The following is a 115,343-nucleotide window of genomic DNA, read 5'->3' on the forward strand; positions in this document are numbered from 1 at the left end:
CCGACCATTCCAACTATTAACAAACCCATACCGAATGCGATAAAGCTCATTATGTGTTCCAAATAACAATTTATGCCTACCTTTTGTCCAATTTAGATTGGCCGTAATCTCCCAGGTACCTTGTCGCATGTTAAATATACTAGCTTCACGATCAGTTCCAAGATAAATTGTTGTGCCCGGTGTACGTCCTTGTATCTGTACCTGAGGTAAGGAAGGATCACTTAAGGGGTCACGTCGATCATTTACCTGTGTATATCCCAACACAATATTGGAAGAAAGATTATTACTAAATCTACTTTTCAATTCTGCAACGGTACTTGTTTGGTTGTTCTCTTGTTCAAAGGCCATACTACTGAACCGAAAATCCTGTTGATCCCGATCCATGTGAGTTGCCTTACTAAAGATTGTATTGTTACGGATTGCCAACTGATGTTTGGCATTTATATTCCAGTCTAAACGATTGAAAAACTTGGTTGACCGGGACCAATTTGTATAATTACCTGCGGTTCCAATATTAAAAATATCACCATAACGAGAACGAGCAGCTTCGGCTATTGCTTCTACATCACGCTGTTCTAGGATATGAGCTGTTTCGATAGTTCCAACACGCAACTGCGTAGGATCTTGACGCCTGGTAAACTCTTCATTACTGAAAAAGAATAATTTATCTTTTATTAAAGGAAATCCTATTCGGAAACCTGTTTGATAATCATAAAAATCTTTATTCATTTTCCCCAAAGTTCCCACACGGTCCTTACCCGTTAATGCGGCATTCCGTCCATAGGCGTAAACCGAACCTTCAACTTGGTTTGTACCACTTCGAGTGACAGCATTGACCGAACCGCCTGTAAAATTTCCGATCTTGACATCGTAGGGAGCCAAAAATACTTGCATATCCTGGATAGCATCTATTGATATGGGGTTTGTTCTTGTACTGCTCCCCGCCATTCCTGAGGTCCCCGTTTGTCCGCCAAGAGAGGGGCTAAAACCTATTGCATCATTATTGATGGCACCGTCTATCGTGACATTATTATACCTGAAATTTGTACCACCGAAGCTGTTGTCGCGACTTCCTTGAGGGGTAAGCCGAGTTACATCCGTAATAGAACGGTTGACTGTAGGCATATTCCTGACTTGCTCGCCACTGAAATGATTTCCGGTCCCTACTGTCCCTGCCCTTGTATCAGCTTTCCGGCCAGTCACAATGACCTCGCTAAGTGTTTCATTACGCTGTTGCATAATAAAATCAGTCTGCAAGGATTCTCCCAAACGCACAAATATATTTTCTTTACGTTCTGTTTGTAATCCAATGCTGCTTACATCAACTGTATATGGACCTCCAATACGAATATTATTTAAAGTAAAACGTCCATCTTTATCGGTCGATTGCACATAACGGGTCCCCGTTGGTGTGTGTATCACAGTAACGGTCGCCTTCTCCACAAGAGTTCCACTGCTACTTTGCACCTTTCCGTTAATTGTACCCGAAGTTTCCTGCGCAAAAGAATTGAGCGCTTGCAAAAGAAACAAAAAGAGTAAAATTAGCTTTAGTATTGACATTATAGGATAGAAAGTCATGGTTGATCTTCCTATGCATATACTGTCATATTGATATCTATTCATTGCTATGTTTCATTAATTCGTTAGATAAATCTTCTTATTACTGTGTTAGCCGTAGACCCTGATCAACAATATGTAGTACCCCATCTCCGGTAAGGATATCCTGTTTCTGTAATAAGACATCATTTGTATTTCCCAAACCCCGAAGTGTTATACCGCTAAAAGAGCCCGGAGAGCTGGTATTTGGAACCAACTTAATGTCTACACTGTTACCATCTAGCATGGTTTGCTTAGACATATTTGTATTACCCGTACTCAAGATATAGTCGTACACAAAACGACGGTCATGGAGAATATGATAGCGGACTAATTTTTTCAGATCGTCTAAATTGGCCAGCTCCACATCCTGCACGGATTGAAATCCCAGCAGAGTCATTGCAGCATTATTTGGTGCAAAAACTGTATAGGCTCCCTGATTTGTTTTTTCGGATAAAATGCCGGTCCTTTTTATCGCACGAGCAAATATGCTGATACTCGCATCTGCGTTGATAGCATCCACAATCTTGTCATGTACATAAGGAGTCATAACGCGGTCGAGCACTTGAATCAGTCCATTAGATGCAGGCAAATTTTGTGTCAATACACGTGCTCCATTCAGTGTCAGTACTGTATCAGCTCCTTTTACCCAATGTGTGGCATAAACCTTACCGCGACGTGTTTTCAATTCCTGATTGAACAGAAAAGGAAGCTTATTGAGCTCATATTTTCCATCCAGTATGTGATAATTAGCGATATTAGAAACTATCGCTGCGCGTTCAGACAACATACTCACGACAGTTGGATAACCCGCCTTTCCAAAGGCATTGTCGGATGGAGCCAGCAAAGTATAGGGACCTTCGCCCTTTTGCAACTCCTTATCCATATTACTGACACGCAATGCAGCATTAAATACCGATAAATTAAAATTATCAGCAACAACTAAATTGACCTTATTATTATCAAAACTCGTCGCGTTTTCTTCCTTTTTACAAGCAAATAATAGATTAATCGCCAGCAAAAATAGGCTACACTTGCTATAACTAAAATTATGTCGTCTCATCTTTTATTTAAGTTTAAATCCTTTTGGAAGCAGTAGGTTATCAACAACATGGATAGGTCCATTGACCGTATTGATATCTGTATCAATAATATTGATCGGCGCTTGCTCGGCTTCTTTGACCTTCATTTGGATCTGATTCGCATTTTTGGAAAAGGAAAGCGGCATTTTATAGGCATATTGAACTTGTCCTGACCCTCCCACATTCACATAGTAATCATTTAACAAGGTCGGATCCAGATCATTACTATAAAAGACGGTATTATTAGATAGCGCAATGCCATATGCAGGGTCCTTAGTTGCAAACACTCTGCCCCAATTGCGATGAAAACTGAATAAAGTATCTGTCGGATATGCTCCACGTGGTTCAAAATAAATGTCGTCGTATCTTACATCTCCTCGTTTAGCATTAAAAGCTAAAATATCTGCCACGCTATTAAACCCTGCTTTTCGAAAGGCATCATCTGTTGGTGCAAAGGTGGCTGTCAAGGTAAGATTAGGTGACTCATTGTAAGATGGCCCACTATCTACATCCCAGCCTCGTTGATAAGGAGCTCTGGCCTCTGGATAATAGCTCAAAAACTCCTCTTTACTCATACGATATCCCCATAGAGGTTCAATGTCATCCAACATTTTTTCATAAAACATTTCCTCGGACAAACGTTGGGATTCCACAAAAAAAGTAAACCTTCCGTCGGCTATTAGCGCCTCCAATATGGTCATAGTCGGTTTTTCGATCACTTTTTCCAACATATAAACACCGCCATTTGTCGCAGGCTCATAGGCTAATTTTCCTTTAGACTTACCATTGACTAGCAAATCGCCATCTTTCACAGCGAGATAATGACGATAAGCATAGATATCGTAACGTCTTCCTACAGGCTCGGTATTATCATAAAAAGGTACGCGGTAATTTTTATTTTTTAACATCGAGCGAACCATGAGACTATATTTACCAAGTTTAATTTGATTAAGATCTCCTAAAAAACTGTAAAATTGAATGAAATCGGCAGCTTCCTCAGTAGTCATTTTTTGAATAGTCTCTAATGTTATTCCTGCTTGCTTCAACGCATTATCGGTTGGGACCAATACGGTCACTTTTGTATTGACTCCAGCAGCCTTGATCAGTGCTACAATGTTACTTTTCTGCCAAGCCGCTAAAAAAACTTTTGCTTCACTATGCGTTGTCAATAGTTGCGTAACATCTTGTGAAGCTTCATTTTTATAAGGGACTTCCTCCCCCACAAGCTCCGGCATGAACTCAGTTTTTTGGCAAGATAGCAGTACAAACACAGCAGTAGTACATAACAACAGTATATGCCAAACGGCATTTATTGATTTATTTTTCATCTTTTCCTTTTTTTATCGCTTGATCTGGGCTTACCAGCCCTTGATCTAAATCATGTACCAGACCATTACTACATAAATAGTCCATTTTAGCGCCGACAGCATACGTTACATCAGCGAGTATAATCGAATAGAAAGTATCATTGTCCCTGAGCCTCATATTATAACTTAGTTTCCAGGTCGGATAGGCTTCATTGGCAAAATATTCCATATAATGTATTTTGTCTTTCAAGTGATATTTGTAATTACCATTCGAATTAATGACATTAAAAACTTGCGAATCCGATATAAAAAAATGTTTATCGTACATGATGTAAGCACCAAATAATACCTCAGCGATATAATTTTGAGGAACGGCACCATTCAAAAATTCCATCGTAATCCCTCTCTTTTCTAAGGCCTCATTTGTTGGTGCAAATACCGTAAAAGGGCCTTTTTCAGCTAACTGATCCCATAGCCCAAATTTCTTCAGTCCAGCTACAAAAACAGTATAGTCTTTCTTGTCACTGAGCCAATCCTGAATATTTTTCTCAAATTGTGGTTTCATGAGCTTGTCCAGCACATGCAATACCCCGTTGGATAAAACCACGTCTTTGCGGACCGCTTTCGCTCCGCTAAAAAACAGCATATTTGTTGGAGTAATAGCCCCAGGTGATACAGAACCGATTGAGGCGTACAATTCGGAACCTTCCAGTGTTGCATACCTAAAATCCACCGAATTGCTCGGAATATCGCTCACATAAAGACGCCTTGGGAGAATATGATAAGAAATCAGTCTCCGCAAGCTATCCTTATTCATTCGATCAAGGTCAGCTGGACGAAACACACCGATCTCATTAAAAGCGAGATCGGTTGGCACAAGAACTGTAAATGGCCCATTACCATTTAGTTCGACATTCAGACCCGTTTTCTCCAACGCCGCATCAAAGAGTCGCATTTCGTAATTGTTGTGAATAAAGTCGGCGGCCGGTCGTATATTTTCATTAGGTTGGGGCACCGTGAGATTATCATGTTTGCAGCCTTGTAGCAACAAAATAAATAAGCACGCAGAAAACCAGCCCATAGCATGAAGCAGTGAAACCTTCTGTTCTATTTTGCTATTATATTGAATCATTTCTGCTAATTTTAGTAAATAGGTGGAGCATATTTTCGTTGTATGGTAGTTAGGTAGACGCGACCATTGACAATTTCGATCGTATTGACCGTTGCGAAAGTGCGTGGATTATCCTTTCCCGAATGTACATTGACCAACAAATTTGGAAGCAGTGTTCCGTTTTCATTACTGGTCAATCCTACTTTTCCGTTCAAAAGACAATTAAGTACAGCCCAGTTGCTACCTGTATTTGTCTCACTATCATAAAATGGATTCGTGACGGGATCCATTCCAAGTGTAAAAAAGTCAAATCGTTGCCAAATAGCTGTGCGGATACCGTTGGACTTACTACTCGCCCATAATGGAAAACTTGCATATGCGTTCACTTCATTTGAACTTGTATTACGTTTAACGGTTGTCAAAAAACGCCCTTGGTAACCATTTACTTTCGCAGCATAATGGCTGAGCTCTTCCTGACTTTCATAAAGTGACAAAAACACATTCATTTCATCTTTGACACCATTTTTGAAGCTTTTCAGCTTATAATCATCATCTTTTAAGCTTGCATCGGCTTCCCAGAACCCTTTCGCACTCATATTGTAAAAGTTTACGTACACCAATGAATCTGATAAAGGAAGCTTATAGAAATTTTCATGTCTTAATAAAATTCCATGATCCTTCTTGATAAAATCCCTTTGCAAAAGATTTAGTGTATAAACTTCTTTGCTTTGAAGATTGATCACCGTGTCAATCAGAATATCATTTTTCAAACGATCTTCTAATTCAAAGAAGCGTACCGTATTTTTTGGACGGTATGCAAATACGACCCTTACCTCGCCTGAGGGCACCTGAGCCCAGCTACTTAAGTCAAATCCATTTAAAATAGGACCGACTAGGACATTTTCTTTTCCTGGATATTCGGGATTGCTTGGATCTGTACTGTTCCCGATGTGAGAAGGATATGGGGGAGCATAAGGATCTCTTTTATCCAAGAAATCACCTATAATTTCCGCTCCTGTAAATTTTCCATCAGATCCTATTTTTGGATTGATAAGCATACAAAAATAGGGTACTTTATCATCCTTGCTACCCATAGTCTGTACGTAATTGATATTATTAAAAACACGTAGGTAAGCCGGCTCTGCGATCTGTGTATATTCAATCTTCGTACAGGATGCAAACAATAATATAAAAATGGCCAATAGCCAAATACGATTTGATATGTTTTGCTTTTTCATTATTTATTATGTTTGATAATGATCATTCGCGCTTTCTCTTTATCGGACAGCCCCATTCCACTTTTTCCAATCAACGCCACAGTATAAATTCCTGGCTCAAATGCTGGTAGAGACCTTCCAATGTTTGTGTAGAGTGATTTATTTGCTATAAACTCCGTCGATTTCAATACGTCAATATCATCAGCCCAGATACCTGGTATTACATCTGGTTTAGAACGATAAGCCATTATTGCGTAGGGATCCGTCATAACATTTACATTGGTATAAGGCATATTAATCGAAGGAATCCCAGGTTGCAGATTTACATTGCCATTGTTCCCGAAAGGCTGTCCATTGGGCAGTGTAAAGGTGATATAAGGATTGTTTGCTGATAGATTTAAAAAGCGATTAAAGAAGAAGAATTTAAAAGCTAGTCGGCTGTATGTTCCATCGTCTTCAGCTGGTAAAGGGAGCGTACCACTCAGATCATTGGAAATGAGAAGCAACTGAGCTTTTCCATTTAGATCAGGATAGAGCCATAACGTATAATTTTGATTGCTCCGCAATTCCTGCTTTATTGTAGCGAGTACGTTTCCAGTTGCATCTATAGCCTCTATATCATATTGCTTCTGGGTAAACACACTATAATTACTTCCCTTTCCGAATTCGATACCGCTGGCAATAACCTTTCCATCGATCCGAAATCCTATCGATTGATCCTTATATGCATTTACACCTTGTATCCTCAAATAACTTTGATTAACCTGCCCTGAAATATCTGTGATAATCTGAAACGAATTTTGATAGGCCTCAGCTGTTTCGTTCATCTCATTTGAGAAATAACTAAATCGCTGCGGGGTGACTACGATCGTATAAACACCACCAGGTTGGAAATCCTGAATCGGAGCATAAGCAAAATTAGTGGACTTCGCATAATCTTTTGGAATGGTGGAAGTCGGTAGATCAATAATCCCATACTCAAACCGCCCCGAGCCCAAAGAAGGAAGGGGTCTGCCATCTGCTAGCAATATTTTAAACTGATAGGTTCCATAGGGCAGTTCAATATAGTCAGAATTGCGGCGTGCGACAGAAATATCATTCGTTTTTTGATCAACCAAAGTACCATCGGCATAAGCTAACGATATTGCACCAACGAGATTCTCCTGTGCACCGCCCATCCCATTGGAAGGGTTTTTGATCGCTCCAGCTAGGTTAACAATCCGAATCTTAAAATGGTCTGGCTTACTGGGACTGGTAATAGTCCGCGTTAATGCAACAACTTCAGGTTGACCATTCATGATTAAGGAAGGAAGCAAAAAATAATCCTTGGGTTGCTCATAACTATTGTCAACCTTGACTTTAAAATCATGGTTCAAACCAAAACCCTGATAAAAGCGAGCTGCAAACGTAAGATCTGTCTCTTCTTTCTGATCAAAAAGATCTTGTGGAACTGTCCATGTCTTTCCCAAACGTCCGTCTGTTGGGAAATATGACGTTCCAGGATATTTATGATTCCCCGGATTTAACGGATGCAACACAACAAAACTTGTCAAGCTGTCGCCATTAGCAATAACCTGATTAAAGTCAGATAGATTAACAATTCTGGTATTCGAATTTGGTCGGTTTTCAGTTACAGGACGATTGTCATTAATCACATCCAGCTTTTCTTTTTTACAAGAAACAAAGGATAAAAAACATAAAGCTGCAACACCAAAAAACCGACAACTCACACGCTTAAACATACTGATTTTCATTAGATTAAAATAAGTTATAGGTAAAACCGATCATAATTTCCGCACCGCGCTTATAACTTCTGTTGATATACTCATTTCCATACCACTTTCCTCCGGTTTGCGGATTTGCATAAACAGTTTTAATAGCGGGATTCATTATATTTTTGGCATAGCCTTTAAACAAGATCCGTTTATTTAGCTTTTGGGAAAAAACAAAATCAAGGTAAGGCACGGGCTGTGTATACAGATCCGGTTCCCCTGTCAGATTAATTTGGACTAAGCGTTCCCCAACCATATTAAAGGTCACTGTGAGATCGGTTCCTGATTTGTCGTTATCATAGTTTAACCAAGCATTAATCGAATAAGGAGCCTGCTCGAATAAAGGACTATTTTTGGGGGTATATCTATCCAGTGAACGATTTGCTTCATAACGCTCCTCAGATTTTTTAATTTCACTTTGTGCCAATAAAAGATTGGTACCCAAAAACAAGTTTTTTAAAGGATCATATAACGTTCCTAAGTTCTTAACAACCTCAAATTCCAATCCCCATACCCTACCAGTATTACCGTCATTCTGAAATTGGATGGTTGGAAATTCCGGATAAGTAGCAGCTAACCCTTGGGTTTTTAGATTAAATACCTTAACCAATTGATTTTCTATACGCTTTCCAAAAGCCGACACGGCAATAACCTCTCCTTTAGCAGGAAACCATTCCCAACGAAAATCCGCATTTTGGGTATATTGATTTTTCAAATTGGGATTACCAACAACTAAGCCCATTTGAAAGGCATCAAATTCAAATACATTGGTAATCTCACGCAATTCAGGTCTTGCCAGGGTCGTGTTGAAGGCCCCACGAAAATTCATGTTGTCATTCAGCGTGTAGGTTGCATTGACAGAATAGAATGGTTTATATTTCGTTTTATAGACAGAATTGGGATTAATCGGGTCTAGTGGAATACGTGTACCATCTGGAGATGTTGCGGTCAGTGCAGGGTCTAAAAATACATTAGCAGTATCCACTGCCGAACCAATATTTGTCATCTCAAACCGAACTCCTCCAGCCATGCGGAATCGTTCAGCAATCTTGAGATCCAACATACCATATAGTGCATTGGTTTCAAAATAACCTTTGTAGTTATTTGGCGATTTTTGGCTATTGTATAGAAATCCACCTACTGGCATCATACCTTCACCCTGCCCCGCTTTTGGTAATACAACACCTACAATTTCATTGCTTACCAAACGGTCTAAATTGCCTTGGACGTCATACAAAGGAATGGCCTTATTACCCGTAAAATTTGAACCTGGCAGAAACAGCTGGTTTTCTGTAAATTTACGATCCCTAAATAAATAATTGAACCCCGTTTTAAACAACTGTTTTTCACCAAATAGCCTAAAAGGAAAACTCAGATCAGCTTTTGCATTAAAATTATCTTCGTTCAAATTTCTCCATCTCCGACCATTAGGTTCAGCTTGAATAATGCCATAATTTCCAAATCCGTTTACATAGCCCGATGTAAGTGCATAGAGATGTTCAGAATATACATAGTCATCAAAATGAGCCTGCTCACCTATAATGGGACGTCGATACCATCCCCCACCCCGAGGTTTGTAGTCTACAAGACTTGCAAATCTAAAATCCGGATCATTCTGTGTGGACTTTGACGTTGCAACATTATAACTCAAACGAGGCGACAACTCATTTTTCAAAAACTTATGTTCGCCCTGCAGGTTAAAGGTATTCAGATTACGGAAAGTCTGCTTAAGCGAGTGTATAGTACTTCTGACTTCGCCAGGCAAGCCCGAATACTCATAGCGCCCGTTTAAATTTGTTGCGATAGACTCTCCTCCCCAGCTTCCCAAATATTGCATACTGACCTCATGCTGCGGATTAAAGCGGTAGGTGACCCCTACAAGTGTACCATAGTTTAGTGTTTCGGTTCCTGTATTTTCACTATAAGTTTGATACTTCCCCATAAAAAGACTATTCGGTGTAATATAATTAGGGATATTCCTAAAACTAAAAATATCAGGGTTACCGGTTACTACCCCTTGATAGATGCTATACTGGGTCAGTTCGCCCTGATAAATATCAGCGGTTCTTCTATAATAATTTCCTCCGACGACAAGTCCCAGTTTGTGTTTTCCAAAAACATCATAACTATTACCGAATGTTGCCGAGTAAAGTTGATTCATGGGCGCACGGCGGTATCGAGTCGTCATAACGGGATCGAACCCTTTCATAATCGTATTAACCCGGTTTACTTCTTGGTATCCTGAAGGACTATAGTTGCTATTGGCGATCATATCTTGGATAGAACTTAATCCATTGGGATATTGCGTTGCAAGATTTAGAAAATCCGAGGAAAGGTCTTTTTTATTGATTCGTGTTCCCAATAATCCCATCTCACTGTTCCAAAAGCTGTTGTAATTTCCTCCCAAACCAATGTTCGAATTGAGCCCGGTTTGAGCGATAAGCTCAAATGTCATTTTCTCAGGTACAGATTTCGTTTTGAGCTCAACGATACCCGAAGCAGCATCGGCAGGTTTATCTGGTGTTACTGTTTTATAAACGGTAATATTATCCAATAAGGAAGCCGGAACAAGATCCAATGGGATGGCGCTACGGTCAGGATCAGAAGAAGCCAATCTTACGCCGTTCAACTGACCGATCACAGATCGATCACCTAGCCCTCTTATCGCAACATATTTGTCGTCAGTCACCGTAACACCAGTAACGCGCTGTAATGCCTGTGTAGTCGTGATACTGGCCGTACGCTCAATCAATTCAGCTGAAATAGCATCCTGTACAATAGAAGCGCGTTTACGTTCTTCCAGCACGGCCGTTTCAGTGTTCATTTTACGCCTTGCCTGGACGGTGACCTCTTCCAATGCTGTAGCAAGAGGGCTCAACCCAATGACAAGGTTTTCCTTCACATCATTAATTTCAATTTCCTTGGTCTGATAGCCTAGATAGGAAAGAACGAGAACAGTAGGGATTTTAGAAATCGATAACGAAAAATTTCCATTTGCATCAGAATTCGTTCCTCCAGATGTCCCTTTAACACGGATTGAAACACTGGCCAATGTCCTTTTTGTCTGTTGATCAATGACTCGACCAGCCAAGCGCTGCTGCAATACATCAGCGGGCTTTTCCAGCGCAGTCCGAAGCGCAGTAACAACAACCAGTTTATTTTTCACAACATAACCGAACGGTTGTCCTGCAAAACATATATTCAATGCTTCTTCAACAGTTGCATTGTTTAGATTGACATTAACGGGTTTTGCTCGATTAAAGAGCCCATTATCGTAAAAAAAATCATAACCGCTCTGCTGCCTTATTTCTTTTAATATAGCTGGGATATGACTATTTTGTTTGTTAAGTGTAATACGTTGACCGTAAGTAAACGCACTGACTTTCACCAACAAACAAGTTAAAAATACCATGGTGATTTTCATAACACGCATGCATTGATAAAAACTCATATATTTGTTGTTGTTAATATTATTTGATGATCATTGAATCGCAACATGATCGATAAGCTTAACACATTGACCAAAGGTGTTACCAGCACCTTTGGTTGTTTTTATCCGGCTTATCGTAAAAATTAGATAGGTCAATCTATCACAATAAGCCTCCTTCCATTTAGCGTTAATTTTACTTTTCCTGTTGTTTGCAACATATCAATAATGGTAGATAGCGGTTGAGAACGCGATACCATACCATCAAATTTCAACTTTTCAAGTCGTTCAGGACATGTTACATCCACGTTGTACCACCTTGAAACTTTACGCAGCAGACTTACTAACTCCTCTCCTTTAAAAACAAAGTCACCATTTATCCAAGCTACTTCCTGAGAAATATCCACATTTTCAACACGCAGGGCTTCATTTAACAAGGCCCGCTGCCCTGGTTTTAAGAGCACCGATTCATTTCTTTTTTTCGAACTAACGCGTACACTTCCCTCCAATAAAGTTGTTGTTGTATAAGGTTCGTCATCATATGCGTTGACATTGAAATGCGTACCAAGAACTTCTATTTTTTGATTTGCGGTCTCCACGTAAAAAGGAATTCGTTTTCCCCTTCCCATTCCCCTCTCAATTTTTGCAATTTCAAAGTAAACCTCTCCGGTCATATGGACATGCCGTTCGTTTTCATTAAATTTCAAAGGATATGTCAGGGTTGAATTTGCATTGAGAAAAGCTTTCGATCCGTCTGGCAGTATAATTTGATATTGATTTCCCCTATTCGTCGCAATTTTATTCATTGCTGTGCTGGCGATCCGCTCCTTTTCAACAGCCTTATACACCAATTCACCATCGTTGTTCTTTTGTATTTCTACCCCGCCCTGAAGTGCAACAACACTTCCATTCTTTATATCAGCTAAGGAAACAACGGAGCCATCTTTTAGTGTCAATAAGGCATCATCCTTTCCTGGAACGCCAATATGCTGTGCACGTTCTGTTTTCTCGCTCTCCACAAACTGTTGTTTAAATAGAAACAGTGAGATAGCGCCAACAGCGACCAGGAGCGCCGCAATTTTTAACCAGGCAGCCATACCATTTTCTGTAAAGCTGCGCTGGTTAGCGCGCTTTTTTATTTGAGACTGCAAACGATCATAGTTTGTTTGAACGGATAGTTCGCCCGCATAATGTCCCATTGCCACAATGGTTTCCTGCAACTCCGCTATGGACGCTTTATGTTCAGGATATTTTTGTAACCATTTTTCCCATTTTTCGATATCCTCTTTATTTGTTCCCTTACAATAGTTCACAAAAGATTCGTCCAATAATAACGCTTGCAAATTAAGTTCGTTCATACTACTCTAATCGTAATTTATACAATAGAGTGGACAGGGTCATTTTTTCACTACTCGTTTTTAAGAAAAATCAACAAAAATGAAGAAAGTAGCCCTACGGCAACTTTAAGGAAGATTTCTTGTTCACTAGAAAGATTGTTTTTTATTTTTTCTAGGGATTTATAAATGGTATTATAGATTGTATGGATCGAAACCTGATTGGCATCAGCGATTTCCTGATAAGAAAGATCCAAAAAAAATCGTTGGTAAATCACCAGTCGTTGTTTTGTCCCTAATTGCTCCATATGCTCCTCAACCAACTGTGTGACGGTATTTGTTGTTACCGCACTGATATGTTGTTCTTCAACAGATTGATGGATTGACGGATCATGGATTTCTTCTACAAAATCCAAATCTGTCAGCTGTAGTGATTCCTTGCGGAAAAGTTTTTGAAAGAAAACCGTAATAATATAATTATGATGATTACGTATCTGACAATTGCTGGACTTTTTCTCCCATAGATGTAGAAACACATCATTCACGCTATCCTGAACACGCTGTACCGACATTTTCTTTTTTAGCCCCAAATAAGAAAGATAGTGGTAATAATATTTATACAACGTATAAAATGATTCTTCACACTCCTCTTTCACAAATTGGTCCCAAACATTTCTTAGATCTTTTCCGGTTAGTGCAAACATGATATCTTGGTAACAATGACTTTATACAAAAAAAGGAAAGTCTTATTAACAAGAGATTAACCAAAGATGAAGAATAGGAAAATTGTATGTAAATTGGACTTAGAAAATCAATACCAATTCTTCCTATAGCTGTAACGTGTAAATAATGGCAAAGGGCAGGAAAAAACTAATCATTGGAAAATTTTAACACAAAATGGAAAGACGTATATTTCTTGCAGACAGACTTCGCGAAGTTTTTTTGAATGGACGTTGGATTGCCAATACCAACTATCAGGAACAACTATTGGATACGACCTGGGAACAGGCCATATTCAAAATAAGTAATCTGAATTCTATCGCTGCCCTAACCTATCATATCAATTATTACCTAGAGGGATTACTGATGGCATTTGAGCATGGAAAATTGGAAATCAGCGATAAATACAGCTTTGATATCCCGCCTATCCGATCCAAAGCCGATTGGAATGCGCTAGTAGATCGATTCCTAAAAAACGCAGCAACATTTGCCGACAGTATTGCCCAATTTGAAGAAAACCTATTCGATCAGCCATTTATTGATAAGAAGTATGGATCTTACCTTAGAAATATCGAAGGTGTAATCGAACATAGCTATTATCACCTTGGTCAGATTTCACTGATCAAAAAGTTAATTCTTCAATCGGAGTAAATTGTTATTTCGCTAATGCAGTGAGTTCCTGTTTCACTTTCTCTCGGTATTCCAAACCCCAACTGACCAGAGATTCGGTGACGGGGAACACACTTTTACCATAGTCCGTAATTTTATAAAACACTTTTATGGGGTCTTCACTTGGCGGGCGGGCGACTAACAAGTTTAATTCAAGGTCTCGAAGTTCTTTCGTCAACACTTTTGCAGAAATTCCCTGAATCTCCCGTTCCATTTTTTTGAAATAGATTTCCTGCGACTCCCGATTAGCCAAATAACGCAATATCATCAATTTCCATTTTCCGCCCAATATATCTAGCGCGTCACGCATAGCGCGCAATTCTTCTGTACAACTCGCCTCCCGCATTTGATTTCCGTCCAAAACTTGTCCCATATTGATTTCTAACAACTAGTTACCACTTGTTAACTACCAACAAATATATAGCAAACGAAAGGTAGATTTGTCATAACAACTATATAAGATGTAAAATCTATGGATGCAGTGTAAATTATTTCCAATTTGATTTTTCATCCCTTAAAATAGATAGAACTATGAATGCCGTTATATTAGATCAAGACAATCAATTGATAAATGCCAACGTTGACCTTCCTCAAGTGAAGCCCAACGAGGTGAAAATTAAAATAATAGCTTCCGCAATCAATCCCATAGACTACCAGATGCGTGAAAATGAATTTGAACGACGTTATTTATATTCACCGATACTTGGTAGAGAAGGGGCAGGAATTATTACAGATAAAGGTTCAGATGTAAGTGAATATGCAATTGGAGATGAAGTGTTTTTTGCCTGTGGTAGCATGGGCAGCAACGGGACCTATGCAGCATACATTCAGTTACCAGCTGGCCTCGTTGCCCCTAAACCAAAAAATATTTCTTTTGAGCAAGCGGCAGCACTTCCTACCGCTGGTATCACCGCATTACAAGTGTTCGACAGAGCAACAATTAATCCGCAAGACCATATTTTCCTAACCGGCGCGTCCGGGGGCGTGGGTCTTTTTGTATTAAAATTACTCCTGGCTAACGGCATTAAAAATATCGTGGCAACTGCAGGAAGTATGAGCAGTATTGAAAAATTACACCAACTAGGACTGCAAAAAGACAGTATCATCAATTATCGAGAAGAGAATTTAACGGAAATAATCAAGCGTAGAAGTAATCAGCAGGGTATTGATGTCGCTATCGATGCGGTGGGTCAGCATCTCTCGGAAGTTGCCGCCGCAGTATTAAAGTCCTATGGAACTTATATCGACATCACACATTTTACGACCGCGGCAGCAAGAAACCAACTATTTAGTTCGGCCGCACAGATCATCAATATATCCAACTTTATCCATGCGCAAAAACTAAATTATCCCTATTTCAAAAATGGACTGGATCGGATCAGACACAATATTGAGCAAGAAATTATTCAACCCGCCCCTATTTATCTTATTGGTAAACTGAGCCCCGAAACAATAGAAAAAGGGCATCTAATGTTGAAAAACAACCAGACTCAAGGCAATAAATTAATTATACAAAATCAATGAGAACTATACCTAGACGAATCGTGACAGGCATACGTGCCGGCAAATCCTTTATCGAAGCGGATGCATTGGTCGATAATGTATCGGAGCACTATCCCAATCTCGTTATTTCCGATATCTGGCAAACCAGTCAAATGCCGGCCAAGTTTGAGAAAGAGCATCCCATAGAAAACACTGCTATACCTCAAGTCATCAAAAATGGCACGTACTTCCGCTATGTACAGATCCCACCCGATCGGGAACTTGGTATAGAAACAGCGATTGGCACCCCTCATCCCCTCATGCATCAGACAGCAAGTTTAGATTACATCGTTATTCTTGCAGGGGAGATTTACTTGATTACAGACACAGAAGAAACGCTTTTACAGGCCGGCGATATTGTGATCCAACGTGGCACCAATCATGCTTGGAGCAATCGCTCCAATCAAATGTGCCTGCAATTGGCAATTCTAATCGATGCGAATTAAAAATCCACCTATTGCTCATTCGGAAAACTAAACATAGCGTCGATTGAATCACATCGAATTTATCTTGCATGAACACCACAATTTTTCTAAGTTTGGACTTCATGATAGCAGCATATTTTCGGTCTTTGCGTCTGTTTGAGGAAGAAGAGATCAATCAGATTGTTCAGCTTTTTGAATATAGAAAGCTGAACAAAAACGACTTTTTTGTTAAAGAGAATCAACCTTGTCATGAGGTTGCATTTATACAATCAGGGATCTTTCGTTCTTATTATAGCAGTACAAACAGGGAAGATATTACCTATTGTTTTCGCTTTCCCAATACCTGGATAGCGGCCTACTCCTCCTTTATTACAGGCGGGCCGAGTACGGAGACCATGCAGGCCATCACCCCTGCCGAACTATGGACGATCAAAAAAAACACCATTGATACACTCGCCACAAATAGCCTAAAATGGACAAAGTACCTTAAAATGATTGCCGAGGAACAATATCTTGAGCTTGAAAAACGCGTCTTTCAATTGCAAAAAGAAACCGCATCACAACGTTATGCCAATTTACTCAAAGATCATCCTGAGTTTATCCAACAGCTTCCTTTACAATATCTTGCTTCTTATTTAGGCATCACACAACGTCATTTAAGTCGTATTCGCAGCGAAATTTCTTTTTAGACATTTGTCCTATAAAGACGGTGGCTCTATCGGTATTTTTGTAATGTAATACGACATCATGCAGAAAAAAATACTTATTATCAATGGTCACCCGAATCGGGAATCCTTCAATTTTGGCATTGCAAATGCTTATCAAGAAGCTGCGGTAGCGTCCGGAGCTACAGTACGAACAATCCATATTATTGACCTTGACTTCAATCCAAACCTTGAATTTGGTTATCGTAAACGGACAGAACTTGAGCAGGACCTACTTCTTGCCTGGGAAGACATCTTATGGGCCGATCATTTGGTCTGGATACATCCCGTTTGGTGGGGCGGTCTTCCTGCCTTGATGAAGGGCTTTATCGATAGACTATTTTTACCTGGACGGGCCTTTCAATACCGCGAAAATTCTCTTTTTTGGGACAAATTGCTAAAAGGAAAATCTGCCCGGATTATTACAACACTCGATCAACCAAGTTGGTATTATGCATTAGTTTACGGCAGACCAAGTGTTAATCAACTCAAAAGATCAACCCTTCAATTTTGTGGAATATCGCCGGTTAAAGTCACCTATATCGGAATTATCAAAACTTCCGATCCTATTAAACGAAATAAATGGTTACAAAAAGTACAACGGTTGGGACACAAACAAGCTTAAGCGCAATCCAAACGCATTAAGACTGCTGGCCAAATGATAATGAGGAGCACTTTTTGCCAAATGGCAATTGCCCTCCGCTTTGCAAGCCCTAGCTTTGACCATAAATTCAAGACAAACGCAATATGGACATTCTAATTGGGCTCCAGTGGGGAGACGAGGGTAAAGGAAAATTCATTGATCTGATCGGAAGCGACTATGATATTATCGCCCGATTTAATGGCGGCGCGAATGCCGGACATAGTATCTATTATCAAGGTAACAAGGTTACACTAAAACTACTTCCATCAGGCATCTTTTCGTCGCATGTCAAAAACATTATTGGCACCGGTGTGGTGGTTGACCCATTAGCATTCAAAGCAGAAATAGAAGAACTAGCGCACATTATGCCAGATCAAGATCTCTTCAATAAGATTTTGATATCCCAAAAAGCGCATCTCGTTTTACCGACCCATCGCTATTGGGATATCTATATGGAACAGTCCCCATTGTATCGCACGATAGGAACGACCAAAAATGGAATTGCGCCAAGCTATTCCAATAAAATACTAAGACAGAACCTTCGTGTTGGTGATATTCACTCGGATAGTTTTAATACTGATGTATATCAAATTTTAAACCGTCAATACAACGAACTACAGCTTCTGGGACAAGAAATGCCCACATTCGAAGAGCTTTACCACGATTTTATTCAAGGATGCACTTCGTTAAAACAAGTGCCAATTATAGATACTGAAATCTTTCTGAATAAAGCAATCCGAGATGGCAAGAAGGTATTGGCGGAAGGCGCGCAGGCAACTCTGCTTGACATCGACCATGGAAGTTATCCCTATGTGACCTCATCAAATACGATAGCCTCCGCAGCCTGTGTAAGCTTGGGTGTGTCGCCTAAACTGGTGGACAAAATTTATGGTGTTACAAAGGCCTATTGCACCCGTGTGGGTAATGGCATTTTCCCAACCGAGATCACAGGACAAGCTGCCAATGATTTGCGGGAAAAAGGAGCTGAATTCGGTTCCAATACCAAGCGTCCCCGTCGTGTCGGCTGGCTGGATCTTCCAGCATTAAAATATGCCATCATGTTAAATGGAGTCACTCAGCTTGTTCTTACGAAAGCCGACATCCTAAACGAAATGGCTGACATCCCCGTCTGTACACATTATGAAATAGATGAACAAAAAATTTCTTTAGCATTTCCTCAATCCGCTGAACAAGAAATTAAACCGATCTGGAAATCTTTAAAAGGTTGGAATACCGATTTCTCTAATATCAAGCAGGCAAACTTACTTCCAGAAACCTTGGGTGCATTTATCTCCTTTTTAGAAGAAGAGTTACAAGTTCCCATAAATTATCTTTCAACAGGACCTCAACGTGAAGAATTGATTAACTTAGCGAAGTAATATAAAGGTAACATGGAGCAATTACTGGAATACATCCGAAAATTTGGACAGCTCGATTTGCGAGAAGAGAACCTAATTCGACAGGCATTCGAAAAAAAAAGTATTCCAAAGTCAAGCTATTTTGTCGCTTGCGGTAAAGTAAACAATAGCATTGCTTTTGTGGAATCGGGGGTATTCCGTTCGCTCTATTACAACAGTAAAGGTGACGATTTTACGCGTTATTTCATCTATGAAGGTCGTTTTATTGGAGATCTTCAGAGCTTCTTGGATCGAACACCTTCCAATGACTATATAGAATCCCTCACAGATACCGAGATCTGGAGCCTCGATTTTGACAATTTTACGCTCCTTGAAAAGGAAATTAAAGTTTGGCCATTGTTGATGGCCAAACTTTATGGTTTTGTAGTGGAAAGCAAGCTAAAAACGGCAAATACCATGATGAATCTCGATGCCAAAGAACGCTACCTGCTGTTCTTAAAGCTTTATCCTGGTTTGGCCAATCGTGTGCCACTAGCCATGTTAGCATCCTATTTAGGGATTACCGCATCATCACTGAGCCGGATTCGGAAAAATATCTAGTACCCTCGCAGCATCTAAATCAAATTGCGCCCCCTAATGCATTAGTCACACGAATACGAATCCTTTCGATCAACTCCGATCATTGCGATAAAATTGTAGCCTGAGCCGTTTTACCAACGATAAAGCAGCCTTGTAGTGAAGACATTATCTTTCAGATCAGTCGAAAAGTTTGGTAAACTTGTGGTTTCGTTCGTTACATGCTCATTATATACGGTCAATTTTATCCTATTGTTAATCTGATAGGCAAGACCATAGCCCAGCGTACTAAACTTAACATCTCCGTCGGCCGTAAAATTATCAGGCATGCCGATTGTCATGCCACTTGCTTTAGTATTTGGATCATAGACATCATACGCTAACAGCGCGGTTATACCGGTCTTAGCAATCTCTTGCGTAAACCAAAGATAATATCCGTTAAATTTACGCTGATAAAGGTCTGTTGTCGGTTGGGTCGTAAAACTTCTGCTTGCGTAAGGTCCTTTGATATCGGCACCACCCGCTACCCCTGGCTGATCACCGGCGACATATTCTGTTTTAAAGCTGGACTTTCCCAAACTACTATCAAATTCCAACTGTAAATTGGCGCCATAATAATTCCGACCGATCGCCCTGCCTTCATTCTCGTCGCTGGTATGTGCTGTATAACCATTGCTATTTGGCGTATAATAAGTTTTCGTATCATTACGAACCGAACCTTTATAGAATGAGCCACCAAATCCCAAATGGAGTTTTTTATCTGCTAGGCTATCAAATTTAAAAGCAAGATTACCGATCAGATCCTTTTTTGAATCGTAATCTTTAGCCGAATGACCACTGCCATTTACCAAGGCTAAATCTAAGTTTAAGAATTTAGCTTTACCGCCAGGGTGATAGCTTACCATCCCTCCAAGATCACGTTCGCGTGGCATCAACGTCTGGAATACACGTGCCCGTTCCGGAAAATCACGATAGCCCGATGAGTATACAATGGAATATCCAAAAGGTCTATTGAACAGACCCGCCGTTAAACTTAAGCCTTTTTGGCTTGGGTGACGCAATTGAATAAAGGCATCCATCAGTTGTACACCGTCTTGAGTAGCATCCAATTGAAAGACAATACTGGAGTACGTATCCACCCGGTCAATTTTAAGACGTCCCCTGCGGATCATAAATCTGTTATCCGAATTCTTTGAAAAATCCCCACCTGAAAAGGACGTAATTCCAGGAGATTGCGCTTTCTGAAACTGTGTCTGAAGGTACCCCGTAATCTTGATATCATGTGGATCATAGCTGGAGGGCGCATTATTATTTTGCGCAAGCGCTACGACAGGACCTATCAGGGCTAAGAGTAAAAGTGCTTTTTTCATGAGAATTTTAAATAAATTATCTTTTTCGCTTGTGATGAAATGATACGAGCAGAATCATTTTTCCTTCTTCTATTCCATCATCTTTCAACGGCGTAAAAATAGATTCTCAATATTAAGTTAATATTAATAAATTGTTAGTCTATTAATTTATATACATAAAATTAACGATTTAGTAATATATCTCGAAAGAGATCGGTCAAGACAATGCGAACTCGCAATCTAGAAGTATCCTTAAAATAAAAAGGCCGATACAAATTGTATCGGCCTTTCAATCCTATTGATTTATACGTTGAATTATTCCAAACCCTTATTATAATCGCTTTCACGAAGAGGGATAGACCAAGTCCATTTATTTTTATCTTGAGGATTAATTGTAACAGCTAAAGATGTAAGGAAATTACCCCCGTTTGCGTTATTTCTTCTCACAATAGCATCTCCCCAACGTTTCATATCAAACCAATCGAATCCTTCGCCCCATAGTTCAACCGCGCGATAAAGTTTGATTTCATTAAGTAGATCTGTACCTGTTTTTGTACAAACATATTTCACATCTCTTCCTGAAGTTGCGTTTAATGCGTTAAGAACACCTTGAACTTCACTTGCTGCTTTATTTTGGAAAAATTTAGCTTCAGCTTCAATAAGATACATCTCGGAAGCCCTAAAGTGATTTAAATTTCCAACACCCGGTAGATCATTCGCTTTGAACTTAAAGTTCATGTAAGCGTAAGGCACTGCATTAGATTGTAAATCTGGAAATGTAGCAAAAGCCCTAGCCTTCATAGTCGCTCCGGCCAATCCTGTAGCTGTTGTGTACGCTTCGCCTTTTGGATCTAAGAAAAGATCTCTTCTAATATCTGTTGAAGGAATTTTATCGAATAGTTCTCTACTGATACATTTAGGCGCTGTTCTAACAGCACTTGCCGACGAATTATAAGCAATATACGATTGAAATGAATAGAAGTATAACGTTTCATCAGACGCACCGTAGCTACTCCAAATCCACTCTCTATTTGGATTTGCAAAGCCACTTTTATACTCTGCATTATTCATCAGTTCATAATTAGCCCGTGCCAAAATAGCATATTTTTCGGCATTGACATAATCCTGTTTATTCAGAGCTGCTCGCGCATAAACCGCATAAGCAACATCTTTGTTTACTTCGTAATTTTTATTTGCATTACGAACTAATTTTGAAGATTCATACAATGAAATGGCATCATTCAAATCCGTATAGATCAAATCATAAGTCTGGCCCAAGGTAGATAAAGGCATATCTCCAGTTGACACATCTTTTCTTAACACCAATCCATTTGTCTGCCCATTATTTGAATCACTCCATCTATTGCCATAGATCTGAGCTAGCATCATGTAACTGTAAGCACGGTAAGTCAATGCTTGCGCTTTTATAAATTGTTTGTCGGCTAAGTTTCCATCCGCAGCATCAATATTTTCGACAATTTGATTTGCGTTACCAATGATTTTGTAGTAATAAAACCAAGGATAATACAGGTAAATGCTTGTTAAGTTTTGATTATAATTTGCATTGATAATGTCTGCCCAGCCACTTAAGTTGACAAAAAAATTGTTTCCAGGATAGTTCCCATAGTACATTTTGATTGTCCCCTCTCCATTAAAACCTTGGCTACCTAAATACTGTTGGGTCATCATTTTTGCCAAACCGTTAACGGCTACTTCAGCATTTTTTGTCGTCTCAAATACTTTAGAAAGCTCAACGGAATCTGTAGGACTTGTATTTAGATAGTCTTTTTTGCAAGAAGAAACAAGAATCATTCCTGCTAACAATACTTTTATATATTTATTATTTTTCATTGTTTGATTTCTTATAATCCAATTTTTACACCAAAAGAAATTGTACGTGGAGTAACCCAAGCATTTGTGCTGGTACCATTCCATTGCTGTTGTGGGTTCATTCCTTTACGTTTTGTCATTGTAGACAAGTTTTCAATTCCAGCAACAACTCTCACGGAAGACAAATCTATTTTACTAACCAATTTTTTTGGCAAACTATAACCCACCGCAATATTCTTGATAACCAAATATGATCCATCAGTTAAGAAACGGTCACTAGTAGCATAATTATTCATACTACTTTGAGAAAAGTTGATAGAAGGAATACCGTTTACATCCAACCTATCCGCCGAGGAGGCTGTCATTCCATCTGGAATACCGTTCCACGATTTCATGATATCGGTGTGTAGCGCACTTGGCGTACCGGACATGGCCATTAAACTAGCATAGGAAGAATCGTATACTTTACCACCGATAGCGTAAGTGAATAACGCTGAGAAGCTGAAGTTTTTATACTCAAAGCTGGTATTGAAACTTCCATTCATTTTAGGAATAACCGATCCGGACCAGCCCCTTAGACCATAGCTAGAAGCATTAGTAACGTAGTATTTTCCATTAATTTCAACAAGTTCCGCTGTAGGGATCTCTGCTTTTCCTGGGGCAGAACCATTCACATTAAAACGCTCTGTGTCCGCCAGGTAAAGTGAACGACCAGTCATCTGATCTACACCCGCATACTTAAACAACCAGAAGTCATAACGGCTTCCGCCTTCAACCCATTTGAAATTACCAGTTACAATTCCGTTCTCCCTATTTTCCTCAGGTAGTGATAATATTTTATTTGTCAACCAAGTCGCATTCGCACCAACATTCCATCTCCATCCATCACCCTTTAACACGTCTACATCAAAAGTTAACTCGAAGCCCCTATTTGACATTGAACCAATATTCCTTGTTACTGTTGAAACTGCACTCGAAGATGATGTTGCTCCAGCAGACAATGGAAGATTAAAATCAAAAATCAAGTTTTGAGACTGCTTGTTAAAGTATTCAAAGCTTAAATTTGCTCGTTTAAATAATCGAGCTTCTACTGCCGCAGAGAACGAACTCGAGGTTTCCCAAATTAAGTCAGGTGAAGGATTTTGGTTTTTAAAGACCGCCCCTGCATTCGCATTTTGGCTTAACTCATATAAGGATAAATAAGAATACTTACTTGCACTTTCATCATTACCTACTTCACCGTAAGATGCTCGAACCTTCAAATCATTAACAGTATTCAGCATATCTTTAAAGAAATCCTCTTTAGATACACTCCAGCTACCACCTAATGACCAAAAATTCCCCCAACGATTGTCTGGGCTGAATCGAGATGAACCATCTCTTCTAAAAGATGCTTCCGCAAAATATTTACCTGCGTAATTATAACGAGCGCGAGACAAGAAACTTTCTACACGATAATCTTCCTGATAGTCATACAGCGACGTAATTTTGGTGAAATTTACCATATCAGTTTGGCCTTCAAAAATTTCATCTGTTTTATAGCCATATAGATAACTCCAGTTGTCAGAATAATTCTCATGTCCTGCCAATAAGTCCAGATGGTGTAAGCCAAAATCTTTGTTCCAAGTCAATAATTGTTGAACTGTATAGTTTTTGTAGCGATAAATATTCCTAGCCGCTCTACCCTGACCGGCACCATCACCTATTATTGCGTTATTATACGTACGACGTTCCGAATTGCGAAGATTAAGATCACCGTTTAGCGTTAAAGTAAAATCCTTAAGAAACTTAAACTCAAGAAAGCCCCTACCATTTACTGTATTACGAACTGTTTGGTCTCTGTTTAATTCATTTTCCCAAATGGTATGTCTTCCGACATATTGCAATCTTGTAGATTCACCGTTATCATACTGTATTTTTCCGGCCTCGTCCAATGCATATGATCCGTCTGCGTTATGCAAATGAATTGGATAAATTGGTGCTATCGATCTTGCATAGTTATACGGATTAACAAATGAACTTGCATCGTCAGAGGAACCACTAATTTGATTTGAGATCTGATGTGAACCTGCTAAGTTAAAGCCATATTTGAACCAATCTTTAGCTTGAAGTTCAGCATTTAATCGTCCAGTAAATCTTTTTAAACCCGAATTTTTAATGTATCCTTTCTCGTCGAGGTATCCTGTCGAATAAAAAACCTTTGCTTTATCTGTAGCGGTAGTTCCATCAATGTTATAATTTTGACGATGTCCAACGCGATCTACTTCTTTAAACCAATCCAAATCGTCTGCATATCCACTTTTTATTTGGGCATCAGAGACAAGCTTTCCATTGGAATCAAATAGTTTATCATCAGCTTTATCATAGATGTTCAATTTCAAATAATTGCTCACCAAAGATTTGGTTGCTTCATCATTTGCAGATTGAACTGTTGGATAGGATGCCGAATTGTTAGTTAGTAAACTATTTCTATATCCCTGCCACATGGCTTCCATAAATTGTCTATCATTCACGCGATCGTATTCGGCAATACCTCTCGAGTAGAAACCTTGGTCTGTTGAGATATTAACCTGAGAACGGCCAGCCTTACCCTTCTTGGTGGTAATAATAATTACCCCATTACTAGCCCGACTTCCATAAAGTGCAGATGATGAAGCATCTTTTAAAACTGAAATACTTTCCACATCATTGGGGTTGATATCGGAGATATTACCACCAAAAGGTACACCGTCCACGACATAAAGCGGGTTGTTAGATCCATTCAAAGATGAAAATCCACGTATCCGTATACTAGGTTCTGCGCCTGGCATACCAGAAGTATTGTTCAGTTGAATACCTGCAGCAGACCCCTCCAAAGCTGCAAATGCATTTGTAACAGGTCTCTTTTCGATATCTTTTGCAGAAACAGAGGTTACGGATCCAGTCACAGATTCTTTTTTGGCAGTACCATAAGCGACTACGACAACCTCATCTAATGCTGTATTCTGATCCTCTAGTGACACGTTGAATAATGACTGTCCATCTTTAACGATTATAGTTTTATCAGAATGACCGACATACCTGAAAACCATTACTTTACCAACAGGAACTGATAAAGAATATTTTCCATTTGCATCTGTTTGAGTAGCAATGTTTGATCCTTGAACGGCAATTGTAACCCCTACCAACGGTTTCCCATCAGCGCCAGTTACACGACCGCTAATCTTCTTCTCTTGCGCAAAAGCAACAGACGACAGGATCATACTCCCCACGAAAAAACTGAGTAGTTTGTGTTTCATATGTTTATGTTTGTTTAAATAAGTAGTTTATCTAACTAAATACGATAAAAGCACCGAAGAAACTTTTAATATATGTTTTTCAAAAGTGATGAGCCCAACAGGCTAATACAGTTAGTGTACAAAAACCATCAACGAAATGTTAAGGTTTTGTTAAAAACAAAGATAAAACAAACTTTTAAAGTTGCAAGAAGAAGTTGGAAATAGAATTAAAAAACTGGAAAACAAACGATATAAATCATAGTATTTCACACAAAAAACGACACAAAAAACACTAAATACCAAACAATTACACAAACAACATACCTCAATCTAAAAAAGTAAATATTTTTTTCATGAAGTAACAACAAATACTGCAATATTTTGTATTTTTCACCATAAAACTACCATTACAATCGATAACAATAAAAAAAAAACACATAACTACTATCAAAAAGACAAAACAATAGTCCAAAACAATCAAAGGCAAAAAAAGATGAACTACAAAAGCTTAAATCCAATATTATATACAAAAAACTTAGACCACACTATTCAGTTCTATACTGAAAAACTCGAATTTACATGTATTGAAAAAAATGAAGCATTGAACTGGGCTTTACTGCGAAGTGGAACCATCGAAATCATGTTTTCGCATCCTGTTGAAAGCATTACTTTTGAAACAGCACAATTTACAGGGTCCTTTTATTTTAACATAGCTGATGTTGATAATTTATGGGAAGAATTGAAGGATAATGCCAGAATATGTTACGAAATAGAAACTTTCGAATGGGGGATGCGCGAGTTTGCTATTTATGATAATAATGGATATGTGCTTCAGTTTGGTAAAAAAATATAGAGGTAGCAAAATACTTGCTACCTCTATATTACATAAAAATTCCTTTTTTGATCTAATTAAATATGTGTTCTGAATTCTTTCAAATTCAATTTGAATGGAACAACAACAGAAGACTTTACAGCCTCCCCGTTTTGGGTTGCTGGTTTCCATTTACCTGCCCTGTTAAGGGCACGTTGCGCACTCGTTAACACGCCATAACCAGGATCATCTTTTAATTTAACACCAGTAATTTTCCCATCTTCTTTCACAATAAAATTTAACTCATAATCACCAGACAAGCCTGCTTTCAGTGCTTCAGGTGGATATTGGAAATTTTTATAGAATTTTTCAATGAAAGTAGACATGCCTTCAATTGGCTCTGCTTTTACTATTGCAGCTGAATTTGCAGACTCTTTAAAGCTCAACACTTTGTAAGGAAAACGTACCCAAGAAGCAATCGGTTTTCCATTTTTCGTAGCAGGTTCCCAATCCCCAGACATTTTAACAGCCTTTAACAAACGTATCCCCATCCCCTTTTCAATATCCTTCGCGATATCAGCTGAATCAATTTTTCCAAATTCATTTACACGGATGTCCAATATGATTTCCCCTGAAATATCTTTAGATATCTCACTATCAGTTAATTTGAAAGAACGATTGACCTGTTTGACAAAACTGTCATATCCTATTTTTGGTAGGGCTGCATTTTCCTGTCCAAAGGAGAATACGCAGCTAAGCATTCCGATTAAGCTAAAAATTATTGGTTTCATAGAATTGGTTTTTTAATAAAGTAACTTTCTTTAAATTACCAAAAATTCTCAATAAAAACAAAAGAGACCTGTATTATGTCAGGTCTCTCTTATTTTATTTAAAAAATTAACGTGCTTTGCTGTATGTATAAACTTCCTTAAAGCTTAATCTTACGGCTCCCATTTGAGTCATAAAATAGCTAACTTCAATCTTTTGAACTTTTCCATCAGACCCGAAAGTAACCTTATTTACTCCAGTTGGATCTAACTGACCATCACGCCCTTGAGAGTTTTGCGATGCAGTTCCATATGCATTTTTCACGCTCGTAATCTTACCGCTACTATCAAAAACGAAAATCGGACACCAGTTTCCATAATTCGTTGCACTTCCTGCTGCAGTTCTAAATATTGTACCATTTACACCGTAGGTATTATCAAAATACAATACACTATTAGCACCATTCGTTTGCAATGAAATATTTTTAGGATATAATCCAACATTGGTTGTTACGACATTGTCAGATGCTGTACCAGCAACTGTATAGATTCCATCGATCGCGTTTTTCGCACCGATATTCACGACCATATTACCGAAATTACCTGAAATAACCCCTGAAGAAACAGTTTTTATTGTCAAACCTAAAGCGTAATCTTCGTCGAATTGAAATTGATCAGGTTTCAAATTAAGAGGTAATATTGCCTCCCGCTCGCCTTTTTTAATGGTCACTTCGGTTGAGCTGAAACTATATACTGACGAAGATAACTCCGCATACTCAGTTTCATTCTCTTCGTTGTATTTTGCAATTAAAGAATTATCTACCGCTATAGTAACCTTAATATCACTCTCGGCTTTCTTCGCGCCAACACATTTTAATTTTAAGTTTAGGACACCTGTAGGAGCTACATCAAAAGCCATAGTGTATAAAGGGATTGAACTCGTTTCACTTGAAGCGGGAACTCCCAAGTCGCCAAACTCAATAACGTTTGCGACAGCACCATCAGCATCAGGCCCGATTAGTTCCTTATCTTTTAAACAAGAGGTCAAGACTAATGGAAGTACTAAAGCTATGGATATAAATTTTATAATTTTTTTCATGTTAATCTAAATTTTATTTAGCCCAAAATATTTTTGTTGCATATTTGTCAACGGTTGGCACATTTGCCGCATTATAACTAAATTCTGTATTTGGATACAATATCCTAGTTGGCAATTTATCAGCTGACGTTGCACGTGAAGCTATTGAAACAAATGTGGTTCTAGCATTCGCGGTGTTGTTTAACCCAACGATCTTAGGATATCCTGTACGACGGTACTCATTCCAAGACTCATGCCCAAATAAGAAATTCAGTGCAATATATTTTTGAGTGATGATTGCCTCTGTCCGCTCAGCTTTAGTCGTACTTCTTTCTATAGGTGTATTTCCTGTGTTGTCAACAAATTTTAAAAAATTCACCAAATAGGAATTTATATTACTTGCTTTATAAGCAACTAAATACGCTTCAGCATCAGCTGCCGATTTTGTAGGTGTATCTGCCTCATTCATATATAAATAATTATACGAAGATTTGATTCCTTTTTCAAAATAACCTTTCGCGGCCTCTTCTCCTCCAGTTATTATTCCCTCTAATGCACCTTCAGCAGCTAAAAATTGACTTTCTGATGCCAGCATTAAAGGTTGTCCAGCTGCAGGACCTTTTATTACGCCCAATCCTCTATAGTTGGTGGCACTAATGGTACCTGAGACAGGACGCATAACCCAAGCCGATGGAGCGATACCTGCTGGAGGATTATCCACATTTCCAAGTTGATTTTTATTGGTTGAAATTCCATTTGCAAATACCAATGATGCTCTTTCCCCATCTGTAATCTTAAAACCGTCATAAAAAGCCATTACATAATTTGTTGGAATAAATTGTGTACCCCAAGTACCTACCGCAGCATTATCAGCCCCATAAGCCCAAGTATTCCACATCGGATTCTGTTTACCAGCAATTTTAGTAAACACGGGCTGTACGATAACATCACTTTCTATTACACCAATATTATCAATTGTTTTATTAGCAAATGCAGCTTTACTTCCAGCTCTTAACACCAATCGCAATTTCAATGTATTTGCAAATTTCGCCCAAGAGGTTGTATTTCCTTTGAAAATGATATCTGCGCTCTTAAATGCGTCGGTAGATGTAGCTGTCTTAAAGAATGCAGTTGCAGCATCCAATTTTTTTGCTAAATCCACATAAATGTCGGCAGCTTTATCATATTTTGGTGTTAGTATTGCAGCTCCCTTTAAAGCTTCAGAGTAAGGAACATCGTTGTACGTATCGACAAGATTCGCGTAATTATAAACTTTCAATATCTCAGCGACCTGTGCAAATAATGCTTTCTCTTCGCCTGATTTGTCTACTACATATTGAAGATCTGTCAATGTATTATATGGAGTACTCCACAAGCCAGTCATAAATCCGGTCGAAAAATCGTAAGTAATCATATCACCCCAACCAGAAACACCACCGGATGTTGCGTAATAACCAACTAACCGTCCGCCATAGGTATTAAATGTAGGTACCGAAAGCGCTGTCGCAACCATCGCCTGAGGTAAAACAAGCTCTGGGGTTGACTGAGTCGGTGAATTTGGATTATCATTAATATCCAATGCCTTTTTACAGGAAGAAGCTACCAATAAAGTAGACATTGCTATGGATAAATATTTTATTTTATTGTTCATGAGATTCGATATTAAAAAGTTAAACTAACAGAAAAACCAACGTAACGAGATGGCGGTGTTTGACTTAAACCTGTCAAACCAAGCGCATTTCCATTGGATGATCCGTTTCCATCAGAATATTCCGGATCGGTATAAACATTTGTCGCAGGTGTCCATAAAAATAAGTTACGGCCTTGCACACTAACTCTAGCTCTCTTTATTACATTTTGACCAGCTAGAAAAGATTTCGGTAAATTATAAGACAAGGACATTTCACGGATTTTCCAGAATGCTGCTGAAGTCACATATGTTTCATCAATATTCCGTCTTCCTGTTGCCATTGTCCAATAATCGGCGCCACCATCATAAACCGTAATATTCGTATTTTTAACATAGGACTTAGTTGCTTCATCCCAATAAGAAGAGTTTGGAATAACAAAACGCTCGCGATCGTAAGCGACTGTATTTATTCCTGATCCAGAGAAATCAAACAAATCCGCTCCATTATTAAAGATATAGTTACCTGTACGATACTCAGCACTTGTATAAAAAGTTAAACCTTTGTAGGATAATGATAGATTTAATCCTAGGGTATGTGTTGGTAATGCTGCGCCCAAAACTTTTAAGGTACCGTCTGTAGTTGGATATCCTGTAATACGATCCACAATAATACGTCCTTCTGGATCTCTGTTATAAGTCGACCCCATAATAACAGGGAAAGACTCTCCTTTTACGGCATAAGAACCAGTTCCACCAGTATATGTACCTAAAGCCATTTGGTCTAGACCTTCTGCAATTTCAACAACTTTATTTTGAATGTAAGTGAAATTTCCGCCTAATGTTAAGTCCCAATCTGCATTTCGTATTGGTGACACACTCAATCTTGATTCAATACCTTTACCTGTAGTTGTCCCTGCATTTAGCAAATAAGAGCTATATCCAGAAGCCCAAGAAATACCTGTTGGTACTGTATTATCTGTTGTTTTATTGTTAAAATAAGTTACATCAGCAGAAATTCTATTATTCCACCAAGCAGACTCAAACCCGAACTCAATAGCTCGCGTCATCTCAGGTTTTAAGCCTGGCTGTACAATTTGATTTCCAACAGTATGACCACCGATTCCGTTGTACGGATAACCAGACCCTTGACCGAAGGTAGGAACTGTGGCATAAGCACCAAAGTTGGAAGAGCTACCCACATTCACTTGCCCAACTTTAGATAAACTTCCTCTAAATTTCAAAAAATTCAACGGTTGAAAATCTTTCAATCCCTCAATTGCATCAGTTGCAACAAATGAAACGGTTGCCCCTGGATAGAAGAATGAACGATTGTCCGGATCTAAAATTGAAACCCAGTCATTACGTCCAGTTAATGTTAGAAACAAATAGTTTTTATAAGCTACATCAATTTTACCAGCCAATCCAAAAGTTCTCGCTAAATAGTCGGCCTGACCAGTAGAAGGAGGATTCAAACTATTTCCCTGATTGTAAATTCCATCTACGACCAAACCATTAACTGTAGCTGACAAATTCGAAGATTGGTTCTGAACGTATTGGAATAAAGCCGTATAGTCGAATTTGAAATCTCCGTTTGTATGTGTCGCATGTGCATTAAAATCAGACACAATACTTGTTGCATAACTTGCAGCATCGGAAACGCTACCAGTAATATTGGTTCCTTTATATGCACCATGCAAACCTGCAGCATATGGTGTAAATGTGAATTTACCTGTCGTATATTTATAGGATTGATTAGAAGTGGTCATCCCCACACGTCCCATAAAGTCTAACCATGTTAAAGGTTTGAAATTCAATTCCACATTACCCATGAAATAATCATTTCTAATTTTTTGACGATTATTTGCTGCAATGAAATAAGGGTTGTTATAATATGCATTATAATAACCATTTGGATTTGCAAAAGGATTATTTTGCCAATCTTTATAACTCGTTAGCGGGACCTGACCTGGAGATTGCAAAACCGCATCATATATATTCGCGTTCGCAGAAGTTTGATCGTATCTATTTTGAGCGTAATATGAAGTATAGCTAATGTTTAAAATATCATTCAACTTCCTGGTTCCATTCACACGGGCAGAAGCTCTATTATATTTATCGAAAGGAACGGTACCTGTTGATTTTAAGTATTGTCCCGAAAAACGGAAGGAACTGTTCTCATGTTTAGATGCGACAGCCAAATTCGTCATGTTTGTCACTCCTGTTTCCCAAAATTTATCCTTTCCACCATTCCAAGAATAAGGGCCTGTTTGCGTGGAACCATCTTGTAGAGGATCACCAATTTGAACAGTAGACCCATCGAAAGCGGGACCATATTGTTGGTTTTCGTAAGGCACATAAAAGATATTGTGTGCAGAATAACCAGAACCAAATCGTTTCTGAACTTCTGGCAAAAAGTTCACGTTTTCGAAAGTCGTTGTATTATCAACTGTGACCTCCATACCATTGGTAGCTGCGCCTTTTTTTGTTTTAATAATTAACGCACCATTGGATGCTTGAGAGCCATAGAGTGCTGCCGCAGAAGATCCATTTAATACGGTAATATCCTCAACATCATCCGGATTTAGATTTCCCAACATCGACGACGGAGAAATTACATTATCAATAACGATTAGAGCTTGATTATTACCTGTCAATGAACGCATCCCCCTTAACATGACACGGTAATTGGGATTAACACCTGAACCCACACCCTGTACGGTAAGACCGGCAACTTTACCAGTCAAACCTGTAACGATATTGGTCGGTTTAGCCTGTTGTAAATCCTCTGCTTTAATTGTAGTTTGTGCAGCTCCAATTGAACGCCGACTAGCAGTCAATCCCGCGCCAGTCACAACGACTTCATCAAGAACCGATTCATTTCCACTAAGTTGTATGTTATACAAACTTGAACCTTGTGCAACAGTGATTGTTTTGTCTGAATAGCCTACAGAACGAAAGACTAAAATTTTTCCCGTAGGAACATTAATGGAATAGTTACCGTTTGCGTCGGTTTGTGTGGCTTGGTTAGTGCCTTGAATAACAATAGTAACGCCTGGCAACCCCTCGCCATTTGTACCTGTCACTCGTCCACTAACCTTCTTTTCTTGAGCGAATGCTACCGAAGTTAGGATAGCACCACCCAATAAAAAACTGAGTAGTTTGTGTTTCATATGTTTATGTTTAATTAAGTATGTTTATTTAAATTCTTGGCGATAAAGCACCTTGGCTAGCAAATTTTTTACTTCTCAATAATTATTATAAGCTATGTTAGTTAGTCATACATCTTTTAAGTCAGCTGTATCAGCTGTTAAAAAATGTTAAATACAAATTTATAACTTTTTTTAACTTTTGCAATGCAAGCATAACTTTGTGATAACATTTATTTCACAATAAATCACAAACAACTGATAAACAGTTTATTATTTTCACTTTTAAACGTAACAAAAGGTAATTTTGAGTGATTATTCACTTAAAACTATCTTAATAATCTAAAAAATCAGCCAATGATAGAAATCCGAAGTTTAGGTAATATAGAAACAAGCACAAACACACGACTCACAATAAAAAAAAAATTTACTGAGAGTAAATTTAACGCATGATTAATTCAAAATTAAATCTCACTGGAACTGTATAACGTACTCGTACTGCCATTCCTTTTAGGTAAGCAGGAGTTCATTTACCTAATCTTCGCATTGCCTCAATCATCATCCTCTTGATACTTAGCTCAGAATCTCCCTCAATTTCATAATCTTCAGTAGCACCAGACTTTTTAATGAAGAAACTGACGAGTACGGTTTTCTTTTTATATTTTTCAAAAAATTATAAAGGGAACTGAACTCTACACATAACCAATTCAACATCGGCCGTTAAATCACCATGATATTTGGGCTGTTGCTCCATAGTCTTGGCAGAGTATGTATTAATTTTACCATCGGGCAAATAGCGCTTCCCATTTATCAATATATCTTCTTTGTAAAACTCCTCATATTTTGACTGATCCCAACCAGTCCAAATCCCTTCTCGCTTATCATTAACTAATTCACCTTCGATATACTGACCATTTTTATAATCAAATCTAAAAAAACCATTTCCTTTTCGAAGTAGCATATTTCCTAACGAATCCAAATACAACAAATAATGAGGAAAATTTGACTTCGCCTCTGTTTGATTAGGTTCATAATAGTAGTATCATATAATGGATAATCAACCTTGTTAGCCAAGATGTACAACGAGTGTTTCTGATTCAAAGTATCATCAAAACTCAAGAAAAAACCTAGCTGATACTCTTAATAGGAATCATTGTTTTAGTCTGCAAGATCCATTATTAATAAACGAAACCTTGCAAACTAAATCAATAAAAAAAACAAAATAAATAACTGAAAATAAATACATTAAAGTCTTTTTAAGAATCGACTAAATCAACAGACTACATTTATAAAATATAGCGAAGTGAATGCCTAGAAAAACTAAAATTTATTTATTAAAGTCATAACAACCCTAAATAAATATTTAGGACACAACTGTATTCTATTATTATTTTTAAAGGTTCAATATATCATCTAAAACGTATACTGTTCCATCAAAAAGTGTCATATTTCCTGTTAACTTTATTTGGGTCGGATTTATCAATGTATAGATCGCATTATAAGCCACAACTGATTTTGGTGCACCAGGAGGCAAGCCGGCTGCAGTTATTTGATATAATTTATCAGTATTTTGAAATATAGCTATATCATAATATACACCACCTTTTTCCAACATGTCAGATACTAAAGTTGGAAGTTTTACAGGAGTAGGCAGGTATGCTGTTAAATCTACAATTTTTACTCCCAGAGGAGCTGAGTGATCAATTATGAATTGACCAGTATGCACTATTAAGCCATCTGCATCTCCAGTTGTAGCACGAACTAGATAATCATTTACATTTGGCATATATCCTGCTTTAATTGTATCAAGATATGCTTTTGTTCTCATTTTATAAACTAAGCCACCTAAAGCGGTTCCTAAAACTACAGTAAATCTATTACCATCCATATTAAACGAGAGTAAATTGTTCTCACTAGTCGGCCCTGAAAAACTTGGCTCATATTTTGAATAGTTATCAAACTCTTGTGGATTTGTAGGATAAGTAAATCTATCAAATTTCAGACCTCCAGCGAAAGGTGTCCAATAATAGCCATCTTTATAATAGATGTTCGCCCCACTTAGTGTACCTGCATTCATACCAGGCACCTTTGACTTTTTACTAACTGTTGTTACCTCCTCTTGAAGGACAGGAGAGTTTGATTTCTTACAAGAAATAACTGCCAGAAGCACAATTGCAATAAAAAATAGATTTTTAACCATAACTTTAATGTTTATTGTACAATAATAGTTAAATTTCGCATTTATAAATCATTAGGTTTAACACACAAATGTGTGGTAATTAAGTTAAAATCACCGATTGTTTAAATTAATTTACTTTTAAATAATCATAGATAGATTGAAATGCAGTGAAAGATAGCTCTTTCATGAATAATAATTAACTTCTTATTTTTTTTGGGGAATTGAAGTAGTTTACAATGTATAAAAAAGCGGCAATTTCTTTCGAAATTGCCGCTTCCATAAGCAAATAATCTAAGAGACTACTTAACGTCCCACCAAACAGGTGTATAGATTACAACGTTACCTGGATAATTGCTATTTGTTGTGGCTTCACTAAGTGCATAAGGCATGCGCAAAGGCATTCTGTCTTCACCTAAAGTTGATGCTGCAGATTTAACAAAGAAGGATGGATACCCTGTTCTTCTCCACTCAGTCCAAGCTTCAAAGCCTTGGAAACCACACATCGCATAATACTTTTGTGTGATAATGGCTTTTACTTTAGCCTCCACATCGCCTGTAAATTTAGCATCTGGCGCATCAGCAATATACTTGGCAGCATCTGCTGCGTTACCTGTTGCTTTAAAGCTCTCTGTAATACCAGCACTATATAAGCTCTGTGCATCTCCTGTTCCCCAACCTCTTACAACTGCCTCAGCCTGTAAGAACAAACTTTCGCTTGCAGAAAACAGTTTTACCGGTGCAACGGCAGATGTTTGACTCATGGCATTACCTCCAACCATTGGAGAAGGAGTAGATACTAATTTTTTTGAATTACTTGAATACGTCCCTTGAGCAATGTAAGCAATTGTATCTTGTATCTTTGGTTCGTTCGTTTCTGGATCTGTGTATTCAACTTTGTCATAGAAAGCGAATCTGCGAGGATCATTATTTTTGACAAATGCTTGCACAACGGTTCCACTCGCTACAACATTTTGAGTTTTTCCTAAACCAACCATTTCATTGTAGAAAGGATTTTCATTACCCCCTGTTGTTGTATAAGTGATTGTCGCATCTTGATTCAAGAAAATAGCATTGCTCGCATAAAGTGCTTTAATACCTGCAGCAGCTTTGGTTGCGTTCACATTAGAAAGGCGTAAATAAGCTCTTAATTTTAAGGTATTGGCAAAAGCCTTCCATTTTTCAAGATCGCCATTGAAAATCATATCCTGACTTGCTACTGGAATTGCTTGTTTCACAGCTAGTAAAGATAGTCCTTTATCAATATAATTGAAAATTGAATCGTATACAACTTCCTGAGCTTCATATTTTGGACTCAAATTTCCATCAGCCTTTGATGCTTCAGAAAGCGGAATATCCCCGAAAGCATCGGTTGCAACCTGATATGCATAAGCTTTCAAAATATGAGCGATACCTTTATAATTTTCGTTATCCGCCACTTTTGAATTGATAATCAATTCAGCGTTGTTTAAAGTTCCCCTGTAGATATTACCCCAAACTCTATCCATAGAAGTATTGGTGATTCTATACTGATCGATAACTCTATATTGAGAAGATGTTGGGTTTTGTGTCCAATACTGTCCCCAAATATTACCAAATACCTGAAAGGAATTCCCCACAACCTGGCTTATTGACGCTTCTACTGTCGGCAATAACAAACTAGGTGTTGCTGACTCCGGGTTATTTGGATTCTCATTGATATCCAAGAATTTATTACATCCAGTCAAGCCCATTGTCGCAACTAAAGCCACAACTAGGAATTTCTTGGTATTATTAAATTTTATAGTTTTCATACTTTATTCGCTTTTAAAATGAAACTTTAACATTAATGCCATAGTTACGCAGTGAAGGTTGTGCGGTAAAATCAAAACCTTGTGCATTACCAGCACCTGATGAATTCACCTCCGGATCAGCATATTTATTTTCGCTTGGCGTCCAGATAAACAGGTTATTTCCGAACAAACCAATAGAAGCAGCTCCAAAAGGCGTGTTTTTCAATTGATTTTTCGTGAATTTATAGCTCAGTGTCAAGTTACGAAGCTTGATGTAAGTTGCGTCCACTACATTCATTCCAGACTCCAGTGAACCATAGTAATTTTGCTTATCGTAGGTTACCGATGTATTTTCAATAGAGTTTCCGTTATCGTCCAAGTAGACAGAATTTGGGAAAATCTGTGCAATTCGCTCACCACCGGTTTCAGCAGATGTTCCAACGAAAGCCATGATATCTTTTGTTCTTGAATAGAATACACCGCCTTGTTTTGTATCAAATAAAGCACTCATTGACCAATTTTTGTAGGTCAGGTTAGTACCCAAGGATGCTTGAAAATCTGGATTATAGGTACCTAAATATTGTGGTTTTTCAGTAGCTAATGGCATACCTGATGCCTGATCTACAATCGTACGACCTTGAGCGTCCGTAGCATTTGTAACTCCATAAAACTCACCATATGGACGACCTACCGCTGCCACGATATTCATACCAGAGAAACCACCGACAGAAACCTGTTCCACACCTGGCATCAATTCGATAACTTTACTGTTATTTTTAGTGAATGTACCGAACAATTCCCATGTTAGATTTTCTGTTTTAACAGGAGTTCCTCTTAATGTCAATTCAACACCGTTATTTTGGACTTTACCCGCATTTACCAATGCAAAACCATAACCCGTTGACACAGGAATTGGAATACTTAGAATCTGATTTTTTGAGTTGTTGTTGTAATAAGTAAAGTCTGCGTAAAGACGATTATTTAAAAATCCTAATTCAGCCCCCACTTCAAACGATGTCGTGATTTCAGGCTTCAATCCACTGTTACCTATTGTATTGCTCGACATCAAAGCCGAAACATTACCGAATGGGAAACTTGTTTTTCCGAAACCGCTATTGATCTCACTACGAGAAAATGTCGTAATCAACTGATACGGATCTGTATCCGAACCTACTTGCGCCCAGTTTGCACGTAATTTTGCATAGTTGAATTTACTTTTCAATTCTGGCTTGAATAATTCAGACAGAACAAATGATCCGCTTAAACTTGGATAAAAGAAAGAGTTATTTTTCTTAGGCAAAGTGGATGACCAATCGTTACGTGCTGTAGCTTGTAAATAAGCTATATTTTTATACGAAACATTCAAATCTCCATAAACACCTACTAAACGACGATTGCTCCAAGTATCTTCGATTAGATCCAATGGACCATTCGAGTTAGCTAAATTATACCAACCTGGTACTACAAGTCCTCCACTTGAATTGGTAGCAGTGCTATTATTCGAAGTTTTGCGTTGACGAATATTATTACCAATCATAAATGATGCATCCCAGTCCTCATTAAATTTATGAGTAGCGGTTGCCATGAAATCATGTACAATTTCATTCACATTAAATTGATCGATTCTATAACTCCCAGGATCCGTCTGAACGTTTCCTTTTACATAATTACCTGTAGAGTTATCAGCAGGCAGGTAGCTATATTTTGGAGACTGCGCTCTTCTACGATCGGTATAATTGTCTAAACCTACACGCTCTTGGAATGTTAACCATTCAGTTGGTTTATAATTTACATTGAAGTTCCCCATGATACGGTTTACATCATTGTAATTATTATAATTGTCTAATATCCAATATGGATTCATGGTATAAGCACCATAATAACCGTATACGTCGTCATGTAGCACACCGTTTGCATCCGTATATCCATACGCATTATACGGATTTGAAAGATCTTTCAACCCTTTAACATCAATATCGCGCGGAGTTTGCAACAAGTTATTATAGACAGAACCACCACCTTGACCGCCACCGACATTATTACTGTTGATACGACTGTAGTTTACGGAAACACCTGCACTGAATTTATCAGATAATTCTGTTGTTCCATTAAATCTGACACCATATTTATTGTAGTTATCTTTCTTACCTGGATAAACACCATTTGAATTCAAAGAATTTAAACCTAAGTAAAATGTTGACTTTTCTGAACCGCCTGAAAAACTAAGGTTATTGTCAGACGCAATACCAAGATCAAAGAAATCACGTACATTATCTTTCACTGCAGAATAAGCTTTCTTCTGGCGAACGCCATCTATCGCCTGTCCCCATTCTTGAACATTGCCTGTAAAAGGAGCACCCCACGAACCATTTTCCCTCGGATCATTCACATAATCAACAAAGGCTCCTGTCTTTTCATCAAATGCAGCATAGCCTTGTCCGTATTCATTTTGAAATTCAGGTAACTTCAAAATAGAAGACAATGTATTGGTGGAACTGAAGGTAATTGCACTTTTAGCACCTTTTTTACCACTTTTCGTTGTAATAATCAAAGCACCATTCGAAGCTCTAGAACCGTATAATGCCGCTGCTGCTGGGCCTTTTAATACAGTTACTGACTCAATATCATCTGGATTGATATCGTTACCACGGTTACCAAAATCTACACTCGCAAGATCGCTGGATCCACCAACTTTACTTGTATTATCAATCGGTGTACCATCAACAACGATCAATGCTTGGTTATTTCCAGCAATAGAAGAACCACCACGCAATACAACACGGGATGAACTACCTGGAGAATTTGATGTAGAGGTAATGTTTACCCCTGCAACTTTACCAGCTAAAGAATTGATCGCACTCGAATTACGGCCTTCTGTCAATTCATCGCTCTTAATTGTTGGCGCAGAATATCCCAAAGAACGTTTTTCTCTCTTAATTGCATTTGCTGTAACAACAACTTCTTCCAAAGCATTGTCATGATTTACTAAAGAGACATTGAATACAGTACTGTTGTTATTAACAATAATAGTTTTATCATCAAAACCAACGGAACGGAATACGACAACCTTACCTGCCGGTACATTCAATGAATAATTACCATCAGTATCAGTCTGCGTTGCCTGATTAGTACCTTGTACAACTACTGTCACCCCTGGTATTGCTTTACCCTCAGCAGATGTAACACGACCACTAATCTTTTTTTCTTGAGCGAATGCAACCGAAGTCAAGATCATACCGCCAACAAGAAAACTTAGTAATGTTTGTTTCATGTTTTAGTTAGTTAATTTTATTATTTTTTCTAATCCTATATATTGATATAAATTATATCCGTTATCATAACCGTCTAAACATAAATTGCCTAGACAATAAACAGCAAAAAACATAACATGCTATTGCAGTTCATTTAGTAACAGTTGAAAATATTTTTGGAAAAGCGGGCCCCAGGTAGATGTAGGGTCAGTCCTTAGATAAATATCCAGCTGTAAAATTTGCTCTTTTCAGCATTTACAGTAAATAATAGTTAGTGCGATTTTTATTAGCGGTGTCAAATATATAAAGCCAAAGTTGCTTTTACAAGTTTTTTAACATAATCTCCAGAAAACAAGAAATACCGCAATAATAAGTTCACAATTTTACAAATTGTTACAAAAGAATCATTTTAGAATAAAAACTCCTCAAACAATTTTCAAACAGAATTTTATACGGAATGAACCATAATTAACAAAACATTAACAATGTTATAAGAAAACGTTAACATGTTATTCTATTATTTTTCTGTATTAAAATCGCATGTAATTTATAATGATTCTAAACATTTTAAAATCGAGTTATAACAAAAAAAGACGCTCTACCTTCTCAGGCTGAGCGTCTTTCATATTGAGATTAAATAAGTCTAAAGACGACTTATTTATTGATATTTAATCGATATACTCAAATTTAGTGTACTGCACCAAAACTGCAGGAATCTTAATTCCTTTTTCCGTTTGATTATTCTCCAATATCGCTGCGACAATACGTGGTAAAGCTAATGCCGAACCGTTCAAGGTATGTGCCAGCTGCATCTTGCCATCAGCATTTTTAAAACGGACTTTCAAACGATTCGCTTGATAAGTTTCAAAATTGGAAACGGAAGATACCTCCAACCAACGTTTCTGAGCAGAACTATACACTTCCATGTCATAGGTCAATGCAGAAGTAAAACTCATATCTCCACCGCAAAGGCGCAATACACGGTAAGGAAGCTCTAATTTCTGCAACAGACGCTGTACGTATAAACTCATTTCTTCCAGCACTTCATAAGATTTTTCAGGATGTACAAGCTGTACCGTCTCCACTTTGTCAAATTGGTGTAACCGGTTTAATCCACGTACATGTGCCCCATATGAACCTGCTTCACGACGGAAACATGGTGTATAAGCACAATGTTTGATTGGAAACTGTGCTTCTTTCACAATCTCGTCTCTATAAATGTTGGTGACCGGAACTTCAGCTGTAGGGATCAAATACAGATTGTCGTTACCCACATAGTACATCTGTCCTTCTTTATCCGGTAATTGTCCCGTAGCAAATGCAGAATCTTCATTGACCAAGATAGGCACCTGTACTTCCTCATATCCTTCTTCTGCTGCCTGATCCAAAAAGAAATTGATCAATGCGCGTTGCAATTTAGCACCTTTACCTTTATAGATAGGAAAGCCTGCTCCGGCAACTTTTACGCCAAGCTCTAAATCAACAATATCATATTTGTTCAACAATTCCCAATGCGGCAATGCATCTTCCGACAATGCAGGGATTTCGCCATGGCTCAAAACAACTTCATTGTCCTCAGCACTTACACCTGCTGGAACGGATTGATGCGGTAAATTAGGTAATTGCACGATCTTCTCATTCAATTCTGCTTCAATTGTACCCAATTGATCCAAAAGTTGCTTCACTTGCTCCTTATATCCCGAGGATTTGGATTTAACGGTTTCAGCTTCTTCTTTTTTACCTTGGCGCATCAGATCTCCAATCTGTTTTGCTGCCGCATTAGCCTCTGCCGAAAGTGCGTCTGATTCCGATTGGATCTTACGGCGATCTTCATCTAAACTGATGATTTCGTCGACCAATCCAATTTCCTTGAAATGCTTGACAGCCAATCTTTCGATTACCGTATCCCTGTTCTCACGGATATAATTTAATTGCAACATAATATAAATGTGTTATTTAAAATAGTGAACAAACTTAGATAAATTTGCCTTTATTTACAAGCAATTTTATTCCTAAACCACCATCCAAAAGGCTTTTTAACTGCTTTACGGTCCTCTATTTTCATCGCACCGCACCAGTTAGCATCCACCAACTCATTGAATACTGATCTTCAAAGGGATCGGTATTTACACCCCATAATCCATAGAAAGAGCGTATCCATTAGACGCCTAATCGATACGCTCTATAATTCGATGTATAATACAACCCTTGTCGTGAGATTCAACCTAATGAGCTCATGTGATGCGCATTTGCTAAGCAATGCTTACAGCATCGCATAAATAAACATCCTGAATGGCATGTAGTAATGCGACACCTTCATTCATTGGCTTTTGGAAAGCCTTACGGCCAGATATCAACCCTGTGCCACCTGCACGCTTGTTGATAACCGCAGTTTTTACAGCTTCCTGTATATCATTCTGTCCCGAAGCCCCACCAGAATTAATCAAGCCCGCCCGACCGGCAAAACAATTGAGCACCTGATAACGGCACAGATCAATAGGATGATCGGAAGAAAGCTCGGTATACATGCGTTCATCCAGCTTTCCATAACTACTTTTACCCATATTCAGCGCTTTAAAGCCACCGTTCAATTCGGGTAGTTTTTGCTTAATAATATCCGCTTTGATCGTTACACCCAAATGATTGGCCTGTCCGGTAAGATCCGCTGCTAAATGATAATCTTTATCACCGACTTTAAACGCCGAGTTGCGCAGATAACACCATAATACCGTCGCCATCCCCAAAGAATGTGCTTCTTCAAATGCTTTTGCTACTTCTATAATCTGACGGTCGGATTCCTCAGACCCGAAGTATATTGTTGCCCCTACCGCAACAGCCCCCATATTCCAGGCCTCACGAATCGTTCCGTACAAGATTTGATCGGCTCGATTAGGATAGGTCAATAATTCATTATGATTTATTTTAACCAAAAACGGAATTTTATGTGCATACTTTCTGGCAACAGCGCCCAAAACACCAAAGGTAGAAGCCACAGCATTACAATTTCCCTCCAAGGCTAGTTTGACAATATTTTCCGGATCAAAATACTGAGGATTTGGAGCAAAAGAGGCTCCTGCACTGTGTTCGATTCCCTGATCTACAGGTAATATCGAAAGATATCCGGTATTGGCTAACCGTCCCGTTCCAAAAAGTTGCCCCAAACTCCGCAAGACCTGCGGGCTACGGTCACTCGAACTATATACTTGGTCAATAAATGCTGTTTGTGGAAGATGAAGCATTGTTTTGGAAACTGCGGGTTGATCAAATTCTAACAAATAACTCGCTTCAGCACCCAGATGTGCTTGTATTTTTTCAATGTATTGCATAATTTATTTAAAATAAAGTGATGGAGTTTACCATAATCTTTAAAATAAAACTCTAAAAAGCACAGAATGTTTTAGCGCATATTATATAGTAAAAAAAACTTAACTTTGACCATGTTATATTTAGTTCCAACACCTATTGGCAATCTGGAGGACATGACGTTCCGTGCGATCAATGTCCTGAAAGAAGTGGACCTCATCTTAGCAGAGGATACAAGGACCAGCGCTCCGCTTTTGAAGCATTTTGGAATCGACAAAAAAGTATTTGCGCATCATCAGCACAATGAACATAAAGCGGTATCTGAAATCATTAAATTCTTGAAAGAAGGGCAAAACATTGCATTGATTTCAGACGCAGGGACACCGGCGATCTCAGATCCTGGATTTTTGCTGGTGCGTGAAGCCATCAAAGAAGGGCTCGAAGTGCAATGCTTACCAGGTGCAACAGCTTTCGTGCCAGCGCTTGTTAATTCTGGGCTTCCCAACGACCGTTTTTGTTTTGAAGGTTTTCTCCCCGTCAAAAAAGGAAGGCAAACGCGCTTAAAAGCTTTGGCAGAGGAAAAAAGAACGATGATCTTCTACGAGTCGCCACATCGTATTCTCAAAACCATCGAAGAATTTATTACCGTTTTTGGAGCTGAAAGACAAGCTTCGATATCGCGCGAACTGAGCAAACTCTATGAAGAAAATGTTCGCGGAACATTAACTGATTTAAAATTACACTTTGAAAACAATCCGATTAAAGGAGAATTTGTATTTTGTGTAGCAGGATTGGAATAAATTTTGACAATCTTTAGGTATTAAAAAGTATTTGACATGAACATGGAACAATTTGCACAGGACGGGCAGGACATAAAAATCATTGAAAAATTGGTTACTAAAGTCCAAGATATGCTTACTCCAGGGGAAAAAATAGATTATATTGCAGTTCAAAAGAAACCTGCAGTTACTATTTTACCAGATAGTATCACCATCAGTAATAAGCGCATATTTATGTGCGAATTTACTAAACTGGGTCTGGCTACTGATTTTGAAATCTTCGGTTGGCAAGATATCAAGGATATTGCCTTCAAGGAAGAAATCTTCGGTTCAAAAGTGACTGTTATCCCTTTTACAGGAGAAAATCTAAGTATAGATTATATCCCAAAAGTTCAGGCTAGAAAGCTGTATCAATATATTAAAGCTGCACTTGAAAACTATAAAAAAGCCGAATTGGCCGCCGAAAAAGAAAAAATAGTCTTTGCTCCAACAGTTGCGAAGGAAGTGATTATTGAACGACCTGAAAGTAATACACCGGTTCAACCAGCAGTTACTGCTCCAGCGGCACCTCAACCTGTTGTGTCGGCTCCAGTAACTCCACCGGCGCCAATGCAGACACAGCAACCGGTCGGTTCTACCCCTTTTATTCCTCCTGTTTCGACAGCTCCTATCGTTCCTCCTACACCCGCCCAAGAAGAGGAAGACGATGAGATAACGTTGAAGCTCAAAAAATTAAAAACTCTCTTCGACAAACAATTGATTACCCAAGAGGAATACGAGAGTAAAAAGAGAGAAGTTTTATCCAGTTTATAATCATAAATGGGAGAAAATATATAGTGAAAAACAACTATCTACTGGCACTTTTAAGTGCCTTTTTATTGTGGTTGGGTTGGCCTCCAATCCCCTATTCCAGTCCATTGTTATTTATTGGGTTTGTGCCTTTGTTGATTGCATTAGAAAATATTATCCGCAGTGAAACATTCAAAAGAAAAGGCCGTAAAGTATTTCTTACAGCGGGACTCACGGCTGTTGTTTGGAACACGGCTTCCATTTACTGGGTATACAACTCCATTTCGGCAGTTATGCCGCCTTTTGCAGCTGTTGTCATCAGTCTGATACCTTTTTGTCTTGGCGCCACTTTAATGGCACTGGCTTTCAGGCTATATGGGCAATTACGACGCAAAACGAACATCCTATTATCCCTTTTCGGATTAATGGGATTCTGGATAAGCTATGAATTTCTACATGAATCCTGGGATTTAGCCTTCCCTTGGATGACTTTAGGCAATGGTTTCGCAAGTTTCCACCAATTGATCCAATGGTATGACATCACGGGGGTCTATGGCGGAACAATATGGATCTGGCTGGTTAATATCTTGGTGTTTACACTTTACCTCAATGGAAAAGGACTTTATCCCATCAAACGTAAGATTGTCCCGATTGCCTCTTTGGCGACCATATTGTTGGTTCCCAGCGCTTACTCACTGATACGTTACTTCAACTACGAAGAACATCAGAATCCTGCACAGATTGTTGTTGTTCAACCGAATATTGACCCTTATATTAAATTCAATTTAAGTCCTGAGGAGCAATTAAACACCTTATTCTCCTTATCAAATTCAGTTGCCAAACCCAATACGGAGTTTTTCATCTGGCCTGAAACTGCACTTTCACAGAACGGCGATTTTGACGAAGAAAACTTTAGGGAAACCTATTCTTACCAGCGCATTTTAAAATTTTTAGATCAATATAAAAATGGTAATGTACTTTCAGGTATCGAAAGCTATCAGTTGTACAACTATGCAAAAACACCTACTGCGCGTGAAATAGCTCCCAATGTTTACCAGGATAATTTCAATGCTGCAACATTGATCGATTATTCCTCCAAGCTTCAGTTTTACCATAAGTCTAAACTTGTGCCGGGCGTAGAGCAAATGCCTTTTGGCGCAGCGATGAATTTCCTGAAACCACTATTCAAGGCATTCGGTGGTACGACAGGTGGCTACGGAAAACAGGCTGAACCTTCGGTATTCTATGCCCAAAGCGGTATTGGTGCCGCACCCGTAATCTGTTATGAATCCATCTGGGGCAATTATGTTTCCCAATATGTCAAAAAAGGCGCTCAGTTTATTGCGATCATCACCAACGATGGCTGGTGGGGCAATACTTCGGGTAAAGACCAGCATTTACAGTATGCAAAACTGCGTGCGATTGAAAACAGGCGCTGGGTTGCCCGATCAGCAAATACAGGGATTTCAGGCTTTATCAATCAACGTGGCGATATTGTACAACAGACTAAATGGTGGCAGCCTGCGGCCCTAAATCAGGAAATTAATTTAAATGAAGAAATTACTTTCTACACGCAAGCAGGTGATATTGCTGCCTATTTGGGTTTGGTGCTCGCAATGGGCGGACTTGTGATACTCATCGTTGTCAGACGAAAAAAAGAACTTATCTAAATTGAAAAGTAGCGCCAAACTGAAATAATAATTTGGCGCTATTTTTTCTGTATCAGAATGGGAAAGCACTAATCCTATACCTTCCTCGGCAAAAAGAACCTAATTCTGATGAGCCCCCGGCACGCCAACGCATATCAGCTATAATTAGGAAAATAAAATGATAAAAATAAGTCATTTAATACCTTTAATTTACTTTGGAGATTTGTAATTTTGCAGCATGCAAGTATATTTTGATAATGCAGCGACTACAGCCTTAGATCCTGAAGTAATAAAAGTAATGGTTGATGTGATGAACAATAACTTTGGAAATCCATCTTCTATCCATAGTCACGGACGACAAGTAAAAACAATTGTAGAAAAAGCACGTAAAACGATTGCTAAGCTACTTCATGTATCTCCAGCAGAGATATTCTTCACATCGGGCGGAACCGAGGCCGACAATATGGCCATCGTTAGGTCAATCGCCGACTTTGGGATAACCCATGCCATCACCTCACCTATTGAGCACCATGCCGTATTACATACCTTAGAGGAGCTTGAAAAAGCCGGCAAAGTGCACCTCGATTTATTGGAAGTTGACGAAAAAGGTAATTTAAATCTCAACCAGCTGGAAGAACTTTTAAGTACCAACCCGCGTACGTTTGTTTCCATTATGCATGCCAATAATGAGATCGGAAATCTCAACGATATTCAACGTATCTCCGAGTTATGCCAAAAGTATAATGCGGTATTCCATTCGGACACTGTACAGACCATGGGGCATTATCCACATGACCTTGGTAACCTTAAAATAGATTTTATAACAGGGGCTGCCCATAAATTCCATGGCCCAAAAGGGGTGGGTTTTCTTTACATCAATGCGAATAACAAGATTAAACCTTTAATCTATGGTGGAGCACAAGAGCGCAACATGCGTGGTGGAACAGAAAATGTCTATGGAATAGCGGGTCTTGCCAAAGCTTTAGAACTTGCCTACGAGCACATGGAAGAACACCACGCTTATATTCAAGGACTCAAATCTTATATGATCGACGAGTTGCAAAAAGCAATTCCCGAGATTGATTTTAATGGTGTTATTGAACCCGAAAAATCACTGTATACCGTACTGAATGTTTCTTTCCCTTGCAGTGACCTTGCAGACATGCTTTTATTCAACCTGGATATTTCGGGTATATCTTGCTCTGGTGGGAGTGCCTGCAGTTCAGGAACAGATATAGGCTCACATGTATTGGGTGCAATCAAATCCAGCTCAGAACGACCTTCAGTTCGTTTTTCATTCTGCAAGCATAACACCAAAGAAGAAGTTGACTTCGTCGTAGCAACGTTAAAAGAACTTTGTACTAAAAATAACTAATATTTTAATAGTTGACAGCAGACAACGAATAAGATCGCTCAATGTAGAGCTGATTAAAAATTCAAGCAAGAATTCTTAATCAGCGCTACATTGAGTTAGATAAGTTTAATCTTGCTCCAGCGCGCTATCAGAGCGACAAGCTGGAGTAAGAGGACTTCCCCATCCAACAGCACGTTACACTGCATATTTGTATTCGCTAGACCGTTCTAGATACGTCCTCCCATTTTCGACAACTACCATAATTACTCGAACTTATACAGCATCATACCAACTCACGCCTAAGAACAGTTTTCAATCAGTTTTTAGACAGTGATCAGTCACTCCTTATTCAGTTCATACTGAGCAAGCACTGAACAAGCACTGTTAAAATAGCCTATTTGATCCGAACTTGCTACGATTAAAAATTAAAGAGAAGAAGGGAAGAAAACTTTCAGTATAATCCCAATTAAAGATTGTAATACTGGGAAAAGTGAATAATTTCAAAAAAATAAAAAAGCCGAAAATAGATTCGGCTTTTTCATTCTTCATACATCTTTTATGCTAGATTCAATTTTTTGTCAAGACATAATATTTGGAAATATCTCCCGTAATGTCATTTCCGGAAAGATCCAACTGACTGAGTATCCGATTCCCTAATTTGAACTTATAGTCGACCCCATCCAGTGTAATGATGTTGCCATCCAATTTCCATTTTCCTTCACGCATAAACACATCATCACTTTTATTAAGGTATTTAGATGAATATTGGTAGGTGTTGTCAGCATGCAATGAAATAAGTGTTTCTATACCATCACAATCCGCACAAGGCATTACGCCTTTGTATTCACCTATCACTACTTCCGCCTTATCCCTACCTTTTAGGTCCTGTAAATTATCTTTATAGACCGCAACACTTTGTTTGGGATTATCACATCCCACTATTCCAATTGTCAACAACAAACCCACAATCCAAATAAACCTTTTCATCTCATTCCAAATTCAAAAAAATCAGCATCTAACAGTTACACCAATAAATTCATAACAAATTAAATACCAAAAATTTAGAAAAGATTAAAAATCATCTTCATCGTCATCTGTCAAGAATGACAATGCACCTTGTAACTCGCCCAAAGCATGGAAATTACGTGTCTTACGAGCGATCTCTATTCCGGATCTATAGGTATCAATCGCGGACTCCTGTTTATTTAATTTTTCGTACAATTTACCCAAATGATAATAAGTTCCTACATAATCTGGATTTGTATGTACTAAATTCTCGAATCTTAGCATGGCCTCTTGTTCATCTTCCTGCTTGAGATATTCAGCTGCAATCGCATATTTTAAAAAAGGATCTTCGGGGCTCTCCTTCAAAAATTCATTCAGTTGATCCAATCGTGTCGACATATCTTTTTTATTTCAAACTTAGACAAATTGCATTTTATATGCAATTTAATTGTGCGTCCCCCTAAAACAATTCCCCGTCTCTCCATATCACACGAAAGCTTTTTATAGAAAGGAACCTCGAATGAGCGACGATGCTTTCTAAAATTACTATGCTAGCATATAAAATGACAATTTGCTGACGCAATAAATCTATTGTCAAAAACCGGCTATTTAAAATGAAAAATTACAAAAAGTACAACAAAACACCTTAATATCATATCACATCAAAAAAAATACATGAAAATAACTGGTAAAATTAAAAATTCATCAAAATCACAAGACGACCCTTTAACAGAATTTAAAACGCCTTAGCGCTTTTTAATTGAAAGAAAATATGGTAAGTTTGAGTAAAACCAATCGTATATGAAAATATTAGTTTGTATAAGTAATGTCCCTGACACTACATCTAAAATCACTTTTACAAATGACAACACTGCATTTAATACAGCTGGTGTACAATTCATTATAAACCCTTATGATGAAATTGCTTTATCCAAGGCAGTTGAGTTGGCTGAAGGTGGAAAAGGAACCGTAACTGTCATCAATGTGGGCGATGCATCTACAGATGCAACCATTCGAAAAGCATTGGCAATTGGCGCAGACAATGCTGTACGGATTAACGCCGCTCCACGCGATGCTTGGTTTGTTGCTAATCAAATAGCAAAGTATGCCAAAGACAATGCATTTGACTTAATTTTAACTGGCCGCGAATCAATCGACTATAACGGTGCTCAAGTGGGAGCAATCGTAGGAGAGCTGCTGCATATTCCTTCTGTTTCCATTGCCAAAAAAGTTGACATTGCGGGCGACGCAGTCACAGTTGAGCGCGAGATTGAAGGTGGAAAAGAAATATTGACAGCAAAGCTACCAATCGTCATTGGTACAGCAGAAGGTGTTGCCGAGCCAAAAATACCTAATATGCGTGGTATTATGAGTGCGCGGACGAAACCATTGGATGTGCTCGAACCTTCCGCTATAGACGTTCTTGAACACATTGTCAGCTATGAGACACCAGCTCCGCGCGGTACGGTCAAACTTGTTGACGCTGCCGAGGTAGAAAAATTAGTTTCTCTTCTTCACGACGAAGCTAAAGTTATTTAATCTTTAAACGCTAAAACACCATGTCTATACTCGTATATGTAGAAAATACCGATGGAAAATTCAAAAAATCTGCTTTTGAAGTTGTTTCTTATGCAAAATCCATCGCCGATAACATACAGACTGATCTTGTTGCGATTTCAATTGGAAATGTCGCTGGAGACGAACTTGCTGGCTTGGGCAAGTACGGCGCTTCCAAAGTATTAAATGTCGACAATGAGCGACTCGCTTCTTTTGTAAACCAAGCGTATGCAAGCATCATTGCTGAGGCCGCAAAAAGTACCGGTTCAAAAATACTTGTCTTATCCAACTCATTCTCTGGTAAAGGACTCGCTCCACGCATCGCAGCCAAATTGGAGGCTGGTCTTGCCGATGGTGCACTCGAATTACCGAAAATCAATGGCGACAAACTGACTGTCAAAAAAACAGCGTTCTCCAATAAAGCATTCGCTACGCTCGAACTATCCTCGGATATAAAGGTCATCGCATTAAGCCCAAATGCATATGAAACAAAAGAGACCGGTGGTAGCGCAACTGTCGAAACTTTTGCTCCGAATATTGACCAAACAGATTTCACAACGATGGTCAAAGAGATTGTCCGAGCAACAGACAAAGTTTCCTTACCGGAAGCTGAAATCGTCGTCTCCGCAGGCCGTGGTTTAAAAGGCCCCGAAAACTGGGGTATGGTGGAAGAACTTGCAGACGTCCTTGGTGCAGCTACAGCATGTTCAAAACCCGTATCCGATGCAGGCTGGCGCCCGCATTCGGAGCACGTAGGCCAGACAGGTATTGTTGTGAGCCCCAATCTCTACATTGCTATCGGTATCTCCGGAGCGATACAGCATTTGGCGGGAGTAAGCTCTTCTAAAACAATCGTTGTCATCAATAAAGATCCAGAAGCGCCCTTTTTCAAAGTGGCCGATTATGGAATTGTAGGCGATGCTTTCGACGTCGTTCCGAAATTAACGCAGGCATTGAAGGCTTACAAAGGTATTTAAAGCTTTAATCCGATATATTCTCCCCATTTATCCAAAATGAATGGGGAGTTTTTATTTGTTATAATTGCATATAAAAGCAAATTTATCTAAGTTTGTAGACCGCTTTGGAATTAAAATGAAGAAAATCAGATTAGATATCGTTGGTTTATCCTATAGTCAAACACAATCTGGGGCTTATGCTCTTGTATTGGGAGAAGTGGAGGGCAACAGAAGATTGCCCATCATTATCGGCAGCCACGAGGCTCAAGCTATTGCTATTCGGATAGAGAAAATGATTCCTAGTCGTCCGCTGACACACGACCTATTTCAATCTTTTGCAGATTCTTTTGGTATTAAACTCATTGAAGTACTGATCTATAATTTGATTGAAGGGATATTTTATGCTAAAATTATCTGTTCCGACGGCAACAAGATTGTCGAGATTGATGCCCGCACATCCGATGCCGTTGCACTGGCTGTACGGTTTGAAGCTCCGATCTATGCCTACGAATTTATTATGTCCTCTGCTGGAATTATCATTGAGGGACATGAGTTTGCATTTTTGGAAAACCTAGACAAATCCAACAAAGTTCAGGATCCAAGTGTTGTTGAGGTCGAAGAAAAAACGCCTTCAAAATCCCTACAAAATCCTTTCTCCTCATTGACAGATGAGCAACTGGAGCAAGCTCTTAATCAGGCATTGACCGAAGAAAACTACGAGCAGGCTGCGTTGATTAGGGATGAGATTTCCAAAAGAAAATAACTCCTTTCATTAAAGCGAAACAAAAATTTTAAATAACATCGATTTATGTCTATTAAATTAAGATTGACCATTATGAGCTTCTTTCAGTTTTTTGTCTGGGGAGCATGGTTGATTACAATAGCAAACTATTGGTTTGGCACAAAACAATGGGATGGTACACAATTTGGAGCTATTTTTGCAACCATGGGGATCGCTTCTTTATTTATGCCTACCCTGATGGGAATTATCGCCGATCGTTGGATAAATGCCGAAAGATTATATTTTATTCTTCACTTATGTTATGCGGGTGTTTTATTCTATTTACCTCAGGTAAATGATCCAAACACCTTTTTTTATGCGATGCTTGCGGCAATGTGTTTTTATATGCCGACTTTGGCCCTATCCAATTCCATTGCGTACACGGCATTGAATGAAAATAACTACGATTTGGTCAAGGCATTCCCGCCTATCCGGGTTTTCGGAACGATAGGCTTTATCGTTGCCATGTGGATCACCAATTTAACAGGCAACAAGGCTACAGCTTATCAATTTTATATCGCCGGAACCGCAGCTTTGGCTTTAAGTCTCTATGCTTTTACATTACCTAAATGTCCACCGAAGAAGCTACAACAGGAAGATGCTTCCTGGACACAACTATTAGGCTTGGAAGCATTTAAGCTTTTTGGAAATTATAAAATGGCTTTATTCTTTATTTTTTCCATGTTCTTAGGTGCCGCACTCCAATTGACCAATGCCTACGGCGATGTGTTTTTGGATGAATTTAAATTCTACCCTAAATTTGCAGAATCTTTCGTTGTAAAATATTCGACAATCATTATGTCGATTTCGCAGATATCCGAGACACTTTTTATTCTTGCTATTCCATTTTTCCTCAAAAGATTCGGTATAAAAAAGGTAATGCTGATTTCGATGTTTGCCTGGGTATTACGTTTCGGATTATTCTCATTTGGTGACCCTGCAGGCGGACTTTGGATGATTGTATTATCCTGCATCGTCTATGGTATGGCATTTGATTTCTTTAATATTTCAGGCTCTTTATTTGTCGAAACCTCGACAACATCACGTATACGCAGCTCGGCACAAGGCTTATTTATGATGATGACAAATGGTTTTGGTGCCGTTGTAGGCAGTTTTGCATCGGGTTGGATCATTGACCACTACTTTACCAAAAGTTTTCAAAACAGCAAGGATCTCGCACAATATCTGGATACAACAATCGATAATACCCATTTTCTACATTTTCTGAAGGAAAAGAGTATTTCAATCTTACCTGACGGTATGTTAAGCGGTAACCTCATGCTAAAAGACTGGCATGATATCTGGCTTGCATTTGCCATTTACACCTTGGTTATAGCAATCTTCTTTGCTGCATTCTTTAGACATAAACACGAGCGTGAACCGCTAAACTCAAAATAACAAAAAGCCGCTAATTGCGGCTTTTGTATATTTGTAACATGCAAAGCACAGCAACGGAATTATTCAAAGATTCCCAATCCTACATCTATAATTGGACATTTCAATGGATTAAACAACTTGGTCTTGATAATCAGGGTAGCCACTTTGTTAACTCGATCCTTTTACTCTTACTGGTTGTCTTGTTTTTGATCGTCATTGACTATTTCACCAAAAGAACGTTACTCCTGTTAACAATCAAAGCCATCAGGCGAAGCACAAATCGCTTTGATGATCTATTGATCCGCAATAAAACGCTGAAACTTATTGCTCATTTTGTCCCGATCCTAGTGGCACAATATATCATGCCCATTATCTTCATGGGTTTTCCAACCTGGAAAGAAAACAGCAATAAAGTACTTGACATAGCGACAACCGTCGTCAGTTTACTGATTATTCATTCGCTTCTGAAAAGTTTACGGGATATGTTGCGCATGAAAAAATCTTTTGCCGACAAGCCCCTGGAAAGTTATTTACAGGTCTGTCAGATTATCCTATTATTTATCGGTGGGACGATCTGCTTCTCGATATTGACAGGGAAATCTCCCTGGTCCTTCTTATTATCCTTGGGTGCCGCGTCAGCAATCTTGATGTTGGTATTCAAAGACACTATACTGGGATTTGTTGCTAGTATACAAGTTTCGGCCAATGACTCCATCCGCGTAGGAGATTGGATAGAAATGCCTAAATATGGCGCCGATGGAACTGTCAAAGAGATTAACCTCAACAATGTGAAAGTGCAGAACTTTGATAAGACCATTACGACGATACCGACGCATACACTATTGTCGGATTCTTTCAAAAATTACAGGGGCATGCAGCAATCGGGCGGGAGGCGCTTAAAACGAGCCATAAACATCAAAATTTCCACGATCCGTTTTTTGGAAAATGAAGAAATTGAAAGGCTCAAAAATATACAGATTCTGCGGCCTTATATCGAGGAGCGTGCCAAGACAATTGACCAATTCAATACGGAACAGCAGATAGATCAATCAAGTCCCATAAACGGTCGCAAAATGACCAATTTAGGAATGTTCAGAGCTTATACACTCACCTATCTACGTCAAAATCCCAATATTCACAAGACCATGCCCTTGATGGTACGTCAGCTTGCTTCAACCGAACACGGTGTTCCGGTCGAACTTTATTTCTTTGTAAATGATATCCGCTGGGAATATTACGAAGGAATTGTTTCAGATGTATTCGACCACTTATTTGCTGCAACAAAATACTTCGACCTGGAGATCTTTGAAAATCCGGCATCAGATGATTTCCGGCAGGTTATCCAACAACAAAACCTTCATGACTTCGCAGACCAACGGCAGTAGAAGCGAACTGAAAGTTCTTTCCGGCCAATAACATCAGTCGCTTTCAGAAAAAAAAGCCGCTACCGCACTAACATTCATATACCAGGTTAACGGCTTAACAAAGTTTGTAGCTGCAAACCGGATAAAGTGTAGATATAGATCATAGTAGAAGGACTTAAATTTTGGCAGCATAATTTAAAGTGAAAGGTCTAAAAACAGTGAAAGGTAATCTGGGGAGATTACCTTCACTTTAAAAACAAACTAAATTTTCAGACGTGTTTCACAACAGATCTACACATTAACCCTAACTCTTTATGAATCAAAAATTACTCTACACAAATATAGGATGGTAATGTTAAGTGCATCTTAAGCTATCTTTAAACTTAAAACAACTCTACAATCGGTTATTTATCTCACCTCAATAGTCTTCGTTGCTAGGTGTACTCTATTGAAAAGATCAACAGCCTGAACCTCAATCTGATATTTACCAGCTTTTAATTTAGGCAAATTAGCCGTCCACAGATGACTGGATTTTTCGGGGTTTGAAGGTCTACGCGTATTCTTTAATTCAGTTGCTGTATCGTACTTAGCCAAAGAATTTAGAAATGCTGGATCGTTTTCATTGACAAAATCCATTTCCTTCCATTCGCCCTGATTGATTCTATACGTTACCTTGTCCCCTTCCTTTCCAATAAAAAAATTAGCGTATATCGGATATCTCTTTGTGTATTTTTCTGGAACGACCGAAGCTCCATATAAATCGATCTGATACGTTGCCGGCTTACCTACAACCTTATAATCAAAACTGTATTGGTTGCCCTCGATTTTTAAAATGGCATACCCTTTTGGTGTACCGTCCCGCATTGTAGAAACAGGAATTCCCTTTTCATTCAACTCGCCCGAATACCAGTCACCAGAAGTTGTACCTACATTATATTCGTGATGTGGCTTTTCTTGTTTCCATCCGTCCTTTTGTCCATAAAAATATTGGCGCTGAAAGTGTGTATGCGCGGACAAAGACAAGGTATGCTTAAATGGAGCCAAAATATCGAACAGACGTTGTCGATCTTCGTTACGAAAGACATCCGAGTTTTGATGATATAAAGGTATATGAAATGCCAATACAATCAATTTATCTTTAGCTACGTTTTTTAAGTCATTTTCCACAAAATCAAGCTGATCTTTACGAAATCCACCTAAATAACCTTTACCTGTCCGCGGATTCGGATAAATGATATTATCAAGAATGATAAAATGCGTGTTTCCATAATTGAACGCAAAGTTATTGGGGCCAAAAGTCTGCTCGAACGATTCATCGGAGAGGCTATCCTCTTTGGCATCATAGTTCATATCGTGGTTTCCCATGACATTATACCACGGTAATCCCATCGTGGAAATCACCGATTTATACTTTGGCTGTAGTGAAAGATCATCTCCCACTAAGTCGCCTAAGCTTATTCCAAATTTCGCAATTGTCTTATCTGAAATTTCATTGATCACACCATTTTTGAAATAGGCTAATTCTTCCTCCGTGTAGGCTTGTGGATCACCAAAAACAAAAGCTGAAAAGTTAGGATCTTCATCTTGTTGGTACAATGCAAAATTTACAGCAGCCGGGATTTTTCCTGTAGCAGCAACTGCAGGATATTTTGAAGCTGGACTACCGTTTAACTTATGGATATAATAGAATTTTGGATGGTTATTTTCATCCAAAGGCAAAGCGTAGCCTGTCGGTTTAACCACGAAAATGATGTTGTCATTTCCAACAGGCAACTGATAATTGCCATCTTTATCGGTTGTCGTCACCTCGCGGCCGTTACTAACAGCAACGGAGGCAACGCCTCTTTCGTTTTTATCCAATTTTCCGTTTTTGTTTATGTCTAGATAAACTTTTCCTTTCGCAAAATCTTGGGCCTGCACCGCGTTTACGAATGCCCAGGAAATTGCTAATGCCAAAAATGCTTTCATATGAAATTTTGTTTTGGCGCTAAAGTATTCGATTCAGGTTAAAGGAGTATAAAGAGAATATAAAGAATTTATCAAAAAACAAAGGTAACAATTTAAGACTTCCGTATTAATTAACACATATTTAATAGTATCGTTATAGGGACTTTATCCGTGTTTTATTCGTATTCATCCGAATGAGGTCCCTATCAGGTCCCTATTAGCTCCCTATAAAATCCCTATTAGAAATAATATTGTTAGCTACTTAAATCCTTCTCCCTTTGTTTTCAGACAGGTATTTGGCAAAAAAAAAGAGAAACCAATTGCTTGATTTCTCTCTTACCCTTAGGGTTTATTTCTTAACTATCGGGCTTGCGCGGTTGCCAACATACGGTTGACTTCATCGATCATTGATTTTGCCGCGTCATGCATACGCGGGTTGCCTGCAAAATCTGCATCTAAAGTAATATGCTTGGACTTATCTTTATAGTTGTACTCTAAATAAAAACGTGGAACTTTAGAATGTGTTGAATCCTGCTGCCATTCAGGACCAGTCATATCGGTATCCAAGTTCCAAAAGCCGAGCTCCATTGCTTTGCGGTGCAGGTACAATAAATCGTCTTTTGTAAATTTTACAGTATCAGTAATTAAAGAATCTTTTTTGTCTAAATATTTATAGATACGTGTTTTTGAATTGTATTCGTTGACCATGTGGTTCGGCTCGCCATATTTGAATTCAATGGATTCAAAATCAGCAAAACGAAAAGGGGCATTTTTGATCATATTACTATAGTAATAAACACAATACATCAAAAACGGCACAATAATACAAAGGCCCAAAAAAATCTTCTTACTCTTGATTGTCATTTCTATAAAATTTTGACAAAAATAAGGATTTATATAGGGTATAAAAGTTTATATCAAGATATGACATAAAACCTACATGAAATTCACGCATTTAGATATTCGGAGAGCCTGCGTCGACAAAGGTCTTAGCATACCAACTGTCAGAAAGATCAGAGATAATAACACCTTTCCGTGTCGAAACATGAACAAACTTATTATTATGCAGGTATACACCTACATGATCTATCCCATTTCGTCCGAAAGAAAAAAACACGAGATCTCCTTCTTCAAGTTTATCGACCTTTTTTCTTTTTACTATTCCTTCCATGTCACGCGAAGTCCGGGGCAAATTCCCTTTGTATACTTCAATATAGAGCAAATTAACAAATCCCGAGCAATCTACCCCCGATTTGGTCTGTCCACCCATACGATGCGGTATGCCCATCCAATCGTCAATAAATGAATAAAGGTGCGGATTTAGTTTTTTTGTACTCACATTGAGTAAGTCTGCATAATTGTCAAGTCGGGATCCGGAAAAGGTTTTTCCGCGCGCTGAGCTCGCATCTGTCAAAACCGCGCCATTGGAAGAATGTGTGTTGGAGCTAAGTACCTTTTTCTTCGTTGAACAACTGCTCAAAAATAGAACTGCACCTAAAAAGAAGATAAAATAAGATCTGACACTCATGCTGTTCGATTTACGTTCTTGCTTAACAAACTTACTTGCCTAACAAACTTAATTAAATTGCTGTTTATATCCAATAAATTTGCCCACTGCTAAAAAACAATTTACTCCTATGACCGCTGCTATAAAGCCGTCCCCTGCAACATGCTACGACGAACAGGAATGTTTCCAGTCAATAAATTTCACCTATTGGATGCATTTACTCCTTACTGTTAAGCTTGTCTCCGAAGATTGCTTTTCTTGATAAGAACGTCAGATAAGAAAAAGAATTGTTCAGAAATCGTAACTTTGACGCCTAATTTATTTGAGAATGGAAAAATTAAAAGGTGCATTAGCTGTCTTTTTAGGTGCGAGTAGTTTTGGGATACTATCAACGTTTGTTAAGAAAGCTTATGGTAAAGGGTTGACTTTAGGAGAGGTAACGGGAATTCAGGTTTTATTTGGCATGCTTATACTGTGGCTTATCTATATTGTCATCAAACTCTTTTCTGCAAAGTCATTTCACTCTTCAAGCAAGAAATCTTCATGGATCAAGATATTAATCAGTGGTACCTCTACCGGTTTGGTAAGTATCCTCTATTACAAATGTGTGCAGCTTGTTCCGGCTTCGTTGGCCATTGTGCTGTTGATGCAGTATATCTGGATCGGTGTGCTGATTGAATTTATCTTTTTCAAGGCAAAACCTTCAAAAAACAACTTGATTGGCATCGGCATTGTACTCATTGCAACATTATTAGCGACTGGACTTATTGAAAAAGGCTTACAACACCTCAACTTAACAGGTGTTTTATTTGGTCTTTTAGCGGCGACCGCCTATTCGGTCTTCATGATCGTGAATGGCCGTGTCGGCAATGACTATCACCCCATTCAAAAAAGCGCTATTATGGTAACGGGGGCCTGTATCATGGTCTTTACCTTATTTCCACCTGCTTATTTATTGAATGGTCAATTTGATGGTAACTTCCTCTATTTCGGCTTGATCCTTTCTCTATTTGGCACAGTCATCCCGCCTTTATTGTTTGCCTACGGCTTACCTAAAACAGGCTTCTCCTTAGGCGGAATATTAAGTTCGGCGGAGCTACCTGTAGCCACCTGTATGTCATTTTTTATCCTTCATGAAAGTGTATCCACGATACAATGGCTCGGAGTGCTTTTGATCTTGGGTACCGTCGTCTGGTTGAACGCAGCAAAGAGCAGTGCACATTAGGGGTGCAATCAATAGGGAAATTTTGGAATTCCTTTTAACGAAAAAAGGCAATCTTACTAGAGAAGATTGCCTTTTTTATATGTTATAAATCTTAATATGGTATCCCCCTTAAAAAGATTAATGTGTCAGTGTCTCCGGAATTTCTTCTACCTCCACTTCACAAGAATCCGTTACGTCCATAAATTTAACCGGCACAACCTCATTCACCAATAATGGATCGTATAAGGTCCGTACTTTGACATAGTTTTTAGAAAAACCATGCATATATCCATCTTTCTCATCAGCCTCAAACAAGACATCACCAGTCTCGCCAAGCTGTGACTCATAAAAAGCACGGCGCTTCTTCTCCGAAAGGATATGCAACATTTTGCTACGGTCACTGCGTTGAGCTCCCGGTACAGCACCGTCCATTTGAGCTGCAATCGTATTCTCTCTTTCTGAATAGGTAAAGACATGCAGATAAGAAATATCCAAATCGTTCAAGAAATTGTACGTGTCGATAAAGTCTTCACGTGTTTCTCCCGGAAATCCGACAATAACGTCAACACCAATACAGCAATTAGGCATCAATGACTTGATAAATGCGACGCGCTCTGTGTAAAGTTCTCTTTTGTACCTTCTGCGCATTAAACTCAGAATTTTATTGCTTCCAGACTGCAGTGGCATATGGAAATGTGGAACAAAACGTTTTGATTGTGCCACAAACTCAATAATATCGTTGGAAAGAAGATTAGGTTCTATCGAAGAAATCCGAATCCTGTCGATACCTTCGACTTCATCCAAAGCCTTTACCAAATCCAAGAATCGGTCTTCACGCTTACCATCCCGAATACCAAAATCACCAATATTAACTCCCGTTAACACAATTTCTTTTACGCCTGAAGCTGCAATTTCTTCCGCTTGACGCACAATATCTTCGATCTTACCCGAGCGGCTTCCGCCACGTGCCAGAGGAATCGTACAAAATGTACATGAATAATCGCACCCGTCCTGTACTTTTAGGAAGGTACGCGTACGATCGCCAATCGAATAAGCCGAGACAAATTGATTGGTCTCATCGATTGGACCATTATAAACGATCGTTTTTTCCTGTTTCGTCAAATCATTGATATGCTCAATAATATTAAACTTTTCAGCTGCACCTAAGACCATATCCACTCCGGGAATCTCTGCAATCTCTTTTGGTTTTAGCTGCGCATAACAGCCAACAATCGTAATATAGGCGTTGGGAGAGTGCTTTAATGCTTCCTTCACTACTTTTCTACACTTCTTGTCAGCATTATCCGTTACCGAACATGTATTGATTACATAAACGTCTGCACGGCTATTGAACGCTGTGGTATCATAGCCCGCATCTTTAAATAAACGACCAATGGATGATGTCTCCGAATAATTCAGTTTACATCCAAGTGTATAAAAAGCTACTTTTTTATTCTCCATAATATTTTGCAAAATTACATTTTTTTTCAGTAACCGCTCTTATCATTTTAAGTTTTGACTTTCTCGTTATAAGGATTTTCCTTAGTTTTGACTATCTTGAAAGGCTGAATGCACCGGCGGCTTATTACTGGCAAACGAAATTAGTCCGGACATGATGTATTCAAATATTCCCCGATTGAGAATCAGACACATAAAACAGCGCTATTCGTCCCTATCCAGTTCGATTATAGCATTGATATTTAGTATTTAATAATTACTTTTTTACAGATGAAACAATATTTAGATTTACTCAGACATGTATATACGAATGGTGTTGTAAAGACAGATCGTACTGGCACGGGTACCAAAAGTGTCTTTGGATATCAGATGCGTTTCAACCTTCAGGAAGGTTTCCCTTTGGTAACGACGAAGAAATTACACTTGCGATCCATTATTCATGAGCTGATCTGGTTCCTTAAAGGTGAAACCAATATTCAGTATCTCAAAGAAAATGGCGTAAGCATTTGGGACGAGTGGGCTGACGAACAAGGGAATTTAGGTCCTGTATACGGATCACAATGGCGCTCCTGGCCAACACCTGATGGCCGCCATATCGACCAGATCACACAGGTGATCAACCAGCTAAAAAATTCACCGGATTCACGCCGCATTATTGTATCGGCATGGAATGTTGCCGAAATAGAGCATATGGCACTCCCTCCTTGCCATGCTTTTTTCCAATTTTATGTGGCGCCAGCACAGCCCGAAAAAGGCATCATGAAACCACAATTGTCCTGTCAACTGTATCAACGCAGTGCGGATATATTCCTTGGCGTACCTTTCAACATTGCCTCTTATGCTTTGTTGACGATGATGGTCGCACAGGTTTGCGACATGGAAGCCGCAGAGTTTATCCATACTCTGGGCGATGCACACATCTACAGTAATCACTTCGAGCAAACGGAGCTCCAATTGAGCCGCGAGCCAAAAGCGCTACCACAGATGAAAATAAACCCTGAAGTAAAAGATATCTTTGAGTTCAAGTTTGAAGATTTTGAATTGTTAAACTACGAATCACATCCACATATCAAAGCTCCGGTTGCCGTTTAACAATGAAGGCACCTAATTTTGTAACAACATTATTTTAGCGGACGAATAATCACATTATATCAAAAATGAGCAACCCAACGATCACATTAATCGTAGCTGCGTCGGAAAACAATGCCATCGGAATCGACAACCAGATGCCTTGGCATTTACCCAACGACTTTAAATATTTTAAGAGAAATACCATTGCGCATTCTGTCCTAATGGGCAGAAAGACTTTTGAGGCCATAGGCAAAGCTTTACCGGACAGAAGGAATATTGTCATCACGCGTAATGCAAATTTCCAGGGAGAAGATATTGATGTAGCCAATAGTATTCAAGAGGCACTTTTATATTGCCGGGATGAACGCGAAGTGTTTATCATTGGTGGCGCAAACATTTATCAGCAAGCGCTACCCTTGGCAAACAAAGTGCTTTTGACACGGGTACATACAACCCTAAAAGGAGATGCTTTTTTCCCTGAATTACCTTCCGAAGAATGGGAATTAATTTCCTCAGATTCGCATCAGGCAGATGAGAAACATGCATTTGCTTATACCTTTGAAGTTTATTCGAGAAAATAAATCCATGGGTATTAAAACCAACAGGCAAACATACACTGGAACGCCCAAGTATGTGCTGCCTATTTTATGCTTCGGACTTGTTATGCTGGGTAATTTGTCGCAAGTTTTTGCGCAATTCCGTGCACCTTATACGATGCGTACGCCAGGTGGGAATATTACAATACCAGGATCGTATGCGCCGATCCTCTATTCTTTCGACCGCGAACCGATCAGCAGTAGGTATAAATTTTATATTGTTTTAAAAAATGACAGTACTGTCGTTTCAAAAACCAAAATAAAATTGAGAACGGCAACCAAACCCAGTGAGATATCTTGGCGGGAAAAAGGCAAAAAATACACTGTAACACCAGATCAAACAAAAGAAATTTATCGGATAGATTATTGGAATAAGAAAATTAAAGGCATTCCACAAGATAGCTGCTGGTTATTTTTGGTCGACACTGTCAGTTATGAAAAGCGAATCCGCCGCTATAGCATGACCGCTGATATCAATCAGCCTGCCATATCGCATTTCAAGATGGAAAAGGCGAAGGAAATTTTACCACTGAAAAAAGAAACCTTGGAGCCTTATGTAGAGGGAAATGAAAAAGCAAAAAAACTGTTATCAAAAAACCAGCTGTTAAAAGCCATAGAGGAGTTTAACCGACAGTAAATAAACACGATACTTGGATATGCGCAAATACCTCACCCTATTTCTCGCCCTATTCATGTCAGACGCATACGCTCAGCAGATAGATACTGTTTACCTGGAAAAATTACTCCAAAGTCATCCTGATCTATTTCAAAACATATTAAGTCATCCGACGAAAAATGAGGTGCAGATTCTGTATACGCAAATTGATCGTGACAAATCCAATAGGCCACATTTTAGGTCCTATAGCTATCGACTGAATCCGAACTGGTATTTTTATCCCGCAAGTACCGTAAAGTTGCCGACAGCAATTCTGGCCTTAGAAAAAATCAACGACCTCCATCTTCCCGGTTTAACCAAAGATACTCCCCTCCGCATTGATTCTGCATTTGAAAAGCAGACTAAGGTTCTTGTGGACGAGTCCGCAGCCAATGGTCTTCCCTCTGTTGCACAATACGTAAAAAAAATATTGTTGACCAGCGACAATGATGCACAAAATAGACTGTTTGAATTTATTGGCCGTGCCGGACTGAATGCGAAACTAAAAAAACACGGCACCAAATACAGCCGTATTGTCAACCGTCTTGCCATTGGCGACAAAGGAATATGGGCCAAACATACCAATCCCATTACCTTTTATAATGGAAAAGATGTCATCTACCAACAAACGGCCCAATTCGACCCAAAAGACTACACGATGAAGCTGGCCAATACTCTTCAGGGGAAAGGTTACATGAACGATAAAGATGAATTTATTCATGAGCCCTGGAGTTTTGAGGGTCTTAATGTCTACGCACTCGAAGATCAACAGTTCATATTGAAGAAATTACTATTTCCGGAAGCATTTCAGCCTAAAGAACGATTTAATCTAAAAAAGGAGGATTATGACCTACTCTATGACTATATGTCGCGCTATCCCTTTGAATCGGATTTCCCGAAATATGATCCAACAGAATTTTGGCCAACGTATAGCAAGCTCCTTTTTTATGGCCGTGAAAAAAATGCGACCTTAAATCCCAACATCCGGATCTTCAACAAGTATGGAGATTCTTATGGCTATAATATTGATAATGCCTATATCGTCGACTTTGAACATGGGGTAGAATTTATGCTCGCCGTTGTTGTGCAGTCCAATGAAAATGGCATCTACAACGATGGACGCTATGAATACGACACAGTAACCTACCCCTTTTTAAAGAATATCGGGCAGGTAATTTATCAGGAGGAACTGAAAAGGGTTAAAAAGTTCAAACCCGATCTATCCAAATTTGATTTCAGAAAATAAAACACACAAAAACGGCTTTCAATGTATGAAACCGTTTTTGTGTGTGTCGCTATTGTGACATATTTTTTATCCGCTTTGGCCAGAAGGTTGCTTGCTTCAAAGTATTTCTGAATAGAACTATTTCGATTGTAAGGCTGTTTCGATCAACTCACCGTAAAAATCCCCCTCCTTCATTCCAAAAGCCCGTACCTGCTGCGGAATAAAACTTTGTGGAGTCTGCCCGGGAATGGTATTAATTTCGATAAAATAAAATTTATCGGTATCGTTTTCCAAAAAGAAGTCCACGCGAACCATACCTTTACAGTTCAATCTAACATAGATTTCTCTTAAAATACGCGCAGCACGCTCCTGCTGTTCGACCGTCAGGTCTGCCGGCGTAATCTCCTCGGTCAATCCAGGTACATACTTGGCTTCATAATCAAAAAATTCGCGTGTAGTCCGAACTTCTGTGGCAGGCAAAACAACAAGCTCGCCTTTTGAATTCCGAAAAATTCCCTCGGAAAATTCGCGTCCAGTCACAAATTCTTCAACAATAACCTGTTTTCCTGTATTTTCCGCATCAAAAGCTTTGTCAATCGCTTCCTGCAGTTGTGCAGATTCCTTTACTTTGGTCATTCCGATACTACTTCCACCGGCATTAGGTTTCACAAAATAAGGGAGTGAAAGATTGCTTTCGACGATTTTGAGTGCCTCCGGGCGTTGCGATTCAAATAGTAGGACCGATTTTGCCAAATGCAACTCGGGAATATCCGATAAGATCGCTTTTGTATACCCTTTATTCATAGTTAATGCGGACGTCAAAGCATCACATGAGGTATATGGAATATCTAATAAATCAAAATAGCTCTGAAGTCTTCCATCTTCTCCAGGCACACCATGCACCATAATAAAAGCTAAGTCAAAAGTCAAGATATCCCCATGCAATGGAAGGGTAAAATCAGCTTTTGAAATCGGATGACGCTTTCCGTCTAAATCTTCATAGTACCATGCTTCTTTGGTCACTGTAATCAAATATATATCGTATTTGTCGTGATCAAGTTGAGAATTGACGAAGGCAGAACTTTTAAAAGAAACTTCAGCTTCTCCTGTATAACCTCCAGTTATTAATGCTATTTTTGCTTTCATAAATTTTAGCGATTCGAATAGCAAATATAATTTGCTATACACGGAAAAACGAATAATTTTGTGAGGAATAATTTTATTTAATCATTCTGCAAACTTGGCTTTAATATTGCGGTTCTATGCAGAATTAATTTTTATCAAACAGAGAAATGTCCAAAGTCGTACAATATCTTCAGACCCCCACTTTTAGGAAAAATCTTATTGCCGCTCTTATTGCGATAGTATGTCTATTCCTTTTCGTTTATATTGGACTGAAAATATATACCAAACATGATGAATCTATCGCCGTTCCTAAAGTGAAAGGCCTTCATATCAGTGCTGCCATCCAAGCTTTGGAGGACGCCGGGCTGGAATATCAAATTGACTCCGTCTATCAGATGGATGCCAAACCTGGCATGGTCATAGAGCAGGATCCCGAACAAGGATTTCATGTAAAATCGGGTCGGACTATTTATTTGACCATTATCACACAGGTTGCACCTGAAGTTGCTTTTCCGAATATAAAAGATAAAACATTGATCGAAGCAACAGCCATCTTGAAAAACCATAACCTTCGAATCGGTGACACTTCTTATGTCGCAGACATCGCCAGGGATATCGTATTGGATGCTCAATTTGCGGGACAATCTATCCGCAACGGGCGCATGATTCCTAAAGGTTCACGTATAGATCTAGTTTTGGGAAATGGACTGGGAGCAAATGAAGTGGAGATACCTAATTTAGTTGGGCTTCCATTAAACGAAGCAAAGTTCGCCTTATCTGGAGCTGGCTTAGGTCTAGGTACTGTAACCTATGATCCAAGCGTAACGGATACAGCCACTGCAGTAATCAGTGTGCAATCACCAGGAATAGAAAAGGGCCTGACCAGTTTAGGCGCTAAAATTGACGTAACACTTTCACTCACAGCACCAACAACAACTACAGGAGCTCCAATTGGTGGTACGACAACACCTAAACCACAGGCAAACCAAACACAGGTTACTCCGCCAGCGGCAAAACCTCCGGTTCAGTCAAAGCCTGTTGCTCCAGCAAAAAGTAACACAACAAATAGCCCTGCAGCTAAGCCGACAACGACAAATCCTGCAGCAGGGCAAAAAAAGGAAAAGGAAAATAAAGGGAATAGTTTAGGCTTTTAAGTTTATTGACTCAAAAATGAAGCTGCGTCGAATGACCGCCATCATAATGGATTAAAGTTCTTGGCAGATTCATCAACCATTGACCGCTAAAGGCTATATAACGGCTATAAATAGCGAACAACAGATGAATAAAAAATTTTAGAATGGAAAATAAAAAAGGAATACCAAGTTGGTTAAAAATCATTGCGTTAATCGTTATCGTTGTTGGAGGTTATTTTGCCTGGACATTTTATAGAGCATTTTATGCTTCGAATGTATCGGGAGAGAAAAAGTACCTGTATATACACGAGGGTGAAAAATATGAGGATGTATTGAAATCAATCAAGGATTCAAATCTCGTGGATGATATCGCTTCCTTTGAGCGTGCAGCACAATATAAAAAATATGAAGAAAGCGTAAAACCCGGACGTTATCTGTTAACCCCAGGAATGAACAATAGACGCTTAGTCGGCAATTTGATTGGTGGCTACCAAGAACCGGTAAAATTCAGGTTTTCCAATGTGCGACTGAAAGAGCATATGGCCGCACTCCTTGGAAAAAGTTTCGAGGCAGATTCTGCACAATTTATCGCTGTATTGAATGATGAGGCTACCGCACAGAAGTATGGATTTACAAAAGAAAATCTGATTTCTATGTTCATCCCTAATACCTACGAAATCTACTGGAATACGGATCCTGAAAAGGTAATCGCTCGTTTTGATGACGAGTGGAAAAAGTTTTGGAATGCGGATCGTACGGCAAAAGCAAAAGCGCTTAATCTGACACCACAACAGGTTAGCACATTGGCATCGATTGTGAAAGGTGAAGCGTTACACCAGGATGAAATGCCCATGATAGCCGGCTTATATTTAAATCGTCTCAAAAAAGGTATGTTATTGCAAGCAGATCCTACGGTGATCTTTGCTAATAATGACTTTACAATTAGAAGGGTATTGAATAAGCACCTCAGAACAGACAATCCTTACAATACTTACATCTATAGAGGATTGCCTCCAGGCCCTATATCAATTCCAAGTATCGCTGCAATTGATGCGGTCTTAAACTTTAAGCAACATGATTATATCTACATGTGTGCCAAAGATGATTTTTCGGGTTACCATAATTTTGCAAAAACAGAAGCTGAGCATTTAATCAATGCACGTAAATTTCAACAGGCTCTGGACGCTAGAAATATTAAAAAATAATGTTTGTATTTGACCATCAGATTCGCGTCCGCTATGCAGAAACAGACCAAATGGGCTATGTCTATTATGGAAACTATGCTGCGTTTTATGAAATAGCGAGAACTGAAATGTTGCGGAGCACAGGGATATCCTACCGGGAACTGGAAGAAATGGGGGTCATGCTCCCCGTTGCGGAGATGAAAACGAAATATCTGAAACCAGGCAAATATGATGACTTGATCACAATACGTGTAACAATTCGTCAGAAACCCGCCGTTCGCATCATTTTCGAATATGAGCTTTTCAATGAGAGTGGGGAACTACTCAACCAGGGAGAAACAACATTGGTCTTTGTCAATATGGAGAAAAATAGGCCTTGTATGCCGCCACAGGTTTTCCTGGATAAGATGAGTAAATATTTTAATTGATATGGGGAAAATCCACCAATGGCTATTAAATTTTGAACCTTATTTTAGATTAATCGAATGGAGTAAACGCGTCGTACTACCTGGCTTTGGCTCACTACCACTTTACACTGTGGCCGTATTTTTTTTCCAGGAGCTTTCCAGAGATTCCATAGCCAGCAAGGCTTCTTCCCTCTCCTATAGCTTTCTATTGGCCATTTTTCCGGGAATCATTTTTCTATTTACGTTAATCCCTTATATTCCGATTAATAATTTTCAGGAACAGTTGTTGGATTTCCTTGCCGTAGTTATTCCTAAAAATGCATTTCTCGTTGTTGAAACGACTTTGGAGGATATTATCAAGAATCAAAATGGCGGGTTGCTATCCTTCGGTTTTGTGTTTGCGGCCTATTTCGCGACTAATGGTATGGCCTCCCTCATGAATGCGTTCAATAAGGCTTCATTGATGACGGAAAGAAGACCGTGGATCAGAAAGCGATTGCTTGCTTTAGCTTTGGCTATCCTGATTATTTTTGCGTTAACCGTGGGGATGACGATATTTACCATCGCCGGTATTACGATAGACTACCTCAAGGAAACGACAGGTATTAAATCCAGCTTCTGGGCTATTCTACTTAAAATCGCCCGATGGTTGATTATATTCGCTATTTACTTTTTCACGGTAAGCTGTATTTATAAATTTGGCCCTTCTACCTCCAATAAATGGAAACTCTTTAGTCCCGGAGCATCTATGGCTACCATTCTAGCGATATTGACGTTTTCAATATTTACATTTTATATCAATCATTTCGGTGCATATAACAAATTGTACGGATCCATCGGGACATTAATCGTTATCATGCTCTGGATTTACTTGAATACGCTTATTTTATTATTGGGTTATGAACTGAATGCGGCAATAGCGCTGTCTAAACAAACCATTGTTATTGCCAAGCCACGCATTTTCAACTCTTTTAAGAGAGAAGACTAGTCGTTTTAAGACTCTTAAAATCTATTTTATGGGAAAAGAATTTCCACAAATAAAGTCGAGAATTAGCAATAGTACAATTCAAATACCATCCGTTGTAAAATTGGCATGTAAAAAGTCCCCTATAACTGAAAGTCTTTCAATAAAATAAGAAAAATAAAATTTTGCATTTAAAGTTTTTTTGTACCTTTGCAACTCCTACAAAGTAGGAAAAAGGAGAAAATTAATTAATGGCAAAAAAACAAGAAGCAGAAAAAGAATTAGCAGCGAAAAACGCAGAGCTACAAGGTGCTGACACTAAAGTAGTGAAAGACACTGAAAAAATTGAATCAGAAGCTGATTCAAACTTAATCGATGAAATCAAATCAAACACTTGGATCACACCAGAAGGTGAATTTGACTGGGATGCAAATGATAAAGGTTTCGGAAATTATAGCGAAGCTGAACGCGCTAAACTTGAAGCACAATACGCAGATACTTTCAACCAAGTTAACCAAGGTGAAATTATTGAAGGTACTGTAGTTTCTATCAACAACAAAGACGTAGTCTTAAATGTTGGTTTCAAATCTGACGGTTTAGTTTCTTTATCAGAATTCCGTGACTTACCAGAATTAAAAGTTGGTGACAAAGTTGACGTATTCGTTGAATCTCAAGAAGATGCTAACGGTCAATTAGTACTTTCTCGCAAACGTGCTAAAACTCAAAAATCTTGGGAAGCTATCAATGAGGCATTGGAAAATGATGCAATCATTACTGGTTTCGTTAAGAGCCGTACTAAAGGTGGCCTTATCGTTGATATCAAAGGTGTTGAAGCATTCTTACCTGGATCTCAAATCGATATCAAACCTATCCGTGACTACGATATATACGTAGGTAAAACAATGGAATTCAAAGTTGTGAAAATCAACCACGAATTCAAAAACGTTGTCGTATCACACAAAGTATTAATTGAAAACGACTTAGAAAACCAAAAATCTGAAATCGTTGCTAAATTAGAAAAAGGTCAAGTATTAGAAGGAACAGTTAAAAATATCACTGACTTCGGTGTGTTCATCGACTTAGGTGGTGTTGACGGTTTATTGCATATCACAGACATCTCTTGGGGTCGTATCGAGCATCCAAAAGAAGTTTTATCGCTAGATCAAACAATCAACGTTGTTGTATTAGACTTTGATGATGAGAAAAAACGTATCGCTTTAGGCTTGAAACAATTATCTGAGCATCCTTGGGAATCTTTAGATACTGCATTAGAAATTGGTTCTAAAGTTAAAGGTAAAATCGTAACAGTTGCTGATTACGGTGCTTTCTTAGAAATCATCCCTGGTGTTGAAGGTTTGATCCACGTTTCTGAAATGTCTTGGTCACAAAACTTACGTTCTCCACAAGAGTTCTTGAAAGTTGGTGATGAGATCGAAGCACAAATCTTAACGCTAGACCGCGATGAGCGTAAAATGAGCTTAGGTATCAAACAATTGACTCCAGATCCTTGGAAAAATATCACTGAGCGTTACCCTGTAGGTTCTAAACAAACAGCTGTTGTTAAAAACATGACTAACTTCGGTGTATTTGTTGAGTTAGAAGAAGGTATCGATGGTTTGATCCACATCTCTGATTTATCTTGGTCTAAAAAAATCAACCACCCTAACGAATTCACTAAAGTTGGTGAAACATTAGATGTAGTTGTTTTAGAATTAGATGAAGAAAACCGTAAATTATCTTTAGGTCACAAACAATTGGAAGAAAACCCTTGGGACACTTTCGAAACGATCTTTACTGAAGGTTCTATCCACGAAGGTACTGTGATCAAAGTTGGTGACAAAGGTGATATCGTAGCTTTACAATACGGTGTTGAAGGTTTCTGTCCTTCTAAACACTCTGTTAAAGAAGACGGTTCTTCATTGAAAGTTGATGAAGTTACTTCATTCAAAATCATCGAGTTCAACAAAGAGAACAAACGTTTGGTAATTTCTCACTCTCGTATCTGGGAAGAAGAGAAAGAAGAAGCTCGCAAAGAAGAGTCTAACAACCGTAAAAAAGACGCTAAAGCTGAATCTTCAGCTGTGAAAAAAGTAAAAGATTCTGTTGAAAAATCTACTTTAGGCGACTTAGACGTGTTAGCTCAATTGAAAGAGCAAATGGAAAATGATAAAAACGCTAAGTAATTAGCAATTTCAATCCATAAAAAGCGGCTGTTCCAAAAGGACAGCCGCTTTGTTTTTATAGGGATGCTTTTGTAATTTTGTATCAATAAACGTTATTGTTATGTCATTCAAATCAGCCTTAATTAACCCCACCGAACTTCAGGAATTATTGGGACAGCATACAGACATTGTCCTTCTCGATTGTACGATCGACAAAGTAGGCCAATCCATCAAGGATACCAAGCTCGAAATACTTCCCCATTCTCAATTTTTTGACATCGAAGGAAAGCTATCGGATCCAACTTCTAAATTACCGCATACCCTCGTGTCGGCAGAAGTATTTGAACACGAAATGCAAAGCCTGGGAATTAATCAGGATAGTACGGTCGTCTTATATGACAGATGGGGCGTTTATTCAAGCCCAAGGGCCTGGTGGATGTTTAAGGTCATGGGATGCGAACAGGTCTTTATTCTAAATGGCGGTGTTCCCGCTTGGAAAAATAACAAACTGCCACTCGTAGACCAGTATACAACCACTGCAAGACCCGGTAACTTTAAAGCCCAATTTCAAGCAAACCTGTATGCCGATAAAGAGTATATCTTAACACATTATCGGGATGCTCAAGTGAATATTTTTGACGCCAGAAGTAAAGGTCGATTTAGTGGTTTAGTAGCTGAACCCCGGAAAGGCCTTCATGGTGGGCATATCCCCCACTCCAAAAATTTCCCTTTCGAAGAAGTATTTGACGGAATCGTTTATAAACCCGTTGATGAATTGAAACAGCAATTTGATCATTTTAATGCGACCGGAAATGAATATGTATTCTCCTGTGGATCGGGTATCACGGCCTCAATCTTAGCATTTGCTTGTCATCTTGCTGGTCACGAGCAAATCCGTGTATACGATGGTTCTTGGTCAGAATGGGGCCGTGAGGAGCTCAATCTACCCATCGAAAAATAGTTTAAAACAAGGTATTCCAAGAATAGAGATTATCCTCCAAGCGAATTTTTTCGGCATCTAGGAGATCACGGATAATCTCTATTCTTTTCTTTTCTGTACCTATCGTCAAACTTGCCACCAAATCATGAATATTTTTTGCTCCAGCAAGCAAACTGTTTTTGATTTCTGCTTTTATATTTGCCCGCTGCTTTTCCTGATGATTGCGGATCAGACATAAATCGCATACTTCACAGAACCCCGCATTTTTCTCTCCAAAATATAACAATAGCGACTGACTACGGCAATTGCTATGTTCAATATAACCGATCATGCCATTGACTTCCTCTTCCTTCACCTGATGTCGATCACGAATAAAAATATGATCGATATGCAGGTGTTTGTAATCGACGCGGTTCTGCAAAAAGGTCAGTTGTGGCGCATCTGTAGAAGGCAGATAGCTCGCTATTTCCAATGTCTCCAACGATTTCAACAGCTCGACAACACGATCATAAGGCAGACCTAACTTACGTGCAAATTCATATTCATTGATGAGGATATAGTTTTCAAATACACCTCCATAGCTGCGCAAAATAGCTTTAATGAGCTTATCATATTTTACATACTGCACCTGAACTTTATACAATTCGGCGCTATCAATTTCAAACTTAAAGCGTGAGGGTATTGTGACAGCTTCTGACAAAACCAACCAAGTGTCGCGCTCCAGAAACTTCAGCGCATTCATAACAGGAACCAATGGCAGTTGATATTTTTTGGCAAATGCAACAACATCAAAATCTACAGTCACTCCTTCGCCAGAACCATAGGGAATCTGAAAATGATTACAAAGGTAATGATAGGTCTGTTGAATAAATGGAATATCAGGAAAGCTAGCTTGCAAATTATCGACAAGCTTCTGCTCATCTGCCTTTTGATAAAGAATAACAGGATAGGCCTTCTTGCCATCTCTTCCTGCCCTACCAGCTTCTTGATAATAGGCCTCCAGCGAATCGGGCAAATCGAGATGAATCACAAACCGTACATCGGGTTTATCAATTCCCATCCCAAACGCATTTGTAGCTACAATAACGCGAACAACATTTGTCATCCATCCCTGCTGTTTCTGATCCCGTTCCTGCCCCGAAAGCCCAGCATGATAATAATCTGCTGAAATGCCGTTATTGACCAAAATACGGGCTATCTCCTGCGTTTCTCGCCGATTTCTGACATAGACAATACCGGATCCACCCAACTTATGTATAATCCGTACCATGCGTCCCATCTTATCCTCTTCTTCAATGGCCATATAAGCCAAATTGTCGCGGAGAAAGCTTTTGACAAATACATTTTCTTTCGGAAAATTCAGTTTCTGTTGTATATCGCTGATGACACGCTCAGTTGCGGTCGCTGTAAGAGCCAGAAAAGGAACCTTGGGATGCAGTTCCCGTAACTTAGCGAGTTCTAAATAGGGCGGTCTAAAATCATATCCCCATTGAGAAATACAATGCGCTTCGTCTATGGCAAACAGATTTACATTCATAAATCGTATGCGCTCCCTTACTATATCATTGTACAATCTTTCAGGAGAAAGATAGAGAAATTTTATTTGCCCATAGACGCAATTATCCAATGTAATATCCACCTCCCTCTTCCGCATTCCAGCATAAATTGCGACCGCTTGAATTCCATTTTTTTTCAAATGCTCAACCTGATCTTTCATCAATGCTATAAGCGGTGTAACGACAATACAAATCCCTTCTCGCATCAAGGCAGGTACTTGAAAACAAATCGACTTTCCACCGCCAGTCGGCAATAAAGCCAGTGTATCTTTACCTGAAATGACCGATTGAATAATTTCTTCCTGCAGGGGTCTAAATGAATCGAATCCCCAGTATTGCCTTAAGATTGATATACTATCTTGCGTCATAAGTTCTCCTTATCCCAAACATACGCAAAATTATCCTTCATGAGATAATTCTGTATCCCCAAACTATCTAACATACGTTGTATATGCCTGGATTTCTCCATCGAATTGGATCCATCCAGTATAACAAGTTTTGGTCTAATTTGCTTCAATAAATGGGGTAAACCATTTAGTAAATTTTTCCTGACAATAACGAGGTCAGCTTGTGGCATAGTTTCAACGGCATGGCACAGAATCGCGATATTACCCAAGGGGAGCGTAACAAGATAGTTTTTCCGCTCCCGACCATTCAAAGCTACAAACTGAACTTTTTCACTCGTCAATAATTGGATTTCTCTTCCACATGAATATTGCAAACCCGAGGCTTGCAAAGAATCAAATGTGCTGTAAACGATACCGCGCCCACCTTTGAAATACCCGATCGTCAACTCATGCTTCGTATTATAGACCCGAAACCGTTCTACATCTTTATTTTCTAAGCATTTTTGCGCAGTGATCAATAGTATTCCAATTGTACAGCATCCCCCTAACCAAACGTATTTTTTATCTTTCCATTGAAAAGCATATAAAAAAGAAAATAGTGCAAAATAGGTCAAAAATAGAAGCTCCAGCCCCATAGGTTCAACTTTTATTGTTGAAAAAGCCAAATGGTCAATAAATTTCAAACAGTATAAGATGAAAGCAATGAGATGCTCCAAAAGGAAACCCAATAAATCGTTAAGCCCCTGCATTGGATTGATTGTCATGATAAAACCAAGGTACATCACTAAGGTTGAAGGCAAATCGACTAATACATTGGCTATCAGAAAATAAGTTGGGAATTGACCAAAATAGTAAAGGCTGAGTGGCGTTGTCAGTATCTGCGCAGCAATAGAAACAGCCAATGCATCTCTCAAAAGTCGTAATATTGGTCTTTTGACCGGAAGGAATCCCTCGACAAGCGGCGAACATATCGTCATACCCAAAACGGCGAGAAAGGACAACTGAAAACCCACATCAACAACAGCCCGGGGAACGACCAGCAAAATCAATAATGCGGCAATAATAAGCGAATTCAGTGTTGAAAAGCTTCGTTTAAAATGCTGTGCACACAGCACAAAACTAATCATAATAGCTGCCCGCGTAATGGGCGGATCAAGTCCTGCAATAAAAGCATATATCCAGATCATACTCCATAACAAAATTAGTGGCAGCCATCTGAGATAGGAAGGCCAGGCAATTCGCTTGAAAATAAGGGATAAAAAACCGAATAAAACAGCAACATGCATTCCCGATACACTTAACACATGTATCGTTCCTGTATTGGTGAACACCTGGATGCTTTCGGCACTGATATCGCTCCGAGAACCATATAATAAAGCTGACGCAATAGCAAAGTGCTCATCCCTTTTGATATGGGGACGAAGCTTAACCAAAAAATATCTCCTCGTTTGTAAAGCGAGCCCAGTTAATGAAAAAGCCGTTGTTTCTTTCCTGTTGATCAGCTTATACCGACCAAAGACTGCGAAAATTTCATGATAGATATGCTGTCTTTTCAAATACTGTCTGTAGTCAAATTCCATTGGATTGAATGGCGGAGCTATTTCCTTTACTTGACCTTTTAACCACAATAGATCACCAAACTGCAGTGAATTCTTCTGGCTAGATTTTAGCGATAACATTAGTCTACCTGTAGTTTCAACAAATTCACCTTTTTGGTAAGCTCCTACTACTTCTGCCGAAAAACGAATGATATCCCGCTTCATTTTTGGCTCTTCAATAATTTTGACTACATAACTATCCGTCATTATATGGGAAAAATGACTGATTGTAACCAAAGGGTCCTCGCGCCAAAATTGGAAAATTCCAAATAATACAACAGACACATAATACCCGTAGATGTAGCCATATCGGCGAATTCTTCCCTTTAATAAATAACAACAAAACGTTATCAAAACCAGCACAACCAATAACTGTTGAACGCATTGGAAAATATGGAGCGACATCGGCAATCCAGGTGCCAGAAGAAGCGTCACAAGATATGGAACAGCAAGCTTCAGCGTAGGAAGTCGCTCCAATCTTTGCAGAAAACTCAACTTTTTCATAACTGCCACCTCAACTGCACCTTAACCTCCGATTTTTTATTGCCCTCAATTTGATCCAGTCCAGTCCCAATACTCCCCCTTTCGGGATAGTAATAGATCGCATATTTGGCCCATACCTGAACATGGCGGCTTAACCGATACTGCAGATTTAAATACATTCTCCATCCCCTTGTATTGTACATTCCAAAACCAGATGCATATAATACATCCTGCTCATAAGCATAGATCCGATTATCATAACTTGCCGCATCGAAATACGCAACGCGTATATTCGACTGGAATTTTCCAGCGCTAGACTTCCAAAGTATATCCTGATAACACATATATCCGAAACTATTTCCCTGATACTCTTTTTGGAATAAATTGGCTTCCACACGGGAGCGAATAGTCCATATTGAACTTAGGCGGTACTGAAATTCTACCCTGAACTGCTGTTTGCTGGTATTCACAAGCCCATTCTCGGTTTGTCCCTCTCCTTGGTAGTTAACTTGTTTCAATCGGTTGCGATAGCGCAACGAAAGTTGGCCTTTTTTGTACCACATGTAACTCAGCTGGCTAAAGAAATCAGCACCTGTAGATAGCGTATCAGCCTGATACTTTGCTCCCGGAAAACGAAATATATCGGCATAATTGGACCAGAGTAATTTTCTACCCAATTGATACGTTAGTCCCAAATAAGCCCCCTGCTCGTTGGAGGTGTTATCCGATTCACCAAATCCCTGTCCATAAAAAGTATGAAAATTCTTCTTATAGTCCCGAAGCAATATAACCGACGATAAACGTGGATGCAAACTTATGATAGATCCTGCTAACAGTGCTGAACCACCATCCATGCTATTTGCATATTCGCCAAATAAATAAGCATTTCGAATCGTATAGTTTGCATATAGACTTATATTTCGTAAAAAATCACCTTCAAAGTCCGCTTCTTGCCGTATTGCCTTCCCTTTTATTTTGAAGACATTCAATTGCGTCTGATTGAAATGAACACCCATTTTGAACCGCTTATAGCGCCACAATAGATTCAATCCATAGGCCAGCTGAGATGCGGCATGACGGTATTGCTGTTCGGTTGCAGTTCGATGCAAGCCCGAGCTTGCAATCGTTGAAATCGTAGGCGGAGAAGTTGTATGGTCAACTTTTCCATCAATGGATTGGTAGGAGAAATAAGGTGTAATTTCAACCTGCCTAATCTGTAATGTTCCTGCAATGCCGCGCATAAAATTAGCCTCATTTAATGACGTATATGACTTTACACCGATCCCTTGTCTTGCAGTATGCTGTACCAATCCCCCTTTTCCAAAATTCAAACCGTTCCACATACTGAGTCCCTGGCCAAATTGCAAAGCATAATCGCCGATCACGATATTCTTGAAACGGCCTAAAGACTTTATCGATATACTTAGGCTATAGAAATCAAATCCCATTTTTTGTCTGTCTCTAAAAAATGGTTCTCCGGCATCTTTCTCCATGTTAAGCGCAAGATGAATCGCATCATTCAATTGGGCTCGATATCTTATCGCATAGCGATTCGCATCGCCGAGATAATGGGATCTCGCCGTATCCATTATACGATAGCCTTTTGCTTTTTCGAGTGCCCGGGCGTATCGTATTATAAATTCCTGTTTAAAATTTCTCGATTTCAGAGTTTCAAGGGGCGACCCGGCGCCTACACTTACGAAAGGTAACAGCAAACTGATTATCGGTTCATTAAATCCTTCAATGGACTGTAATTCGAGTGCGTTGATAAAATCTCCTGAAATGGCCCTATGGTCCAGTAGGCGTCCGATCAATAAAGGATTTAAAAACTGTAATTCAGAGAGCTCTCTGCCATCAGTCTTATTGAGATCGATGGGGTGTTTGAGATAATAATACCACTTTTCAGTCAATTCGCTCAAATCAGCATCCTCAGGAAGTTCTTCCGATAAGCTTTCAAATAAATCTTGGAGATCGATTTTTTCATTTGTTTGCGCCATACAGGTTAGTCCAATAAAACAACCTATAAAGAGCAAAATTTTGCTACAATATTTCATAATAGGTTTTAATTAATATTGGCTAAATGCTAGGCGATGAACCTTTTTCCCGGCAGAAAACGGTTCACTGGTATGAAATTAGGAAATATAAAAGAATAAAAAAAGCCTGATGAAAAATTTCATCAGGCTTTTTTTATTCTTTTATGATCAGATCAATTAAATATCAATTTTAGCATAGCGTGCATTTTTCTCGATAAATTCACGACGCGGAGCAACTTCATCCCCCATCAACATCGAGAAGATACGGTCACATTCCGCAGCATTTTCAATCGTCACCTGTCTTAAAGTACGCGTTTCAGGGTTCATGGTTGTATCCCATAACTGTTCAGCATTCATCTCTCCAAGACCTTTATACCGTTGTACGTGTACGCTATCCTCTTTACCTGATCCTTTCAAACGTTGAATCGCATTGATACGTTGGTCTTCATTCCAAGCGTACTCATGCTCTTTTCCTTTTTTCACCAAGTATAGCGGCGGTGTAGCGATATATACATATCCTCTCTCGATCAGTTCCTTCATGTATCTGAAATAGAACGTCAAGATCAATGTTGTAATGTGGGACCCATCCACATCGGCATCGGTCATGATGATGATGCGGTGATAACGTAATTTTTCAATATTCAGTGCCTTAGCATCTTCGGCAGTACCTACACTCACCCCCAAAGCTGTAAACATATTTTTGATCTCCTCATTTTCGTAGATCTTATGTTCCATCGCTTTTTCTACGTTCAGAATCTTACCTCGTAAAGGCATGATTGCTTGATACTTTCTATCACGACCAGACTTGGCAGTACCACCCGCAGAATCCCCCTCGACAAAATAGATCTCACATTTCGTAGGATCGTTGTCTTGACAATCGGCTAATTTACCTGGAAGTCCAGAGCCACCCATAACGGTTTTACGTTGGACCAAATCACGGGCTTTACGTGCAGCAGCACGTGCTTGAGCTGCAATGACAACCTTTTGAACAATAGATTTTGCTTCGCGTGGATTCTCTTCCAGATAAACACCTAAGATCTCACCAACAGCAACATCTACAGCCCCCATCACCTCAGAGTTACCTAATTTAGTTTTGGTTTGTCCCTCAAATTGAGGTTCTGCAACCTTCACCGAAATTACGGCTGTCAATCCTTCACGGAAGTCATCGCCAGTAATTTCCACTTTCAAGTTTTTAAGCAAACCAGACTTGTCCGCATAAGCTTTCAAGGTACGTGTCAAACCACGACGGAATCCTGCAACGTGAGCGCCACCTTCAATCGTATTGATGTTATTCACATATGAATGGACATTCTCCGAATACGTATCGTTATATTGTAAAGCCAGTTCAACAGGGATACCTTGTTTTACGCCTTCAACATAGATAGGTTCAGGAATCAACGACTGACGGTTACCATCTAAAAATTTCACAAACTCTTTCAGACCACCTTCCGAATAGAATGTTTCTTTCTTTTCAGAACCGTCCTCATTTGTATCACGCTCATCATTCAAGGTCAAGTTTACACCTTTATTTAAAAATGCAAGCTCACGAAGACGATTTGCCAATGTATCGTAATTATAAACCGTAGTCTGCGTGAAAATCGTCGCATCTGGATGGAACGTTACAATAGTACCCGTCTTATCCGAAACACCAACTTCTTTCACATCATACAAGGGCTTACCAATTTGGTACTCCTGCTGGTAGATCTTTCCATCACGATGAACCTCGGCCTTCAAAAGGGTAGATAGCGCATTCACACAGGAAACCCCAACACCATGCAGACCACCAGAAACCTTGTATGTATCTTTATCAAATTTACCTCCGGCGTGCAATACTGTCATTACAAGCTCTAAGGCTGATTTATTCTCTTTTTTGTTGATCCCTGTAGGAATACCCCGACCGTTATCGCGGACAGAAATCGAGTTATCTTTATGGATAGTAACAAAGATATCTGTACAATATCCCGCTACAGCTTCATCGATTGAATTATCAACAACCTCGTATACCAAATGGTGCAATCCTTTTACACCGGTGTCACCGATATACATGGATGGACGCTTACGAACCGCCTCTAAACCCTCTAATACCTGAATATTATCGGCCGAATAGGTGGATGCATTCTTATTTTCTTCGCTCATTGAAAACCTCTTAAATGTAATATTCAAAAATACGAAATTTTGGCCGATTTATCAAGTCCGTGAACAAGTATTGCACCTATATTCCGAATTATAATACACAGGATAATTTTACTTTTTTATTACTAAAAACTAGAATTTCGATTTTTTTATGTTAGGTTTGTTTTCAGTAATAATTTGCAAATAACAAAAAAATGAACACTATATTTTCAATTGTATCGAAAGTTTCCTTTGGCCTTTTATTGGTTGGAACTATTGCATCATGTAACCAAGGTGCAAAAACAACAAACGAACCTGCAAAAAATGATTCCAATACCGTAAGCAAGGAGAGCCAGGGAAGTAACAAAGATAAAATCGTCTATTTAAACTCGGATTCACTTTCTGAAAAATATCAATATTTTAAGGACATTAAATCGAAGCTTGAAAACAAAGTAAAGAAAGCACAAACGGATCTGCAATCGAAAAGTACTGCATTCCAACGTGAAGTTGCCGAATATCAAAAAAATGCAGCTACAATGTCTGCTCCTGATCGACAAGCTACTGAACAAAAACTAGCACGTAAACAAGATGAGCTTGCACGTTTAGACCAAACAGCTTCTTCCTCTATTGCAAAAGACGAGTCTGAAGAGTTCAACAATGTTTATAATAAAATTACCGAATTCCTGAAAAAACATGCTGCAGAAAATGGCTACAAACTGGTGCTTACCTATTCAAAAAGCAACCCAACTGTATTGTATGCTGACCCATCTTTGGAAATCACGAATGAAGTAATCAAACAGTTAAACGAAGAATATAAATCTTCAAACAAATAGAAGATCATAATAATTTAGGAAAGCCATCGACTCCGTTGATGGCTTTTTTTATTTTCTTTCTTATCTTGTCCTTACTAAAATTAGATTTATGGTCAGAACGATTGTTGAAAAGGAAATCGCAAACTACGAATGGATAGATATAGCTGAGCCAACCTCAGAAGACTTCACCTTCATTAAAGAGCGCTTCAATTTGAATGAAGCTTCGATCAAGGATTCCAAAGAACCAGAACATCTACCGAAAATTGAAGAATTTGAGAATTATACCTTTGTTATTCTTCGTGTCATGTCGGACAATTTCAAGGAAAATTCAGACAGCATCGGAGAAATCACCGACCGCCTGACCATCTTCTACGGAAGCGATTTTGTGATTACTGTACACAAACGTCGTATTGAATTTTTAGAAAAACTTAAGAACATTGAATTTACGTCCATCAAGACAAAAAATAGCCGTAAACTGGCTGTATTTATCACGACTGCAGCTGTATTTACCTTTAGCCAAACGTTAGAGCAACTTTCAACACGCATCGATGCATACGAAGAATTGATTTTTCTGAAACGCATGAAGCAACAGCCAATATTGAAAAATCTCTATTTTATAAAAAGGCAGATTGATGTTGCACGAAAGGTCATCTTTCTCTACAAGGAGGTTGTTGAGCATTTTCATTCATCCTCCAAAAAGGATGTGTACACCCGGGATTTAAAAGATCTGCAGGTCCGGACATCAACCTTGTACGAAAACTTATCGGAAAATGTAGCACAGCTGCTTAATGTGTATTTCAACATCTCGTCTAATCACACCAATGAGATTATGCGTATCCTGACGATTTTCTCCGTATTTTTTATGCCAATCACTTTTGTGGCAGGAATTTATGGAATGAATTTCAAAAATATGCCCGAATTAGAATGGTACTATGGATATCCGGTAGCCATGGGGATCATGGTCGCCATATCCCTTGCGATTTATTTGTGGTTCAAAAGAAAAGGCTGGCTATAATAGGCCAACCTTTTTCTTTGCCGTGGTAACCACAAAATCTTTAAGATAGAATGGCTCGAAATAAGCGACATCCTCAAACTCTTTGCGCTGAAATTTATCAAAAGCCAACGTCGATAGAAAAGCCGCGGAAACATTAAATCCGCTCAGCACATCCACGCGATCCGTTGCACTGAACAAATCTTCGAATTTATCGGCTCCCGAACCAAATAAATGGACACGATGGTAGTTCAGCAATAATTCATTGAAATAATCAACATCGATGATCTCTGCAGATGTTGCTCTCGCCAACGTAGCATCATGATTATAAACTGCTGTATAGACTTCCATACGACGGGCGTCGAGCATCGGAAGATATGCCTCACCTTCTGTTAGGCCAAATTGACTTTTATAACCTAGAAATAGAGCTTCTAACGTATTAATAGCGATTAAAGGTAAATCTAAGGCATAACAAAGACCTTTGGCCGTAGACACCCCTATACGCAAGCCAGTATACGAGCCAGGCCCCATACTCACCGCAACAGCGCTCAAATCCTGCATCTTTCGGCCTGTCTGTTTGAGAATTTCCTCAATCAAAATAGTCAATTTAGCCGCATGAGCATTCTGTTCATCGAGATCGATAACTTGCAACGTTTGACCATTTTCACTCAAGGCAACCGAACATACAGTGGTTGACGTATCAATTTGTAAAATTAAATTATTCATCGTCGTTATAGAAATCAAGGTACAGGATCATGCCCATGGCCACCCCAAGGGTTGCAACGCCCAATTCGTTTCAAAGCCATCCAGCCACCTTTAAAAGGACCATATTTCAGAATAGCTTCCTTACCATACTGAGAACAGGTAGGCGTATATCTACAATTGGCGCCTAAAAATGGTGAGATAAAAACTTGGTAGAAACGAATAATAGCCAAGAAAATAAAACTAAACAAGGGTCTAATCCCCTTTTTCCAAATAAGCTTCAGCACATTCATTCTGCAATTTTTTCAGCATTTTATTCATTGCGGTGCTAAACACATCATACGCTAAGATCTGCTTGCCTACATATTGAATAGCTAAATACAAAGTTACATTATGTTTCAACAAAAACGGAATCAAATCATTCGATTTTTGTAAACGGTAACTTTCACGCATCATTCGCTTAATTGAATTGCGATCAACTGCTCTTTTGAACCTACGTTTGGATACGGAAATGATAGACTGACTGGAGGGAATATCGTCAGTCAAGTTGTTTTTCTCGAAGATAAAAACAACTCTAAACGGATACAAGACAAAAGAAGAACCGCTTTTAAAAAGCGTATCAATACGCCTTTTCGCACATAACCGTTCTTCTTTTGTAAATGTATTTCTCATACGATGACTTAATCTTATTAGAAAAAGCTCTTATAAGTGGCCACCGATCCTTGTCAAAGATTAACCTTTGTGACGGTATTCGTCAGACACTGTAAGACGTTTTCTACCTTTAGCTCTACGTGAAGCTAATACTCTTCTACCGTTTGCAGAGCTCATACGCTCTCTAAAACCGTGTTTGTTTCTTCTCTTTCTTTGCGATGGCTGAAATGTTCTTTTCATGACGCTATTATGCTAATTTGTTCTTACTTCAATTAATACAAAACTCCCCAAGAGGAATGCAAAAGTAAAGTTTATTTTAGACAAAAACAAACAATATTACGAACATTTAAAGTTAATGTGACGCGGACAAGCTAATTTATTCAGCTACAGCTTCAAAAAACAATTTTTCAATTACCACAAAATAAAAAAACAGCACAGTTCGACTGTGCTGTTTTTTATAAATAAAGTATATACCTTACACTATTTATTTTTCAGAATATCCCTGATCTCAGTCAAAAGCGTTTCTTCTTTCGTTGGTGCTGCAGGTGCCGCCGGAGCTGCCTCCTCTTTACGTTTCAATGAATTTAAAGCCTTAATAACACAAAAAATACAGAATGCTACAATTAAAAATTGAATAACCACATTAATAAAGTTTCCATAATTAATAGATACTTCAGCTTGTTTAGTAGCTTCATCAGCAGCCTTCAAGATCAATTTTTTGGAGGAAAAATCAACACCACCTGTTAAATAACCAATGGGTGGCATGATAATATCATCAACCAATGAGGTGACAATTTTACCAAAAGCTCCACCAATGACAACACCGACAGCTAGATCTACTACGCTACCGCGCATTGCAAACTCTTTAAACTCTTTTAAAAATCCCATATTTAATTTTTTTAGTCCATGAATTATGACAAAACTAATAATTGTCACATAAATCTAATTAAAATATGCTAATTTTTTATCGTTAAACTCATATTGTGCTATATTTTCTAGCCTATGTCCTATTTATATAAAAAAACACGCAACTCGCCCCACCCCAATTTTTATTAACTTAATTTCTTATATTTGCGCGTTAACTAGTAAAATATCAAGATATATTGTATATTGTTAGTACTTTATTTCATACGGTAATTAAAGCCCAGCATCAGATAGCATATCTATGAAAAAGATTCTTATAGCAGACGACCACGGTATTGTACGGTTAGGAGCCTCCGTTATTATTAAAGAAACTCTTCAAAAGGCAGAAATATTCCAAGCTGAAACCTTTGACGAGGTTCTTGAAAAAATAAAGGTAGAGGATTTCGACCTATTATTGCTGGACATTAATATGCCGGGAGGAAATAATATACGCGTCGTTGAGGAGATCCTTCAAATTCGACCGAGCATCAAAATTTTGATTTTCTCGTCTTATGACGAATCACTATATGCTCTACGCTATATCGAAGCAGGAGCAGTAGGCTACCTCAACAAAACAACAGCTATGGCTGAACTTTCCAATGCTATTCTGGCTATTCAGGATAGAGGGAAGTACATGTCGAGCAATGTACAGGATCTATATATTCAGAAATTGACACAGAGCAAGTCTGAACTGACGAAACTAAATCCCTTGGCACGTTTGTCAAATAGAGAGGTGGACGTTGCTAAGCAATTGATAAAGGGACTGGGGATTATTGAAGTATCTAGCTTGTTGGAGTTAAGCCCTTCAACAGTGAGCACCTATAAAAGTAGAATCTTTGAAAAGCTCAATGTTTCTAATATTCCTGAACTTATTGAACTCTTCAGAATACACTCCAACAACTAGTCATTTTGTTGGAGTGCATTTTTATCCTACTAAATTAACTCATCAATAGTAACAACTGGAACATCTTTTACGTTCAGGTCTTTTAAAGGTTGAGATTTCTTATAAGAATACCCCACCTCTGCTTCTAAATCCCATAACATCGGCGCTAAAAAGTTGAGGCACGTCGTAAATCCCTGAACCGTTGCAGAAAAATCACCTGTATCTTTCGAATTCTTAGCTTCGTTTTCGATCTCAAAAGGTCCACTGAAACCACGTTCTTGCAATAAGTCAACAAAGCCGCGCCAATCCATACTATCGGATCCACCAAAGCCCGGTAACATTGCTTCATAGTGATGTCTATCCCAGTCATGTCCAGGAATACTTACGTTGGCTTTTTTAGCCAATTCAGCATCAACATGCTGCATAGGATACATTCCACCCCAATCAATACGTGCAGCAGTCTGTAAATTACGTGTAGTCTTTACATGTATACGCTGTAAGCGGCTGATATCTGTATTACGAATAACCTCAATTGGATTTGTATTTTGCCAAACATCATGTGAAGGATCATAAATCTCACCATGAGCTTTACTCGGAATCATAGCATACATTAATTTACGAGCGGCCAGCACTGCGGGAAGATTGTTATAGGTAGAGCTATAACGTGATGAGCGCCATCCTTCCATTGGGCAGTTCTCATAGAGGATGGTTACGCCTAAACTCTCTGCATAATTAACAATGGGAGCAAATACACGTTTGTATTCTTCAAGATTTTTTTGAAATCCATCAATTTGATTGCCCAATTCGTGATTATACCCAACGAATGTTCCTACCTTGACGTTATTTGCATCACCACCAAGCAAATGTGCAATACGGATCAATTTCAATAAATGATTTTGATTCTTCACACGTTGTTCAGGATCACCACCAATCATATTTTCAAAAGCACCAAGCGAAAGTTTTAAATCAGCCTGATTGAACAGCTCAATGATTTCCCTTGCTTTTGCAGGAGTGAAATCATCATAATCCAAATGTGTTGCGGTATGATCTTCTCGGGTACCATCTTTTCTAAACACACAAAGGTCTATCCCCCCCGCTCCGATTCTTTTGGTCGTCTGAATCAACTCCGGTAAGGATAATTTATCAAATGCAGAACTCATTACCCATACAGGGTTATTTAATTTTGTCGTCATAGCTTGTATAATTGTCTTATTTCGGTATTTAAAGATACTAAAAAAGCCATCCGATTGGATGGCTTTTTGTTATTTTATGGTGAATCAACTAGTCTACATTATCATGTAGAAAAGAATTGTTCGGTCTGATTTCAGTATTTCCATCTTCAAAAGAAAGTGTAAAACGAGACACCTGAGATTGTGAAGAATGCGGTGTATCTTCCAATGACATTTGTTTTCTCTTATAAGCAGGCTCATTTTCCAACTCATGTAGACCATTAGAAGATTTTAGTTTCATGCTCAATTCTTTAAGACGCAAGATACGCTCTTTCGTACGAACCAGCTGATCTTCAAACGAAACCTGCTCTTCTTCCACCTGAGGAACTTCTACTTGCTCATTTGTTGTACTTGATGAAAAGGTAGGTTTCTCCTCATATCCCGATGCAGAAGGGGCTGCATAAGAATCAAAAACTGTTGGCATCTGGAATTGAAACACAGATGGTGAGGTTTTCAATTGAAAATCACTGTCTCCAAATGAAGTTTCCTCTTCATAACCACCATCAAAACCTAAATCATGACGTATAACTTGAGGTTCCTCAACAGCCACCTGTTGTTGCACAGCATTTCTTGGTGAAGTGAACAAATCAGATTGCAAATTATTCGGAGTTGGCGTATTTGAAGAAGGGACTGGTGTATCCACACGTTGAACCGGAGTTACGAAACTATTCGTAGCTGGAACTTCTCTTGGTGCTACCTGAGAAACAGGTTTAATAAAAGAATTAGCCGGTTCAGCTGTTAAGGGCATAGACACCTTTGTATTTTCACGTTCTTTATCGCGTTCTTCAGAAGTTTGAAAACCAGTTGCAATAATTGTTACTGACAGCTCATCCTCAAAGTTCTCGTCAATACAGTTACCCCAGATCAAATCTGCTGATAGACCAGCTTTTTCCTGAATGTAATCCGTAATGATCGCTACCTCATCCATGGTTACTTCTTTCGTTCCAGAAGTAATATTTAACAAGATATAACGAGCGCCTTCAATCTCATTGTCTTTCAACAATGGTGAAGCCAAGGCTCCCTCTACAGCACGTAATGCACGATCTTCACCTTCAGCTATTGCGTTACCCATAATAGCAACACCGCTATCATTCATAACGGTACGCACATCTTTAAAATCGACGTTTACATAACCAGGGATAGTAATAATTTCGGCAATACCTTTTGCAGCAGTAGTCAAAATATCATCTGCTTTTGCGAAAGCCGCGGTCATGGTTAAATTTCCGAAGATTTCACGCAAACGATCGTTAGAAATAACAAGATAAGAGTCTACATATTTACGTAATTCCGAAAGCCCTTCCTCCGCTTGAGAACGACGGCGTTTACCTTCGAATGTAAACGGTGTAGTTATGATTGCAACAGTAAGAATACCCAATTCCTTAGCGGCTTTAGCCAAAACGGGGCTTGCTCCAGTACCGGTACCACCACCCATACCAGCGGTAATAAACAACATCTTCGTATTGGTACCCAACATGCGTTTGATATCTTCAATACTTTCGATCGCTGAATTTTCACCTACATCAGGATCTGCTCCTGCTCCCATACCTTCGGTTAGACTTATTCCCAATTGAACTTTATTTGGGATCGGGCTTAATTCCAATGCTTGCGCATCAGTATTACACACGATAAAATCTACCCCACTAATTCCTTGTTTATACATGTGGTTTACGGCATTGCCGCCACCACCACCAACCCCAATAACCTTGATTATTGAAGATTGTTCTTTTAACATTTCAAACTGTATTGACATAACTTATCCCTATTTAACTTACAATGAAGATGATATCAAAACGAATCAAACCCACTATATGTAATGTAATAATAATATAATTTCAACAAAAGTTTTCCACATTTGTTAAATTGTGGAAAACTTCAACTATTGTGGAAAACTTACTTCTTATCTAAAAAACTTGCGTCATCGATTTCGTTACCGTCTTTGATAAAACGTTTGAACCATGACAATAATCCTTGCTCTTTTTGTTGTTGTTCAGAAACCTCTTTTGTTGTCACCGTAGCAGCCTGCACTTTTTTCGATGGGGCGTGCATTTCTCTACGGCTATCTTCTTCTTCCTCATGGGATTGAATTCCCTTAATCAACAAGCCAATACTTGTTGCATACAAAGGACTTTTCAATTCTTCAAACAACGGTTTTGGTAAAACCTCATTCTTAGAAAGATATTCATTCGGAAATCCGATACGGCAATCTATTCCAGTAATATACTCAACAAGTTGTACCAAATGCTTTAATTGAGCACCACCACCGGTAATAACAATACCACCGATCAGTTTATTTTCATATCCTGAAGATTTGATTTCATAGTACACGTGCTCAATAATTTCTTCCATTCTAGCTTGAATAATATAAGCCAAATTTTTCACGGAAATTTCCTTTGGTTCACGACCTTTCAATCCTGGCACACAAATCACCTCATTTTCTTTATTTTCATCAGCTAGAGCCGATCCGAAACGAGTTTTCAACAATTCAGCCTGAGAACGCAAAACAGAACATCCCTGACGGATATCTTCCGTTACAATATTACCGCCTAAAGGAATCACAGCAGTGTGACGAATAATTCCTTCATGGAAGATGGCAACATCTGTGGTTCCACCACCGATATCCACTAATACAACGCCAGCATTTTTTTCGTCTTCATCCAATACAGCTTCAGAAGACGCTAAAGGTTCGAGAATCAATTCAGCAACTTCCAGATTGGAATTATCAATACATTTCTTGATATTTTTAATATCTGTTACACGTCCCGATATAATATGGAAGTTTGCTTCAATACGGCGACCAGCCATACCGATTGGTTCGCGAATACCGGGTTCGTTATCTACCGTAAACTCCTGTGGTAAAACATGTATAATTTCTTCTCCTGGAGGCAGTACCAGTTTATACATATCCGAAATCAGTCGTTCGATATCGCGTCGAATGATTTCATCATCACCATCGGTTTTGGTAAATATTCCACGGTGTTGAATACTTTTGATGTGTTGGCCAGCAATTCCCACATTCACCACTTTAATATCCACATTGGACTGTGCTTCGGCTATCTCAACAGCCTCTAAAATACTCCCCACAGTTTTCTGGATATTAGCAACCACCCCCCTGCTTACACCTGCAGAGTCAGCTTTGCCCACACCTAATAATTCAATTTTGTTTCCTGAGCTACGTCTCCCAACCGTAACACAAATTTTGGTAGTACCAATATCGAGTCCCACGATAATTGGGTTTTCTCTTTCAATTTCTGCTGCCTTTGAGTTCATAATTTCCTGTATTGTTGCTGTATTACTATAATGTATTATTTGCTACTTTTTTTGTTTGATCATCTGAAAAACTCCAGTTTCCCCTCTTTTCACAGATAATCTGACCTCCATATTTTACGTTGACAACACCGTAAGCATTTATACCCACTTTTGGCATTATCTGCGTATAAAAGGTCTTTAATAATTCAAATTTTTGTTCCAATGAATCTGCCGACCCAACAATCAACTGCTGTGTACCTATACGAGGCACAAGTTCAATATCCTTATCCCCGTTGACATAGATCTGCACAACTTGATTACTCCATAATTCATCGTTTTTGATAAACTCAATAACCTTCACCAAATCTTTAACCAAAGGCGTTGATATGGTATCCAGTGCTTCATTATATCCTTCTGCGATGTTACCCGTTGCAACCATGATATGCGGTATATACTTCAATGTTGTCGGTATCTTCAACCCATTGGGGTCCACATAAAATTCTTTTCCATTTTTGTTGATGACCCGCATGACAGCCTCGCGCTGACTAATATTAATTCTGATCGTACCATCCATATCGGCATGTATACTGGCATCGGAAACATAAGGTAATTTACGCAAGGTTTTTTCAACCTTTTGAAAGGGAATTCCATTGACTTTCTTTCCCGCAAAACTACCAAAGTTTTGTTCTATCAGTTTGGAGATATCAGCCTGATCAATAAAAGCTTCCGTGCCTTCAATGACAATTTTGATATCTTTACAAACCTGCTGCTCATCACGTTTCCCCACAATAGTCATAATCACGACGACAACTATTACGCCGATAAAAAACAGCGTAAAGTAGAGTACACGATTCCATTGTATGTTACGTAATTTTTTAAGCATGCTCTAAAATTGTCTGTAACGGTTTAACCAATTTGTCAATATCACCTGCCCCAACTGTAACAATCAGTTCTGGCTTTTCATCGCGCGCGAATTCCAAGACTTCTTCTGCTGTTACAAGCTGTTTTTTCTCTGCCGTAATTTTATCCAATAACCAACTCGAATTGATCCCTTCAATAGGAAGCTCCCGTGCTGGATAAATTTCCATTAACAACAGATTGTCTGCCATGGACAATACCTCTGCGAAACCATCCACAAAATCCCGCGTACGGGTAAATAAATGCGGCTGAAAGACCACATTTAGTTTTTTTGTAGGATACAATTTGCGCATCGAAGTTAAAAATGCACGCAGTTCCTCTGGATGGTGCGCATAGTCATCAATGTACACCGCTCCAGGTTTACGGACAATATATTCAAACCTTCTTTTCACTCCTTTGAATGTTGTCAATGCTTTCTTGATTGCTTCATTTTCAATCCCAAGTAAACGGGCTACTGCAATCGCGGCTACCGCATTTTCAACATTATGGGTACCAGGAATACCTAAATGGATATCGTCTATCCGTCCGTTGGTATCTTGGTAATCAAAAAAGAATTCTCCGTCGCGTACATGCACATTGGAAGCATATGCATCAGCGATTTCATGGCCTGAATAACTTATTTGTCCCGCAAACTCGAGGCCTTTTTTTATAATACGTGTTCCCCCTTCAACTACTTTATCCAAGAACAATTGGAATGATTCGAGCAGATGGCTGCGATCTCCATAAATGTCCAAATGATCAGCATCCGAAGAAGTTACTATTGCAATATTGGGGTGAAGTGTCAGAAATGAACGATCAAATTCGTCAGCCTCCACCACAACTGTATTATTATTACCATAAAGCACATTTGTACCGTAGTTAGAACTGATTCCTCCTAAGAAGGCAGAGCAGTCATAGCCCGAGTCTTTCAATACATGTGCCACCATTGTAGAAGTTGTCGTTTTACCATGTGTACCGGCAACAGCGACTGTAAATCTACTCTCACTAATGATTCCCAAAACTTGAGATCTTTTATAGAGAATATGTCCTTGGGATTCGAAAAAAGCTTTAATCTTCGAATCTTTTGGAATAGCTGGTGTAAAAATGACCAATGTTTCCGCAGTAGGTATGTGAAAAATGGCATCAATAGTATTGACATCATCTTGATATGAAATCACAATTCCCTCCTTGACCAACGTTTTAGTCAACTCAGTTTCTGTACGGTCATATCCATTCACCTCACAGCCCAAATGCTTAAAATAGCGCGCAAGACCACTCATGCCTATACCACCTATTCCGATCAAGTAAACTTGTTTTATTGCATCTAGATTCATACGATTCGTCTATTTTTTATTAACCAATTTATATACCTCCTCAGCAATTTGAACATCAGCATTCAACTTACCGAGTTTTTTAATATTTCCACTTAATTGTCCGACATGATCTGCATCTTTTAATAAATTTAAAGCAGCAGGCACCAAATCTTTTTTTGCATCACTATCCTTAACCAATAACGCAGCATCTTTATTAACCAACGCCATTGCATTTTTTGTCTGATGATCTTCGGCCACATTGGGCGAAGGCACAAGGATAACAGGTTTACCGACTACACAGAGCTCAGAAATCGTACCAGCTCCAGCGCGACTAATAATTAAATCTGCCGCAGCATAAGCATAATCCATACGCTGTAGAAAGGCCAACATCTTGATATTATCTGGAAGTTTACCTGCCAACTCCGCCTGTAACTTTTCAACGTAAAAACTACCGCATTGCCAAATCACCTGCACTTCTTCCTTCAGCTCATTGAGGTAAGCAACGACACTTTCATTTAATGTTTTAGCCCCCAAACTACCTCCGAGCACCAAAATTGTCTTTTTGTGTGTATCTAACTCAAAGAACGCTACGGCCTCCTCTCTTTTTCCCGCTATCGCAATGGACTCGCGTCTTATTGGATTGCCCGTGAGCAATACTTTCTCAGCAGGAAAAAATTGCTCCATCCCCTCATAAGCCACACATATTTTTGCTGCCTTAGCGCCAACTTTTTTGTTGGTTACACCCGCATAGGAATTTTGTTCCTGCACGACTGTAGGCACCCCTAGCTTATTGGCCATCATTAATAATGGACCAGAAGCAAAACCACCTACACCTACAGCCACATCTGGTCTAAAATCTTTAATTATGCTTTTTGCTTTATTTAAACTTTTCATAAGCTTAAACGGCAAAAAGATATTCTTCCACAGCTGCTTTCTATTTATTCCCTGAATATCAAGCCCAACAATCTTATATCCTGCAGCCGGCACTTTATCCATTTCCATCCGGCCATTGGCACCCACAAATAGAATTTCATTTGCAGGATCCATTGCCTTCAACGCATTTGCGATTGAAATCGCCGGAAAGATATGTCCTCCGGTCCCACCACCACTGATAATTACGCGAATTGCCATGCTTAATTTGTTATTATGCAGGAATAGATCCTATAACCACTTTTTTCGGTTTAGGCTTTTCATCCAGCTCTTCTTTACCTTTTAATTCTTCAATATTTCTACTCACACTCAGGATAATTCCCAAGGCGACACTCGTAAATAAAATCGAGGTTCCTCCCATACTTACCAACGGTAGTGGAACGCCAGTAACTGGCCCTAATCCTACAGCAACAGCCATATTGGCCAAAGCCTGAATCGTCAAACTAAATCCCAAACCCGCAGCCAAAAAAGTACCGAAAGCTTTGGGACTCATCGTGACAATACGTATACATCGATACATAAATGCCAGATACAGAAATAGCAGAATTACACCACCGACTGTCCCATATTCTTCAATGATAATCGCGTAAATAAAATCGGAATAAGGGTGTGGCAATACGTTGCGTTGCACACTATTTCCGGGTCCTTTTCCAAAAAGCCCACCAGTTGCTATAGCAATTTTCGCATTGTTTGCCTGATAATTTTTATCATCCTGGAAGGATACCGGCGTCGCTTCATCTTTCTTCTCTACACCAAAAAAAGACTTCACACGACTATAATAGGTTGCACGCCGAGGACCAATAGAAACGACTATAATTCCTAGCAAAACAACCCCAGCAGATACAATAGCAATCTGTTTAAAGGATATCCGACCGATCAAAAGCAATAAAACACTCACTCCAAATAGCATAATCGCGGTGGACATGTTAGCCCATGCAATTAATACGAAAACCCCACATACGGATCCCATGATGGGTAAAAATGACTTTTTCACATCTTTGATCTCCTCCTGTTTCCGGGATAACATCCGTGCAAGAAAAACAATCAATGACAGTTTTGCTAAATCTGACGTTTGGAAAGTCATCCCAATACCTGGAATAGTCAACCAACGACTTGCCTGGTTTACGCTACTTCCAAATGCTAAGGTGAATAGCAATAAAGGAATTGTAATTCCCATTAAGATTTTGGATATACCAGCATAATACCGATAATCCAATTTATGGGAAAGATACATGAGGATAAACCCAATGGCGATAATAGAAAAGTGCTTCAACAAATACATTTCTGTACCCTTTCCTTCTTTATACGCCAACGTACCCACCGAACTGTACACAGCCAAAAGTGACCATCCCGATAAGATAATCACAATGATCCATATCCATCGATCACCCTTCAATTTAGACATTATGTTCTGTAGCATATCCTTCCTCCTCTTATTGGGTTATATCATTTATAATTCCATTACAGCCGCTTTAAATTTATCGCCACGATCTTCATAGTTCTTGAACCAATCAAAACTGGCACATGCAGGGGACAACAATACGGTATCACCTTTTTGCGCCAAGTGCGAAGCCAATACCACTGCATCTTGCATAGAAGTGCTATTGACAATAATCTCCACATCTTGTTCAAATGCCGTATGAATCGCAGCCGTATCTTTTCCCAAACAAACAATAGCACGCACCTTGTCTTTAACCAAATCAGCAAGCATACTGTAATCATTTCCTTTATCGACACCACCTAATAACAATACGATTGGTGTAGAGAAACTTTCCAAAGCATACCATACCGAATTTACATTTGTCGCCTTTGAATCGTTAATGTAATTTACACCGCCGATACAGGCTACATGTTCCAGGCGATGTGGAATATTCACATACGACCCCATACTCTCTTTCATCACTTGATTTCTCAATTCCTGCACTTTCGCAATTAACCCAGAAGCCATGCTATTATAAATATTATGCTTCCCCTGCAATGACAATTCCTCAGCTCTCATAGTGAATGTATCGTTATTTGGTGTATTAATAATTATTGTCTTATTGGCATTCAAATAAGCGCCCAATTCAACAAGTTGTTCTTGTGTAAAAGGCAAATAAGTCCCTTTACTATGATGTCTTTCTAATCCTTTGATAGTCTCGGGATCGTCCAGGCAATAAATAAAATAATCCTTCTCGGTTTGATTTTGTATCATCTTGAATTTTGAATCCACATAATTTTCCATTTTATGGTCGTATCGATCCAAATGATCAGGTGTAATATTCAGTATAACAGCAACATCGGCTCTAAAATGATACATATCATCCAACATAAAGCTTGATATTTCCAATACATAGCATTCAAACTGTTCTTTGGCCACCTGCAGCGCAAAACTTTTTCCGATATTACCGGCCAATCCGACATTTAGGCCCCCATGCTTGAGCATCTCGTAGGTCAACATGGTTGTCGTAGACTTCCCATTTGATCCTGTAATACAGATTAACTTTGCATCGGTATATTGTGCCGCAAATTCAATTTCTGCAATCACGGGTATATTCTTTGCTTTCAATGCGACTACCAAAGGCACCGTCTCTGGAATACCAGGGCTTTTCACAACCAAAGCGGCACTCAAAATTCGTTCTTCATCGTGATTACCTTCTTCAAAAGCTATTCCCTCGGCTTTCAATTGTTCCTTATAATGGTCCGCAATCAGTCCTTTATCTGATACAAATACATCAAATCCCTTTTCTTTCCCAAGGATCGCCGTTCCAACACCGCTTTCGCCGGCGCCTAGAACGACCAAACTTCCAGATTGAGGATAATATGTTGTTGCAATATTTGACATCATTATCTAATTTTCAATGTTACAATAGTAAGAATGGCCAATATGATTCCTACAATGACAAAACGAGTTACAATTTTTGCTTCGTGATACCCCTTCTTCTGAAAATGATGATGTAATGGCGACATCAAAAAGATCCGTCTACCCTCACCATATTTCTTTTTAGTGTATTTGAAATACGACACTTGAAGAATAACCGAAAGGTTTTCCAACAGAAATACACCACACAAAATCGGAATCAACAATTCTTTCCGGATCAGAATAGCAAAAGCAGCAATTATACCTCCTATTGCCAAACTACCCGTATCACCCATAAAAACTTGGGCAGGATATGTGTTATACCATAAGAAACCTACGCAAGCCCCCACAAATGCCCCGGCGAAAATCACGAGTTCTCCGGAATTGGGGATATACATAATATTGAGGTAATCTGAAAAGATTACGTTACCTGACACGTACGCCAAAATGGCTAAAGTAACACCAATGATAGCGGATGTACTCGTGGCTAAACCATCGATACCGTCCGTAATATTTGCGCCGTTTGAAACTGCCGTAACGATAAAAATAACGACAACTAAAAAGACGGCAAAAGTTAGATAATCACTCTGTAAACCAAATATTTTGAACACTTTAGCGTAGTCAAACTCGTTGTTTTTATAAAATGGAATATTTGTCTTAGACGATTTCACATTTTCAGCATAGGTCTTCTCACCTGTACCTTCATTGATAACCACTTCAACGGGCTTGGTAGAGGTTGGTTTATCCACCCCTTTTCGAACAACGATATCTGGATGAAAGTACATCGTGCAAGCAATTATGGCTCCCAAGCCAACTTGTCCAACAACTTTAAACTTACCAGCTAAGCCCTCTTTATTATGTCTAAAAACCTTTATATAATCATCTAAAAATCCAATTGCGCCCATCCAAAGTGTTGTCACAATCATGATAATCACATATATATTTGTCAATTTCGCAAATAACAAGGTAGGGATAAGGATACCTGCTATAATGATGATCCCACCCATTGTCGGCGTACCAGCTTTCTTTTTTTCACCTTCAAGCCCCAAATCACGAATTGTCTCTCCGACTTGCTTATTATGCAAGAATTGAATCAATTTTCCCCCAAAAACCGTGGTAATAATCAATGAAGCGATTACAGCCATAGATGTCCGAAAAGAGATGTATTGAAACAAACCTCCTCCAGGTATATGAATATATTCGCTAAGCCACGTAAAAAGATGGTACAACATATTTCTATTGTTCGTTAAATGTATTCTCTAAAACTTCTTTATCATCAAAATGATGCTTTACACCATTTACATCCTGATATTTCTCATGCCCTTTTCCTGCCACTAGGATAATATCCCCGGGATTAGCCAGCTGATATGCCGTCCGTATAGCTTCCTTACGATCAGCTATAGAAAGCGTCTTCGCCTTCTGGTCTGCTGCCACACCAGCCTCAATATCTCTAATAATCTGATAAGGATCTTCCGTACGCGGATTATCAGATGTAATTAAAAAACGATCACTATAACGCAGAGCCGCCTCTGCCATTTCAGGTCTCTTGGTCTTATCCCGATCGCCTCCGCATCCTAACACCGTGATGATTTTTTGCTCTGGACGTCGCAATGAACTTATGGTCTTCAACACATTTTCAACCGCATCAGGTGTATGCGCGTAGTCTACGATCCCAAAAACACCCGAAGCCGATTTCATCGTTTCAAATCGTCCCTCTGCCCCCTTCAAGTTACTGAGTGCGGTCAACACTTTCACCGTTTCCTGCTCAAGCAAGATAGCGGTAGCATAAACCGCCAAAAGGTTATATGCATTGAAATCGCCGATCAATTTCACCCATACTTCCTGTCCGTCAACACTCATCAACATACCATCGAAATGGCTTTCGATCACCTTTGCTTTAAAATCTGCACCGGAACGTAAGCCATAGCTTTTCCGGTGTGCCACTGTATTTTGAAGCATAACCTGACCATTTCTATCGTCAGCATTCGTCAAAGCAAAAGCATTCGCATCTAAATCATCAAAAAACTTCTTTTTCGCTTTAATATAGTTATCAAAAGTTTTATGAAAATCCAGGTGATCATGCGTAATATTCGTGAATATTGTGCCCGCAAACACCAAGCCTGCAATACGTTCCTGAACGACAGCATGTGAACTAACCTCCATAAATGCATAGTCACAGCCATCATCAACCATATCCCGTAACAATTTATTCAATTGAATAGGGTCTGGTGTTGTGTGTGTGGCTGGTATAATCTTTGTCCCAATCTGGTTTTGCACCGTAGATAATAGGCCTACATGGTAGCCCAACTCAGTAAACAGCTGAAACAACAATGTAGCTACTGTCGTTTTACCATTTGTTCCAGTCACACCGACCAGTTTCAGCTGTTCCGAAGGATTTCCGTAGAAATTAGCAGCAGCTACACCCAAAGCATAAGCAGAATCGGCCACTAAGATATAGGCGACAGAGTCTAATGTCTCTTTTGGTAACTCTTCTACAATAACGGCTCTTGCTCCGGAAGTAATTGCCTTGTCTACAAACAAGTGACCATCTGTTTGAACACCCCGCACTGCAATAAACAAACTTCCCAACTCCACTTTTCTGGAATCAAAGCACAAAGAGTGCACATCGACCTCTTCAAGGTTCCCTACAACCTGCTGTACAGGGATAGCATGCAATACTTTTTTTAAATCCATCATTACTTAAGTTCTAAATTTATCGCCGTTCCAAAAGCCAGTTTCTGTCCTGCAGCTAACGACTGTATTCCTACTCTTCCTTTTCCTGTCACGTGCGCTTTAAATCCTGCATTCTCCACAACATATAAAGCATCCATCAATCCCATTCCGACAACATTCGGAACAATTCCTTCTTTATATTTTAAATCTATGAATGGTACGCCTCGTGTCGAGGTATCCACCTCTCCCCGCGCAATCGTATCCCAATTCACGGTATTAATCCCCAACCTATCGTAGACCTTTTTACTTGCTTCTTTCGATCCCTGTAAAGTCAATGGCATTCGCCCACCCACATTCACTGCTTTAAAGGTCTTTTTCCCCTCCATCTCCATATCATTAGCATAAACCATATCGGCAAGTTCTTTAAATACAGGCCCGGCAACAGATCCACCATAATATCCATTTCTCGGGTTACGAATCACCACAATAATGGAATATTTTGGATCTTCCGCCGGAAAATACCCGGCGAATGAAGATTGATATCGTCTAGCACCGTACCCTCTCGAGCCATCAGCCATCTGCGCTGTACCTGTTTTACCACCAGAACTATACAATGGACTGGCAACACTTCTACCTGTCCCTTCAGTCATAACACCTTCCATCATTCCCCGCACCTCTGCTAAAGCATGATCCGAGGCGATCTTTTCGTTAATGACTTTCGCTTGAAACGTTTGAATTGTATTTCCTAAATGCCGAATTTCTTTAACAAATAGCGGCGCTATCAACTTACCGTTATTTGCGACAGCATTATAAAATGTCAACGTTTGCAATGGCGTAATTTTCATTTCATAGCCGTAAGCCATCTGTACCAGCGACAACCCACTCCAGCTTTTACTTTTCGAAGATTTCACCAAGGGTATACCTTCCCCTGGAATCTGTAGATCGAGTGCCTTACCAAAACCAAAAGAATGCAGTTTTGATGTAAACTGATCTGGGTTATCTTTGTAGGCCTGATAAACAAACTTAGTAACACCCACATTCGACGATTCCTCAAAGGCCCTTTTCGCAGAAATTATAGACTTCTTAGGCGCATGTGAATCACGAATGGTATGCTTGTAAATTGGCCAATTACCATTACCAATATTCACTGTTGTACTCGAGTCTATTTTCTTATCATCAATCAAAGCCAAATAAGAAGCCAACTTAAACGTTGAACCTGGATCTGCACTTTGCGCAATCGCAAGATTGAACTTTTCACGATAGACCCCATCTTTATCACGCATAAAATTGGCCACCGCACGCACCTCTCCTGTTTTCACCTCCATCATCACAACACAGCCCTCATCCGCGTTACTCGTTATCATCTGCTTCTCCAGCGCCCTTTGCGCCATATCTTGCATATTCACATCAATGGTCGAGATAATATCAGACCCATCTACCGGAGCGACCTCGATATCTTTATTAACGGGAATCCATACCCCGCCGGCAATACGCTGCATTAATCTTTTTCCGCTTTTCCCGTCGATAAACTCACCATAGGCTCCCTCCAGTCCAACATGAATATTTTCCTTCACATTTTTATAACCGATGGTTCGAGCAGCGAGATTGACAAAAGGTAAAATACGTTTGTTCTGCCTATCTGTGATCAAACAACTTGGAAAACGCTCCTTGTTGACACGGGCAGATTTAAGTAGGGGAAATTGTTTTATCCGTTTTAAATCCTGATGCGACACATTACGTTTCAGCAACAAGTAGCGCTGTTTTTTATTCCGCGCCTGTTTTAATAATGTCAAATACTGCCGAGATGATTTATCTTTAAAAAAATCAGCAAGTTTAATAGCCAAGGAGTCAACTTTCAAATTGAAATACTCTTCACCCTCTTCCGGAATAGCCATTGCATCAAAACGAAGCTCATATTCAGGTACTGAGGTAGCCAATAAGCTTCCGTCATTTGAATAAATATTACCACGAGCAGCCTCCACCTCCCGTTCCTGAATAGAAAGGCTATCCGCTAAAGCTTTCCAATGCTCTCCATCGACATACTGCAACTTTGTCATTTTTCCAAATACCAAAAACGCAAGTAGTACAATAAGCCCAAAAGCAAAGTAGACACGAACAAGAATCGTATTTCTGATACTCATAACTCTTCCTATTTATCTTCCTTATTCTCTATAACTTCAACCTTGATCGGTGGTTCTACACGCTCTTTCAATCCCAAAGAATCTACACGTTTGGCAATTTCTGTCTGTGTAGACATTTTCATCAGTTCAGCAGAGAGCGATTTATGATCCCAGCCCAATTCCTTAACCTCTTTACTCACTTTATCGATGCTCCGAATAGTTCGCTCTGCAAAATGACGATTGGAAATATACAACAACATCAGAAAGGCGATAAAGGCTCCAAAAGGCAAGTACTGCAATATTTTATTTAACGAAAGGTCTCCAACGGTAAAAAGCGTTTTAATAAACGCTTCTGTTTGTTCCGCCTTTTCTTCGACAGTTTCTTGTAGTTCCTCTTGAACTTCCTCACTCAACTCTTTCTGTCTTATCGTATTTCTGCTCATCCTCTCGCTCCATTTTTAAGACAAATCCAACTTTTCAGCAATACGCAGTTTCGCACTGCGCGATCTATTATTTACCGCCAACTCCTGCGCAGATGCCGTAATTGCTTTACGGCTCAACACATGAAATGGCTTAATTTCATTTCCAAAAAAATCCTTTTCAACTTCCCCTTTGAATTTTCCTTTGGCCATAAAATTTTTAACCAAACGATCCTCCAGCGAGTGATAGGACATCACCGCCAATCGACCTTCAACATGCAGCACATCAACTGTTTGCAACAAAAATTCCTGTAAGGCTTCCAGCTCACGATTCACTTCTATACGAAGCGCCTGAAACACCTGCGCATGATACTTATGTTCTTTACCTTTCGGAACCATCCGTTGAATCACCTCTTTCAATTCGGCAACAGTCTGAATCGGCTGTGCCAAACGCGCAGTAACAATTGTTTTTGCAAGCGACTTGGCATTCATGATTTCACCATACATCCCAAAAATGCGGTGAAGATCTTCCTCCGAATAAGTCGCCAAAAGCGACTTCGCATCCAAATCGCCAACCTGATCCATACGCATATCCAGATCCGCGTCAAAGCGGATAGAAAACCCGCGATCAGCAGCATCAAATTGATGCGAAGAAACACCTAAATCCGCCAAAATACCGTCTACAGTACGCACCCCCTCCAAACGAAGGCTATTCTTTAAAAATCTAAAGTTTTGATGTATCAATGTAAAACGAGGATCGTCGATTGCATTCTCCAATGCATCCGGATCCTGATCAAAAGCAAACAGCTTCCCTTTTGGCCCCAATCTCTTCAAAATCTCCCGAGAATGACCACCACCACCAAAAGTTACATCCACATAGACACCATCCGGCTTAATAGCCAAAGCATCCATACATTCTTGTAACATTACCGGAACATGATATACATTCTCCATACACTTATAGTCCAAAATTAATATCTCCCATTACCTCTGCCGCCAAAGATGATATATCTTCTACACCGCCTTCACCCATCAATTCCTCATACCCTTCTTTTGACCAAACCTCAATCTTGTTAAACTGACAAGCCAAAACCAGCTCAGTGCTTATACCTGCAAATTCCAACAAACTTTTTGGTAACAAAACACGACCCGCAGCATCCAATGTCAATTCCGTAGCACCGCGTGTAAAAGCACGAACAAACGCACGAACCTTGGGATCGAATTGATTCAATTTAGCCAGCTTGGCTGTCATCAAATCCCACTCTTCCCTTGGATAAAATACCAGATGTTTCTCAAAACCGCGATTCACTACAAGACCATCCCGCTCTACATGAGGCATTTGCCTCTTGAGCGCAGCTGGCAACACCATCCTTCCTTTGGCGTCTAGCTTGCATTCGAATTCTCCGATCAACTGAGTCATATAGTCAATTATCCTATTCTAATTTAAATGTAAAAGTATACACTTTCTCCCACTTTCCCCCACTTTATCACATAAAAAAGTTTTCCACATCGACAAATAGCTACAACAAACAGAAGTCGACTTTAAAAAAAATACACATAAAACCTTATTTACAAGCAGTTAAACACCAATTTATCTATAAAACAAGCTATTGCATGAGACGCGATTTTTCGCTCTTTTTTTTATCAAAATCAGAAATGAATTGTAAAAATTTCCTCTTTAGAAATTTAATTTTACCCAATTTTTCTATCAAAAGGGGGCAAAGTGGGAGGCACCAAAAACAGAAACAAAAGATGTGGAAGAAAGTGGGAAAATGCTACTCAAATAACCTGAACAGAATTCGTTATTGTCGAGTAAAACCAATAATTTTGCGTCAAATATAATTTTCATAACGATATGCACAGAACACACACTTGTGGAGAATTAACACTAGCTGACTTAGGGAAAACGGTTACCCTAAGTGGATGGGTTCAAAAATCGCGCGATTTGGGCGGTATGACTTTCATCGATGTTAGAGACCGATATGGTATCACACAATTAACGTTCAATGCAGATGATGATGCTTCCTTGCGCGCAAGTGCCCGTGAGCTCGGAAGAGAATATGTCATCAAGGTAACTGGAGAAGTTATCGAACGCTCTAATAAAAATGCTAAAATCTCCACTGGAGATATTGAAATAAAGGTTTCAAATCTTGAAATATTAAATGCCGCTAAATTACCCCCTTTTACAATAGAAGATGAAACAGATGGTGGTGATGACATCAGAATGAAGTTCAGATACCTCGATTTACGTCGTAACCCCGTACGTGAAAACCTTATTTTACGTCATAAGACCTCACAAGAGGTACGCCGTTATCTTGATTCCCAAAACTTCCTGGAAGTAGAAACCCCATATCTGATTAAATCAACTCCAGAGGGAGCACGCGACTTTGTCGTACCTTCCCGTATGAATCCTGGAGAATTTTATGCGTTACCACAATCCCCACAAACCTTCAAACAATTATTGATGGTTTCAGGTTTTGATCGCTATTTTCAAATTGTAAAATGTTTTCGTGATGAAGATTTGCGTGCAGACCGTCAACCAGAATTCACGCAAATAGACTGTGAAATGTCTTTTGTAGAACAGGAAGATGTTTTAAATATCTTTGAAGGGCTTGCAAAACATATCTTCAAAACAATCAAAGGCATCGACTTAGGTACTGTTCCGCGTATGACTTACGCAGATGCGATGCGCCTTTATGGATCAGACAAACCAGATATCCGTTTCGGAATGCAGTTTGTTGAACTAAACGATGTTGCCAAAGGAAAAGGTTTCCCTGTATTTGATGCAGCGGAATTAGTAGTTGGTATCAACGCGGAAAATTGTGCACATTATACCCGAAAACAACTGGATGCATTGACAGATTTTATCAAACGTCCACAGATCGGTGCAACAGGGTTGGTATATGCGCGCGTGAATGAAGATGGTTCAGTGAAGTCGTCCGTTGATAAATTTTTCACGCCAGAACAACTGTCGGCAATTGCAGTAGCGTTTCACGCGAAACCTGGTGACTTATTGTTAATTATGGCTGGTGGAACAGACAGAGTTCGCAAACAACTCAATGAATTACGCCTCGAAGTTGCGTCGCAACTTGGTTTCCGCAACAAAGAAACCTTTGCACCATTATGGGTCGTTGATTTCCCACTATTGGAATGGGACGAAGAAAATGGCCGTTTCCATGCAATGCACCACCCATTCACTTCACCAAAACCGGAAGATATCCCACTTTTAGATACCAATCCAGGAGAAGTAAGAGCAAATGCCTATGACTTTGTTTTAAACGGTGTAGAAGTAGGTGGTGGATCAATCCGTATCCATGACAGAGAGCTTCAATCGCTCATGTTCAAACATTTAGGATTCAGCCCTGAAGAAGCAAAAAAACAATTTGGGTTCCTTATGGAGGCCTTCACCTTCGGTGCTCCTCCACATGGCGGATTGGCTTTTGGTTTTGACCGACTAGTATCCTTATTGGCAGGTTTAGATTCCATCCGCGACGTCATTGCATTCCCAAAAAACAATTCGGGAAGAGATGTTATGATTGACGCACCGTCAACCATTCACCAAGAGCAGCTGGACGAGCTAAGCTTGAATATTGCAATAAAAGCATAAATTATTTAACTCGATTTTCGAGAAACAATTTATTAACAGTATATTTAAAAGTTGGTAATTTTTACCAACTTTTTTTGTGAAAAATTAGCAGATTAGATGGCAGAGAGTACCGCTAATACGTTTATTAAGGAAAGTGCGCAAAAAGCATTTGACACCAAACACCGCGATATTATCAATTACAATATCGACAAATACAGCATGGCTTTCGAAAAAGGCAAGAGCAAATTTGCGGACCTTGAAAATAGCAAGATAAAGGCGAACCTGATCAAATGGAAGGTCATGGAAAATCTCGATCGCTATTTGTTGCAATTTGAAGCAAACTTCACGGCTCGAGGCGGAAAAGTAATCTGGGCAAATGACGCGACGGAAGCCTTGGACGAAATCTATTCGATCATTGCACGTAAAAAAGCAAAATCTGTAGTAAAGTCAAAATCGATGGCGACAGAAGAGATCGAGCTTAATCATTTTCTGGCCTCCAAAAATATTGAAGCCATAGAAACTGATCTTGGCGAGTATATCATTCAGCTTCTGGATCAAAAACCTTATCATTTTGTTACGCCGGCCATGCATTTGAGCCTGGAAGATATTGCCAAGCTTTTTCACGAGAAATTTGACACACCGCTAGATGCATCTGCGGAGCAACTTACAATGAAGGCCCGTGAATTACTTCGAGATCGCTACCTATCGGCAGAAGTTGGAATTACTGGAGCCAATTTCTTAATTGCTGAAACTGGAAGTATAGCAATTACCGAAAATGAAGGAAACGCCCGATTGACATCGACCTTCCCCAAAACACATATTGCCGTTGTTGGAATAGAAAAAATCATTCCCAACCTACAAGATTTAGAAGTCTTTTGGCCACTCCTATCCACACATGGCACGGGCCAAAATCTAACGGTATACAACACGCTACTCACTGGGCCGAAACAGCCTTATGAATCAGATGGCCCCGAAGAAATGTATGTTATACTGCTTGACAATGGCCGCAGCAAGCTCTTAGCGCAAAAAGAACAACGTCAAGGTTTATACTGCATCCGTTGTGGCGCCTGTCTGAATGTATGTCCAATCTATCAGAACATCGGTGGACATACCTATGAAACGACATATCAAGGCCCAATTGGATCGCTCATATCGCCACATTTGAATGGCATGAAGGAATTTAAACACCTAAGCTACGCTTCCACACTCTGTGGAAAATGTACAGAGGTCTGCCCCGTTGGTATTGACATACAGCGCATGCTTCTCGTCAACAGAAAAGATTCAGTTGATCAAGGTCTGGCAACAAAAACAGAACAAAAAGTCTGGCAATGGTTCACCTACGGGATAATGCGCAGAAAACTGATCGATTTCTTTGGTGGGAAATTCAAAAATTTCTTTCTCAAAAAACTCTTTCAGAAAACCTGGGGAGATCAACGGGAACTACCCAAATTGGCCGACAAATCTTTCTCCAAACAATGGAAAGAACATCAAAAAAATAAAGAATAACAAAAAAGTGGCATTAGTCGATCAAACTAATGCCGCTTTTTTTGTTAGCTTCGCTCCCAAACCTCATTACAAATGACTTCTGAAAATACAAAAACTTATCTTCCCTGGATTGATTTCTTACGTATTCTTGCCTGCTTCATGGTACTCATATCCCATAGCTGCGACGCCTTTGTCGGAACATTTGACAACAGCAGCACCTTCCACCAAGGTGTGTTCTGGGGAAGTATTGTTCGCGCCTGTGTCCCCTTATTTGCAATGATGTCAGGTATACTCCTATTTCCTGTCAAAACCGATCTGGCCACATTTTATAAAAAGAGAATCGGAAGAATAATTGTCCCACTGATCTTTTGGTCAATTGTATTGCCAATAGCTTTTTTTGTATACCTGAACTTTATTAAAAGTAGTCCCAGTGCTTTGATCGATATGAATAATTTTACGATGCAGGCAACAATTACAAAAATTTATACAGCAATATTTAATTTTAACTACGATACTACCCCCCTTTGGTATATGTACATGTTAATTGGTCTATACCTAATCATACCTATCATTGGCAGCTGGTTGAATCAGGCAACAAAAAAAGACATTCAATATTTTCTTGCGTTCTGGATGGTCACACTCCTCATTCCATACATAAAAATGATTGCTCCAACATTGGGATATGCTGGCAACTATGAGCAGATGGGAATCTGGGGTGTCTGTAACTGGAATGAATTTGGCACCTTCTATTATTTTTCAGGTTTTCTGGGCTATATTGTGCTAGCTTATTATCTGGTCAACTATCCTTTTCAATGGTCTATCACCAAGACCATAGCGATTGCCTTACCTTTATTTATCGTTGGATTTCTAGCCACATTTTTTGGCTTTTTGGTGACCCAGAAGTACTATCCTGGGAATTATGCCAATCTCGAGGTTATTTGGTATTTCTGTAATATCAACGTAGCGTTGATGACCATTTCTATTTTTCTTGTCGTTCAAAAACTGAAGATACCCGAATCTAAATGGATAAAACGCCTTTCATCAGCCACGTTTGGTATTTACTTAGCGCATTTTATCATTGTTCAAGCATTGACAGACATCTTCTTGACTATTCCTAATCTTCCAGCCACACTGAAAATCCTCTCCATAGCGCTCCTAGGTTTTAGCTTAAGTTTTCTGATCACCAAGCTGATGGATAGTAATTCAATAACAAGAAGGTTTATCAAATAAGCGTATCCTGATGGGAGTACCGAAGCATTTTGCAATCATGTAACCTTGAGCTAGACAAAACACTTCGAATAAATGACGAGCTTAGGTAATAAGGATGAGCTTACATAATAAGAAAGAGGAAACCAATGGTTCCCTCCTCTACTAACACTCACCAATATTTAATATGAAAACTATCCTTGTTTAATTTTTATGATGCTTTTACCTCTGCATCATTTGTTTTAGTTACTTCACCTTTTTTAAAGTCCTTTCTTTTTAGCTGTCTGTCTTTTTTCCAATGTTCTTTGTGCATTTTACGATTTTCAGCGTAGGAATCCTTTAACGTTTTTTGTTGCTCTGGAGTTAACATTCCCATCATTTTTTCATGTTCTGCCACACGTTGCTTTTTCATTTTTGATCGATGTTCCTGATGTTCGGCAGCCATTTTTTGATGGTCTTTTGCTTGCTTCAAATTAAAGGCATAGATATCTTTACGCTGTTTATCTGTAAATTTCAATTTTTGATCCATGCGATCAGTTTTCATCTTAGCAACTTCCTCTGGAGTTTTATTTTTAAAACCATCGTGCATTCTTCCCATTTTATGTTTATGCACGGAAGTTTGCATTTCTTTCATTTCTGGTTTAACATCTTTTTTTTCTTGAGCGAAACCGGCTAACATCAATCCAGATAACGCCAAACTTAACATCAACTTTTTCATTTCTTTATTTTTTATAAAACCAACAATCATTCTTTTTAATAAGTACCCTTTTTCAACTTATTTATCAGTAAGAGTCTTCTCGGCTATCGAAAGTTTAATTGATGATCTGTTAAATAAAGTTAAGAAGCATTTATTGTGAGACAGCACTTAAACGGATCGGTAATGTATACGCTACACGCACTTTAAGTCCATTTTGTACTCCAGGTTTCCATTTTTTCGCTTTCTTCAATAAGTTTATCGCAGCATCTCCCGTACCAAATTTCATATCACGTTTAACAGCAATATCTGTTAGTGATCCATCTTTTTCAACGACAAAAGAAACCTCTATAACACCAGATACCCCTTGATCCAAAGCCTGTTGTGGAAAGTTATAATTCTCGGCGATCCACTTCATAAACGCAGGTAGTCCCCCTACAGGTGTTGGCATAATTTCTACTGATGTAAATGTATTGTTAGAATTATCATCAGTTCCACCTCCGGATAATGAACCATCTTTAGAACCTGTAATATCACCATCCCTTTTTGAAGAACCAAATTCACCACGCGCAATATATGTACCCGATGGACTTGCCTTCAATGTGATCCTTGAGGTCATTGTATTGGGATTTTTCAACTCATCCTGACTCACAAGTTCTTCCGTAACTTGATTTGCTTTGGCCACTTTTATATCAGGCATTCTAACCAAATCAAATTTGGACACATCTTGGGCAACCTGCTGCGGGGCTTTCTCCTGCATCATGACAGGTTCTTCAGGAACCTCCTCTTTTTCCTCTACCTTCTTTTGAATTTCTTCCAGCATGTCGGGCCCAATATCTTGTACCGTATAAATCACGGCCGGAACAGTTTGCTTAAAATATTTATTATATGCATAGGATCCTGCGATCAGCAAAACTGCAAAAGAAACAACAATTCCCAAACCCACATTTGTTGCTTTATCAGAGAGATTTCGCAACTCATAAGCACCGTACATTTTGTTGCGACCAGCAAAAATAACGTCCAGCCATTCTTTGCGGTAGATATTCAATTTAGAGTTCATCATAACATTAAAGTTTAAATCTTTTCATTATGATGAGGGAAAGCCTTATATTTCACAAAAAAATTCAAAATACTTATGAAGTCACTTTTTTCAGCTATTTTTCTACTTACATTATATGCTTGTGGTAACAATCAAAATCAATCCAAGACTGCAATTAAGCATGAAAATAAGGAAGAGACAATTTCGCCATATTTTGGTTTTTTAAACCAGCAAAAGGACTCACTAATCGCTCTTCCTATGGATCAAGCAATGGAGGGTCCCGAAAAATATAATTATGTCATTGTGGAAAATCAGGTCAGTCCGCTTGAATTTGTTCAAAATAAAATGGATAATAAAGAGAGTAACGGAAGACAGACCGCTCAGAACTTCGCGAATAGCGAAGGTTCATTATTTAAAATTAGCGATGCGATTAAATCTGGCGAATTTGGTATGCTTGTCAATAAAGCTTTTATAGACCAGTATAAAATTGAGAAGTTTACAAAAATTCAAAAAGAAACTTCTCCAGAAATTAGGGAGCAGCTTGAGAAGAAATACAATAGGAAGATTAATAAAAGTACGACAGTTGCCATCCTCAGTGATCAGTCCGAGTTTAATCTTACTGTGTTTGAAAATCAACAAGACTCTGCTTTAGCTGTATTGTCCTACGCAAAGGATGAACAGCTGATCAATTTGGATTTCCCGGCTTTATACGATGATATCAGCACTTGGCGTGTTGATGATGGCGGTCAGTTTGACAACGAGGCTTTTCAGATACTAACAGTATTACGTTCTGAGCAAGGAATTAGTTTTATCAGTATCTTTTGGGGTGCTGAGGGTTATGAACTGAACTTTTACCAGCCAAAGAAAAACTTATTTACCTCTACGGCACAGGCCTATGGGTACAGTTCCCCCTTATAAAATAAACCATTTTAAGTTTCCCCAGTACAAAAGGATAGTGCCCGGGGAAACTCAAATACCCGTATTAACTACAGATGCATCCTAGCCATAGGAGCGACGTCCTGTCCTACGAAATCTTTCTTTAAAAATTTGTGATAACCTGCAATAGCAATCATCGCGGCATTGTCGGTGCAGTATTCAAATTTTGGAATAAACACCCTCCAATTGTATTTCTCACCCATTTCAATTAAGCTTTGTCTCAGGCCAGAATTAGCCGAAACGCCGCCCGCGATGGCAATATCCTTTACCCCTGTCTCCTTTGCCGCTTTCTTTAGTTTATTCAACAGGATGGATACAATACGCGATTGTACACTAGCACATAAGTCGGCCATATTGTGGGTCAGAAAATCCGGGTTCTGTTTCAATTGATCTTGAACCAAATATAATATCGCGGTTTTCAATCCTGAAAAGCTGAAATTTAAACCAGGGATCTGGGGTTCAGGAAGCCGATAAGCTGCCGGATTACCTTCTTTTGCAAATTTATCAATAAGCGGTCCACCAGGATAAGGAAGATTCAGGATTTTAGCTGTTTTATCAAAAGCCTCCCCTGCCGCGTCATCCAATGTTTCTCCCAAAAGTTCCATTTCAAAATAATCCTTTACCAACACAATTTGTGTATGACCACCAGAAACAGTAAGACATAAAAATGGAAAATTAGGCTTCGGATCCTCAATAAAATGAGCCAGAATATGCGCCTGCATATGGTTTATATCAATTAAAGGGATATTCTGTGCAAGTGCAAATGATTTAGCAAAAGATGTTCCCACCAAAAGTGCACCTAATAATCCAGGTCCCCGCGTAAAACTCACTGCATCTATTTGATTTTTGCTTACTTTTGCTTGGCGAATGGCTTCTTCCACCGTTGGAATAATATTTTGTTGATGAGCACGTGAAGCGAGCTCGGGAATCACTCCACCATATTTTGCGTGGATTGCCTGAGTTGCAATAACATTTGAACGTATTTCACCGTTAATACAGATAGAAGCGGAGGTTTCATCACAAGAGGATTCAATCCCTAAAATAATAGCCATAGCTTGAGGTAATAAATTTTAATACAAAAGTATCAAAAAAATAATTAAAATAGTGTCAATAGTCCTTGGTAGTATATTCATTATACTGCTTGCATTGGCGTTATCCCTACAGTTGAAACCGGTACAAAATTATGTTGCCCAAAAAGCTGTCAACTATTTATCCAACGAACTAAACACCAAAATAAGCCTCAAAAGTATCTATTTCAAACCTTTTAAATCTATTGTAGTAGAAGATTTTCAACTCTATAGTCCACAGGGAAAAGAAATATTAAAATCAGGAAGGTTAGAAGCCAACGTCAACCTTTCTCAGTTCATTGAACTGAACAAGATTGTGATCAATAAACTAACCATTGAGGATACCCAAGCTACTTTTGAGCAATTTCAGGACAGCTCAAACATCTCATTTTTAATTCGTTATTTCAACCCACCTAAGAAAGAGAAAAAGAAAAGTTCAAAAAAAATCATCTTCGATTTCAAGGAACTTGTTATTAAGAACAATGCGTTTAACTATGTTAACCATAAACGTAAACATTACAATAAAGTCGTCGATTTTGGAGATTTAGGGATTTCCAAACTTAACGCCCATTTTGATAAGATAAAAATCGATTCTAATCAAATTTCAGCGAACATCAAGACATTCAATCTTCGCGAAAAGAAGGGTTTAGAGATCAAAGGCCTTCTTGGCCAAACGACGGTAAGCAATACAAGCATCGAACTCAGTGAGCTTATGCTAGCCACCAACCGTTCTACATTCAAAAATTACATCAAACTTAGCTACAACAGCTTTGACGATTTTTCGGACTTCATCAATAAAGTTCATGTAAAACTTCGTGCACGGGACTCCCGTATTCACTCCGAGGATATTGCTTTCTTTTCCTCGCCTATGCACCAAGTCAAATTTGACGTCAATATCAAGCGGGCAAATCTAGAAGGAACTGTATCTTCCATCAACGCATCACAGGTCGATTTAACAATTGGAAAAAAAACTAGTTTAGCAGGCGACCTCCAGATTATCGGTCTACCAGATATCGACAAAACTAAATTTATTGTTCCCAGCATAGCAATTTCTTCTGAGCACAAAGACTTAAATGCAGTTATTACAGATCTCGGAAATCTAAAAAATTTCAAACTCCCTGAAATTGTCCAGATCTTCGACAAATTTTCATTCAAAGGCAGCCTAAATGGATTATACAATAAATTTAAGACAAAGGGAGCTTTCACGACTGCGATCGGTAATGTTGAGGCTGATGCCTTATTGGATATTCAAAAGGAAATAAAATATGCGGGCAATTTTCAATCTAAAAAGTTCGATGTAGGTACGATAACAAAATTAAAAGACCTGGGAGCAACAGGCTTCAATTTACAGGTTGACGGAACAGGTACCGATCCTAAGAAAATGAGCTTAAAGATAAAAGGAGATCTTAGTAATTTCAATTTCAAGAATTACAGCTATCAACATATACAAATTGAAGGAAATACAGATAAACAGTTAATTCTTGCTTCAGGGCAAATATATGATCCTAATTTAAAACTACAGTTTACCACAGATATCGATTGGTCTGTCAAACCCAACTACCACCTGGATGCTGATATCCAACAAGCCAATCTAAAAAAACTCAACTTCTTTCAAGGGGATTCCATCAACATTATTAACACGAAATTCCACACCAGTTTAATTGGGGACAACATCAATAATATTACCGGCGAATTTAAATCAGACAGTGTCAATTTCACTTCCTCTAAGGGCCAATTCGTCATCCGCAACATCAATTTCCTTGCCGAAGGAGATGAAAATGCACGCTCCCTAACCTTGCAGTCGGCTATCGGACACATTGATCTCAAAGGAAGAATAGACCTCAATACAATTGTTCCTTATTTTAAAGCTTTAGCCATGCGCTACGCTCCGGCAATCGGGTTTGAAAACAACATTTTTAATCGCCAGGACTTTGACCTGAATATTAATATAACTTCTTTTAAGCCGATCGCAACATTCTTTCGAAAGGACATTGCGTTAGACAGCGGTGCAACGCTCAATGCAAAATTTGAAAGTGAAAAACAAACGGCCAGTTTTAATTTTTACGCACCCGAATTCAAGTACAATGGCATTCGACTAACTCACCTGATTGTCGATCAAAATGCCAACTTGAAGAATATGGAATTGCAGACCTCCATCGATCGCATAAATTTTACCGACAGTACCTATATTAAAAACGTCAATATTTCAAACACCTTGGCAAACGATAGTTTACAATTCAACATCAAAATGTCGGAACTTCAAGCAAGCAATAGTCTGGATCTTAATGGCGTCATACGCTTTGCCCATGCCAAACCTGCCTATATCAATTTCTATCCATCGAATATCTTAATCAATAGAGAGCGATGGCTTGTCAATAATGATGCACAATTGAAAATATCGAAAGGAAAATGGTACTTTGAAAAACTGACACTGAGTCACGACGAACAAAAAGTCCACATCGATGGCATCCTGTCCAACGAAGTCAGTGATCAGATCAATCTCAAATTTCAGGACTTTAATCTTACATCCTTAAATGGGATTACCAAGCCCCATGGCATCAATCTCTCCGGAAATTTAAACGGAAATATTGAAGTTAATTCCGTATTCAAAGCACCCTTTATTGTCGCCAATATAAAAACATCTCCTATCCTGTATAACAATATTCCGATCGGCTCATTAGCACTGAATGCCAACTACGATCCCGAAAATCAATTGGTTAAACTAGACAGCAAGATAGAGGAAGGAAATAAATTAATTCAGTTACAAGGTTCCTATAACCACCTAAGCGAAAACAATAAGCTTAATCTGAAAGCTAAACTGGAAAATACAGATGTATTTGTTTTTCAGCCATTTCTACGAAGCTTAGTATCCAATATGCAAGGCAAGGTCACTGCAGATCTTGCTATTGAAGGAGACATCCTGAATCCCAAAATTACGGGTTCTGGAAAATTGGATAACGCTTCGATGGTCATCAATTACCTAAAAACGCCATACCGCCTTTCCGACGAAATTGCGGTTACCAATAACCGAATTTTTCTCACAGGGCTAAAAGTATACGATCCCAAAAACAATGTAGCAACCATTGATGGCGTTGTAGATCTCAACAAATTGAGTGATCCCGATATCGATGTAACTGCCGAAACCAAGAATTTCATGGTATTAAATACCACAATAAAGGACAATAATGTATATTATGGCACTGCTTACGCTTCAGGCACCTTTCAGTTTAAAGGACTAACTTCCGCCATGAACATCAATATCCGTGCTAAATCCGAAGAAAATACGATTATCAATATTCCCTTCAATAGTGCCAGTACAATCTCAGATACCGACTTTATCTACTTTATTGAGAAAGACTCGACCAAAACGAAGAAAAACACTAAAAAACGAGATTTCAACGGTCTGACGATGAATATGGACCTCTTGATCAACCCGAATGCAGAAATAAATCTATTCTCCAGTATGGGCGAATTATCAGGAAGGGGAAATAGCAATCTCAACATGCGGATATCTTCATTGGGGGATTTTGAAATGTTTGGGGATTTTATCA

Annotated in this window: 92 protein-coding genes (2 of these 92 running past the window's edge); 36 read left to right on the forward strand and 56 right to left on the reverse strand. The window is 39.0% G+C overall.

All coding sequences use genetic code 11. From position 1 onward, the window contains the following. The 9 genes from A9970_RS14265 to A9970_RS14305 all read right to left on the reverse strand — a co-directional run. Window positions 1–1,560, reverse strand: the start of a protein-coding gene (locus A9970_RS14265; RefSeq protein ID WP_182982777.1) for a carboxypeptidase regulatory-like domain-containing protein. It extends 1,692 nt beyond the left edge of the window; only the first 1,560 of its 3,252 coding nucleotides appear in the window; it begins with the start codon at window positions 1,558–1,560; the stop codon falls past the left edge of the window. Between the two features lie 100 nt (window positions 1,561–1,660). Further along, on the reverse strand, window positions 1,661–2,659 hold the full coding sequence (locus A9970_RS14270; RefSeq protein WP_159729782.1) for a fasciclin domain-containing protein: 999 nt from the start codon (window positions 2,657–2,659) through the stop codon (window positions 1,661–1,663). A gap of 3 nt (window positions 2,660–2,662) precedes the next feature. Further along, window positions 2,663–4,006 (reverse strand): fasciclin domain-containing protein, encoded by a 1,344-nt coding sequence (locus tag A9970_RS14275; protein ID WP_182982778.1) that lies wholly within the window; start codon window positions 4,004–4,006, stop codon window positions 2,663–2,665. Next, the gene (locus A9970_RS28700) at window positions 3,996–5,117 is read right to left on the reverse strand and encodes a fasciclin domain-containing protein (RefSeq protein WP_182982779.1); all 1,122 of its coding nucleotides are present in this window, start codon (window positions 5,115–5,117) and stop codon (window positions 3,996–3,998) included. Before A9970_RS28700 ends, A9970_RS14275 begins: the two co-directional genes overlap by 11 nt. Before the next feature lie 11 nt (window positions 5,118–5,128). Beyond that, on the reverse strand, window positions 5,129–6,334 hold the full coding sequence (locus A9970_RS14285; RefSeq protein ID WP_182982780.1) for a hypothetical protein: 1,206 nt from the start codon (window positions 6,332–6,334) through the stop codon (window positions 5,129–5,131). After that, a complete protein-coding gene (locus A9970_RS14290) occupies window positions 6,334–8,067 on the reverse strand; it encodes a DUF4397 domain-containing protein (RefSeq protein WP_182982781.1) in 1,734 nt (577 codons plus the stop codon). Before A9970_RS14290 ends, A9970_RS14285 begins: the two co-directional genes overlap by 1 nt. Before the next feature lie 4 nt (window positions 8,068–8,071). Beyond that, a complete protein-coding gene (locus A9970_RS14295) occupies window positions 8,072–11,536 on the reverse strand; it encodes a TonB-dependent receptor (protein ID WP_259655402.1) in 3,465 nt (1,154 codons plus the stop codon). 131 nt (window positions 11,537–11,667) lie between these two features. Beyond that, window positions 11,668–12,870: a FecR family protein gene (locus A9970_RS14300; RefSeq protein WP_182982782.1), complete on the reverse strand. Its 1,203-nt coding sequence runs from the start codon at window positions 12,868–12,870 to the stop codon at window positions 11,668–11,670. Between the two features lie 50 nt (window positions 12,871–12,920). Beyond that, the gene (locus A9970_RS14305; protein WP_182982783.1) at window positions 12,921–13,550 is read right to left on the reverse strand and encodes an RNA polymerase sigma factor; all 630 of its coding nucleotides are present in this window, start codon (window positions 13,548–13,550) and stop codon (window positions 12,921–12,923) included. 193 nt (window positions 13,551–13,743) lie between these two features. Here A9970_RS14305 and A9970_RS14310 point away from each other — a divergent pair, with 193 nt between their 5' ends. Continuing rightward, a complete protein-coding gene (locus tag A9970_RS14310) occupies window positions 13,744–14,217 on the forward strand; it encodes a DinB family protein (RefSeq protein ID WP_182982784.1) in 474 nt (157 codons plus the stop codon). A gap of 4 nt (window positions 14,218–14,221) precedes the next feature. Here the strand turns inward: A9970_RS14310 and A9970_RS14315 are convergent, their stop codons facing one another. After that, the gene (locus tag A9970_RS14315) at window positions 14,222–14,608 is read right to left on the reverse strand and encodes a helix-turn-helix domain-containing protein (RefSeq protein ID WP_153848620.1); all 387 of its coding nucleotides are present in this window, start codon (window positions 14,606–14,608) and stop codon (window positions 14,222–14,224) included. A gap of 158 nt (window positions 14,609–14,766) precedes the next feature. Here A9970_RS14315 and A9970_RS14320 point away from each other — a divergent pair, with 158 nt between their 5' ends. The 6 genes from A9970_RS14320 (at window position 14,767) to A9970_RS14345 (ending at window position 19,507) form a co-directional block, all read left to right on the forward strand. Continuing rightward, window positions 14,767–15,759: an NADP-dependent oxidoreductase gene (locus tag A9970_RS14320; RefSeq protein WP_182982785.1), complete on the forward strand. Its 993-nt coding sequence runs from the start codon at window positions 14,767–14,769 to the stop codon at window positions 15,757–15,759. Then, window positions 15,756–16,223: a cupin domain-containing protein gene (locus A9970_RS14325; RefSeq protein WP_182982786.1), complete on the forward strand. Its 468-nt coding sequence runs from the start codon at window positions 15,756–15,758 to the stop codon at window positions 16,221–16,223. Before A9970_RS14320 ends, A9970_RS14325 begins: the two co-directional genes overlap by 4 nt. 101 nt (window positions 16,224–16,324) lie before the next feature. Then, entirely contained in the window at window positions 16,325–16,891 is a 567-nt protein-coding gene (locus A9970_RS14330; RefSeq protein WP_182982787.1) for a Crp/Fnr family transcriptional regulator, read from the forward strand. A 58-nt stretch (window positions 16,892–16,949) separates the two neighbouring features. Further along, on the forward strand, window positions 16,950–17,531 hold the full coding sequence (locus A9970_RS14335; RefSeq protein ID WP_182982788.1) for an NAD(P)H-dependent oxidoreductase: 582 nt from the start codon (window positions 16,950–16,952) through the stop codon (window positions 17,529–17,531). Between the two features lie 122 nt (window positions 17,532–17,653). Further along, window positions 17,654–18,928 (forward strand): adenylosuccinate synthase, encoded by a 1,275-nt coding sequence (locus tag A9970_RS14340; protein WP_182982789.1) that lies wholly within the window; start codon window positions 17,654–17,656, stop codon window positions 18,926–18,928. Between the two features lie 12 nt (window positions 18,929–18,940). Then, window positions 18,941–19,507, forward strand: a complete 567-nt coding sequence (locus tag A9970_RS14345) for a Crp/Fnr family transcriptional regulator (protein WP_182982790.1) — start codon at window positions 18,941–18,943, stop codon at window positions 19,505–19,507. Window positions 19,508–19,617: 110 nt separating this feature from the next. Here A9970_RS14345 and A9970_RS14350 read toward each other — a convergent pair whose 3' ends face one another. From A9970_RS14350 to A9970_RS14360, 3 genes are all read right to left on the reverse strand, one after another. Further along, entirely contained in the window at window positions 19,618–20,853 is a 1,236-nt protein-coding gene (locus A9970_RS14350; protein ID WP_182982791.1) for a porin, read from the reverse strand. A 294-nt stretch (window positions 20,854–21,147) separates the two neighbouring features. Continuing rightward, window positions 21,148–22,683: a RagB/SusD family nutrient uptake outer membrane protein gene (locus A9970_RS14355; protein ID WP_182982792.1), complete on the reverse strand. Its 1,536-nt coding sequence runs from the start codon at window positions 22,681–22,683 to the stop codon at window positions 21,148–21,150. Between the two features lie 11 nt (window positions 22,684–22,694). After that, on the reverse strand, window positions 22,695–25,940 hold the full coding sequence (locus A9970_RS14360; protein ID WP_182982793.1) for a TonB-dependent receptor: 3,246 nt from the start codon (window positions 25,938–25,940) through the stop codon (window positions 22,695–22,697). Window positions 25,941–26,412: 472 nt separating this feature from the next. Here A9970_RS14360 and A9970_RS14365 point away from each other — a divergent pair, with 472 nt between their 5' ends. Then, window positions 26,413–26,772, forward strand: coding sequence for a VOC family protein (locus tag A9970_RS14365; protein WP_182982794.1), 360 nt, complete (start codon window positions 26,413–26,415; stop codon window positions 26,770–26,772). A gap of 56 nt (window positions 26,773–26,828) precedes the next feature. On the opposite strand, the gene A9970_RS14370 is transcribed toward A9970_RS14365, so the two are convergent. The 10 genes from A9970_RS14370 to A9970_RS14415 all read right to left on the reverse strand — a co-directional run bounded on the left by A9970_RS14370 (window position 26,829) and on the right by A9970_RS14415 (window position 43,876). Then, window positions 26,829–27,521, reverse strand: coding sequence for an energy transducer TonB (locus A9970_RS14370; RefSeq protein ID WP_182329929.1), 693 nt, complete (start codon window positions 27,519–27,521; stop codon window positions 26,829–26,831). A gap of 106 nt (window positions 27,522–27,627) precedes the next feature. Continuing rightward, on the reverse strand, window positions 27,628–28,596 hold the full coding sequence (locus A9970_RS14375; protein ID WP_182982795.1) for a DUF1735 domain-containing protein: 969 nt from the start codon (window positions 28,594–28,596) through the stop codon (window positions 27,628–27,630). A gap of 13 nt (window positions 28,597–28,609) precedes the next feature. After that, window positions 28,610–30,226, reverse strand: a complete 1,617-nt coding sequence (locus tag A9970_RS14380; protein WP_182982796.1) for a SusD/RagB family nutrient-binding outer membrane lipoprotein — start codon at window positions 30,224–30,226, stop codon at window positions 28,610–28,612. An 11-nt stretch (window positions 30,227–30,237) separates the two neighbouring features. After that, a complete protein-coding gene (locus A9970_RS14385; protein ID WP_182982797.1) occupies window positions 30,238–33,375 on the reverse strand; it encodes a SusC/RagA family TonB-linked outer membrane protein in 3,138 nt (1,045 codons plus the stop codon). Window positions 33,376–34,024: 649 nt separating this feature from the next. Further along, a complete protein-coding gene (locus A9970_RS14390; protein ID WP_182982798.1) occupies window positions 34,025–34,312 on the reverse strand; it encodes a hypothetical protein in 288 nt (95 codons plus the stop codon). 432 nt (window positions 34,313–34,744) lie between these two features. Next, window positions 34,745–35,551 (reverse strand): hypothetical protein, encoded by an 807-nt coding sequence (locus tag A9970_RS14395; protein ID WP_182982799.1) that lies wholly within the window; start codon window positions 35,549–35,551, stop codon window positions 34,745–34,747. Between the two features lie 278 nt (window positions 35,552–35,829). Then, window positions 35,830–37,320, reverse strand: coding sequence for a SusD/RagB family nutrient-binding outer membrane lipoprotein (locus tag A9970_RS14400; RefSeq protein ID WP_236590208.1), 1,491 nt, complete (start codon window positions 37,318–37,320; stop codon window positions 35,830–35,832). Window positions 37,321–37,333: 13 nt separating this feature from the next. After that, window positions 37,334–40,570: a SusC/RagA family TonB-linked outer membrane protein gene (locus A9970_RS14405; RefSeq protein WP_182982800.1), complete on the reverse strand. Its 3,237-nt coding sequence runs from the start codon at window positions 40,568–40,570 to the stop codon at window positions 37,334–37,336. Window positions 40,571–41,218: 648 nt separating this feature from the next. Next, complete coding sequence (gene serS, locus A9970_RS14410) at window positions 41,219–42,490, reverse strand: serine--tRNA ligase (protein ID WP_182982801.1); 1,272 nt, start codon at window positions 42,488–42,490, stop codon at window positions 41,219–41,221. 312 nt (window positions 42,491–42,802) lie between these two features. After that, on the reverse strand, window positions 42,803–43,876 hold the full coding sequence (locus A9970_RS14415; RefSeq protein ID WP_182982802.1) for a class I fructose-bisphosphate aldolase: 1,074 nt from the start codon (window positions 43,874–43,876) through the stop codon (window positions 42,803–42,805). Between the two features lie 111 nt (window positions 43,877–43,987). On the opposite strand from A9970_RS14415, the gene rsmI reads away from it, so the two are divergent. The 4 genes from rsmI to A9970_RS14435 all read left to right on the forward strand — a co-directional run bounded on the left by rsmI (window position 43,988) and on the right by A9970_RS14435 (window position 48,445). After that, entirely contained in the window at window positions 43,988–44,653 is a 666-nt protein-coding gene (rsmI, locus tag A9970_RS14420) for a 16S rRNA (cytidine(1402)-2'-O)-methyltransferase (RefSeq protein ID WP_083663502.1), read from the forward strand. Between the two features lie 36 nt (window positions 44,654–44,689). Then, window positions 44,690–45,445, forward strand: a complete 756-nt coding sequence (locus A9970_RS14425; protein ID WP_153846581.1) for a PH domain-containing protein — start codon at window positions 44,690–44,692, stop codon at window positions 45,443–45,445. Between the two features lie 23 nt (window positions 45,446–45,468). Continuing rightward, the gene (gene lnt, locus A9970_RS14430; protein ID WP_182982803.1) at window positions 45,469–47,091 is read left to right on the forward strand and encodes an apolipoprotein N-acyltransferase; all 1,623 of its coding nucleotides are present in this window, start codon (window positions 45,469–45,471) and stop codon (window positions 47,089–47,091) included. A gap of 217 nt (window positions 47,092–47,308) precedes the next feature. After that, window positions 47,309–48,445 (forward strand): cysteine desulfurase family protein, encoded by a 1,137-nt coding sequence (locus A9970_RS14435; RefSeq protein ID WP_182982804.1) that lies wholly within the window; start codon window positions 47,309–47,311, stop codon window positions 48,443–48,445. 546 nt (window positions 48,446–48,991) lie between these two features. Here A9970_RS14435 and A9970_RS14440 read toward each other — a convergent pair. Next, the gene (locus A9970_RS14440) at window positions 48,992–49,411 is read right to left on the reverse strand and encodes a copper resistance protein NlpE (protein WP_182982805.1); all 420 of its coding nucleotides are present in this window, start codon (window positions 49,409–49,411) and stop codon (window positions 48,992–48,994) included. An 84-nt stretch (window positions 49,412–49,495) separates the two neighbouring features. Beyond that, window positions 49,496–49,828, reverse strand: coding sequence for a lipopolysaccharide assembly protein LapB (locus A9970_RS14445; protein ID WP_182982806.1), 333 nt, complete (start codon window positions 49,826–49,828; stop codon window positions 49,496–49,498). A gap of 402 nt (window positions 49,829–50,230) precedes the next feature. On the opposite strand from A9970_RS14445, the gene A9970_RS14450 reads away from it, so the two are divergent. The 5 genes from A9970_RS14450 to A9970_RS14470 all read left to right on the forward strand — a co-directional run bounded on the left by A9970_RS14450 (window position 50,231) and on the right by A9970_RS14470 (window position 55,485). Continuing rightward, window positions 50,231–50,968, forward strand: coding sequence for an electron transfer flavoprotein subunit beta/FixA family protein (locus tag A9970_RS14450; RefSeq protein ID WP_182982807.1), 738 nt, complete (start codon window positions 50,231–50,233; stop codon window positions 50,966–50,968). 20 nt (window positions 50,969–50,988) lie between these two features. Beyond that, the gene (locus tag A9970_RS14455) at window positions 50,989–51,963 is read left to right on the forward strand and encodes an electron transfer flavoprotein subunit alpha/FixB family protein (RefSeq protein WP_153846576.1); all 975 of its coding nucleotides are present in this window, start codon (window positions 50,989–50,991) and stop codon (window positions 51,961–51,963) included. A gap of 115 nt (window positions 51,964–52,078) precedes the next feature. Further along, the gene (locus A9970_RS14460) at window positions 52,079–52,705 is read left to right on the forward strand and encodes a bifunctional nuclease domain-containing protein (RefSeq protein WP_182982808.1); all 627 of its coding nucleotides are present in this window, start codon (window positions 52,079–52,081) and stop codon (window positions 52,703–52,705) included. A gap of 45 nt (window positions 52,706–52,750) precedes the next feature. Further along, window positions 52,751–54,121, forward strand: coding sequence for a nucleoside permease (locus tag A9970_RS14465; RefSeq protein WP_182982809.1), 1,371 nt, complete (start codon window positions 52,751–52,753; stop codon window positions 54,119–54,121). 38 nt (window positions 54,122–54,159) lie between these two features. Next, entirely contained in the window at window positions 54,160–55,485 is a 1,326-nt protein-coding gene (locus A9970_RS14470; protein WP_182982810.1) for a mechanosensitive ion channel family protein, read from the forward strand. A gap of 387 nt (window positions 55,486–55,872) precedes the next feature. On the opposite strand, the gene A9970_RS14475 is transcribed toward A9970_RS14470, so the two are convergent. The 3 genes from A9970_RS14475 to A9970_RS14485 all read right to left on the reverse strand — a co-directional run bounded on the left by A9970_RS14475 (window position 55,873) and on the right by A9970_RS14485 (window position 58,939). Continuing rightward, on the reverse strand, window positions 55,873–57,432 hold the full coding sequence (locus A9970_RS14475) for a calcineurin-like phosphoesterase family protein (RefSeq protein WP_182982811.1): 1,560 nt from the start codon (window positions 57,430–57,432) through the stop codon (window positions 55,873–55,875). 339 nt (window positions 57,433–57,771) lie between these two features. Next, complete coding sequence (locus A9970_RS14480; protein ID WP_075994657.1) at window positions 57,772–58,191, reverse strand: hypothetical protein; 420 nt, start codon at window positions 58,189–58,191, stop codon at window positions 57,772–57,774. 175 nt (window positions 58,192–58,366) lie between these two features. Continuing rightward, the gene (locus tag A9970_RS14485) at window positions 58,367–58,939 is read right to left on the reverse strand and encodes a C40 family peptidase (RefSeq protein ID WP_075991311.1); all 573 of its coding nucleotides are present in this window, start codon (window positions 58,937–58,939) and stop codon (window positions 58,367–58,369) included. A 307-nt stretch (window positions 58,940–59,246) separates the two neighbouring features. Here A9970_RS14485 and A9970_RS14490 point away from each other — a divergent pair, with 307 nt between their 5' ends. Continuing rightward, a complete protein-coding gene (locus tag A9970_RS14490) occupies window positions 59,247–60,143 on the forward strand; it encodes a DMT family transporter (RefSeq protein ID WP_182982812.1) in 897 nt (298 codons plus the stop codon). A 117-nt stretch (window positions 60,144–60,260) separates the two neighbouring features. Here the strand turns inward: A9970_RS14490 and mtaB are convergent, their stop codons facing one another. Further along, window positions 60,261–61,583 carry a tRNA (N(6)-L-threonylcarbamoyladenosine(37)-C(2))-methylthiotransferase MtaB gene (gene mtaB, locus A9970_RS14495; RefSeq protein WP_075991309.1) on the reverse strand — a complete coding sequence of 441 codons (1,323 nt, stop codon included), beginning with the start codon at window positions 61,581–61,583 and terminating at the stop codon, window positions 60,261–60,263. A gap of 267 nt (window positions 61,584–61,850) precedes the next feature. Between mtaB and A9970_RS14500 the strand changes: the two genes are divergently transcribed. From A9970_RS14500 to A9970_RS14515, 4 genes are all read left to right on the forward strand, one after another. Next, the gene (locus tag A9970_RS14500) at window positions 61,851–62,672 is read left to right on the forward strand and encodes a thymidylate synthase (protein WP_120335367.1); all 822 of its coding nucleotides are present in this window, start codon (window positions 61,851–61,853) and stop codon (window positions 62,670–62,672) included. 65 nt (window positions 62,673–62,737) lie between these two features. Further along, complete coding sequence (locus tag A9970_RS14505; RefSeq protein WP_153846570.1) at window positions 62,738–63,232, forward strand: dihydrofolate reductase; 495 nt, start codon at window positions 62,738–62,740, stop codon at window positions 63,230–63,232. Between the two features lie 4 nt (window positions 63,233–63,236). Next, window positions 63,237–63,884, forward strand: a complete 648-nt coding sequence (locus tag A9970_RS14510) for a hypothetical protein (RefSeq protein WP_182982813.1) — start codon at window positions 63,237–63,239, stop codon at window positions 63,882–63,884. 19 nt (window positions 63,885–63,903) lie between these two features. Further along, window positions 63,904–65,148: a serine hydrolase gene (locus A9970_RS14515; RefSeq protein WP_182982814.1), complete on the forward strand. Its 1,245-nt coding sequence runs from the start codon at window positions 63,904–63,906 to the stop codon at window positions 65,146–65,148. Window positions 65,149–65,265: 117 nt separating this feature from the next. Here the strand turns inward: A9970_RS14515 and A9970_RS14520 are convergent, their stop codons facing one another. Further along, a complete protein-coding gene (locus A9970_RS14520) occupies window positions 65,266–66,273 on the reverse strand; it encodes a D-alanine--D-alanine ligase family protein (protein ID WP_145330310.1) in 1,008 nt (335 codons plus the stop codon). A gap of 146 nt (window positions 66,274–66,419) precedes the next feature. Here A9970_RS14520 and A9970_RS14525 point away from each other — a divergent pair, with 146 nt between their 5' ends. The 6 genes from A9970_RS14525 (at window position 66,420) to A9970_RS14550 (ending at window position 73,063) form a co-directional block, all read left to right on the forward strand. After that, complete coding sequence (locus A9970_RS14525) at window positions 66,420–67,406, forward strand: PASTA domain-containing protein (RefSeq protein WP_182982815.1); 987 nt, start codon at window positions 66,420–66,422, stop codon at window positions 67,404–67,406. A 143-nt stretch (window positions 67,407–67,549) separates the two neighbouring features. Then, entirely contained in the window at window positions 67,550–68,590 is a 1,041-nt protein-coding gene (gene mltG, locus A9970_RS14530; RefSeq protein WP_182982816.1) for an endolytic transglycosylase MltG, read from the forward strand. Further along, window positions 68,590–68,997, forward strand: a complete 408-nt coding sequence (locus tag A9970_RS14535) for a thioesterase family protein (RefSeq protein ID WP_153846564.1) — start codon at window positions 68,590–68,592, stop codon at window positions 68,995–68,997. The genes mltG and A9970_RS14535 overlap by 1 nt, the downstream gene beginning before the upstream one ends. Before the next feature lies 1 nt (window position 68,998). Further along, window positions 68,999–69,964 carry a YihY/virulence factor BrkB family protein gene (locus A9970_RS14540; protein WP_153846563.1) on the forward strand — a complete coding sequence of 322 codons (966 nt, stop codon included), beginning with the start codon at window positions 68,999–69,001 and terminating at the stop codon, window positions 69,962–69,964. 227 nt (window positions 69,965–70,191) lie between these two features. Then, window positions 70,192–72,123 carry a 30S ribosomal protein S1 gene (rpsA, locus tag A9970_RS14545; RefSeq protein WP_153846562.1) on the forward strand — a complete coding sequence of 644 codons (1,932 nt, stop codon included), beginning with the start codon at window positions 70,192–70,194 and terminating at the stop codon, window positions 72,121–72,123. A gap of 100 nt (window positions 72,124–72,223) precedes the next feature. Further along, window positions 72,224–73,063 carry a sulfurtransferase gene (locus A9970_RS14550; protein ID WP_182982817.1) on the forward strand — a complete coding sequence of 280 codons (840 nt, stop codon included), beginning with the start codon at window positions 72,224–72,226 and terminating at the stop codon, window positions 73,061–73,063. A 1-nt stretch (window position 73,064) separates the two neighbouring features. On the opposite strand, the gene A9970_RS14555 is transcribed toward A9970_RS14550, so the two are convergent. The 4 genes from A9970_RS14555 to gyrB form a co-directional block, all read right to left on the reverse strand. Further along, on the reverse strand, window positions 73,065–74,966 hold the full coding sequence (locus tag A9970_RS14555) for an ATP-dependent DNA helicase RecQ (protein WP_153846560.1): 1,902 nt from the start codon (window positions 74,964–74,966) through the stop codon (window positions 73,065–73,067). Beyond that, window positions 74,963–77,047: a ComEC/Rec2 family competence protein gene (locus A9970_RS14560; protein ID WP_182982818.1), complete on the reverse strand. Its 2,085-nt coding sequence runs from the start codon at window positions 77,045–77,047 to the stop codon at window positions 74,963–74,965. The genes A9970_RS14555 and A9970_RS14560 overlap by 4 nt, the downstream gene beginning before the upstream one ends. After that, window positions 77,044–79,023, reverse strand: a complete 1,980-nt coding sequence (locus A9970_RS14565) for a hypothetical protein (protein ID WP_182982819.1) — start codon at window positions 79,021–79,023, stop codon at window positions 77,044–77,046. Before A9970_RS14565 ends, A9970_RS14560 begins: the two co-directional genes overlap by 4 nt. A gap of 213 nt (window positions 79,024–79,236) precedes the next feature. Continuing rightward, on the reverse strand, window positions 79,237–81,195 hold the full coding sequence (gene gyrB / locus A9970_RS14570) for a DNA topoisomerase (ATP-hydrolyzing) subunit B (RefSeq protein WP_153846557.1): 1,959 nt from the start codon (window positions 81,193–81,195) through the stop codon (window positions 79,237–79,239). A 191-nt stretch (window positions 81,196–81,386) separates the two neighbouring features. Here gyrB and A9970_RS14575 point away from each other — a divergent pair, with 191 nt between their 5' ends. Further along, complete coding sequence (locus tag A9970_RS14575) at window positions 81,387–82,004, forward strand: OmpH family outer membrane protein (protein ID WP_088160428.1); 618 nt, start codon at window positions 81,387–81,389, stop codon at window positions 82,002–82,004. Between the two features lie 88 nt (window positions 82,005–82,092). After that, entirely contained in the window at window positions 82,093–82,998 is a 906-nt protein-coding gene (locus A9970_RS14580; RefSeq protein ID WP_153846556.1) for a CorA family divalent cation transporter, read from the forward strand. Here A9970_RS14580 and tsaB read toward each other — a convergent pair. The 5 genes from tsaB to mscL all read right to left on the reverse strand — a co-directional run bounded on the left by tsaB (window position 82,993) and on the right by mscL (window position 85,215). Continuing rightward, window positions 82,993–83,700 carry a tRNA (adenosine(37)-N6)-threonylcarbamoyltransferase complex dimerization subunit type 1 TsaB gene (gene tsaB, locus A9970_RS14585; RefSeq protein WP_182982820.1) on the reverse strand — a complete coding sequence of 236 codons (708 nt, stop codon included), beginning with the start codon at window positions 83,698–83,700 and terminating at the stop codon, window positions 82,993–82,995. The two genes, A9970_RS14580 and tsaB, sit on opposite strands and share 6 nt — an antisense overlap. A 14-nt stretch (window positions 83,701–83,714) precedes the next feature. Beyond that, window positions 83,715–83,969, reverse strand: coding sequence for a membrane protein insertion efficiency factor YidD (gene yidD / locus A9970_RS14590; protein WP_159731830.1), 255 nt, complete (start codon window positions 83,967–83,969; stop codon window positions 83,715–83,717). Beyond that, entirely contained in the window at window positions 83,932–84,348 is a 417-nt protein-coding gene (locus A9970_RS14595) for a ribonuclease P protein component (RefSeq protein WP_182982821.1), read from the reverse strand. Before A9970_RS14595 ends, yidD begins: the two co-directional genes overlap by 38 nt. A gap of 60 nt (window positions 84,349–84,408) precedes the next feature. After that, on the reverse strand, window positions 84,409–84,567 hold the full coding sequence (rpmH, locus tag A9970_RS14600) for a 50S ribosomal protein L34 (protein ID WP_075991291.1): 159 nt from the start codon (window positions 84,565–84,567) through the stop codon (window positions 84,409–84,411). A gap of 240 nt (window positions 84,568–84,807) precedes the next feature. Next, window positions 84,808–85,215: a large-conductance mechanosensitive channel protein MscL gene (mscL, locus tag A9970_RS14605; RefSeq protein WP_046673978.1), complete on the reverse strand. Its 408-nt coding sequence runs from the start codon at window positions 85,213–85,215 to the stop codon at window positions 84,808–84,810. A 277-nt stretch (window positions 85,216–85,492) separates the two neighbouring features. Here mscL and A9970_RS14610 point away from each other — a divergent pair, with 277 nt between their 5' ends. After that, window positions 85,493–86,134, forward strand: a complete 642-nt coding sequence (locus A9970_RS14610; RefSeq protein ID WP_120335355.1) for a response regulator transcription factor — start codon at window positions 85,493–85,495, stop codon at window positions 86,132–86,134. A gap of 29 nt (window positions 86,135–86,163) precedes the next feature. Here the strand turns inward: A9970_RS14610 and A9970_RS14615 are convergent, their stop codons facing one another. The 14 genes from A9970_RS14615 to mraZ form a co-directional block, all read right to left on the reverse strand. Continuing rightward, window positions 86,164–87,306: a sugar phosphate isomerase/epimerase gene (locus tag A9970_RS14615; protein ID WP_153846552.1), complete on the reverse strand. Its 1,143-nt coding sequence runs from the start codon at window positions 87,304–87,306 to the stop codon at window positions 86,164–86,166. 88 nt (window positions 87,307–87,394) lie between these two features. Next, window positions 87,395–89,092, reverse strand: coding sequence for a cell division protein FtsZ (ftsZ, locus tag A9970_RS14620; RefSeq protein WP_153846551.1), 1,698 nt, complete (start codon window positions 89,090–89,092; stop codon window positions 87,395–87,397). A 140-nt stretch (window positions 89,093–89,232) separates the two neighbouring features. Beyond that, window positions 89,233–90,609, reverse strand: a complete 1,377-nt coding sequence (gene ftsA / locus A9970_RS14625; RefSeq protein WP_070564959.1) for a cell division protein FtsA — start codon at window positions 90,607–90,609, stop codon at window positions 89,233–89,235. A gap of 25 nt (window positions 90,610–90,634) precedes the next feature. Then, a complete protein-coding gene (locus A9970_RS14630; RefSeq protein ID WP_182982822.1) occupies window positions 90,635–91,471 on the reverse strand; it encodes a cell division protein FtsQ/DivIB in 837 nt (278 codons plus the stop codon). Continuing rightward, the gene (gene murC, locus A9970_RS14635) at window positions 91,464–92,819 is read right to left on the reverse strand and encodes a UDP-N-acetylmuramate--L-alanine ligase (RefSeq protein ID WP_182982823.1); all 1,356 of its coding nucleotides are present in this window, start codon (window positions 92,817–92,819) and stop codon (window positions 91,464–91,466) included. Before murC ends, A9970_RS14630 begins: the two co-directional genes overlap by 8 nt. A gap of 9 nt (window positions 92,820–92,828) precedes the next feature. Beyond that, window positions 92,829–93,929 carry an undecaprenyldiphospho-muramoylpentapeptide beta-N-acetylglucosaminyltransferase gene (gene murG / locus A9970_RS14640; RefSeq protein WP_182982824.1) on the reverse strand — a complete coding sequence of 367 codons (1,101 nt, stop codon included), beginning with the start codon at window positions 93,927–93,929 and terminating at the stop codon, window positions 92,829–92,831. Window positions 93,930–93,942: 13 nt separating this feature from the next. Next, window positions 93,943–95,148, reverse strand: a complete 1,206-nt coding sequence (locus A9970_RS14645) for an FtsW/RodA/SpoVE family cell cycle protein (protein WP_153846547.1) — start codon at window positions 95,146–95,148, stop codon at window positions 93,943–93,945. Between the two features lie 30 nt (window positions 95,149–95,178). After that, complete coding sequence (gene murD, locus A9970_RS14650; RefSeq protein ID WP_182982918.1) at window positions 95,179–96,552, reverse strand: UDP-N-acetylmuramoyl-L-alanine--D-glutamate ligase; 1,374 nt, start codon at window positions 96,550–96,552, stop codon at window positions 95,179–95,181. Between the two features lie 2 nt (window positions 96,553–96,554). Then, window positions 96,555–97,799: a phospho-N-acetylmuramoyl-pentapeptide-transferase gene (gene mraY, locus A9970_RS14655; RefSeq protein WP_182982825.1), complete on the reverse strand. Its 1,245-nt coding sequence runs from the start codon at window positions 97,797–97,799 to the stop codon at window positions 96,555–96,557. Window positions 97,800–97,803: 4 nt separating this feature from the next. Next, on the reverse strand, window positions 97,804–99,264 hold the full coding sequence (locus tag A9970_RS14660; protein WP_182982826.1) for a UDP-N-acetylmuramoyl-L-alanyl-D-glutamate--2,6-diaminopimelate ligase: 1,461 nt from the start codon (window positions 99,262–99,264) through the stop codon (window positions 97,804–97,806). Then, window positions 99,264–101,381 carry a penicillin-binding protein gene (locus A9970_RS14665; RefSeq protein WP_153846545.1) on the reverse strand — a complete coding sequence of 706 codons (2,118 nt, stop codon included), beginning with the start codon at window positions 101,379–101,381 and terminating at the stop codon, window positions 99,264–99,266. The genes A9970_RS14660 and A9970_RS14665 overlap by 1 nt, the downstream gene beginning before the upstream one ends. An 8-nt stretch (window positions 101,382–101,389) precedes the next feature. After that, complete coding sequence (locus A9970_RS14670; protein WP_075991280.1) at window positions 101,390–101,803, reverse strand: FtsL-like putative cell division protein; 414 nt, start codon at window positions 101,801–101,803, stop codon at window positions 101,390–101,392. A 15-nt stretch (window positions 101,804–101,818) separates the two neighbouring features. Next, window positions 101,819–102,733: a 16S rRNA (cytosine(1402)-N(4))-methyltransferase RsmH gene (rsmH, locus tag A9970_RS14675; protein WP_153846544.1), complete on the reverse strand. Its 915-nt coding sequence runs from the start codon at window positions 102,731–102,733 to the stop codon at window positions 101,819–101,821. A 4-nt stretch (window positions 102,734–102,737) separates the two neighbouring features. Further along, the gene (gene mraZ / locus A9970_RS14680; RefSeq protein WP_159731836.1) at window positions 102,738–103,199 is read right to left on the reverse strand and encodes a division/cell wall cluster transcriptional repressor MraZ; all 462 of its coding nucleotides are present in this window, start codon (window positions 103,197–103,199) and stop codon (window positions 102,738–102,740) included. Window positions 103,200–103,634: 435 nt separating this feature from the next. Here mraZ and aspS point away from each other — a divergent pair, with 435 nt between their 5' ends. From aspS to A9970_RS14695, 3 genes are all read left to right on the forward strand, one after another. Further along, window positions 103,635–105,386 carry an aspartate--tRNA ligase gene (aspS, locus tag A9970_RS14685; RefSeq protein ID WP_153846542.1) on the forward strand — a complete coding sequence of 584 codons (1,752 nt, stop codon included), beginning with the start codon at window positions 103,635–103,637 and terminating at the stop codon, window positions 105,384–105,386. Between the two features lie 96 nt (window positions 105,387–105,482). After that, window positions 105,483–106,871, forward strand: a complete 1,389-nt coding sequence (locus tag A9970_RS14690; protein ID WP_153846541.1) for a LutB/LldF family L-lactate oxidation iron-sulfur protein — start codon at window positions 105,483–105,485, stop codon at window positions 106,869–106,871. A gap of 72 nt (window positions 106,872–106,943) precedes the next feature. Then, window positions 106,944–108,080 carry an acyltransferase gene (locus A9970_RS14695; RefSeq protein WP_182329973.1) on the forward strand — a complete coding sequence of 379 codons (1,137 nt, stop codon included), beginning with the start codon at window positions 106,944–106,946 and terminating at the stop codon, window positions 108,078–108,080. A 187-nt stretch (window positions 108,081–108,267) separates the two neighbouring features. Here the strand turns inward: A9970_RS14695 and A9970_RS14700 are convergent, their stop codons facing one another. Both A9970_RS14700 and A9970_RS14705 read right to left on the reverse strand, forming a co-directional pair. Further along, window positions 108,268–108,804, reverse strand: a complete 537-nt coding sequence (locus tag A9970_RS14700) for a hypothetical protein (RefSeq protein WP_088160412.1) — start codon at window positions 108,802–108,804, stop codon at window positions 108,268–108,270. 100 nt (window positions 108,805–108,904) lie between these two features. Then, complete coding sequence (locus A9970_RS14705; protein ID WP_088160411.1) at window positions 108,905–109,813, reverse strand: energy transducer TonB; 909 nt, start codon at window positions 109,811–109,813, stop codon at window positions 108,905–108,907. A gap of 72 nt (window positions 109,814–109,885) precedes the next feature. Between A9970_RS14705 and A9970_RS14710 the strand changes: the two genes are divergently transcribed. Then, window positions 109,886–110,707: a hypothetical protein gene (locus A9970_RS14710; RefSeq protein WP_182982827.1), complete on the forward strand. Its 822-nt coding sequence runs from the start codon at window positions 109,886–109,888 to the stop codon at window positions 110,705–110,707. A 68-nt stretch (window positions 110,708–110,775) separates the two neighbouring features. Here the strand turns inward: A9970_RS14710 and tsaD are convergent, their stop codons facing one another. After that, window positions 110,776–111,777 carry a tRNA (adenosine(37)-N6)-threonylcarbamoyltransferase complex transferase subunit TsaD gene (gene tsaD, locus A9970_RS14715; RefSeq protein WP_182982828.1) on the reverse strand — a complete coding sequence of 334 codons (1,002 nt, stop codon included), beginning with the start codon at window positions 111,775–111,777 and terminating at the stop codon, window positions 110,776–110,778. 52 nt (window positions 111,778–111,829) lie between these two features. On the opposite strand from tsaD, the gene A9970_RS28925 reads away from it, so the two are divergent. Further along, window positions 111,830–115,343, forward strand: partial view of a translocation/assembly module TamB domain-containing protein gene (locus A9970_RS28925; protein WP_182982829.1) — the 5' portion only. It continues 866 nt past the right edge of the window; only the first 3,514 of its 4,380 coding nucleotides appear in the window; it begins with the start codon at window positions 111,830–111,832; the stop codon falls past the right edge of the window.

The sequence above is a fragment of the Sphingobacterium sp. UME9 genome (assembly GCF_014170215.1).
Taxonomy (GTDB): Bacteria; Bacteroidota; Bacteroidia; order Sphingobacteriales; family Sphingobacteriaceae; genus Sphingobacterium; species Sphingobacterium paramultivorum.

Bases quoted from the DNA above. Each gene is read 5' to 3' on its own strand.
- murG (WP_182982824.1), bottom strand. From the start codon at position 93,929: ATGGCAATTCGCGTAATTATCAGTGGTGGTGGGACCGGAGGACATATC.
- A9970_RS14270 (WP_159729782.1), bottom strand. From the start codon at position 2,659: ATGAGACGACATAATTTTAGTTATAGCAAGTGTAGCCTATTTTTGCTG.
- A9970_RS14300 (WP_182982782.1), bottom strand. From the start codon at position 12,870: ATGAACGAACTTAATTTGCAAGCGTTATTATTGGACGAATCTTTTGTG.
- A9970_RS14660 (WP_182982826.1), bottom strand. From the start codon at position 99,264: ATGATGGATTTAAAAAAAGTATTGCATGCTATCCCTGTACAGCAGGTT.
- A9970_RS14505 (WP_153846570.1), top strand. From the start codon at position 62,738: ATGAGCAACCCAACGATCACATTAATCGTAGCTGCGTCGGAAAACAAT.
- A9970_RS14350 (WP_182982791.1), bottom strand. From the start codon at position 20,853: ATGAAAAAAGCACTTTTACTCTTAGCCCTGATAGGTCCTGTCGTAGCG.
- A9970_RS14440 (WP_182982805.1), bottom strand. From the start codon at position 49,411: ATGAAAAGGTTTATTTGGATTGTGGGTTTGTTGTTGACAATTGGAATA.
- A9970_RS14575 (WP_088160428.1), top strand. From the start codon at position 81,387: ATGAACACTATATTTTCAATTGTATCGAAAGTTTCCTTTGGCCTTTTA.
- A9970_RS14695 (WP_182329973.1), top strand. From the start codon at position 106,944: ATGACTTCTGAAAATACAAAAACTTATCTTCCCTGGATTGATTTCTTA.
- A9970_RS14320 (WP_182982785.1), top strand. From the start codon at position 14,767: ATGAATGCCGTTATATTAGATCAAGACAATCAATTGATAAATGCCAAC.
- serS (WP_182982801.1), bottom strand. From the start codon at position 42,490: ATGTTGCAATTAAATTATATCCGTGAGAACAGGGATACGGTAATCGAA.
- A9970_RS14340 (WP_182982789.1), top strand. From the start codon at position 17,654: ATGGACATTCTAATTGGGCTCCAGTGGGGAGACGAGGGTAAAGGAAAA.
- mraZ (WP_159731836.1), bottom strand. From the start codon at position 103,199: ATGACTCAGTTGATCGGAGAATTCGAATGCAAGCTAGACGCCAAAGGA.
- tsaD (WP_182982828.1), bottom strand. From the start codon at position 111,777: ATGGCTATTATTTTAGGGATTGAATCCTCTTGTGATGAAACCTCCGCT.
- A9970_RS14385 (WP_182982797.1), bottom strand. From the start codon at position 33,375: ATGAAACACAAACTACTCAGTTTTTTATTGGGTGGTGCTATCCTAACT.
- A9970_RS14460 (WP_182982808.1), top strand. From the start codon at position 52,079: ATGAAGAAAATCAGATTAGATATCGTTGGTTTATCCTATAGTCAAACA.
- A9970_RS14710 (WP_182982827.1), top strand. From the start codon at position 109,886: ATGAAGTCACTTTTTTCAGCTATTTTTCTACTTACATTATATGCTTGT.
- rpmH (WP_075991291.1), bottom strand. From the start codon at position 84,567: ATGAAAAGAACATTTCAGCCATCGCAAAGAAAGAGAAGAAACAAACAC.
- A9970_RS14510 (WP_182982813.1), top strand. From the start codon at position 63,237: ATGGGTATTAAAACCAACAGGCAAACATACACTGGAACGCCCAAGTAT.
- rpsA (WP_153846562.1), top strand. From the start codon at position 70,192: ATGGCAAAAAAACAAGAAGCAGAAAAAGAATTAGCAGCGAAAAACGCA.
- A9970_RS14630 (WP_182982822.1), bottom strand. From the start codon at position 91,471: ATGCTTAAAAAATTACGTAACATACAATGGAATCGTGTACTCTACTTT.
- A9970_RS14395 (WP_182982799.1), bottom strand. From the start codon at position 35,551: ATGGTTAAAAATCTATTTTTTATTGCAATTGTGCTTCTGGCAGTTATT.
- A9970_RS14480 (WP_075994657.1), bottom strand. From the start codon at position 58,191: ATGATCAAAAATGCCCCTTTTCGTTTTGCTGATTTTGAATCCATTGAA.
- tsaB (WP_182982820.1), bottom strand. From the start codon at position 83,700: ATGAATAATTTAATTTTACAAATTGATACGTCAACCACTGTATGTTCG.
- A9970_RS14485 (WP_075991311.1), bottom strand. From the start codon at position 58,939: ATGAGTGTCAGATCTTATTTTATCTTCTTTTTAGGTGCAGTTCTATTT.
- A9970_RS14275 (WP_182982778.1), bottom strand. From the start codon at position 4,006: ATGAAAAATAAATCAATAAATGCCGTTTGGCATATACTGTTGTTATGT.
- A9970_RS14690 (WP_153846541.1), top strand. From the start codon at position 105,483: ATGGCAGAGAGTACCGCTAATACGTTTATTAAGGAAAGTGCGCAAAAA.
- A9970_RS14615 (WP_153846552.1), bottom strand. From the start codon at position 87,306: ATGACGACAAAATTAAATAACCCTGTATGGGTAATGAGTTCTGCATTT.
- A9970_RS14705 (WP_088160411.1), bottom strand. From the start codon at position 109,813: ATGATGAACTCTAAATTGAATATCTACCGCAAAGAATGGCTGGACGTT.
- ftsA (WP_070564959.1), bottom strand. From the start codon at position 90,609: ATGAACTCAAAGGCAGCAGAAATTGAAAGAGAAAACCCAATTATCGTG.
- murC (WP_182982823.1), bottom strand. From the start codon at position 92,819: ATGAATCTAGATGCAATAAAACAAGTTTACTTGATCGGAATAGGTGGT.
- A9970_RS14290 (WP_182982781.1), bottom strand. From the start codon at position 8,067: ATGAAAATCAGTATGTTTAAGCGTGTGAGTTGTCGGTTTTTTGGTGTT.
- A9970_RS14525 (WP_182982815.1), top strand. From the start codon at position 66,420: ATGTCCAAAGTCGTACAATATCTTCAGACCCCCACTTTTAGGAAAAAT.
- mtaB (WP_075991309.1), bottom strand. From the start codon at position 61,583: ATGGAGAATAAAAAAGTAGCTTTTTATACACTTGGATGTAAACTGAAT.
- rsmH (WP_153846544.1), bottom strand. From the start codon at position 102,733: ATGGAGAATGTATATCATGTTCCGGTAATGTTACAAGAATGTATGGAT.
- A9970_RS14370 (WP_182329929.1), bottom strand. From the start codon at position 27,521: ATGAAACCAATAATTTTTAGCTTAATCGGAATGCTTAGCTGCGTATTC.
- A9970_RS14470 (WP_182982810.1), top strand. From the start codon at position 54,160: ATGCAAAGCACAGCAACGGAATTATTCAAAGATTCCCAATCCTACATC.
- A9970_RS14380 (WP_182982796.1), bottom strand. From the start codon at position 30,226: ATGAACAATAAAATAAAATATTTATCCATAGCAATGTCTACTTTATTG.
- ftsZ (WP_153846551.1), bottom strand. From the start codon at position 89,092: ATGTCAATACAGTTTGAAATGTTAAAAGAACAATCTTCAATAATCAAG.
- A9970_RS14325 (WP_182982786.1), top strand. From the start codon at position 15,756: ATGAGAACTATACCTAGACGAATCGTGACAGGCATACGTGCCGGCAAA.
- A9970_RS14310 (WP_182982784.1), top strand. From the start codon at position 13,744: ATGGAAAGACGTATATTTCTTGCAGACAGACTTCGCGAAGTTTTTTTG.
- A9970_RS14335 (WP_182982788.1), top strand. From the start codon at position 16,950: ATGCAGAAAAAAATACTTATTATCAATGGTCACCCGAATCGGGAATCC.
- A9970_RS14360 (WP_182982793.1), bottom strand. From the start codon at position 25,940: ATGAAACACAAACTACTCAGTTTTTTCGTGGGGAGTATGATCCTGTCG.
- A9970_RS28700 (WP_182982779.1), bottom strand. From the start codon at position 5,117: ATGATTCAATATAATAGCAAAATAGAACAGAAGGTTTCACTGCTTCAT.
- A9970_RS14285 (WP_182982780.1), bottom strand. From the start codon at position 6,334: ATGAAAAAGCAAAACATATCAAATCGTATTTGGCTATTGGCCATTTTT.
- A9970_RS14330 (WP_182982787.1), top strand. From the start codon at position 16,325: ATGATAGCAGCATATTTTCGGTCTTTGCGTCTGTTTGAGGAAGAAGAG.
- mraY (WP_182982825.1), bottom strand. From the start codon at position 97,799: ATGTTGTACCATCTTTTTACGTGGCTTAGCGAATATATTCATATACCT.
- A9970_RS14405 (WP_182982800.1), bottom strand. From the start codon at position 40,570: ATGAAACAAACATTACTAAGTTTTCTTGTTGGCGGTATGATCTTGACT.
- A9970_RS14490 (WP_182982812.1), top strand. From the start codon at position 59,247: ATGGAAAAATTAAAAGGTGCATTAGCTGTCTTTTTAGGTGCGAGTAGT.
- A9970_RS14365 (WP_182982794.1), top strand. From the start codon at position 26,413: ATGAACTACAAAAGCTTAAATCCAATATTATATACAAAAAACTTAGAC.
- A9970_RS14565 (WP_182982819.1), bottom strand. From the start codon at position 79,023: ATGGCGCAAACAAATGAAAAAATCGATCTCCAAGATTTATTTGAAAGC.
- A9970_RS14515 (WP_182982814.1), top strand. From the start codon at position 63,904: ATGCGCAAATACCTCACCCTATTTCTCGCCCTATTCATGTCAGACGCA.
- A9970_RS14580 (WP_153846556.1), top strand. From the start codon at position 82,093: ATGGTCAGAACGATTGTTGAAAAGGAAATCGCAAACTACGAATGGATA.
- A9970_RS14295 (WP_259655402.1), bottom strand. From the start codon at position 11,536: ATGAGTTTTTATCAATGCATGCGTGTTATGAAAATCACCATGGTATTT.
- A9970_RS14540 (WP_153846563.1), top strand. From the start codon at position 68,999: ATGGGGAAAATCCACCAATGGCTATTAAATTTTGAACCTTATTTTAGA.
- A9970_RS14560 (WP_182982818.1), bottom strand. From the start codon at position 77,047: ATGAAAAAGTTGAGTTTTCTGCAAAGATTGGAGCGACTTCCTACGCTG.
- A9970_RS14450 (WP_182982807.1), top strand. From the start codon at position 50,231: ATGAAAATATTAGTTTGTATAAGTAATGTCCCTGACACTACATCTAAA.
- A9970_RS14535 (WP_153846564.1), top strand. From the start codon at position 68,590: ATGTTTGTATTTGACCATCAGATTCGCGTCCGCTATGCAGAAACAGAC.
- aspS (WP_153846542.1), top strand. From the start codon at position 103,635: ATGCACAGAACACACACTTGTGGAGAATTAACACTAGCTGACTTAGGG.
- A9970_RS14665 (WP_153846545.1), bottom strand. From the start codon at position 101,381: ATGAGTATCAGAAATACGATTCTTGTTCGTGTCTACTTTGCTTTTGGG.
- A9970_RS14500 (WP_120335367.1), top strand. From the start codon at position 61,851: ATGAAACAATATTTAGATTTACTCAGACATGTATATACGAATGGTGTT.
- A9970_RS14670 (WP_075991280.1), bottom strand. From the start codon at position 101,803: ATGAGCAGAAATACGATAAGACAGAAAGAGTTGAGTGAGGAAGTTCAA.
- yidD (WP_159731830.1), bottom strand. From the start codon at position 83,969: ATGAATGTGCTGAAGCTTATTTGGAAAAAGGGGATTAGACCCTTGTTT.
- A9970_RS14425 (WP_153846581.1), top strand. From the start codon at position 44,690: ATGAACATGGAACAATTTGCACAGGACGGGCAGGACATAAAAATCATT.
- A9970_RS14475 (WP_182982811.1), bottom strand. From the start codon at position 57,432: ATGAAAGCATTTTTGGCATTAGCAATTTCCTGGGCATTCGTAAACGCG.
- A9970_RS14375 (WP_182982795.1), bottom strand. From the start codon at position 28,596: ATGAAAAAAATTATAAAATTTATATCCATAGCTTTAGTACTTCCATTA.
- A9970_RS14400 (WP_236590208.1), bottom strand. From the start codon at position 37,320: ATGAAAACTATAAAATTTAATAATACCAAGAAATTCCTAGTTGTGGCT.
- A9970_RS14645 (WP_153846547.1), bottom strand. From the start codon at position 95,148: ATGCTACAGAACATAATGTCTAAATTGAAGGGTGATCGATGGATATGG.
- mscL (WP_046673978.1), bottom strand. From the start codon at position 85,215: ATGGGATTTTTAAAAGAGTTTAAAGAGTTTGCAATGCGCGGTAGCGTA.
- A9970_RS14465 (WP_182982809.1), top strand. From the start codon at position 52,751: ATGTCTATTAAATTAAGATTGACCATTATGAGCTTCTTTCAGTTTTTT.
- A9970_RS14345 (WP_182982790.1), top strand. From the start codon at position 18,941: ATGGAGCAATTACTGGAATACATCCGAAAATTTGGACAGCTCGATTTG.
- A9970_RS14455 (WP_153846576.1), top strand. From the start codon at position 50,989: ATGTCTATACTCGTATATGTAGAAAATACCGATGGAAAATTCAAAAAA.
- A9970_RS14305 (WP_182982783.1), bottom strand. From the start codon at position 13,550: ATGTTTGCACTAACCGGAAAAGATCTAAGAAATGTTTGGGACCAATTT.
- A9970_RS14390 (WP_182982798.1), bottom strand. From the start codon at position 34,312: ATGCTACTTCGAAAAGGAAATGGTTTTTTTAGATTTGATTATAAAAAT.
- murD (WP_182982918.1), bottom strand. From the start codon at position 96,552: ATGTCAAATATTGCAACAACATATTATCCTCAATCTGGAAGTTTGGTC.
- A9970_RS14355 (WP_182982792.1), bottom strand. From the start codon at position 22,683: ATGAAAAATAATAAATATATAAAAGTATTGTTAGCAGGAATGATTCTT.
- A9970_RS14520 (WP_145330310.1), bottom strand. From the start codon at position 66,273: ATGAAAGCAAAAATAGCATTAATAACTGGAGGTTATACAGGAGAAGCT.
- rsmI (WP_083663502.1), top strand. From the start codon at position 43,988: ATGTTATATTTAGTTCCAACACCTATTGGCAATCTGGAGGACATGACG.
- gyrB (WP_153846557.1), bottom strand. From the start codon at position 81,195: ATGAGCGAAGAAAATAAGAATGCATCCACCTATTCGGCCGATAATATT.
- A9970_RS14700 (WP_088160412.1), bottom strand. From the start codon at position 108,804: ATGATTGTTGGTTTTATAAAAAATAAAGAAATGAAAAAGTTGATGTTA.
- A9970_RS14435 (WP_182982804.1), top strand. From the start codon at position 47,309: ATGCAAGTATATTTTGATAATGCAGCGACTACAGCCTTAGATCCTGAA.
- mltG (WP_182982816.1), top strand. From the start codon at position 67,550: ATGGAAAATAAAAAAGGAATACCAAGTTGGTTAAAAATCATTGCGTTA.
- A9970_RS14550 (WP_182982817.1), top strand. From the start codon at position 72,224: ATGTCATTCAAATCAGCCTTAATTAACCCCACCGAACTTCAGGAATTA.
- A9970_RS14610 (WP_120335355.1), top strand. From the start codon at position 85,493: ATGAAAAAGATTCTTATAGCAGACGACCACGGTATTGTACGGTTAGGA.
- A9970_RS14315 (WP_153848620.1), bottom strand. From the start codon at position 14,608: ATGGGACAAGTTTTGGACGGAAATCAAATGCGGGAGGCGAGTTGTACA.
- A9970_RS14415 (WP_182982802.1), bottom strand. From the start codon at position 43,876: ATGCAATACATTGAAAAAATACAAGCACATCTGGGTGCTGAAGCGAGT.
- A9970_RS14595 (WP_182982821.1), bottom strand. From the start codon at position 84,348: ATGAGAAATACATTTACAAAAGAAGAACGGTTATGTGCGAAAAGGCGT.
- A9970_RS14555 (WP_153846560.1), bottom strand. From the start codon at position 74,966: ATGACGCAAGATAGTATATCAATCTTAAGGCAATACTGGGGATTCGAT.
- A9970_RS14445 (WP_182982806.1), bottom strand. From the start codon at position 49,828: ATGTCGACACGATTGGATCAACTGAATGAATTTTTGAAGGAGAGCCCC.